This is a genomic window from Kitasatospora sp. NPDC048715 (genome assembly GCF_043198905.1).
GTDB lineage: Bacteria > Actinomycetota > Actinomycetes > Streptomycetales > Streptomycetaceae > Kitasatospora > Kitasatospora lactacystinica.
In genome coordinates this window covers 57,672-169,431 of sequence record NZ_JBICVH010000011.1, presented here as the reverse complement: position 1 = coordinate 169,431, position 111,760 = coordinate 57,672, and the positions used below count along the sequence as shown (strand labels likewise).

Below are 111,760 nucleotides of genomic sequence, written 5' to 3'. Positions count from 1 at the left end.
GGGCCACCGGCTGAAGTGAAACGTGTTCTATCCGTTTTCCGAGCACCCGGACGTTACCCGGGTCATATCGCCATACGGTTGGCTTCTGCCACTATTGGCCCGTGACAGACCTGACTGAACAGCGCATCCCGGCCGAACAGGAGCCCAGCCCGGCCACCTCGTTCGCCGGGCTGCTGGAGATCGAGCAGCTGAACGAGAACACGTTCCGGGGCTACTGCCATGCCGGCGCCCCGATGCGCGCCTTCGGCGGCCACGTCGCCGCGCAGGCGCTCGTCGCCGCCGGCCGCACCTGCGCGGACCGGCGCCCGGTGCACTCGCTGCACGGCTACTTCCTGCGGCCGGGCTCCCCCGCCCGGCCGATCGACTACCTGGTCGAGCGGGTCCGCGAGGGCACGTCCTACACCACCCGCCGGGTGACGGCCCTCCAGCAGGAGCACGAGGTCTTCACCCTCTCGGTCTCCTTCAAGCACCCCGAGCCGGCCGCCGACCGCCAGCGCGAGATCCCGACGCTGCCCCACCCGGAGTCGCTGCCGAACTCCGTCGCCGGGCTGCCCGAGCAGGTCCGCCGGGCGCTCGCCGCGGACGGCGGCTTCCGCGACCTCGACGTGCGCTTCGTCCCGGCGGACACCCCGGGGCTGCCGACGGCCGTCCCCGGACTGCTCCAGCAGTTCGTCTGGATGCGCACCGCCTCGCCGCTGCCGGACGGGGACCCGCTGCTGCACGCCGGCGCGCTGACCTACCTGTCCGACCTCACCCTGGCCTCCACCGCCGGGCTGAACAAGCAGCCGAACTTCTTCCAGCGCACCGAACCGCCCCGGCTGCTGATGGCCTCGCTGGACCACGCGATGTGGTTCCACCGCCCGTTCCGGGCCGACCAGTGGCTGCTGTTCGCCCAGCGCAGCCCGTCCTCCTCGGACGGCCGGGGCCTGGCGCTCGGCGAGTTCTACGACCTGGACGGCCGGCTGGTCGCCTCCGCCGTCCAGGAGGCGCTGATCCGCGACCCCTCGTGACACCCGGCACTCCCGGTACCCCGGTGACCCCAGGACGAACGGAAGGCGGCCGGACGGCGTCATACTCCTGAGCGGCCCCGGCCCGTATCATGGTGCGGGTGACCAAGGTTGACCTGTCACCACGGCCGGTGGAGGCGATGTCTCCGCGTCAGCTCGAACGCCGCGAAAGCCTGATCGCGGCCGCGCTCGCCCTGGTGAACGAGATCGGCGTCGAGCGGATGCAGATGAAGCAGGTCTGCGAGCGGTCCGGAGTCGCCCTGGGGACGGCGTACCGCTACTTCTCCTCCAAGGACCACCTCCTGGCGGCGGCGATCGCCGAGTGGCATCGCCTCCTGCTGGCCGACCTGGTGGCCGAGCTGCGCGGGCCGAGAGCCGGGCCGGGGGCCACCGACCGGGCGGTCCGGTTCGTCCGGGGCGGGATGCGGGCCTACCAGCGGCAGCCCGAACTCGCCCGGCTGAGGGTGGCCGTGGCCGCCTCCACCGATCCGTTCGCCAGCGAGGCCCTGCAAGGCATGGCCCGGGCCGACAGCACCGCCCTGCAAGCCGTGACGACCGAGGTGCCGGCCGCCGCGAGCGACCTGGTGCGGCACATCGTCGCCCACGCCTGGCAGGGCGAGCTGACCGCCTGGGTGACCGGCCGCACCACCCTCGGGGACGCCCGGCGGCGCCTGGAGGACGTGGTGCGGCTGGTGCTGACCCCGTACGAGACGCGGTACCCGGCCCCGTACGAGGTCCAGTCCACCGGCTGAGCGCCCGCCGGTGGTCCGCGCCCGCCGACCGGTGGGCCGACGGGCGCGGACCACCGGCGCGGCGCGGACCACCGCTTGGTCGCGGACCACTGCCGCGGCTCAGACCACCGTCACCGGGTGGGCCACCACCGCACCGAACAGGTAGCCCTCCCGGTTGAACACCGCCCGCTCGGGCTGGGTGTTGCCCCGGCGGTCCGTGGCGCGGGCGCGCAGCTCGTACCGACCGGGCCGTTCGGGGCGCCAGTCGAAGCTCCAGCGCGTCCACCCGTCGGCCCGCGGCTCGTCGCGCAGTTCGGCGCGCCGCCAGGTCCGGCCGCCGTCGGCACTCACCTCGACCCGGCGCACCGCCGCCGCCCCGGACCACGAGCGCCCGTGCAGCCGGTGCTCGCGCCCCGCCGCCAGCCGCGCACCGGCGGCCAGCTCGAAGGCGCTCTTGACCACCTGCTCGGTGAGCGGGTCGCCGCCGCCCGGCGGGTACTCCGGGCCGAACATCCGGTAGAAGTCGGTGTTCCACGGCGAGTACAGCCGGTGGTCGGCGACCTCCACGCTGCCCACCCACTTGATCGAGGCGATGCCCACCCAGCCGGGCACCACCAGCCGGGCCGGGGCGCCGTGGTCCGGGGTCAGCGGCTCGCCGTTCATCTCGTACGCGAGCAGCACGTCGTCCAGCGCCTTGGCGATCGGCAGCGGGCGGCGCACCGGTCCGTAGTTGGTGCCGCCGGCGACGAAGTCCGGGTCCAGGCCGGTGGGCAGCACGTCCACCGCCGCCCCGGTCAGCCCCGCGGCCCGCAGCACCTCGGCCAGCCGGACGCCGCGCCAGCTCGCCGAGCCGATGCCGCCGAGGGTCCACGGCGTACCCGGGACGGGCTGGTTCTGCTGGCCGGGGTAGTAGCTGCGGGCGTTGCCGGCGCACTCGATCAGCGCGCTGATCCGGGTGGACGGCAGCTCCCGCAGGTCGTCCAGGCCGAACTCGACCGGGCGCCCGGCCGTCGGGGCACCGCGCAGGCCGCTGCCGAAGAGCCTGAGGCGCCAGGTGCCGGGGTCGATCAGCGGGGTGCTGGTGTGGTTGCGGACGAAGAACCGCTCCACCGGCACGTGCCGGTGGACGGCGGCACGGCCGTCGGCGTCGCGGAAGGCGTCCCAGCGCGTCTCGGCGTTGGTGCCGCGCGGCACGAACCACTCGGCGGGCAGCGGTTTGACGATCCCGGGCACGGGCCCGGGCAGGGAACCGGGCAGGGGGCCGGGCGCGGGCACCTCCTCGGCGGCCGCCCGGCCCGCGGCGGGCAGCGGGGCGGCCGGGACGGGCGCGACGAGCACCCCGGCGGCGGAGACCATCCGCAGCACCGTCCGGCGGTCCACCCCGTCGTCCCGGACGGGCTGCGCCGGGCCGTCCTGCTCCGGGCCGTCCTGGTCCGGGGCATCCAGCGCCGGGGCGTCCTGCTCCGGGGCATCCAGCGCCGGGGCGTCCTGCGTCGGGGTGGCCGCGGTCCCGGCGACCTGCGTCGGGGCTGCTTCGTCCGGGGTACGGACCTCGTCGTCCATGAACGGCGTTCCTTCCGTGTCGGCGTGGACGGTTCGCCGGTGCGCGCGACCAGAGCCGGGACCCGAAGGCTGTCCCGGGCGGGCTCCCGCTCTCCGGCTCGACCTTCTCACTGGTGTGAACACCTACCGTTCCCGCTGTCGGCGAAACCCCGGCCCGCGAAGGAGCACCCGATGTCAGCCACCCCGCTCTCCCGGACCTCCTGGCCGGCCGCCCACGCCGACGTGCGAACTGCGCGACGTGGCACTGGAGTTCCTCAAGGGCTGACCGCCCCCCGGGGAACACCCCGGCGAGCGGCGTCGTTCGCCGGGTCATGCGCATCGGAGAACTCGCCCGCCTGACCGGGGTGTCCACCCGCCTGCTCCGCTACTACGAGGAGCAGGGCCTGCTCAGGCCGGACCGTACGGCGGCCGGCCACCGCGAGTACGGCGAGCAGGACACCGTCCGGGTGTGGCAGATCCGCAGTCTGCTCGCGGCCGGTCTGAGCACCCGGATCATCGCCGAGCTGCTGCCCTGCGCCACCGGTCCCGTCCCGGTCCTGGAGGCCTGCCCGGAGCTGCTGGCCACCCTGCACGACGAGCTCGCCGACCTGGACGCGCGGATCGAGGACCTCTCCCGCAGCCGCCGGGCGCTCTCCCACTGCCTCGCCACCGCGCGCGACTCCGGGCACGAGCACGACTACGCCGAGGGGCGGGCGGCCTGACGGGACGTAGGTCCCGACCCGGCGCTCCCCCGGCGCGCCGTCCCGCCACCGGCGGAGTGAACTGGACATAGTGCGACATACAGCTTGATCCCGAGCGTTCGGAGCGTTCCGACAGTCGGAGCGCTCCGGACGCGCCGAGTATGTCGAGAGGTCCATCCGATGAGCAGCCAGCCGCCCCAGCCCGACCCGCCCGCGAAGGAGCCCGACGAACCCGCCGCGACCCTTCCGGTCGACCGGGCGGTGTTCGGCATCGGCGCCGTCCTGGTCCTGGCGGTGGTCGCGTGGGGCGTCTTCGCCGAGGACTCGCTCGGCCGCACCTCCGACACGGCGCTCGACTGGGTGCTGCACAACTTCGGCTGGCTGTTCGTGGTGGCCGCCGACGTCTTCCTCGTCGTCGCCCTGCTGCTCGCGTTCAGCCGCTTCGGCCGGATCCGGCTCGGCCGCGACGACGACGAGCCCGAGTTCTCCACCGTCGCCTGGATCGCCATGATGTTCAGCGCCGGCATGGGCATCGGCCTGATGTTCTACGGCGTCGGCGAGCCGCTCCAGCTCTTCGCCACCCCGCAGCCCGGCTCCGGCCTGGAGCCGCAGAGCTCGGCCGCCGCCCAGCAGGCCCTGGAGTTCTCGCTCTTCCACTGGACCCTGCACCCGTGGGCGATCTACGCGGTCGGCGGCCTGGCCCTCGCCTACACCACCTTCCGCAAGGGCCGGGGCAACCGGATCTCCGCCGCCTTCGTCCCGCTGATCGGACAGCGCGGCGCGGACGGCTGGGCCGGGCGGACGATCGACCTGCTGGCCGTGTTCGCCACCGTCTTCGGCTCCGCGACCAGCCTCGGCCTCGGCGCGCTCCAGGTCGCCGACGGGCTCGGCTACATCTCGTCCGTCCGCAACACCCAGAACGCCCAGCTGATCATCATCGCCTCGCTGAGCGCCGCGTTCGTGGTCTCCGCTTTCTCCGGGGTGCACAAGGGCGTGAAGTGGCTCTCCACCGCGAACGTCGTGCTCGCCTCGCTGATCATGGTCTTCGTCTTCGTGGTCGGTCCGACCGTGTTCGTGCTGGACGCGATCCCCTCCTCGGTCGGCGGCTACCTCTCCGACCTGCTCGCCATGTCCACCCAGACCGGTGCCTTCACCGACGAGGGCTGGCTCGGCTCCTGGACGATCTTCTACTGGGCCTGGTGGCTCTCCTGGGCGCCCTTCGTCGGCACCTTCATCGCCCGGATCTCGCGCGGCCGCACCGTCCGGCAGTTCCTGCTCGGCGTGCTGCTGGTGCCCAGCGGGGCGACGGTCATCTGGTTCTGCGTGATGGGCGGCACCGCGATCCGGCTGGTCACCACCGGTGCGGCCGACCTGGTCGCGACCATCCCGCAGGGCCCGGAGGCCTCACTGTTCGAGATGCTGCGCTCGCTGCCGCTCGGCTCGGTGACCAGCGTGGTCGCGGTGCTGCTGGTGATGACCTTCTTCATCACCAGCGCCGACTCGGCCTCGCTGGTGCTCGGCTCGCTCTCCAGCCGGGGCTCGCTGCATCCGCGGACCTGGCTGGTGGTGGTCTGGGGCGTGCTGATGGGCGGGGTCGCGGCGGCCCTGCTGCTGGCCGGCGGGCTGACCGCGCTGCAGAACGCGACGATCCTGGTCGCGCTGCCGTTCGTGGTGGTGATGCTGCTGCTGTGCGTCTCGCTGGTGAAGGAGCTCCGCGAGGACCCGGCCGCCGCACCCTCCCGCTTCCGGCCGCCGCACGGCCTGCGGGACGCCGTCCGGGAGGCCGTCGGCGAGTCCGGCACACGCCGCTGACCTGCGCATACGCCCCGGCCGGCGACGGTTGGGGCGTGTGCGGCCAACCGACGCCAAACCCCCCTCGGGACTTCACCCGCGCGTACCGACCGTTCACGCCGCCCTGGAAACCTCCCTGTCATGAACGCCAACCCTCAGGCGCCCCACCAGGAACCGCGCTTCCCCCTGCCCCAACGGCACCGCCGGCTGCTCGCCGCCACCGCCGTCCTCGTCTCCATCGCCCTCGGCACCCTGGGCGTCGGCGCCACCGTGGAAACCGTCGAACACGGCCCCCTGGCCAGCGCCTCCGCCAGCAAGTAGCAACCGCCCCGCCCGGCACCGCGGTCCCGCCCCGGACCCGGTGCTTCTTGCTCTCCCGGTCCGGAACCACCACGCTCCCCGGCCCGAGCCCGTCGCGTTTCCCGGCCCGGAGCCACCATGCTTCCCGGCCCGAGCCCGTCGCGCCCTCCGCCCGAGCCGGGCCCCGCCGCCGGAGAGCGGCGTCCCCCGCTACGCCCGCTGCTCGGCGCGGGGGCCGGCCGGGGGCGGGACCAGCGGGCCGGGGCGCGAGTGGCGGCCGTTGCCGGGGGTGGGGTGGAGGTCGGGAGCCGGGGCGTAGCGGGCGGCCGGGGGGCGCAGGCGCCAGGCCGGGGGCCGGGTCGGGTGGGGGGTGGGGGCCATCAGGGCGAGGCGGTGGAGCAGGTCGAGGGCGTCTCGCCGCAGGGCGGTGCGGTCGGCGAGGTAGCGGGCGGGCAGCCCGTACTCGTCGGCGATGTCGCCGAGGACGCCGTCTATCAGCGCGTCCGGGATCGGGACGTCTCCGGCCACCGCCTCGCCGGGCAGCGGGCGGACCTCCTCGACCAGGCGCTCGACCAGCAGCAGGGCGGCCTGGGCGACGGTGTCGGCACCGGGGAGGGCGAGGTCGGTGAGTTCGGCGGCCGGGTCGAGCAGGGCGACGCCCTCGGCCCGCAGCTCGGCCTCCAGGCCGAGGAACTCGGCGAGCGCCGCCGGGCCGCTGAGCCGGTGGTCCTGCAGCCAGGCCCGGTGGTCCTCGGGGAGGTCGGCGGCCAGGACGGCGGGTGTCTCGGCGAGCAGCCGGCGGACGGCGGTGGCGGGCTCGGCGTCGGCGGCGCGGCGGATCAGGTCGGCGGCGTCGTCGGCGAGGGCGGGCGGGCCGGCCGGGACGGCACGGGCGAGTTCGCGGTCCACGGTCAGCACGAAGGAGCCGTCGGCCGGGTCGGGCGGCAACTCGCCGAGCACCTGCCAGCCGGCCAGCGCGGCCAGCGCCATCGCGAGGTCGGCCGGTTCGGCGGTGAGTTCGGGAGCGGCGGCGCCCATCGCGTCGAGCAGCCGCCGGTAGTCCAGCTCCTCCGGGGCGTCGACCAACAGGGCCAGTGCGAGGGCGAGTTGGGCGTACCCTGCCGGGGTGAACGGCGCCCCGGTGACGGGGTGTTCGAGGCGGCGGGCGGCGTCGGGGCCGAGGCCGGCCTTGCAGAGCCGGGCGTGCCAGGGGCCGACGACGAGGCGGTAGCCGAGCAGGGTGTCGAACCGTTCGGCCAGCCAGTCCCGGTGACGGCGGATCAGCGGGAAGCCGTCGGCGTGCGGACCGGAGGCGGTGACCAGCGGATGGGCGAGCAACAGCCGGGCGGCGATCCGGCGTTCGGCCGAGGGGAGCTCCTCGCCGGAACGGTCCTGGGCCACGACGGTGGGCGGCGTCACCCGCGTGGGCTCGGGCCTGCGGTGCCGGCCCGGCCTGCCCGGCTTGGCACCTGACCGGACGACGGGCAGCGCGGCGTCGTCGCGCCGGGCGCGGCGCAGGCCGCCCTCGGTGCGGTCCTCCCGGAGGCGCGCCGGCACGGCCGAGTGCGCGGTGGGACCGTGCCACCAGCTGACGCCGGGATCGGCGGCGGGCTCGGCGGCGGCGCCGAGGTGGCGGGCGGGATAGAGGCCGAAGGAGGCGGCGCAGAGGTCGTCGGCGGTGCCGGGGGCGGCGGCGGCGAACCAGTGGGCCAGGCGCAGCAGCCCCGGATCGGGCGAGAGCGTCACGTCGGCGGCCGGGGGGTCGGTCACCCGCACGTCGTCGGCACCGCTCGCCGCGCCCGCCCCAGGTCCCCTGTCGGCGGGGCCGGTTCCAGGTCCGCCGGCGGAACCGGTGGCGGAGCCGGCAGCGGGACCGCCGTCAGGACCGGCTTCGCGTACGGCGAGGACGGCGTGGGCGGTTCCCCGTCCTGCCCCGCCCGCGCGTCCGTCCGGCCTGCCGGCCACCCGGGTGGCGCCGACCGCGTAGTCCTGCTGATCCATGTCGGGGTCCAGACTAGACGGTGCCCGGGCCACCCGTCGGCAGCAACCGCCCTCCTGAGGAACTCTCCGCAGGAGCCCTCGAAGCGGTCGCCCGCGCTCCGCCTGCCGGCCGCCCCGTCATCCGGCTCCGCCCACCGGGGTTACGCACCGGTAACCCGCCCTTCCGCCGCCGGTCCGGCTCCTCTAGGGTCGGTCCGAAGCAGCGGATCACCGAGAGGCGCACGCATGACTGTCCGTACCACCGACCGCGCCGGCCTCGGGGCACGCCTGCGCTCGGCCACCGGCCTGCTGGGCGGCTTCGCGGCCACCTCGGCGGCGCACCTGGGCGCGATCGTCTCCGGCGCCTCGGTGCTCCAGAACGCCACCAAGCCGGCCCTGATGCCGCTGCTGGCGGCCCAGAGCGTGGCGGCGGCCAGGAAGGCCGGGCAGGAGGCGCCGAAGCTGCTGGCGCCGGCCCTGCTGCTGAGCGCGGGCGGGGACGTGCTGCTCCAGCTGAAGAACGATCCCGCGTTCCTCGCGGGCATGGGCTCGTTCGCGGCGGCGCACGTCTGCTACGTGACGATGTTCGTCAAGCGCGGCGCGCTCACCGACCGCCGCCGGGCGCTGATGGTCGCGGCCGCGTACGCGACGGCCTGGGTGACCCTGGTCGGGCAGCTCTGGCCGGACCTCGGGGACCTGCGCGTCCCGGTGGCGGGCTACAGCCTGCTGCTCGCCTCGACGGCCGTCACCTCGGCCGGGCTGGGCTGGCGGACCGGGCTGGGCGGGGCGCTGTTCCTGCTCTCCGACACGTTGATCGCCACCCAGCTGGCGAAGTGGCGGGAGCTGCCGGGCCATCAGTTCTGGATCATGGCGACCTATGTGCTGGCCCAGTACCTGCTGGCCGACGGCACCCTCCGGCACCAGGACCGGCTGCACCGCGAGGGCGTCGAGGGCTTCGAGGCCGGCTGGGGCAACGGCGGCACCGAGCCGCGAACCGTCTGACCCGCCGCCGCGCCGCCGGTCCCGTCGGGGTCCGGCGGTGCGGCGCAGGGGCGCGCGGGCACGCGGCGGCGGGGCCGTCAGGCACCGCGCCTCCGCAGCAGCCAGAAGCCGCCGACACCGCCGGCGACCAGCGCGAGGCCGCCGGCCAGCTCCGCCGGGTTCGCCGCGACCGAGCCGCCGAGGCCGGTCTGCACCGCGCCGTGCGGGGCGACCTGCTGGCTGCCGGCGCCGGACTGCCCGAGCGAACCGGCCCACTCCCCCGCGGCCTCGCCCCATTCGCCGAGGCTCTTGTCGGGGTCCGTCCGGGCGTCCTTGTCGGTGCTCCTGTCCGGGGTGGTGGAGGCCGCGGTGGCGACCGTGACGGTGGTCGCGAAGGCGCCGCCGTCCGGGCAGGTGCCGTCGACCTTGCTGTCCCCGGCGTGCTGGCCGGCCAGTCGGGCGGAGCCGCTGTGCTTGCCGTCGGGGCCCAGGGTGAGGGTCGCGGGACCGCCCTCGAAGGCGGCGGAGCGGGCGGTGATGGTCCTGGCGTCGGGCTTGTCCGACTTCTCGCAGGAGACCGTGACCGTCACGGTCTGGCCCGGTGCGGCCCGGGACGGGCTGACCGAGGCCGAGCCGTCCCTGGCGGATGCGAGGGGGGCCGTCAGGCCGGTCAGCGCCGTCGCGCCGATCAGGACGGCGGCGGCCGTACACGTGGGGCGCATGCCGGAACCTCCGGGATTCTCGGGCGCAGCCGGGGACTCCCATGTCCACCTGGTCGAGCGACTGCACCCGGTCATTCACCGACGGTAGGCACCCGCCCCGCGCTCGGCCAGCGCTCACGACCGTTCGGGTTACGGCCCGTGACCCGGCGTGACGTCCGCGGCGCGGCTCAGACGTCGAGGTCCAGGTCCACCACGACCGGCGCGTGGTCCGAGGTTCCCTTGCCCTTGCGGGCCTCGCGGTCCACGTAGCTGTCGGTGACGGCGTCGGCGAAGGGCTTGTTGGCGTAGGTGAGGTCGATCCGCATGCCCCGGTTCTTCGGGAAGGCCAGCTGGCGGTAGTCCCAGTAGGTGTAGGGGCGGTCGTACTTGAGCGGGCGGGGCAGCACGTCCTGGAGGCCGATCTCGCCGAGGGACGTCAGCGCGGCGCGCTCGACCGGGGTGACGTGGGTGAGGCCCTCGAAGGCGGCGGCGTCGAAGACGTCCTCGTCGGTGGGGGCGATGTTGAAGTCCCCGAGGACGGCGAACGGGCGGGAGCCCGCGGCGTCCTCGGTGGCGGCCTTGCGCAGCGCCTCCAGCCACTCCAGCTTGTACTCGTAGTGCGGGTGGCCGACCTCGCGGCCGTTGGGCACGTAGACCGACCAGACCCGGACCGGGCCGCAGGTGGCGGCGACGGCGCGCGGCTCGACCTCGGGCAGCAGGGCGCCGTCGGCGAGGTAGCCGGGCTGGTCGGGCAGGCCGCGCACGACGTCGTCCAGGCCGATCCGGGAGACGATCGCGACGCCGTTCCAGCGGCCGTTGCCGTGCGCGGCCGTCTCGTAGCCGAGCTCGCGGACCGCCTCGTACGGGAAGGCGTCGGCCGCGCACTTGAGCTCCTGGAGGCAGAGCACGTCGGGCTTGGCGCTCTCCAGCCACTCCAGGAGCTTGGGCAGCCGCGCGGTGACGGAGTTGATGTTCCAGGTGGCGATGCGGACGGTCACGGCGGGCGGCCTTCCCGGTGGTTCGGTGCGGACGGGCATGCGGACGGGGTGGGCCGCCCTCGCGCGGGAGGCCCACCCCGAACATACCGTCCGGCACCGACAGTCCGGCCCGATCAGCGCGCGGGCCGGACCACCGCGGCCGAGCCGCCGCCGCGCCGCACGGGTTCGGCGGCGGCCACCCAGCGGCCGTCCGGCAGCCGTTCCACGCCGGTGGCGGCGCCGATCTCGCCGCCGTTGACGAAGCTCTGTCCGAGGCCCTCCAGCGCTGCCCGCTCGGGCAGCGCCAGGAAGCCGGGCTCGGCCTGGGTCGTGGCGCCGTTGCGCTGGCTGGCGCGCGGCGCGGCGATGGCCTGCTCCAGGCTCAGGCCGCGGTCGAGCCGCCCGAGCAGCACCTGGAGGGTGGTGGTGATGATGGTCGCGCCGCCGGGGCTGCCGGTCGCGAGCACCGGCTCGCCGTCGCGCAGCACGATCGTCGGGGACATCGAGGAGCGCGGCCGCTTGCCCGGGCCCGGCAGGTTGGGGTCGGGGACGCCGGGCGCGAGCGGGGTGAAGTCGAAGTCGGTCAGCTCGTTGTTGAGCAGGAAGCCCCGGCCGGGGACGGTGATGCCGCTGCCGCCGGTCTGCTCGATGGTGAGCGTGTAGGAGACGATGTCGCCCCAGCGGTCGGCGACCGTCAGGTGGGTGGTGTTGGGGCCCTCGTACGGCTCGGCGACGGCCTGGCCGGTGTCGGCGCAGGGGGCCGGGTGGCGCGGGTCGCCGGGGGCGAGCGGGCTGGTGAGCGCGTGGTCCGGGCTGATCAGGCAGGCCCGGGAGGCGGCGTAGCGCTCGGAGAGCAGCTGCTTGGTGGGGACGTCGTTGAAGGCCGGGTCGCCGACCCAGCGGTTGCGGTCGGCGAAGGCGATCCGGGAGGCCTCCAGGAAGTGGTGGTAGTACTGGGTGCTGCTGTACGCGGAGACGTCGCCGCCGTCCTCCAGGATGTTGAGCGCCTCGCCGACGGTGGTGCCGCCGGAGCTGGAGGGGGCCATCGCGTAGACGTCGTAGGCGCCGTGGGAGACGTGGGTGGGCGCCTGGTCGCGGACCCGGTAGTCGGCGAGGTCGGTGGTGTCGACCCGGCCGGGGCGGGCGTTGCGGCCGGAGGCCGGGTCGACCGGCGGGTGCTGCACGGTGTTGACGATGTCCCCGGCCAACTCACCCTGGTAGAAGGCCTTGACGCCGTCCTTGGCGAGCAGCCGGTAGGTGGCGGCGAGGTCGGGGTTGCGCAGCAGGCTGCCGGTCTCGGGGGGTTTGCCGTTCGGCAGGTAGAGCTTGGCGGTGGCCGGGAAGTCCTTGAACCGGGCGTAGTTGTCGGCGGTCTGGCTGCGGAAGGTGTCGTCGACGACGAAGCCGTTGTCGGCGATCCGCTCGGCCGGTTCGAGGTTCTGGGCGAGCGAGCGGGTGCCCCAGTGGCGCAGCGCGGCGTCCCAGGTGGCGGGGGTGCCGGGCACTCCGACGGACAGTCCGCTGGTGACGGCGTCGGCGAAGGCCAGCGGTTTGCCGTCCTCCAGGAACAGGCCGCTGTCGGCGGTGCGGCCGGCCGTCTCGCGGCCGTCGATGGTGTGCACCCGTCCGGTGGCGTGGTCGTAGTAGACGAAGTACCCGCCGCCGCCGACGCCGGAGGAGTACGGCTCGGTGACCCCGAGGGCCGCGGCGGCGGCGACGGCCGCGTCGACCGCGTTGCCGCCCTTGCGCAGCACCTCGATGCCGGCGGCGGTGGCGTCGGCGTCGACGGTGGCCACCGCACCGCCCCAGCCCACCGCCTCCGGCGCCTTCGACGGCGGGGCCGCGGCGCCGGCCGGCCCGACGCCGGACCAGACCAGTGCGGTGGTGAGTAACAGAGACGGCGCGAGGCGGGGCAGAGCTCTCATACGAGTCCTCCTGAGTCGACGTCAACTCATCAGTTGTTCCACAGGAGGAATGATCCGACAACCGCACCGCGCCGCTACCAACGGGTAGTTGACGGGGCGGTGCCGGCGGACCCGGTCCGCCGGCACCGCCCCGCCCCCGCCTACAGCGCGCTGCGCTCCACCCGCCGCCGCTTGATCGTGCGGAAGCGCCGCGCCACCTGCCGGGCCAGGTCGGCCGCGCCGACCAGGCCCGCCTCGTTGCCGAGGGCGGCGTGCACGATGGCGGCCTCCGGGCGGAACCCGCGCCCGGTGAGGGTGCGGCGGAAGGTGTCCCGGGCCGGGCCGAGCAGCAGGTCGCCCGCCTCGGAGACCCCGCCGCCGATGACGAAGCGGCCGGGGTCCAGCGCGGCGGCCAGGTTGGCGATGCCGACGCCGAGCCAGGTGCCGACCTCGTAGAGCAGCTCGGTCGCGGTCGGGTCGCCGTCCTGGGCGGCCTCGGTGACCAGCGGGCCGGTGATGCCCTCGACCGTGCCGCCCGCCCGGGCCAGCAGCGGCTGCACCACCGGCGACTCCTCGGCGACCAGCTCGCGCGCGTCGCGCACCAGCGCGTTGCCGGAGGAGTACTGCTCCCAGCAGCCCCGGTTGCCGCACGGGCAGCGGTGGCCGCCGGGCAGCACCTGCATGTGCCCGAACTCGCCCGCCAGGCCGTACTTGCCGCGGTCCACGTAGCCGTCCCGGACCACCGCGCCGCCGATGCCGGTGCCCAGGGTGAGCATCACCATGTGGTCCTCGCCGCGCCCGGCGCCGAAGCGCCACTCGGCCCAGGCGGCCGCGTTGGCGTCGTTCTCCACGATCACCGGGAAGCGCAGCCGCTCGCTGAGCGCCTCCCGGAGCGGCTCGTTGCGCCAGTTGAGGTGCGGGGCGAACAGCACCTTGGAGCGGTCGGCGTCGACCCAGCCGGCCGCGCCGATGCCGACGGCGTGGACGTCGTGCCGGTCGGCGAGCTGGAGCACCAGCTCGACGATGACGTCCTCGACCACCTTGGGGCTCTTGCTCTTGTGCGGCGTGTCCGTGCGCAGCTTCTCCAGCACCTTGCCCTCGCCGTCCACCACCCCGGCGACCACCTTGGTGCCGCCGATGTCGACGCCGATGGTGGGCAGCCGCAGTATCCCGGCGGGCAGGGCGCGGCGTCGGCGCTCGGCGCGCGGGCCGAGGCCGAGCAGGGTGGGCAGGACGGGTGGCCGGGTGCTGCCTTGGGAGCCGGTCACGGCTGCGGACGCTCCTCGCCTGGGTCGGGGTCACGGGGGTCGGGGTCGCTGGGGTCGGAAACGGAGGGCCGGGCCAGCTCGTGCGAGAGCTCGGCGAGGTCGGAGCCCCCGGCCATCTCGGTGGTGAGCTGTTCGAGGCCGATCTCGGCCCGCGGGTGGCTGCCCGCCATCCGGCCCCGCTTGAGCAGGGTGAAGTGGTCGCCGACCAGGTACGCGTGGTGCGGGTTGTGGGTGATCAGCACGACCCCGAGCCCGGCGTCGCGGGCGGCGGTGACGTACTTGAGCACCACTCCGGACTGCTTGACGCCGAGCGCGGCGGTGGGCTCGTCCAGGATCAGCACCCTGGCGCCGAAGTGCACCGCGCGGGCGATGGCCACGCACTGGCGCTGCCCGCCGGAGAGGGTGCCGATCGGCCGGTCGACGTCGTACAGGTCGATGCCCATCCTGGCGAGCGCCTCGCGGGTGGTGGCGCGCATCCCGTCGGCGTCCAGCCGCAGGCCGCCCCAGCGGCGCGTGCCCCGCTCGGAGCCGAGGAAGAAGTTGCGCCAGACCGGCATCAGCGGGACGACCGCGAGGTCCTGGTAGACGGTGGCGATGCCGCGCTCCAGGGCCTGGCGCGGGGAGTCCAGGCGGACCTCCTCGCCGCCGACGGTGAAGGTGCCCTCGTCGTGCTGGTGCAGCCCCGCGATGATCTTGATCAGGGTGGACTTGCCGGCCCCGTTGTCGCCGAGCACGCAGCTGATCTCGCCGGCCCGCAGGGTCAGCGAGACGTCCTGCAGCGCGCGGACGGTGCCGTAGCTCTTGCCGACGCCTTCCAGGGAGAGCAGTTCGGTGCCCGCCGCGGCCGCGCTCGTCATGTCCGTGCTCATCGCGGCCCCCGCTCGGCCCGGCGCTTGACGTAGGCGTTCAGCAGCGCGGCCAGCAGCAGCATCGCACCGAGGAAGAACTTGAACCAGTCCGGGTTCCACTGGGCGTAGATGATCCCCTTGCTGACCATGCCGAAGATCAGCGCGCCGAGCGCGGAGCCGACCACCGAGCCGTAGCCGCCGGTGATCAGGCAGCCGCCGATGACGGCCGCGACGATGTAGATCAGCTCGTTGCCGACGCCCTCGCCGGACTGCACGGTGTCGAAGGAGAACAGCAGGTGCTGGCCGAGCACCCAGGCGCCGAAGCCGACGCCCAGGTAGAGCAGGGTCTTCGTCCGGGCGACCGGCACGCCGACCGCGCGGGCCGCCTCCGCGTCGCCGCCGACCGCGAAGATCCAGTTGCCGAAGCGGGTGCGCAGCAGCACCCAGCTGCCGACCGCGAGCAGGCCGAGCCACCACCAGACGGTGGCCTTGATCGTCAGCCCGCCGACGGTCACCTCGGAGGCGAACAGCCAGCGGCAGGAGGCGAAGCCCTCCATGTCGGAGATCGACTTGGTGGAGACGGTGCCGGAGATCGCCTTGGTGACGCCCAGGTTGGCGCCGGTCAGCATCAGGAAGGTGCCGAGCGTGACGATGAAGCTGGGCAGCCTGGTGCGGCCGAGCATCCACCCGTTGAACCAGCCGACGGCCAGCGTGGTCGCCAGCGAGACCAGCACGCCGACCCAGGTCACCGCGGTGAACTGGTACGAGACCATCGAGGAGGTCAGCGCCGCGGTGGTGACCAGTACGCCGGCCGAGAGGTCGAACTCGCCGCCGATCATCAGCAGCGAGACCGGCACCGCCATGATCCCGATGGTGGAGGCCGCGTACAGCACGGTGCCCAGCGAGGAGACCCGCAGGAAGGGTTCGGCGACGGCGGCGAAGACCGCGAAGACCGCGACGGCGGCGATCAGCGCGCCCAGCTCGGGGCGGGCGAGGAGCCGCCGCAGGGCCGCCGGGCGGCCGTCGACCAGGCCGTCGTGGGCGAGGAGGTCGGGGCTGCTCACCTGGTCCCCCTCGCGACGTACTCGGCGAGCGCGTCGGCGTTGTCCTTGGTCAGGATCTGCGGACCGGTCTCGACGGGCTTGCCGCCCCCGAGCATGTTCAGGTTGTACTTGTACAGCCAGATCAGGTCGACGCCCGTGTAGCCCTGGAGGTAGGGCTGCTGGTCGACGGCGAAGCCGACGCTGCCGGACTTGAGCCCGGACACCACCTGGGTGCCCAGGTCGAAGGTGTCCAGCTCGACGCTGCGGCGGGCGTCCTGGACGGCCTGGAGACCGGTGGCGGCCATCGGGCCGGAGAGGGTGAGCACGGTGTCGATGGCCGGGTCGGCCTGGAGCTTGGCGGAGATCGCGGCGCGGGCGTCGGGCATGTCGACGCCGTTGACGTAGAGCACCTGGAAGGCGCCGCCGGCCTTGGACCGGGCTCCGGAGCAGCGCTGCTCCTGACCGACGTTGCCCTGCTCGTGGATCACGCAGAGCACGTTCTTGCGGCCGCGCGAGGCCAGCTCGGCACCGGCCGCCTGGCCGGCGGTGGACTCGTCCTGGCCGATGTGGGTCAGCGCGCCGAACTTCTGCGAGAACTCCTGGCCGGAGTTGATGGTGATCACGGGGATGCCCGCGGCCTCGGCCTTGCCGAGGACGTCGGCCATGGCGTCGCCCTTGGCGAGGGTGACCAGCAGGCCGTCGACCTTCTGGTCGATGGCGGCCTGGACGAGCTGGACCTGGTTCTGGGTCTGCGCGTCGTTGGAGTACAGGAAGGTGATGTTGTCCTTGGCGGCGGCCTGCTCGGCGCCCTTGCGCACAGTGTCCCAGAAGGCGTCGCCGGCTCCGGCGTGGGTCACCATGGCGACCTTCCAACGCGGGGTGGTGACGGCGCTGCCGCCGGTGGCCGCGGCCTTGGCGCGGGCCTCCTCGGCGCGTCTGCCTCCGGTACTGCTGCAACCGGCCGCGGTGACCGCGAGTGCCAGGACGGCGCACACGGGCCAGAAGCGGCGGGACGGGCGAAAGCGGGTGATGCTCATCCCCATAGTCTCCCTTCCCTGGTCGCGCGGGATCGCACCGCCTCGCCCGGCAGGCCCAATGGCCTGGGAGGTAAGGTGCCCCGGGGGACCTTTCCTGGTAGTTCGCTGAACATCTGGTCCGGACGACGTCTGTCCGGGTGGCAGACTTAGGCGCCGATCCGAACGGGTTCATCGCGAGAACGTGATGTTCCTCTCAGGTTCCGCACAGATTCGGACGGCAACCGATCATCGGTCCATCACCGTCTGATGCCATTGACGTGCGTTCGGGCGAGTGGGGCCCGGGCGGCGTGCGACCCGATACGAGAACTCGATGGAACTGACAGGTACGCCATTCTTCCTCCTCACCGTCATCCTGGTGCCGGTGTCCATCACAGTGGCGCTGCTGTTCTGGGGGAAGGTCGGCGGCCCGCAGCCGGTGCGCTACCTCACCCGGATCGTCATGATCATGTTCTGCCAGGTCACGGCCGTCCTGATGGTCTTCGTGATGGTCAACAACGCCAACCTGATCTACGGCAACTGGGACGACCTGCTCGGCACCGGGAACCACGTCCGCGCGGTGCCCGTCCTGGCGCCGGTCGACCCGGCCGCCACGGCGGGCCAGGGCGGTGAGGCCGCCAAGGAGCCGCCGAAGGTCAAGCAGAGCTTCGGCGGCGTGAACGACCCGCTCGTCCCGAACGACGTGCAGCGGACCGAGCTCAAGGGCCAGGTGTCCGGGGTCGACGGCGAGGTGCTGGTCTGGCTGCCGCCGCAGTACAACGACCCGGCGTTCAAGGACAAGAAGTTCCCCGTGGTCGAGCTGATCCCGGGCTACCCCGGCTCCTCCTCCACCTGGTACGGCACCCTCAAGGTCTCCGAGCAGCTCAAGCCGCTGATGCAGCAGGGCAAGGTCGCCCCGTTCATCCTGGTCTCGCCCCGCACGAAGCTGCTGAACAACCAGGACGCGGGCTGCACCGACATCCCCGGCAAGATCAACGCCGACGCCTGGGTCACCCGCGACGTCCCGCAGATGGTGCTGGACAACTTCCGGGCGGACCCGTCCGCGGACCGCTGGGCGATCGCCGGCTACTCGGCCGGCGCGCACTGCGCCGCCAAGCTGTCGCTGTCCCACCCCAACCGGTACCGGGCCGCCATCGCGATGTCCGGCTACAACGACCCGGCCCAGGAGCCGGACTCCCTGGTCGGCAAGGACGCCAAGCTGCGCGAGGCCAACAACCCGGTCAACATCCTGAAGACCGCCCCGCAGCCGCCGAAGGTCGCCCTGCTGGTCAGCGGTTCCAAGGGCGACGGCTACGAGGACGGCGAGGCGATCCGCGCCGCCGCCAAGGCCCCGACCACCGTCCAGGTCGAGGAGGGCACCGGCCCGCACACCACCGAGCAGTGGAAGAAGATGGTCCCGGCCGCCTTCCAGTGGCTGACCTCGGTCATCCCGGTCCAGTAGGCCGGCCGGCAGCAGCGAACCGTACGGGCAGGGCCCGCCGCGACCGAGGTCGCGGCGGGCCCTGCCGCATGTCCGGGCGCGGCGTCAGGCCAGCTCCAGCGCCAGGTAGAAGTCCACCCGGTCCTCCAGCCGGGAGAGGTCACGCCCCGTCAGCTCCTCGATCCGGCCGATCCGGTACCGCAGGGTGTTCACGTGGACGTGCAGCTGCGCGGCGCAACGGGTCCAGGAACCGTCCGAGCGCAGGAAGGCCTCCAGGGTGCGGACCAGGTCCGCCTGGTGCTCGATGTCGTACGCGATCACCTTGTCCAGCAGCCGGCCGCGGAAGGCGCGACGCACCTCGTCCGGGACGGCGGCCAGCAGCAGCACGTGCGAGGCGAGCTCCTCGGGGCCCGCGACGCAGACCCGGCCGACCCGGGAGGCGGCGATCCGGCGGGCGTGCCGGGCCTCCTCCAGGGCGCCGCGCAGACCGCCGGCCCCGGAGGCGGGGGCGGAGACCCCGAGGGTGATCCGGCCCTCCGAGCCGAGCCCGGCCTCCAGCGGGGCGAGCAGCTCGCGCAGGGCGTCGGCGGGCACCGGGCCCTCCGGGGCGGGCAGCACCACCACGGCGCCGGTGCCCGTCCCGGCGACCAGGGCCCGGTCGGCGCCGCCGCCGAGCGCCTCCTCCAGCACCGCCCGTACGGTGCCCTCCGGCAGGCCGGTGCCCTCGGCACTGAGCACCAGCCAGGAGCCTTCCTGCGCCCGGGACTTGGGATCGGGGATCTCGTAGCCGACGGCCATCGCCGAGGAGGCGTACAGGGTGCGGCTGATCTCGGCCGGGTCGGCGTCGCGGCGCAGCAGGGCGAGCACCTCGTCGGCGAGGCGGCGGCGCAGCCGGCGGCCCTCGTCGCGGCGGTGGCGCTCGGCGGCCACCAGCCGGGCCAGGTTCTCGGCGAGCTGCTGGCGCTTGGGGGTCCACTCGGTGACGTCGCCGGCCACCGCGAGCACCCAGTCCACCAGCGGCGCGTCGTGCTCGGCGGAGACCGGGGCGGGCAGCAGCGAGTAGGAGCCGGCCGCCAGCCGGGCCCGGTGCGGGGGGCGGCGGCGCTGGCGCTGGGCGGCGAGGTGGGCGCGGACCAGCTGGTCGCGGTCCTGGGCGGAGAGCCGTTCGGCGGGGCCGGCGATCACCGCGCCGGTCGGGGTGAGCACCCAGCAGTCCAGGTCGAGGTCACCGCCGAGCAGGTCCAGCACCGCGTCCAGTCCGCCGCCGCCGGCCGCCGAGACCAGCAGGCGGTGCCGGTCGACCAGGGCGGCGAGGTCGGCCGCGCGGTCCGCGGAGACCTGGCGGCCGATGAACTCGGTGACGGTGCCGAAGGCGATGTCGTCGGGGACGGCGAGCAGCGGCATCCGGTGCCGCCGGCAGGCCTCGACCAGGTCCTCGGGCACCGGGCCGACCTCGGCCTCGCCGGCCGCCAGGGCCACCGCGCCGCCGGCCGCCAGGGTGCGGACGAAACGCTCGGAGTCGGCCGGGACGGTGCGCCAGAGCATGCCGGTGAGCACCAGTTCGCCGCCGTGCAGGTAGCGGCCCGGGTCCTGGAGGTCCGTCGTCATCACGCCGCTGACCTGCCGGTCCAGCTCTTCCTCGGCCGCGAGCAGGCGCAGTCGCGGGGCGCCGGGGGCGAGCAGGTCACGGACGCGCATCCGCGGACTCCTTAACGGGGCTTGGGGGGAGGGGCGAAGGGGTAACGATAGGGCCTGACCGAGCGGGCGTGCGCGCGGGTCCGTAGCCCGCGCATCCCGGCCGGACTACGGTCGTAGGTAGCACCCGGCGAACACCCGGGCTGCGAGATTCCCCTCCTTAGAGGAACGTACAGGATGCCGGGCGGGCTCACAGCCGGGGCTTCATGCCATCGGTGACTGCCAGTGGGCCGCGTCACAGCGGTTCACTGGGCGACACGCCGCCGGACACCCGGCGGGCGAAGACTTGAGGAGACACCCGCATGGAGTTCCTTCGGCCCGCCACCTGGGACGAGGCACTCGCGGCGAAGGCCGAGTACCCGACCGCGCTGCCCCTTTCGGGCGGCACGGACGTCATGGTCGAGCTGAACTTCGACGTGCACCGGCCATCCGCGATTCTCGACCTGAACCGCATCACCGAGCTCACCGAATGGTCGAACGACGACGGCGTCGTGCGGCTCGGCGCCGCGGTCCCGTACGCCCGGATCATCGCGGAGCTGTCCGGTCCGCTGCCCGGGCTGGCGCTGGCGGCCCGCACCGTCGGATCCCCCCAGATCCGCAACCGCGGCAGCGTCGGCGGCAACCTCGGCGCGGCCTCCCCGGCCGGCGACGCGCACCCGGCGCTGCTGGCGGCCGGACGGGACGTGTTCGTCGAGGCGGCCTCGGTGCGCGGCACCCGGCTGATCCCGATCGACGACTTCTACGTCGGGGTGAAGCGCAACTGCCTGGAGGCCGACGAGCTGATCCGGGCCGTGCGGATCCCGGTGGCGGACGGGCCGCAGCAGTTCTCGAAGATCGGCACCCGCAACGCCATGGTGATCGCGGTCTGCGCGTTCGGCTTCGCCCTGCACCCGAGGAACGGAACCGTCGGCACCGGCATCGGTTCGGCCGCCCCCACGCCGCGGCGCGCCGTCGAGGCCGAGGAGTACCTCCGGGGCGTGCTCGCCGAGCGCGGCCTGTGGGAGTCCGGGGAACTGCTGGGCACCGAGGTGGTCCAGCGCTTCGGCGAGCTGGTCAAGGCCGCGGCCTCGCCGATCGACGACGTGCGGGGCACCGCCGACTACCGCCGGCACGCGCTCGCCGTGATGGCCCGCCGCACCCTCACCTGGACCTGGAACGACTACGGCAAGCAGATCAGGAGCGCGGCATGAGGGTCACTTTCACCGCCAACGGCAAGCCGGTCGAGGCCGACGACGTGTGGGAGGGCGAGAGCCTGCTGTACGTGCTGCGCGAGCGGGTCGGCCTGCCGGGCTCGAAGAACGCCTGCGAGCAGGGCGAGTGCGGCTCCTGCACGGTCTACCTGGACGGCGTCCCGGTCTGCTCCTGCCTGGTCGCGGCCGGCCAGGTGCAGGACCGCGAGGTGCGCACGGTCGAGGGCCTGGGCGGGGAGGACGGCGAACTGGGCCTGGTCCAGCAGGCGTTCGTCGACGCCGGCGCCGTCCAGTGCGGCTTCTGCACGCCCGGCCTGCTGGTGCAGACCGACGCGCTGCTGGCCGCCGATCCGCAGCCGAGCGACGACGACATCCGCGAGGCGCTGTCCGGCAACCTGTGCCGCTGCACCGGCTACGAGAAGATCATGGACGCGGTGCGGCTGGCCTCGGCCCGCACCTGCGCGGGAGCGGGGGCCTCGGAATGAGCGGGCGGACGGTCCGGCGGACGATCCGGGGACAGAAGAACCTCCAGAACATCAACCAGGCCTCCAAGGACGGCATCGGCGGCTCCCCGCTGCGCCCGGACGGCAACCTGAAGGTCCGGGGCGAGTTCGCCTACTCCTCCGACCTGTGGCACGAGAACATGCTCTGGGGCACGGCGCTGCGCTCGCCGCACCCCCGGGCGAACATCCTCTCGGTGGACATCTCCGAGGCGCTCAAGGTGCCCGGGGTGTACGCGGTGCTGACGCACGAGGACATCCCCGGCTCGAAGTACTACGGCCTGGAGATCCAGGACCAGCCGGCCCTGGCCATCGACAGGATCCGGTACCACGGCGAGGCGATCGCCCTGGTCGCCGCCGACCACCCGGAGACGGCCCGCCGCGCGGTGAAGAGGATCGCGGTCGAGTACGAGGTGCTCACCCCGATCGTCACCGAGGAGCAGTGCCTCGACCCGGAGACCCACGGGTACGTGCACGAGCCGCACGAGTACAAGTCCCATGCGTACGGCAACATCTGCCACGAGCAGCGGCTGGTCTCCGGCCGCGGCGTGACCGACGAGGTGCGGGCGCTGGCGGACGTGATCGTCAGCGGCGACTACGAGGTCGGCATGCAGGACCAGGCCTTCCTCGGCCCGGAGTCCGGCCTCGCGGTGCCCGCCGAGGACGGCGGCATCGACCTCTACATCGCCACCCAGTGGCTGCACGTCGACCGCCAGCAGATGGCCCCGGTGCTCGACCTCCCGGAGGAGAAGGTCCGGCTCACGCTGGCCGGCGTCGGCGGCGCGTTCGGCGGCCGCGAGGACCTGTCGATGCAGATCCACGCCTGTCTGCTGGCCCAGCACACCGGCAAGCCGGTCAAGATCGTCTACTCGCGGGACGAGTCCTTCTTCGGCCACGTCCACCGCCACCCGGCGCGGATGCACTACGAGCACGGCGCCACCCGGGACGGCAGGCTGGTCTTCGCCGACTGCCGGATCGTGCTGGACGGCGGCGCCTACGCCTCCGCCTCCCCCGCCGTGGTCGGCAACGCGGCCTCGCTCGGGCACGGCCCGTACGTCATCCCGAACGTGCGGATGCACGCCATCGCCCTGTACAGCAACAACCCGTCCTGCGGGGCGATGCGCGGCTTCGGCGCGGTGCAGGCGGCGTTCGGCTACGAGTCGCAGATGGACAAGCTGGCCGTCGAACTGGGCATGGACCCGGTGGAGTTGCGGCAGCTCAACGCCGTCTCGCAGGGCGACTTCATGCCCACCGGGCAGGAGATCGACGCGCCCGCGCCGGTGGCCGAACTGCTCCGGCGGGCCAAGGAGATGCCGCTGCCGCCGCCGCTGGACACCGAGCACCCGGACATCCGCCGGCTGCCCGGGGCCCTGTCCAACACCTCGCACGGCGAGGGGATCGTGCGCGGCGTCGGCTACTCGGTCGGCATCAAGAACGTCGGCTTCTCCGAGGGCTTCGACGACTACTCCACCGCCCGGGTGCGGCTGGAGGTGATCGGCGGCGAGCCGGTCGCCATGGTGCACACCGCGATGGCCGAGGTCGGCCAGGGCGGCGTCACCGTGCACGCCCAGATCGCCCGCACCGAGCTGGGCGTCGAGCAGGTCACCATCCACCCGGCCAACACCGAGGTGGGGTCGGCCGGTTCGACCTCCGCCTCGCGCCAGACGTACATGACGGGCGGCGCGGTGAAGCTGGCCGCCGAGGCGGTGCGCCGGGAACTGCTCGACCGGGGACGCCGGCGTTACGGCTGGACCCACGACGACCTGGTGCTGACCGGCGGCAAGGTGGTCTCGGCCGGGGCCGGCACGCTGGTCTCCATCGTCGACCTGCTCGGCGACGACGTCATCGAGCAGACCCGCGAGCACCACCACCGGCCCACCCAGCCCTTCGACAAGGAGACCGGCCAGGGCTTCGGCCACGTCCAGTACACCTTCTGCGCCAACCGCGCGGTGGTGGACGTGGACGTGGAACTGGGCCTGGTCAAGGTGGTCGAGCTCACCGCCGTCCAGGACGTCGGCAAGGCGCTCAACCCGCTCTCCGTGGTCGGCCAGATCCAGGGCGGCTGCACCCAGGCGCTGGGCCTCGCGGTGATGGAGGAGATCATCGTGCGGGACGGCAAGGTGCGCAACGCCTCCTTCACCGACTACCTGATCCCCACCATCCTGGACACCCCGCCGATCCCGGTGGAGATGCTCGAACTGCCCGACCCCAACGCGCCGTACGGGCTGCGCGGGGTCGGCGAGGCGCCGACCGTCTCCGCGACGCCGTCCATCGTGGCCGCCATCCGCAACGCCACCGGGCTCGCGCTCAACCGGATCCCGGTCCGGCCGGAGCACCTGACCACCGAACAGCCCGGCTGAGGCCCGTCCCCGGGGCGGTGACCGTCATCCCCGCCGCCCCGGGGCCCCGGGGACGCCCCCACACCCGCTGCCCTGCCCACGCCGGGGTCCGCAGCGGTGCGCACCAGCACCACCCCTGCCCGCACCGCCAGCACTCCACCCTGCCCGCGAGTGCCCCCGTGAGTCGATACGTCCCCCTGTGCCGCCTCGTTGACCGGCAGTCAGGTCGGCTCGCCCACCCCAACCCCCTTTGACACTTGGGAGTGGACATGACCAGGATCCCCACGGAACCCGGCACCACCGAAGACAGACCCGCCGACGGCGGACCCGCCGCGGACAGCCCCCACCCGTCGTCCCCGGCACCGCGCCCCACCGGCGCGCTGGACGCCTACTTCAAGATCTCGGCCCGGGGATCGACCCTCGCCAACGAACTGCGCGGTGGACTCACCACCTTCATGGCGATGGCCTACATCATCCTCCTCAACCCGCTCATCCTGAGCGGCGCGGACGCCACCGGCGTCAAGCTGGACCACGCCGCGCTGACCACCGCCACCGCGCTGGCCGCCGCCGTCACCACCGTCCTGATGGGCCTGGTCGGCAACGTCCCGCTCGCCCTCGCCGCGGGCCTCTCCGTCTCCGGCGCGGTCTCCGCGCTGGTCGTCCCGCACACCACCTGGGCCCAGGCCATGGGCCTGTGCGTGATCTACGGCCTGCTGATCGTGCTGCTGGTCGTCTCCGGGCTGCGCGAGAGGATCATGAACGGCATCCCGCTGCCGCTCAAGCACGCCATCACCATCGGCATCGGCCTGTTCGTCACCGTGATCGGCCTCCACAAGGCCGGGTTCATGCACACCGGCGGCCCCACTCCGCTCTCGCTCGGCCCCACCGGCGAGCTGGCCGGCTGGCCGGTGCTCGTCTTCTGCGTCACCCTGCTGGCGATCTTCGTGCTGATGGCGCGCGGCGTCCGCGGCGCGATCCTGATCGGCGTCGCCGGCGGCACCGTGCTCGCGATGATCGTCAACCGGGCCGCGCACGTACCGGCCGAGGCCTGGAAGAACTCGGTGCCGGTCTGGCCCGGCAGCCCGGTCTCGGCACCCGACTTCGGCCTGTTCGGCCACGTCGACCTGTTCGGCGCCTTCGGCGGTCACGGCATGGGCGCCATCAGCGCCTCGGTCGCGGTGTTCACCCTGGTGCTGGCCGGCTTCTTCGACGCGATGGCCACCATCATCGGCGTCGGCACCGAGGCCGGACTGGCCGACCGGCAGGGCCGGATGCCCGGGCTGTCCAAGGCGCTGTTCATCGACGGCGCGGGCGGCGCGGTCGGCGGCCTGGCGGGCGCCTCCGGGCAGACCGTCTTCGTCGAGTCCGCCACCGGCGTCGGCGACGGCGCCCGCACCGGACTCGCCTCCACCGTCACCGGCGCCCTGTTCGCGCTGATGCTGTTCTTCTCGCCGATCGCCGGGATCGTCCCGGTCGAGGTGGCCTCGGCCGCCCTGGTCGTGATCGGCTCGATGATGATGAGCCAGGCCCGGCACATCGACTGGTCCGACCGCGAGGTGGCGATCCCGGCCTTCCTCACCTGCGTGCTGATGCCGTTCACGTACAGCATCACCGCGGGCGTCGCGGCCGGCGTCATCTCGTACACCGTCATCAAGGCCGGGCTGGGACGGTGGCGCGAGCCCGGGCCGCTGATGTGGATCCTCACCGCGGTGTTCGTGGTGTACTTCGCGATCACCCCGGTCAAGTCCTGGCTGGGCGTGCACTAGTCGGCCGCATCCCGCCGCTGCTCGGGCACCCACCCCCTTGGGCACCACCGCCGCCGTCCGGGATCGTTTCCCGTACGGCGGCGTCTCCCGCTACTGTCGAAACCGTGTAAGGAGCCCCCATGCAGGACATCGCCGAGCAGTTGCGGGCCTGGCACGCGGCCGGCCGCTCCTTCGCCGTGGCCACCGTCGTCGGCGTCTCCGGCAGCGCACCGCGCGACCCCGGGGCGGCGCTGGCCGTGGACGCGGACGGCGAGGCGGTCGGCAGCGTCTCCGGCGGATGCGTCGAGGGCGCGGTGTACGAGCTGTGCCAGGCCGCGATCGCGAGCGGCGAGCCGGTGCTGGAACGCTTCGGGTACAGCGACGAGGACGCCTTCGCGGTGGGTCTGACCTGCGGCGGCGTCCTGGACGTGTTCGTCCAGCCGGTGGTGCCGGGGGCCGACGCCGGGCTGGATGCCGCGATCGCCCGCATCGCGGCCGGCACCCCGGTGGCGCTGGTCCGGGTGATCGCCGGACCGGGCGGCCTGGTCGGGGCCACCCTGGCGGTCACCGCCGACGGCGTCACCGGCGCGCTCTCCCCGACGCCCTCCACGGTCGGCGGGCTGGAGCGGGCGATCGTCGCCCGGGCCCGGGCGATGCTGGAGGCCGGGCGCACCGGCCGGCTCGTGCTCGGCCTCGACGGACGCCCCTGCGACGAACACGGGCGGGGCACCGTCACCTGCTTCGTCGAGTCGTACGTACCGGCGCCGCGGATGCTGGTGTTCGGGGCGATCGACTTCGCGGCCGCGGTCGTGCGGATCGGCAAGTTCCTCGGCTACCACGTGACCGTCTGCGACGCCCGGCCGGTCTTCGCCACCGCCCGTCGCTTCCCCGACGCCGACGAGGTGGTGGTCGACTGGCCGCACCGCTACCTGGACTCCCAGCTCGGCCGGATCGACGGGCGCACCGTGCTCTGCGTACTCACCCACGACGCCAAGTTCGACATCCCGCTGCTGGAGCGCGCCCTGCGACTGCCGGTCGGCTACGTCGGCGCGATGGGCTCGCGCCGCACCCACCGGGACCGCGTGGCCAAGCTGCGCGAGACCGGGATCACCGAGGCCGAACTCGCCCGGCTGCGCTCCCCGATCGGCCTCGACCTCGGCTCGCGCACCCCGGAGGAGACGGCCGTCTCGGTCGCCGCCGAGATCGTCGCCCACCGGCGCGGCGGCAGCTGCCTGCCGCTGAGCGCCTCGGACGGGCCGATCCACCACGACCTGTCGCGGACGGGAACGGAGGGTGACGAGGGTCGCACGGCCGACGGCCCGGCACCCCGCCCCCACGCGGCCTGAACCGGGATCGGCTCCGGTACCACTCACGTTGCGTGGCCACCGGCACGGCGGGAGGCTGGAGTTGCGGACTCACCCCGAGCCCGGGGAAGGAGCAGGGATCATGCGTGCCCTGCTGGAGGTCGAACTCGACACCGCGACCTCGAACAAGCTCATCACCGATGGAACGATCGGCGAGGGAATCCAGCAGACCCTCGCCCAACTCAAGCCGGAGGCCGCCTACTTCCTCAGCCGCAACGGGCACCGGGCCATGATCTTCGTCGTCGACATCGCGGACGAGGCCTCGATCCCGTCCCTCGCCGAGCCGTTCTGGCTGCAGCTCAACGCCACCGTCGACATCCGCCCCTGCATGAACGCCGAGGAACTCATGGAGGGGCTCAAGCGGCTCGGCGGCTGAGCGGCAGGGCACGGACGGAGGTCAGTCGCTCAGCGCCAGCTTCACGCCGAAGCCCACCACGACCGCGCCGGTCACCCGGTCCATCAGCCGCCGCGCGGCCGGGCGGCGCAGCCAGCCGCGCAGCACCTGGGCGAAGCCCACCAGGACCGTCGACCAGAGCAGGCCCTCCACGACGTGCACGCAGGTCAGCGCCACACCGGCGGCGAAGTGCGGGGCCCCGGCCGGGATGAACTGCGGCAGCACGGCCACGTAGAAGACCCCGACCTTGGGGTTCAGCAGATTGGTCAACGTACCCCGCCGCCAGCCGTGCGCGAACCCGCCGTCCTCCGGCTCCTCCTCGGCCGCCGCCTCGCCGCCCCGGTTGCGCAGCATCCCGATGCCCATCCACACCAGGTACGCCGCGCCCGCCCAGCGCAGGATCTCGTACCCGACCTGCGAGGCGGTCAGCAGCGCCGTCACCCCGGCCGAGGTCAGCGTCCCCCAGAGCAGCGTCCCGGTCTGGATCCCCAGCACGACCCCCCACGCCTGCCGGCGCCGCCCCAGGGCGGAGGTCCGCAGGATCAGCGCGGTGTCGAGACCGGGGGTGAGGGTGAGCAGCCCCACGACGAGGGCGAAGGACCACAGAGCCGTTGTCATCTCCATGGACCTCGATGCTCTCACAGCCCCGGCCGGCCGCCGCCCGCCGGGGCGGGGGCCACCGGGCCGCCCGATCCGTCAGTCCGCCGACCCCGGGGGCACGACCCACTCGGTGGGCTGGCCGGTGACGGCGGCGATCATGTCGAAGTCACCGTCGTAGTGGAGCACCGTGGCCCCGTGACGCTCGGCGGTGGCCGCGACGACGAGGTCCGGCACCGACAGCGCCCGCCAGTTGCCCGACGAGGTCAGGAGGGCCTGCACCTCGATGGCCCGGTCCCACACCTCGTCGGGCGTGGGCAACCAGTCGAAGCCGCTCAGGCCCTCCCGGATCCGAAGGGCGTCGGCCTTGGAACGGGCGCTGTGCATGATCTCCAGTTCGACAGCGCCGCAGATGGCGACGAGCCCTCTGACGATCCTCGGCCTGAGGACCGACCTGACGGTCGGCTTGGAGAAGCGAGCGAAAGCCGACTTGTCGATCAGGAAGCGCTCACTCATCCCTTTTCCACCGGTCCGGTGAGGTCAGGCAGTCCGCCCTCGGCGAGCCAGTCCATGAAAGTCTCACGCTTGCGGCGCTTCACGAGATCTTCAAGGGCGGCGTTGACGGTGGCCACCTTGGTCGTCGTACCAAGGATCTCGGCAGCCTCGGCCAGCAGTTGGTCGTTGACGTCTATCACGGTACGGGCCATGGTCGGCCTCCCAAGCGGAGCGGGCCTGCGATATCAATATCGAAGATACTTGATATCGCAAACCCATATGCCCTGATCAGCCGATGTTCACCCGCTCAGGTGATGTTGAGGCGGGCGGCGAGGCGCAGCAGGCCGGGGCTGAGGCGGGAGAGGAAACGGGCGGCCTTGGCCTCCGGGGTGACGGGGACGACGGGCCTGCCGGTGCGGACGGCGGTGAGGATGGCGCTCGCGACCTTCTCCGGGGGGAAGCCGCGGCGGGCGTAGAGCTTCGCGGCGCGGGCCTGCTTGGCGGCCTGCTCGGTGGAGGTGGTCGCGGAGAAGGTGGAGGTGCGGGTGATGTTGGTGTTGACGATGCCCGGGCAGATGGTGGAGACGCCGATGCCGTGGCCGACGAACTCGGCGCGCAGGCAGTCGGAGAGCATGAACACCGCGGCCTTGCTGGTGGCGTAGGCGGTGAGCGCCTTGGACGGCAGGTAGGCGGCGGCGGAGGAGACGTTGACGATGTGGCCGCCCTGGCCGCGGTCGGCCATCAGGGTGCCGAAGGCGCGGCAGCCGTGGATCACGCCCCAGAGGTTGACGTCCAGGACCCGCTGCCACTCCTTCTCGGTGGTCTGCAGGAACGTCCCGGAGTGGCCGATGCCGGCGTTGTTGACCATGACGTCGGGCACCCCGTGCTCGGCGGCGACGGTCTGCGCGAAGGCGTCCATCGCGGCGCCGTCGGAGACGTCCACCCGGTAGGCGTGCGCCTTCGGGCCGATCAGCGAGGCGAGTTCGGCGGTGCGCTCGGCGGCCGCGAGGTCGAGGTCGCAGACCACCACCCGGGCGCCGTCCTCGGCGAAGGCGAGCGCGGTGGCCCGGCCGATGCCGCTGCCGCCGCCGGTCACCACGACCAGCCGGCCGTCGTCCCCGGCCGGTCGGGCCTGCCCTGCGTCGATGCGGGCGGTGAACTCGCGGACCATTCCGGCCACGAGGGCTCCCTTCTCCAGCAGCGCCGACCAGTGGCCGGCGTGCAGCGTCCTGCGGGTCAGGTCGGGCACCCAGCGCTCCAGCCCCTCGGAGAGGTAGGTGCCGACGTACCGGTCCCGGGTGAGGGTGATCAGCTGGACCGGCACCTCGGTCGGCCGCTCGCGCGGACTGCCCAGGGTGGGGCGGAAGTTGGCCCGGTACAGCTCGATGCCGCGGACCGCGTCGCGGCGCAGGGTGGGCTGCGGGTGGTCGGCGCGCGGGGTGACGTGCTCCAGGTCGCGCAGCACCCGCGGCCAGGCCCGGGCCAGGCCGAGCCGCCAGATGCCGGGGGCGAGGTAGGGCAGGTGGAAGGCGGTGATGTACCAGGAGTGCAGGCCCTGGTGCAGCAGTTGCCCGAGGTGGCGGGGGGTGGGGCGGCGCACCCGGTGGCGCAGCCAGTGGCCCATGTGGTCCAGGCTGGGGCCGGACAGGGTGGTGTACGAGGCGATCCGGCGCCCGGCGCCGGGTTCGGTGACGGCCTCCCAGGACTGGATCGAGCCCCAGTCGTGGGCGACCAGGTGCACCGGGCGGTCCGGGCTGACGGCGTCGGCGACGGCGAACAGGTCCTCGGCGAGGTACTCCAGGCGGTAGCCGGACCGGTCGGCGGGGGCGGCGGACTCCCCGGCGCCGCGCACGTCGTAGCGGACCACGTGGTGGTCGCGGGCGAGGTCGGCGGCGATGTCGTCCCAGACGGCGTGGGTGTCGGGGTAGCCGTGCACGAGCAGGACGGTGGGGGCGTCCGGGTCGCCCTGCTCGAAGACGGCGAGCGGGAGGCCGCCGGAGCGGACGGTCCGGCGGCGGACCGGGGGCGCCGCCAGGGGCTGCGCCGGACGCTTCGTCGGGCTCGTCATCGGGTGGCCTCCAGGGTGGTCGGGGCGGCGGCGGTCGGGGCGGCCGTGGTCGGCTCGGCGGCCGGGAGGGACGCCTGCCCGGTGGCAGTCTGCCCGGTCCCGGCGGTCCAGCGTCGGACGTGCGGCAGGTCGTCGTCGAGCCAGTAGGCGTCGTCCTCGGTGACCACCAGCAGTTCCTCGAACTTGATGCCCACGCCCCGGAAGCCGATGTGCGGCTCCACCGCCCACAGGCCCGGGGTGGGCGCGTGCCGGGACGACCGGCCGTCCGCCCAGAGCGGTGAACGGCCGTGCAGCCGCTCGGAGATCAGCTCGCGGCCGAGGGTCTGGAGGGTGCGCACGCCGAAGCCGAGGACGTTCACCCCGGCCGGGCCGCGCGCGGTGTTGCGGGTGACCTGGTGACCGATCACCCGGCCCGGGTAGACCTGGTGGCGGTTGTCGTAGCCGTGCGCGGCGATCTGGGCGTCCACCGCCGCGTACACCTCGGCGAGCGGCCTGCGGGCCCGCACCTCGTCGAGGATCAGCTCGCGGTACACCTTCAGGTCGGCGGCCAGGCGGTCCCAGACCCGGTTCTCGCCGGCCTTGCCGCCGTAGCCGATGTCGGCGGTGTAGCCGTCCACCACGGGCGCGCAGTCCAGCACGTACGGCATGCCCTCCTCCAGACGGCGGTTGCCGGCGAAGAACTGCAGTGGGGTGCGGAAGTGCCGGAACGCCGTCCGGTCGCCGAACCAGGCGAAGGGGACGTGGAAGAAGTCCTGCACCCCGGCGGCGACCAGGCGGCGGCGCAGCTCGGCGGTGGCCTGCCGCTCGGTGACGCCGGGCTCGATCCAGGCGGCGACCTGTTCGGCACAGGCGTAGGCGAGCTGCTGGGTCTCGCGGAAGCGGGCGAGGTCGCGCTCGGTGTAGCGGAAGGCGGGGGTCGCTTTCGCCATGGAGAGGGCTCCTTCTAGAGGTCGAGCACGAGGGTCTCGCCCTCGGCGGCCCGGGAGACGCAGGGCAGCAGGGCGCCGGCGGCACGCTGCTCGGGGGTGAGGCGGCGGTCCCGGTGGTCGGGCGTGCCGGCCAGCACCCGGACCTCGCAGGTGCCGCAGAAGCCCTGGTGGCAGGAGTACGGGAGGTCCGGGCGGGCCTCGCGCAGCACGTCGAGGGCGGAGCGGTCGGCGGGGACGTCGAGGTCCGGACCGTCGGTGCCGAGGCGGACGGCGAACGGCTCGCCGTCGGTGACCGGGGCGGCGCCGAAGCGCTCGAAGTGCAGGGAGGCGGCCGGGGAGGCGTCCAGGGCGCGCTGCACGGCGGTGAGCATCGGCGCCGGGCCGCAGCAGTAGACGGCGGCGCCGCGCGGGGCGTGGGCGAGCAGTTCGGCTCCGGTGGGGACGCCGCCGTGCTCGTCGTCGGTGCGCAGCACCACCCGGCGCGGGTCGAGGGCGCGCAGCTCGTCCGTGTACGGGAGGGTGTCGGCGCTGCGGCCGACGTGCACCAGGCGCCAGTCCAGGCCGTGCCGCTGCGCCTCGCGGGCCATCGGGAGCAGCGGGGTGATGCCGATGCCGCCGGCCAGCAGGAGGACGGCGGGCTCGGCGCAGAAGGCGAAGCCGTTGCGCGGGCGGCGGGCGGTGAGCCGGGTGCCGGGGTGCAGGGCGTCGTGGACCTCGACGGATCCGCCGCCGCCCTCGGGCAGCCGCCGGACGGCGACGCGGTAGTGGGTGCGGTCGGCCGGGTCGCCGCTGAGGGAGTAGTGGCGTTCGCGGCCGGAGGGCAGGACGAGGCGCAGGTGGGCGCCGGGCTGCCAGCCGGGCAGCGGGCCGCCGGAGGGGTCGGCGAGGAGCAGCTCCACGACGTCGACGGCCGGTCGGCGGCGCTCGGCGACGACCAGTTGGAGCGGCGGGGTGGGGCGGCTGAGCGGCCGGCGGGGGTTGCGGCGCAGCAGCGGGCCGCCGAGGGCCGGGGAGTAGCGGTCGCCGAAGGCGGTGAGCCGGCGCATGAAGCCGTCGGGGCGGGGGCGGCCGTAGAGGTCGGGGGGCGGGGTGAGCTGGTCCATCCGGCGGGGTCCTCGGGGTGGGTGGGAGAGGGACCGGGCTCAGCGCCCGGCGGCCGCGCGGGCGGCCGGGGAGGTGGCGAGGTAGCCCAGCGCCTGGCTGGACGAGCCCTCCTGGGTGGGGTGGTAGCCCGGTCGCAGGTAGCGCAGTCCGGAGCGGATCGACTTGACCGGGTCCGGCAGCAGTCCGCGCCTGGCGATCCGGCCCGCCTCCCGCCAGGTGGGCTTGAGCCGGCCTTCGAGGGAGGGGTCGGCGGCGAGCAGGAAGCGGGCGCCGCGCACCCAGAGGTGGACGAGCAGCGGCCCGGAGACCGCCATTCCGCGCACCCGGCGCAGGTAGCCCGGGTCCAGGTGGACCATCAGGTCGTAGGCGACGCTGCGGTGCTCGACCTCCTCCGCGCCGTGCCAGCGCAGCAGGTCGAGCATCGTCGGGTCGGCCTTGGCCCGGTCCAGGCCCGGGGAGTTGAGCGCCCAGTTGCCGAGGAAGGCGGTGAAGTGCTCGATCGCCGCGATGAAGGCGACCCGCTCGATGACGTTCTCCCGCTGCCGGTCCGGCGTCAGGCCCGGCTTGTCGCCGAGGACGCGCCGGAACAGCCAGGAGATCTGCCGGACGTACGGCCGCGGGTCGAGCCCCTGGCCGAGCAGGTGGTCCAGGACCTCCTGGTGCGCCTCGGCGTGGATGGCCTCCTGTCCGATGAACCCGAGGACCTCCTCGCGCAGTTGCTCGTCCCGGACGAGCGGCAGCGCCTCCTTGAACACCTTGACGAACCACCGCTCCCCTTCGGGCAGCAGCAGGTGCAGCACGTTGATGACGTGGGTGGCCATCGGCTCGTCCGGGATCCAGTGCAGCGGCAGCTGGGCCCAGTCGAAGCGGACGTCCCGGGGTTCCAGCACGAGGCTGTCGTGCACGCGCGCGGCGGGGGCGGCGAGGGCGGGGACGGGGGTGGAACGGGGCATGGCAGGCCCTCCTGACCTGGGGGCGGCGGCTCGGCTCCAGGGAAACGTACTCGCGGGTAGCCGTCAGGACAAGGGGTTCGGCGACCCTTATCGACATCGAGTCTAATAAGTGACGCGCACCGGCGGCCACCACGGGAAACGCGGGAGGCCCCACCGGTCTCCCGGCAGGGCCTCCTCGAACTCGTCTGCGCGACCGCCGGCTTGGCGTCAGACCGCCATCGCCAGCATCAGCGGCGCCGCCCGGGCCGCCAGCAGCTCGGCGGCCGCCTTCAGCCTGTGCACGCTGTCCGCCGGCATCGAGGTGGCCAGGCAGCCGACCGTACTGCCCGCCGTGATCGGCACCGCCGCGCACACCGTGCCCAGCGCGTACTCCTGGATGTCCAGCACCGGCACCGTGGCCGGCTGCCGCTCCAACCGGTGCATCAGCTGGTCGGCGTCGGTGACGGTGCGGGAGGTGAGCCGGGCGACCGGGTGCCGGGAGAGGTGGTCCCGCCGGGCGTCCGCGTCCAGCTGACCGAGCAGGCACTTGCCGATCGCGCTGGCGTGCGCGGTGGCCCGGAAGTCCACCCACTCCTGCACGGCCGGCGCGTAGTCGGCGGCCGAGACCGCCTCCACCGACAACTCGCCGTCGTGGTACCGGCTGAAGTACACGGCGGCGCCGAGCTCGTCCCGGAGTTCGGCGAGCTTGCGGTTGAGCCGGGCCTTCACCAGCTGCTCCCGGTTGTGCTGGCCGAGCAGGGCGAAGGTGCCGCCCAGCAGCCAACCGCCGTCCTGGCACTGGAGATAGCCCTCGACCTCCAGGATCTCGGCGAGCCGGCGCACGGTGGGCAGCCCGAGCGAGGTCTCCCGGGCGAGGGCCACCAGGGTGGCACCGTCGGGGTGGCGGTCGACCGCCTCCAGCAGTCTGAGGGCGTGCTGGAGGGAGGTGAACGAGCCCGTCGGGCCCTGGTCCAAAGCGGCGTGACGACCCGGGGCTGGTGTCGACATGTCGTCCCCTTCCGATGTCCCCCCACGGAGCGACCGCGGGCACCCACCAGCCTATCGACCCGGCGGCTCCGACGGCTGCCGTCCGTGCATATCCGTGGACAATCCGTGGCGCCCCACCGCCCGACCTGGGACGACGTGACGGGCCCCTCCCCCACTGCCCAGGGGGAGGGGCCCGCTCGCGGGGCCGCCGGGTGCGGGCCCGGCGGCCGTGGGGACGGTGGTGCGGATGGTGGGCCGGCCCGCCGTCGGCGCTCAGCCCTCGTCGCCCGCCCGCAGGGTGGTGACGGCGGCGGCCAGCCGGGCGCCGAACTCCTCGTCCGCGGCGCGGAAGTGGGCGAGGTTGCGCTCCACCACGTCGTCCCGCGAGACCTGCGCCAGGGAGCCCGCGAGGTTGTCGATCAGACGGGACCTCTCGCCGGCCGACATCAGCCGGTACAGCTCGCCGGCCTGGAAGAAGTCGTCGTCCTTGGTGTGCGCCGGGGTGGTGTACGTGCCGGTGCGGCCCGCCACCTCGACCGGCGCGGACAGCGCTTCGCCGGTCTGGGCCGGCCCGCCGTACGAGTTGGGCTCGTAGTTCCTGCCGCGGCCGGCGCCGTTGACCGCCATCAGGCCGTCCCGGCCGTAGTTGGCGGCCTCGGTGGCGCGCGGGGCGTTCACCGGCAGTTGGGTGTGGTTGACGCCGAGGCGGTAGCGCTGGGCGTCCGCGTAGGCGAACAGGCGCCCCTGGAGCATCTTGTCCGGGGACGGGCCGATGCCGGGCACGAAGTTGTTCGGCGAGAACGCGGCCTGCTCGACCTCGGCGAAGACGTTCTCCGGGTTCCTGTTGAGGACCAGGCGGCCGACCTTGACCAGCGGGTAGTCGGCGTGCGGCCAGACCTTGGTGAGGTCGAAGGGGTTGAAGCGGTAGTCCGCGGCGTCGGCGACCGGCATCAACTGGACGTGGAGGGTCCAGGACGGGAACACCCCGCGCTCGATGGCCTGGTGGAGGTCGCGCTGGTGCGAGTCGGCGTCGCCGCCGACGACCTCGGCTGCCTGGCCGCCGTCCAGGCAGCGGATGCCCTGGTTGGTCCTGAAGTGGTACTTCACCCAGTAGGCGTCGCCGTCGGCGTTGACCCACTGGTAGGTGTGGGAGCCGTAGCCGTTCATGTGGCGGTACGAGGCCGGGATGCCGCGGTCGCCGAACAGCCAGGTGATCTGGTGGGTCGAGGCCGGCGAGTGGGCCCAGAAGTCCCAGACGTTGTCCGCCTCCTGCACGCCGGTGTACGGGTCGCGCTTCTGCGAGTGGATGAAGTCCGGGAACTTGACCGGGTCCTTGATGAAGAACACCGGCGTGTTGTTGCCGACGAGGTCGTAATTGCCGTCCTCGGTGTAGAACTTCACGGCGAAGCCGCGCGGGTCGCGCACCGCGTCGCCGGAGCCCAGGTTGCCGGCCACGGTGGAGAAGCGCAGGAAGACCTCGGTGCGCCTGCCAACCTCGGAGAGGAAGCCCGCCCGGGTGTACCGCGCGACCTCGTCGGTGACCTCGAAGTAGCCGTACGCGCCGGAGCCTCGGGCGTGCACGACGCGCTCCGGGATCCGCTCGCGGTTGAACCGGGCCAGCTTCTCCAGCAGTTGCTGGTCCTGGACCAGCAGCGGGCCGTACGCGCCGGCCGAGGCCGAGTTCTGGTTGTCGGCGACCGGGGCACCGGACTCCGTGGTCAGGATCTTGGGCATGGAGGGTCCTTCGGGTGTCGATAAGGGCGGTGCGCGGAGAAATGGGTGACGCATCGTCAGATCCCCGCCCGGACGGGTTCCACGGGCTCCGGGCGAGGGATCCGACGGATCGTCAGCCGCCGAACAGGCTCCGGACGACGGCCGCGGCCGTCACCGGGTCGGCCGCGGGACGGGCGGCGGTCAGCGCGGCGGCCTCCTGCGCGGCGACACCGGCCCCGGTGAGGGCCGCGACGGCCTCCGCGGCCGGGAGGGCGTTGAACCAGCGCAGCGCGAGGGCCGCGCGGCCGGCCCCGGTGAGGCGGCCGGTGAGCCGGAGGCGGGCCAGGCCGCCGTCCGGGTGGACGTTGATGCGCACGTGGGTCACCGGGCGGCCGGCGTCGAGCCGGAAGCGGTGCCGGGTGTCGGGCTGGAGCCTTGTGCGGGGCAGGAGTTCGAACCACTCGCCGTCGGCCGGGTCCGCCCCGGTCGAGGCGTCGAAGCCGATCAGGTCGGCCCAGCCGGGGGCATTGGCGACGAAGCAGGAGGTGTCCACTTCGGCGGCCAGGACCTCACCGCCCCCGGCCAGGGCGATCTGCACCCAGTCGTTGGCCTTGTCGCGCCGACGCCGGGTCTCCCAGCCGTCGCCCATGACGGAGGCACGGCCGGGAGCGTTCAGGTTGTGCGGGGAGGAGAAGTAGCGGTCGGACGCCGCCTCGGCCACGCCGCCGTACTCCTGGGCGGCCAGGTCGAAGGTGAGGCCGTCCAGTTCGCGCGGGTCGGGCAGCACCTCGCCGTGCACCCGCAGCCGGGCGACGCCGCCGTCCGGGAAGATGTTCAGCCGCACATGGGTGAAGCGGGTGCCGTCCGCGACGGCGAACTCGTGGGCGGTGTCGCCGCTCAGCGCGGTGCGCGGCACGATCGTGGTCCACTCGGCGCCCCGGAGCTCCTCGGGCGAGGGGTGGCCGGGGACGGACGCGGCCTCGACCGAGGCGGACTCCGGGTAGTTGCCGGTGAAGTGGGCGGTGTCCACGATCACGCCGTGGACCACCCCGGCGACGCCGAGCCGCACGATCGTCCAGTCGTGGTCCTCGTCGGTGGGGTGCGGCTGCTCGGCGGAGACCCCGCGACGGCGCTTGGACTCCCAGCCGTCCATGATCTGGCCCTTGTGGCCGAAGGTGTGCGGGCGGAACTCGGCCGGCTTGGCGACCAGCAGGTTCTCGGCGTCCGCGAAGGTGTCCTCGTTGGTGGCGACGACGCCCGCGCCGAGCAGTCGGGAGGCCAGGTTGACCAGCTCGGTGAAGGGAGCACTCGGGGTGTCGGCAGTGGTCACTGACTCTCCTTTAGGCGCGTACGGGCGGGGTGGTGGCGGGACGGGATCGGGGCCGGGCGAGCTGCCGGCCGAAGGGGCGGGCCGCGGGGTCCACCTCGCGGCCGCGCAGCCAGGTGGTGCGCACCGCACCGGTGAGGGTCCGGCCGGCGTAGGGGGTCACGGGGTTGCGGTGGTGCAGCCCGCTCGCCCGGACGGCGAAGCCGCCCTCGGGGTCGAAGGCGACCAGGTCCGCGTCGTGACCGGCGGCGATGGCGCCCTTGGTGCCGGTGAGGCCGACCAGTTCGGCCGGTCCGGCGGACATCCAGCGCACCACGTCGGACAGGGTGCGGCCGCGGCGGCGGGCCTCGGTCCAGACGGCCGGCAGGCCGAGCTGGAGCGAGGCGATGCCGCCCCAGGCGGCCGCGAAGTCGCCGCTGCCGCCGTACTCGGGCAGCAGCTTGAGGTCGGGGGTGGACGGCGAGTGGTCGGAGACGACGGCGATGAACTCGCCGTTCGCCAGGGCCTCCCAGAGCGCGTCCCGGTTGGACTCGTCGCGGATCGGCGGACAGCACTTGAAGGCGGTGTCGCCGTCCGGCACCTGCTCGGCCGCGAGCGTCAGGTAGTGCGGACAGGTCTCGGCGGTCACCCGTACGCCGTCCTCGCGGGCCTGCCGCAGCAGCGGCAGGACGGCGGCGGAGGAGACGTGCAGGACGTGCACCCGGGCGCCGGTGCGCCGGGCCGCGTCGAGCAGCCGGGCGACCGCCGCGGTCTCCGCGTCGACGGGCCGGGAGGCCAGGAAGTCCCGGTAGTGGACACCGGGTTGCTGCGGGGCGGCGGCGAGCACGGCCGGGTCCTCGGCGTGGATGATCGCCAGCGCCCCGATCCGGGTCTGCTCCGCCAGCGCCGCCTCCAGGTCCGCGGCCTCGACGTGCGGGAACTCGTCCACCCCGGAGGGGGCGAGGAAGCTCTTGAAGCCGAACACGCCCTCCCGGTAGAGCGGTTCGAGGTCGGCGACGTTGCCGGGGACGGCGCCGCCCCAGAAGCCGAGGTCGACCCAGGCCTGGCCCTCGGCTGCCTTCCGCTTGAGCGCCAGCCCCGCCACCGTGGTGGTGGGCGGGATCGAGTTGAGCGGCATGTCGATGATCGTGGTGACGCCGCCGGCCGCGGCGGCCCGGGTGGCGGTGGCGAAGCCCTCCCACTCGGTGCGGCCGGGCTCGTTGACGTGCACGTGGGTGTCGACCAGGCCGGGCAGCAGGGCGGTGTCACCGAGGTCGACGAGCTCGCCCCCGGCGACCGCCAGCGAGCCGTGCGGGGCCGTGCGGGCGATCGTCCCGCCCTGGATCAGCACGTCCGCGGGGCGCTCGCCGTCGGGCAGGACCGCCCGGCGGGAGCGGATCACCGTGGGCTGGCCGAAAGGCATGGGGGACCTCCGAAACCTGGGAGTCGAGGGTGGTGGAGCAGGGTGGAGGCGAAGGATTGCCGGGAGCCTAGGCCCGCCTTCAACAAAACGTCAATGGTTGGACGCGCGGGGCCCGGGCCCGCGGGACGGTCCGGTACGCGCCGGGGTTCAGCCCGGCAGCAGCTCGCCGGCCAGCCTCTCCCCCGCGAGTTCGGCCAGCTCACCGGCCCTGGTCATGCTCTCCCCCGGCCGCTCGGCCAGGTCGGTCAGGGCGATCGCGGCGGTGAAACCGGCGGCCCGCCACTCGGGCTCGGACAGCTCCAGCCGGCCCGCCACGGCGGCCACCCGAACCCCCGCCCGGGCGGCCGCGGCGGCGACTCCGGCGGGGGCCTTGCCGTGGAGCGTCTGCGCGTCCAGGCAGCCCTCGCCGGTCACGACGAGGCGTGCCCCACGCACGGCCCCGTCGAAGCCCAGCAGGTCGAGCAGCAGCTCGATGCCCGGGCGCATGGTGGCGCCGAGCAGGGCCAGGGCCGCGAAGCCCACCCCGCCCGCGGCGCCGGCGCCGGGCGCCTCCCGGAGGTCCCGCCCGGTGGCCTCGGCCACCAGGTCGGCGAACCGGGTCAGCCCCTCCTCCAGCACCACCAGGTCCTCGCCGTCGGCGCCCTTCTGCGGGCCGTAGACGGCCGGGGCGCCGCGCGGGCCGAGCAGCGGGTTGTCCACGTCGCAGGCCACCACGACCTCGACCCCGCCCAGGGCCTCGGCCAGCGGGCCGAGGTCGATCTCCGCGAGCCGGCGCAACGCGGCGCCGCCGGGCGGCAGTTCGACGCCGGCGGCGTCGAGCAGCCGTACCCCGAGCGCCTGCACCATGCCGGCGCCGCCGTCCGTACCGGCGCTGCCGCCCAGGCCCAGCACGATCCGCTTCACGCCGAGCGAGACCGCCCTGGCGATCAGCTGGCCGACCCCGTAGGACCCGGCCGCGAGCGGGGCGGCGCGGCCGCCGGGCAGCCGGGCGAGGCCGGAGGCCTGCGCCAGCTCGACCACGGCGGTGTCGTCCCGGACGGCCAGCGCGGCGTCCACCGGCAGGCCGGTCGGGCCGGCCACCTTGGCCGGGACCCGGCTGAACCCGGCCGCGAGCGCGGCGGCCAGGGTGCCCTCGCCGCCGTCGGCGACGGGCAGTTCGCGCACCTCGGTGCCGGGCGCGGCACGCCGGATGCCGGCGGCGATCCGGGCCGCCGCCTCGGCGCCCTCCAGGCTGCCCTTGAACTTGTCGGGGGCGACGACCACATGGCCCTGGTGGGGGATGGCGGGCATGGCGCGGTCCTCGCTTCCGTACGGGTCTGGCGGTGGCTCTGCGGTGTGCGTCCAGCATGGGCCCGGGTGTCCCGGGGGGCCAGTGCCCGGGCCGGGGCGGCCGGCGGGCCGCTCGGCGGGGGTCCGGCCGGGGCGATCCGGGGGCATCGGCCCGGAGAGGCCGTCCGGAGGGGCGGTCCGGAGGGGACCGGTCGGAGGGGACCGTCCGGAGGGGACCGGTCGGAGGGGGCCGTCCGGAGGGGACCGGTCGGAGGGGACCGGTCGGAGGGGACCGTCCGGAGGGGACCGGTCGGAGGGGGCCGTCCGGAGGGGACCGGTCGGAGGGGTGCGCCCCCTCCCCGCCGTCCCCCGTCCCGCTTCCGACGTTCGGGGGGCTCCCCTCGGCGGGGAGGAGGCCCGGCGACGCGTACCGGGCACGACCGAAGTGCCCCCAGGGGGGACGTACGCGTCACCGGCTCGGAGCGACCGGCGGGCGGGCGGATGAGCCCCGGCCCGCACGCCGGCCGGGCCTGGCCTCCTGGCGGCGCGGGCACGACCGGAATGGGTACACGCCGCCAGGAGGAGCTCGGACCGGGGGCTCCGCGCGGGAGCCCCCGGGGATCAGGGCCGGTCGGACCCGCCCCGTGCGGCCCCGCGCCCGGAGAGCCGCTCGACGCCGCGCAGGAGCGCCGAGTGGTCGAGCGAGCCGTCGCCGTTGGCCCGGGCGGAGGCGACCAGCTGGGCCACCACGGCGCCGACCGGCAGCGCGGCGCCCACGGCGCGGGCGGCGTCGGTGACGATGCCCATGTCCTTGTGGTGCAGGTCGATCCGGAAACCGGGGGCGAACTCGCGGTTCAGCATGTTCGCCTTCTTGCGGTTGAGCACCGTGGAGCCGGCCAGGCCACCGCCGAGCACGTCCAGCGCGGCCGCCAGGTCGACGCCGGCGTTCTCCAGGAACACGACGGCCTCGGCGAGCACCTGGATGTTGACCGCGACGATCAGCTGGTTGGCGGCCTTGACGGTCTGGCCGGCGCCGGCCGGGCCGACGTGGACGACCGTGGTGCCCAGCGCGTCGAACAGCGGCCGGGCCTCGGCGAAGTCCTCGGCGGCACCGCCGACCATGATCGACAGGACGGCCTCGACGGCACCGGCCTCGCCGCCGGAGACGGGGGCGTCCAGGGTGCGGACGCCCTTCTCCCTGGCGGCGGCCTCGACCTTGATCGAGGTCTGCGGGGTGATCGAGGACATGTCGATCACCAGGGTGCCGGGCGCGGCGTTCTCCAGCACCCCGCCCTCGCCCAGGACGACCTGCTCGACCTGCGGGTCGGCCGGGACCATGGTGATGACCACCTCGGCGTCCTTCACCGCCTCCGCGATGCTGGTGGCACCGTGGCCGCCGGCCGCGACCAGGGCGTCGATCGGCGGCCGGGTGAGGTTGAAGCCGGTGACGTGGTGGCCGGCCCCGACCAGGTTGGCGGCCATCGGGCTGCCCATGATGCCGAGGCCGATGAAGGCGATCTTGCGGCTCATCGCGTCGAGTTCCTTACGTGTGCGGGTGGGAGGTCGGGTGGGTCGGCGGCGAGGCCCGGCGGCGCCGCGCGAGTCGGCGGCACACGGCTCGGTGACGCGCACGTCGGCGGCATGCGGCTCGGCGGCGCTCATCGGCTCCGCCGCGCGGCCGGCTACCTGACGGCGCGCAGCTCGCGCGGCAGCCACCCGAAGCCGTCGGCGCTGACGCCGGTGGAGGGGCGGTACTCCAGGCCGATCGAACCGCTGTAGCCCGCGGCCGTGAGCCTGGCGAAGAGGTCCTCGAAGTCCAGGTCGCCGGTGCCGGGCTCGTTGCGGCCCGGATGGTCGGCGATCTGCACGTGGCCGATCCGGTCGGCGTACGCGTCGATGACCGCCGGCAGGTCCTCGCCGTTCCTGGCCAGGTGGTACAGGTCGCAGAGGAACCTGGCGTTCCCGAGGCCGGTGGCGGCGTTGACCTTGTCGACGACCTCGACGGCGGCGGCGGCCGAGACCAGCGGGTAGTGCGGCGACTCGTCCTTGTTCAGGGCCTCGACGAGCAGGATCGCGCCGATCCCGTGCGCGGCCCGCGCGGCGAGCACCAGGTGCTCCAGCGCGAGCGCGTCCTGCTCGGCCGGGTCGACGCCCTCGGCCCGGTTGCCGTACAGCGCGTTGAGCGCGGTGGCGCCGAGCGAGGCGGCGAGCTCCGCGGCGACCGGGAGGTTGGCGCGGAAGCGGTCCCGCTCGGACGGCACCGAGACGGTGCCGCGGGCGCCCAGGCTCAGGTCGTCCAGGAGGTTCAGGCCGGTGAGCCGTACGCCGGCGTCGGTGAACGCCTTGCGCAGCGCGTCCAGTTCGGCCTGCGAGGGGTCGTGTTCCGCCCCGAAGGGCCACCACAGTTCGGCGGCCGTGAAGCCGGCCGCGGCGGCCGCGGCGGGGCGCTCCAGGAGCGGCAGTTCGCCGAACAGGATCGACAGGTTGACCGTGAAGCCGTGCTGGGCTGCCGCCGTCACGTCGCTCACCTCTCTTCTCTCTTCCTTCATCCGCAACTTCCACGATCCGGAAGAGGGATTCTGTGTGGTGGAAGCATCTCCGGCCCGCCGAGCGAGTGTCAAGGGAGTCGCAACAATTTGTTGAAGCCGCCTCATGGCCATGCCGCCCCCGGGGCCGGACTGTTCGATCACCCGGGCCCTGCCCGCCCGCACCCCCGCTCGCTACAGTGACCCCGTGCGATTGATGGTGGAGTTCACGACAGAACCGTTCGAACTGGACACGTTCCCGGAGCACGCCGCGGCGGCCCGCAAGGTCGTCGACGAGGCCGGCCTGGCCGTGTCGGTCGGCCCCTTCGGCACCGGCGCCGAGGGCGGGGCCGAGCAGGTCCTCGCGGCGGTGACCAAGCTGCTCAGGGAGACCCTGGACGCCGGGGCGACCCGGATCTCGGTCCAGGTCAGCGTGCTGGGCGAGGAGGACGGTACGCCGTGACCGAGAACGTGGAACACCCGCTCGCCGCGGCGGTGAAGCCGCTGCTGGCCGCGGTCGGCGCGACGCCCGTCCCCCTGGACGAGGCGAAGCCCGACGACGTGGTCCTGGAGTGGGAGGGCGTCCCGGCCCTGGCCGTCCGACTGCCCCACCTGGGCAGCGCGCTGGACCGGCTGCTCACCGAGATGACCCGCCAGTTCGACGGCCGCCCGCTGGCCGAGCTCGACCGGCTGGAGAAGCAGCGGGTCGTCGCCCTGCTGGAGGAGCGCGGCGCCTTCACCGTCCGCCACGGCGTGGAGACCGTCGCCTCCGCCCTGGGCGTCAGCCGCTTCACCGTGTACAACTACCTGAACCGCCAGGACGGCGCGAAGCCGTCCTGACGCCCCGGTTCGACGCCCTCCGGGGCACGTGCGGGCCCCCGCCCCGGGGGCTTCCGAACGGGTGACCCCGCCGGCACGGCAGGAGTGGATCGGCCTGCGGCGGGGCACACTTGGCGAATCGCACACGAAAGGGCCCGGCATCGCGGCCCGGTTCAAAACGTAACCACCAACAGTTCAACAAAGTGTTGACGGCCGGGTGGGGCCGATCTAGCTTTTCCGGGTGGCACCACTCTTCAGGAGGTCCACCCGTGACCAACCACCCCCACGCCCTTGACGCCCTGGCCGCGGCCGACACCGCGGAGCTGGAAGAGATCCTGCTGGAGGTGTGCTCCAGCCCCCGCTGGGCCGCCGCGGTCGCCGCGGCCGGGCCGTGGTCCGACCGCGAGGCCCTGCTCGCCGCCAACGCGGCGGCCATGGCGTCGCTGACGACCGAGGACCTGCGCGACGCGATGGCCGGACACGCCCGGATCGGCACGCCCGTGGCGGGCGACGCCACCTCCGAGCGCGAACAGGCCGGGATCCGGGGCGCGGACCAGGCGGTCCTCGACGAACTGCGCGAGGCCAACGCCGCCTACGAGGCCGAGTTCGGCCACGTGTTCCTGGTCTGCGCGACCGGCCGCACCGCGGTCGGCATGCTCGCCGCCCTGCGCGAGCGCCTCCCCAACGACGCCGCCGCCGAGGCGGAGACCGTCCGCGAGGAGCTGCGCAAGATCAACGACATCCGGCTCGACCGTCTGCTCGACACTTTCTGACGCACCGTCACACGCCGTCGCACCGAACCCTCCCGGGAATCCCACCGAAAATCTGACACATCATCACCTCTGCCATCAGTAAGGCCACTTCACCCATGACTGGCATCTCCACCCACGTGCTCGACACCAGCCTCGGCCGACCGGCCGAAGGCGTCCCGGTCGAGCTCGCACTGCACACCGAGGGTGGCTGGCAGGTGCTCGGCACCTCCGCCACGGACTCCGACGGCCGGGTCGCGGACCTGCCGGCCGTGGAGGCGGGCTCGGTCGTCCGGCTGCTCTTCGGCACCGGCGCGTACCACGCGCTCAAGTCCGCCGAACCGCCGTTCTTCCCCGAGGTCTCGATCGTCTTCACGGTCGCGCCCGAACAGCACCACTACCACGTGCCGCTGCTGCTCAACCCGTTCGGATACTCGGTCTACCGCGGAAGCTAGTGGACCGACCTTGAAAAGCTTAGGAGCCACGTCATGGCCCACGTGCTCGGTCAGAACCAGTACGGCAAGGCGGAGAACCGCATCGTCCGGATCCACCGCGACTCCTCCCGGCACGAGATCAAGGACCTGAACGTCTCGGTCTCGCTCCGCGGCGAGTTCGAGGACGTCCACCTCACCGGGTCCAACGCCAACTGCCTCCCCACCGACACCACCAAGAACACCGTCTACGCCTTCGCCAAGGAGCACGGCATCGAGTCGGCCGAGGCGTTCGGCATCCTCCTGGCACGCCACTTCGTCGACGACACCGAGCGCGGCGTCGTGCACAGCGCCCGGATCCGGATCGAGGAGTACGCCTGGGACCGGATCAGGACGCCGGACAGCTCGGCCCGCTTCATCGGCTCGGAGGAGGTGGGCCACTCCTTCGTCCGCAGCGGCCAGGAGGTCCGCACCAGCGAGATCGTCTACGACGGGGAGTCCGTCCAGGTCGTCTCCGGCCTGAAGGACCTCGTCGTCATGAACTCCACCAACTCGGAGTTCTGGGGCTACATCAAGGACGGCTACACCACCCTCCAGGAGGCGTACGACCGCATCCTCGCCACCCAGGTCACCGCCCGCTGGAAGTTCGGCTACAGCGGGAAGGACGGCGAGGCCCAGCCCCACTGGAACCGCTCCTACACCCGGGTGAGGCGGCACCTGCTGGAGGCTTTCGCCGAGACCTACTCCTACTCGCTGCAGCAGACCCTGCACGCGATGGGCACCCGGGTCCTCGACAACCGCGCCGAGGTGGACGAGGTCCGCCTCGAACTGCCGAACAAGCACCACTTCCTGGTCGACCTGGAACCGTTCGGCCTCAAGAACGACAACGAGGTCTACTTCGCCGCGGACCGCATGTACGGCCTGATCGAGGGCACCGTGCACCGCGAGGGCGTCGTCCCGGTCATCCCGGTCGCCTGACCTCCCCCACCCGGTGGACGCCGCCCGGAAATCGCCGCACCCTCCGGCCCCCACGGACCGGTCGGGTGCGGGCGGACCGCTCCATCCACGGCAACCGCTCCCGCGGTGCCACCCGCACCAGCCGTTCGACCCGCACCAGCCGTTCCATCCGCTCCAGCGGTTCCGTCCGCACCAGCGGTTTCTCCACCCCCACCCCCCACCCACCGGAGTTCGTGCCTGCCTCGCGGCGGCCGGCCCGGGGCACTGGAGAGGCCGGCCGAGGGATCCTCGCACCGCCGTCCCGTCCTCGGTCACATCAGCACCAGCCGCACTCCAGCGCCACGGGCGCGCCGGGAGCCACGGGCACAAGAGGGGCTCGACATGGCACCCAGCAGCACCAGCAGTACAGACGGCGGTTCCACCTCGGCGGGAACGCACGGCCCGGACGGCGCGGCGGACCACCTCCCCGGCGGGCCGCCCCGACCCGGGACCCACCCCGTGGACGAGTTGCTGCCCCCGGTGAAGCTGTTCTCCACCGGACTGCAGCACGTCGCCGCGATGTACGCGGGAGTCGTCGCACCCCCGCTCATCGTCGGCGCCGGCGTCGGGCTCTCCCCCGCCGAACTCGCCCTGCTCATCTCGGCCAGCCTGTTCACCGCCGGACTGGCCACCCTCCTCCAGACGCTCGGCATCTGGCGGATCGGCGCGCGGCTGCCGTTCGTGAACGGCGTCTCCTTCGCCGGGGTCGCGCCCATGATCGCCATAGCGAAGGGCTCCATCGAGAAGACGGGGGGACCGAAGGACGCCCTCCCGGTGATCTTCGGAGCGGTGATCGTCGCGGGGCTGCTGTGCTTCCTCGCGGCACCGTACTTCTGCAAGCTCATCCGGTTCTTCCCCCCGGTCGTCCAGGGCACCGTGATCACCCTCATCGGGGTGTCCCTGCTTCCGGTGGCGGTCAACTGGGCGCGCGGCGGCTCGCCGGGCGCCCCCGGGTACGGCTCCACGCGGGCCGTCGGCCTCGCCGCGATCACCCTCGTCGCGGTGGTGCTCTGCAACCGGCTGCTGCGCGGTTTCTGGCAGCAGCTGTCCCTGCTCATCGGTCTGGCGCTCGGCACCCTGATCGCCTTCCCGCTGGGGCTGGCCGACTTCGGCGCGGTCCGGGACGCGAAGGTCTTCGCGCTCCCCTCGCCGTTCCACTTCGGCGCGCCCGTGTTCGACGCCGCCGCGATCGTCTCGATGTGCATCGTCATGGTGGTCGCGATGACCGAGTCCACCGCCGACATGCTCGCCCTCGGCAGGATCGTCGACCGCGAGGCGGACGAACCCACCCTCGCCGCCGGCCTGCGGGCCGACGGGCTGGCCACCGCGCTCAGTCCCGTCCTCAACGGCTTCGCCGCCAGCGCCTTCGCCCAGAACATCGGGCTGGTGGCGCTGACGAAGATCCGCAGCCGCTTCGTGGTCGCGGCCGGCGGAGGCATCCTGGTCCTGCTGGGGCTGTTCCCCGTGCTGGGCTCGGTCGTCTCCCTGGTTCCGCAGCCCGTCCTCGGCGGCGCCGGGATCGTGCTCTTCGGCACGGTCGCGGCCAGCGGCATCCGCACCCTCGCGGAGGCCGGCATGGAGTCCGGCTCGCACACCATCCTGGTGTCGGTCTCGCTCGGTGTCGGCATCATCCCGATCGCCGTACCGACGTTCTACGACTCCTTCCCGGAGGCCGTCCGGACCCTGATGCACTCGGGGATCTCGGCCGGCTGCGTGATGGCCGTCCTGCTCAACCTGCTCTTCCACCACGTCGGAGCCGCCCGCCGGTCCGGGTCCGGCCAGGCCCCCGGCGCGACGGTACCGACGGTACCGACGGTACCGACGGCGACACCGTCCTGACCGGCCCGGGCGGGGCGTGCACCGTGCGGTGCGCGCCCTCCCCCGGCCCTTCCCCGGCCCTCCCCCAAGGAGTCACACCATGGCAGTCCAGCCCCCGCCCGCCGACCAGCGGATCGTGATCGAGAACGCCGCGATCGCCACCGTGGACGCGAACGACACCGAGTACGCCCGCGGCCACGTGGTCGTCCTCGGCAACACCATCGAGACGGTGGGCGACGGCCCCGCCCCCGCGTGGCTGGACAACGTGGTGCGCCGGATCAACGGCGAGGGCCACCTGATCACCCCCGGCCTGGTCAACACCCACCACCACTTCTACCAGTGGATCACCCGCGGCCTGGCCCAGGACCACATCCTGTTCGACTGGCTGGTCGCCCTCTACCCGACCTGGGCCCGGATCGACGAGAAGCTCGTGCACGCCGCCGCCCAGGGCTCCGCCGCCGCACTGCTCAAGTCCGGCTGCACCACGGCCTCCGACCACCACTACGTCTTCCCGAAGGGTGGCGGCGACGTCCTCGGCGCCTCCATCGAGGCCGTCCGGGAACTCGGCCTGCGCTTCACCGCGCTGCGCGGCTCGATGGACCGCTCCCAGAAGGACGGCGGGCTGCCGCCGGACCACGCGGTCGAGGAGCTGGACGACATCCTGACCGCCTCCGAGGCCGCCGTGGACCGGTACCACGACCCCTCCTTCGGCTCGATGCTGCACATCGCCATCGCGCCCTGCTCCCCCTTCTCCGTCTCCACCGACCTGCTCCGCCGGTCCGCCGAACTCGCCCGCCGCAAGGGCGTCCGGCTGCACACCCACGGCTCGGAGACGGCCGAGGAGGAACAGTTCTGCAAGGAGCTGTTCGGCATGGGGCCGACCGACTACTTCGAGTCGGTGGGCTGGCTCGGCCAGGACGTCTGGATGGCGCACTGCGTGCACATGAACGACTCCGACATCGCCAAGTTCGCCGAGACCGGCACCGGCGTCGCCCACTGCCCGTCCTCCAACGCCCGCCTGGCGGCCGGCATCGCCCGGGTGCCCGACATGCTCCGGGCCGGCGTCCCGGTCGGGCTCGGCGTCGACGGCACCGCCTCCAACGAATCCGGCGAGCTGGGCACGGAGCTGCGCAACGCGCTGCTGATCAACCGCCTGCACGGCTCCCCCACCGCACTGACCGGGCGGCAGGCGCTGCGCCTGGGCACCATGGGCGGCGCCCGGGTGCTCGGCCGACAGCACGAGATCGGCTCGATCGAGCCCGGCAAGCTCGCCGACCTGGCGCTGTGGAAGATCGACGGGATCATGCACTCGTCCATCGCCGACCCGGTCGCCGCGCTCACCTTCGGGGCGCTCCCGCCGCTGTCGGTGCTGTTCGTCAACGGCAACGCGGTGGTCGAGAAGGGGCGCCTGGCCACCGTCGACGAGGACCGGATCGCGCGCGACTGCGCCCGCGCCGCCCGCGAACTGGCGGCCCGGCCGCTCTGACGCCCACCCCTGACTCCGGGAGCGCCCAGGGACGGTGCGCCCCCGGACTCCGCACACCCCGACGGGTGTGCGGACCGCGGCCCCGGATCCACGGCGAGGATCCGGGGCCGCGGCGTGCCTCCGGCCCGCTCCCACCCCCGTGGGAAGCGGGCCGGACGATCGGGGGCCGCGGTTCGGGGGCCGTTCGACCGGGCCCGTGGACCGGGGGCCGGGGGCCGTTGACCGGGGGCCGTGGGCCCGGGCCGGTTGACCAGGGCTCGTGGTCAGCGGGCGGCGGCCGGTTGCTCCGCGTGCCGGACAGCGGCCGGGAGAGCGGCGCCCGCAAGGACGAACACACCGGCCAGGACGGCCCAGCCGACCACGCCGTGGTCGACCACGGTCAGGCTGATCACCAGCGGGCCGATCACGTGGGCCGCCGCCTGGCCGCTCATGAACACGCCCTGGTACTCGCCGTGGGAACGCGGATCGGCCAGGTCCAGGCTCAGCGTCCAACCGCCCGCCGAGGTGAGCAGCTCGCCGAGGCTGTGCACCAGGGCGCCGACCAGGATCGCCGCGGTGGCGACCGCGGCCGGGCCCGACTGCGCCGCCGCGTAGAGCAGGCAACCGCCCGCCAGCAGCAGGCCGCCCCGGGCGCAGGCCCGGGCCGCCGACGGAACGCCGTCCACATCCCGGCTCGCCCGGACCTGGAACACCACCACCAGCAGGCAGTTGACCACGCTGACCGCCGCGACCACCGCCGCCGGCGCGTCCGTCGCGAGCACGACCCACAGCGGGATCCCCACGGTGAGCACCGGGAGTTGGAGCTCCAGCAGCGCGTGCAGCACGGTGACCAGCAGGTAGCGGCGGTCGCGCAGCACCGTCCGCCGCCCCGCGCCGGCCTCCGGGTCACCGTCCCGGCCGACCGTCAGGTCCCGGACGGGGAGGCCGGCCAGCAGCGCCGTCGCGCCCAGGAAGCTCGCGGCGTCCAGGACCATCACGGTGACGTACCCGGCGTAGCTGTCGGACTGCAACGCCAGCGCCGCGCCGCCGGACCCGACCACCAGCCCCGCGTTCATCACCGAGCGCAGCAGCGACCGTGAACGCACCTGGCTCTCGGCCGGCAGCGTCCGGGCGATCAGGGCGCTGCGCACCGCCGCCGCGCCGCGCTCCAGCACCGTGGCCGCACAGGCCAGGGCGACGAAGGCGGCGAAGGAGTGCACGAACGCGTAGCCGAGCACGGCGAGCGCCTCCAGCGGCCCGACCACCATCAGCAGCCGCTTGCTGCCGACCCGGTCGGCGAGCCGGCCCATCGGCAGCCCGGCGAACACCCCGCAGACGCCGGCCGCGCTCAGCCCGAGCGCGATCCGGCCCGGGGTCAGGCCGACGGAGCGGGTCAGGAACAGCACGCCGACGGTCACGAACAGACCGTTGCCGACGGTGTTCACCAGGCTCATCAGGGCGAGCCTGCGCAGCAGGGGGTCGGCCGGCAGCAGCCGTCGGACGGCGGAGGGAAGCACCGCGGCAGAGGTCATGGCAGTAGGACAGCGGGCTTCCCCCGGCGGCGGAACTCTTTTACCGTTACGGTCAATGTTCGAGTTCCATCTGGGCGTCGACGACCTCGCCGCCACCTGGTTCGGCTACTCCGCCCTGCAGGAGGCGGTGTTGAGCCTGCGCGCCCGCCACTGGCCCCTGCGCTACCCGGAGCAGCAGCCGTGGATCGCCGGCTGGCAGGACCGCTACGAGACGCTGGACACCGCACTGCTGGAGTCGATGATCGCGCCGGTCGGCTTCGTGCCGGACTTCCTCACGCCGCGTCCGCTCGGCCCCCGTCCGGACTTCTCGGCCGAGTTGGCGCGGCTGGCGGCCACCCCGCCGGAGGTGGTGCGGGCCGACGTGCTGGAGGCCTACCGGGGCGGCGGGAGACCCAGCCCGCTGCCGCCGGTGCTGGCCGGGCTGATCGACGACCCGGCGGCGCTGGCCGCCCGGACGGCCGAGGCGCTGGACGCGTACTGGACGCGCTGCCTCGTCCCCGCCTGGTGGCCGCGCGCCCGCTCCGTGCTGGAGGCGGACATCGCCTACCGGGGACGGATGCTCTCGGAGCACGGGGCGGACGGACTGTTCGCGGACCTCGACGCCAGGCTGAGCTGGCACGCCGGGGTGCTGCGGCTCGTCGACCCGCACCCGGCGGTGAAGGCGGTGGGCACCACGGTGAAGGTCGCCGGGCGCGGATTGGTGCTGATCCCGACGCTGTTCGGGCTCGGTGCGCAGACCGATGTCACTCAGGCGGGGCCGCCGCTGGTCTGCTACCCGGCGCGCGGCAAGGCGACGATGGCCGAGGGCCTGGGGCCCGCCGGCGCCGAGGCCGGGGCGGTGGCCGACGGGCCGCTGGCCGGACTGATCGGCACCCCCAGGGCCAGGCTGCTGGCACTGCTGGAGACCCCGGCCAGCACGACGGAGCTGGCGCACCGGCTCGGGGTCACCCCTGGTGCGGTCAGCCGGCACCTGGGCGCGCTCGCGGCGGCCGGGCTGCTGGAGCGCAACCGGCTCGGCCGCAGCGTGCTGTACCGGCGCAGCCGGCTTGGCGACGCGATGGTGGCGGGGCGCCCGCACCTCGCGGCGGGGGGCTGAGGGCTTCCGGCGAACGGCTTTCAGTGAACGGATTTCAGCTGACAGGTTTCAGCGAACGGATGATGGATGACAGATGACAGATGATGAAAGTTGTCAGCTGTCATCCGTCATCCATCCCGGCCGGCACGGGCCGTCCGCCCGTCAGGCCTCGCGCCCGATCGTCCTGAGGTAGGCGCGCCAGCCGCCGTGGTGGGTGATCTCGCGGTGCACCCCGCGCTCGACCTCGCCGCGAGCCAGCAGCATCGACAGGCAGGCCGAGCCGTCCTCCAACTCGATCACGCCCAGCTCCAGTTCGCGCGGCTCGCCCGGCAGGATGACGTCGCGCAGTCGCTCCAGCGGGATGTCGTACAGCTCGCCCTCGATCGCGGTGCCCGCCTCCGGGTCCGCCAGCAGCCCCGGGCAGACGTCCGTCCCGCCGCTGTGGTCGATGGAGAAGAATCGGTAGCCGGGGGCGGTCCTGGCCGGCCCGAGCAGCGAGTCGGCGACCTTGCTGTGGAAGGGGCCGCCGGTCATCGCCTGGCCGTTGAAGAACATGCGCGCCATGGGTGAACTCCTTGCGTGGAACGGACCGTTCCGTACGGCGACGAGAGGACAGGTGGATTCGTCGCCGTACGGAACGGAGCGGTGGACCGCCGGAGTGCCGCGTCCCGGCGGACGGCGGCGGTGGCACCGGCGGGTGGGCGGGGATCAGCCCAGCAGGGGCAGCGCGGGGAGGGTCAGGAAGTCCACGAACTCCTCGGCCAGGGCGACCTGTTCGAAGAGCTCGGCGGCCTCGCGCCAGCGGCCGGCACCGTAGGCCTCCTCGCCCAGCTCGGTGAGGAGTTCGGCCAGCTCCGCGGCGACCAGGGTGCGGACCAGCTCGGCGGTGGTCTTCTCGCCGGTGTCGGACAGCACGACCCCGTTGTGGATCCACTGCCAGATCTGCGAGCGGGAGATCTCGGCGGTGGCGGCGTCCTCCATCATGTTGAAGATGCCGACGGCCCCGAGGCCGCGCAGCCAGGCCTCGATGTAGCGGATCCCGACCTGGACGGCGTTGTGCAGCCCCGCACGGGTGCAGGTGCCGCCGGCGCCGACGATGTCGAGCAACTGGGCGGCGGTCACCGGCTCGGCCGGGCCGGGGTTGTCCTTCTGGTGGGGCCGCTCGCCGAGCACCGCGTCGAAGGAGGCCCGGGCGACCGGCACCAGGTCGGGGTGGGCGACCCAGGAGCCGTCGAAGCCGTTGCCGGCCTCGCGGTCCTTGTCGGCCTTGACCTTCTCCAGTGCGGAGGCGTTGACCTCCGGGTCGCGGCGGCTCGGGATGAACGCGGCCATGCCCCCGATCGCGTGGGCGCCGCGCCGGTGGCAGGTCTGCACCAGCAGCCGGGTGTAGGCGGCCATGAAGGGCGAGGCCATGGTGACGCTGTTGCGGTCCGGCAGGATGTAGTGCTCGCCGGCGTCGCGGAAGTTCTTGACGATCGAGAACAGGTAGTCCCAGCGCCCGGCGTTGAGGCCGGCCGCGTGGTCGCGCAGCTCGTAGAGGATCTCGTCCATCTCGAACGCGGCCGTGATGGTCTCGATCAGCACGGTCGCCCGGATCGTGCCGTACGGGATGCCGAGTTCGGCCTGGGCGTGGGTGAACACGTCGTTCCACAGGCGGGCTTCGAGGTGGCTCTCGGTCTTCGGCAGGTAGAAGTACGGGCCGGAGTTGGGGTCCTCGGCGCCCCTGGCCAGCAACCGGGCGGCGTTGTGGAAGAAGTAGAGCCCGAAGTCGACGAACCCACCGGCCACCGGTGTGCCGTCGACCAGCAGGTGGTTCTCGTCCAGGTGCCAGCCGCGCGGGCGGACGACGACGGTGGCGAGCTCGGCGGCGGGCTTGAGGGTGTAGGCCTTGCCGGCCGTGCTGGTGAAGTCGATCCGGCCCTCGAAGGCGTCGATCAGGTTGACCTGGCCGCCGACCACGTTCTCCCAGGTCGGGGAGGTGGCGTCCTCGAAGTCCGCGAGCCAGATCCGCGCCCCGGAGTTGAGCGCGTTGACGACCATCTTGCGGTCGGTCGGGCCGGTGATCTCGACCCGGCGGTCCTGGAGGGCGCGCGGCGCCTCGGCGACCTTCCAGTCCGCGGCCCGGATCCCGGCGGTCCCGGGGAGGAAGTCCAGCGTGCCGGCGGCGGCGATCTCGGAACGGCGGGCCTTGCGCCCGGCCAGCAGCTCCTGCCGGCGCCCCTCGAAGGCGCGATGGAGCCCGGCGACGAAGGCGATCGCCTCCGGGGTGAGCACCTCCTCCGCCCGGTGGACGCGCGGACCGGCGACAGTGACGACCGGAGCGGCGGGGGAGGCGCCGAGGGGCCCTTGATCTGCGGCCATGAGCAGGACACTCCTAAGACGGTTGAGCCTGGCGAAGGGAGCTCCGGTAGGAACTTCCCCGGGGAACTTCCTCGATCGGAACCCGCCTGTCGGCGAGTTCGATTCTGTAAAGTGGAGACTAGTTTCCGCGATACAGAATTTCAACGGTTTGTTGAAGAGGTCGCCGGGACTCTACTCCTCCCCCCGACAGTGAAGGAAACGCCGGTGGTTGCGACCCCCGACCCAGCATCGACGACAGGCACCGAGCGCGCGAGCGGCGGCGTGCAGTCCGTCGAGCGCGCCTTCCAACTCCTGGAGGCGCTGGCCGACTCCGGGGGCGTGGCCACACTCAGCGAACTCTCCACCAGTTCCGGCCTCCCGATGCCGACGATCCACCGACTGGTTCGTACCCTCGTCCAGCAGGGCTATGTCCGCCAGGACACCGCGCGCCGCTACACCCTCGGCCCCCGACTGATCCGCCTGGGCGAAACCGCCGGCCGGCTGCTCGGCAGCTGGGCCCGCCCGTACCTGGCCGAGCTCATGGAGGCCACCGGCGAGACCGCCAACCTGGCGGTGCTGGAGGGCGGCGAGGTGGTGTACGTCGGACAGGTGCAGTCGCGCCGCTCGATGCGGATGTTCACCGAGGTCGGCCGACGGGTGCAGCCGCACTGCACCGGCGTCGGCAAGGCGCTGCTCGCCCAGCTGCCCGAGGACGAGGCCCGCGCCGTCCTCGGCCCCAACCCCCTGCCCGCCCACACCGAGTACACGGTCACCGACCCGCAGGAGCTGATGCGCCAGCTCGCCGAGGCGCGCGAGCGCGGCTACGTGGTCGACGACCAGGAGCAGGAGATCGGCGTCCGGTGCATCGCGCTCGCCGTCCCCGGCGCGCCGACGCCCACCGCCCTCTCCGTCTCCGGACCGGAGGCCCGCATCCGGGCCCTGGAGGAGCAGGCCGGGGCCGCCTCGCTGGTACCGGTGATGCACCAGATCGCGACCCGGCTGGGGCAGGTCCTCGCACCCTGACGGCACGTCAACCACCGTTGCCGGCCGACCCGGTCGGAGCGGCGTGCCGCGTCATCCGTTCGAGCGGACACCGGGCGGGTTGCCGCCGGGCTCCGGCGGCGGCTCCGCCACCCTGGTGCCGACGCGGCCCGCAACGGCGCGGGCGGCCGGGACGCGAGGACAGGGTGAGCGGGGATGGAGCAGCAGCACCGGGACGTGCGGAGCGCCGTTCAGGGCGGTGGCGGTGGGGTACGGGGTGGCGACGTGCCGGACGGTGGCGCGGCGGGTGACGTCGCGGCGGACGGTGGCGCGGCGGACGGTGGCGCGGCGGACGGTGGCCTGCGGGGCCGCCGCCTGGGAGGACGTGGCCTGCGGGGACGCGGCCTGCGGAGTGCCGGCCTGTTGGGCGCCGGTCGGCGTGCCGCGGGAGGCAGGGGGTTCGGCGGGGCCGGGCTGGTCGCGGCCGTGGCGGCGGGGTGCGCGGTGACAGTACTGGCCACCGACCCGTCCTGGGCGCTGCTGCGACCCGAGCCCCGGCCCGCGGTGGAGGTCGTCGCGACGGGCGCGCCCGAGGCGTCCATCCTGCCTGCGCCGGTGACGACCGGCGCCTCCACCCTGCCGGCACCGGCCAAGCCCGGGGCGGGGACGGCCGCTTCCGGTACCGGTGCCGGTACCGGCTCGGAGGCGGCCGGAGCCTCCACGCTGCCCGCACCCGCCGCCGCCCGAACGTCCGACTCCGACCTGGAGGTGGTCCGGATCGACCCGGACCCGGCCACGCCCGGCGGCACCACCACCATCCACGCCTTCGTCGGCAACGGGGGCCCGGACACCACCGCCTCCCCGTTCACGGTCGTGATCACCCTGCCGGAGGGCGTGAGCCCGGAGGGCCCGTACTTCCCGTCCGATTGCCGGGTGACGGGCCACGGCCGCGTCGTGCGGTGCGTCTTCGGGGCCGGACTGCGGGAGGCGCGCAGCGCGACCGCCCTCATCCCGGTCCGGCTCGACCCGGAACTGCCGGTGGGCAGACTGAGCGGCGGCTCGGTCACGGTGCGCAGCGCGGACGACCGGAACGACGGCAACAACCGGCAGCCGTTCGACATCAGGGTGGTCGAGGCGGCTGCCGGTTCCTGAGTCTCGCGATTCCGCCGGCGGGGCCGGCCCGGCCGGCGGAACCGCCCCGGCGGTGGCCAGGTCCGGAGGGGTGGCTTGGCCTGAGGGATGGCTTGGCCTGAGGGATGGACCCGGTCCTACGAGTTGGCGCCGCGATCGGTCCCGATGGCCACCCGCCGGTCCTTCGCGACGGCGGTCTCGTCGGTGCAGTACTTCGCGTTGCGCCGGCCCCAACTGATCGCGCCGTTGAACTCGTCCGACCAGGTCAGCGCCTCTTCGGCGACCGGGGAGGACAGCGCCGGGGTGCTCGGGGTGGTGGTCGGGCTCGTCGTCGGGGCCGGAGTGGACGTCCCGACGGCGGGGTCCGCGAGGGCGCAGCTCACCGTGGTGTCGATCAACGACCCTGCGTGGCAGTCGAGTTGATCAGTCTCCGGCGCCGGGAGCCGCCACATCGACCGGGGAGCCCCCGGGTCGGGCCCGGCCCCGGCCGCACACGCGCGGCCTCGCCGTGGCGGACCGTACCGTGGCGAGTGCCTGACCGAGTGCGCCCGGTCGGATAAATTGGAAGCCTGACATCATCCGCCGTGCACAAGAGCGGCGAGCCCGACCGGACGCTCGCCACGACCTGACAGAGACGAGGACCCGCCCCACCATGACCGCGCCCCTGCCCGCCTTCGCCGGCCGCACCTACCTCTTCCGGGTCGACAACGGCGCGGCCTTCCGCAACACCTACTCGGCCGACGGCACGCGGCTGCGCTGGGAGGGCCTCGGCGAGTCCGCGGGCCAGTGGGAGGACGTGCGGCTGCACGTCGCCGAGGTCGCGCCGGAGATCTACTTCATCAGCTGGACGGAGCAGAGCGGGATCACCGTCAGCCACGTGATGGACCTCGGCAAGCTGACCGTGCGGGCCTTCTGGACCTTCGAGGGCGAGGGCGGCCGGGTCGGCCAGCTGCACACCGGGACGCTGGAGCGGGTGGCCTGAGCGGCGGGACCGCCGGGCGGGAGCCGTACGGTTCCTGAACGGCCCGGCCGACCCGAACAACCTGGCCGACCTGAACGATCGAACCCCCGGGGCAGCGGCTCCGGGGGTTCGATCGTTCAGGCGTTCAGGTACGGCCGGTCAGGTACGGCCGGGTCGCTTCATACGGTCTGGTTCGGCACCTTGAGGTGCTGGGACAGCCACTCCAGCGAGGAGGGCAGCAGGGCGCTCCAGGTCTCGAAGTTGTGGCCGCCGTTCTCCAGCATGCTGTACGAGACCTTCATCGGACTCTGCACCGCGTCGACGAAGGCCTCGGTCTCCTGCCGGTAGCTGCCGTCGCCCTTCTTGGTGCCGGCCAGCAGCACGGACACCTTCGGCTGCGGCAGGTTCTTCAGCCGCCACATCAGGTTGGCCTCGTCGCGGCGCTGCTTGCTGCCGCCGAAGAGGTCGCCCGTGGTGGGGTCGTCGGCCGCGTCGTAGTAGGCCGAGAGGGCGACGGCGGTCGGAAAGACGTCCGGGTGACGCATGGCCAGCTTGAGCGCGCAGTAACCGCCGGTCGAGTTGCCCATGAAGGCCCAGGCCTGCGGGTCGGAGGAGACCCGGTAGCTGGCCTGGATCGCCGAGGGCACGTCCTTGGTGAAGTAGGTGTCGGACTGCGGGCCGTTCGGGACGTCCTCGCACTCGGTGTCCTGGGGCAGCGCGGGCGATGGGCGCACCAGGACCATGACGGTCGGCTGCATCCGCCCTTCCTGCAGCAGCTTGAGCGCCGCACCCGGGTAGTTGAAGCGGGTGATCAGATTCTCGGCGATTCCTGGGAATCCGGTGCTGACGATCACGGCCGGGAACTGCTTCTGGGCGTACTCCGGCTGGAAGTACTGCGGCGGCAGGTAGACGTAGCCCTCGGTGGACAGCCGACTGACCGCGCCGTCGATCCTGATCTTGCGGATCTCGCCGGACTGGGCGGGCTCGCGGCCCATCGCGCCGCCGCCCTTGACCGCGGCCTGGCCCATCGTCTCCACCATCAGCCGGCCGGAGGCGTCCGCCTTGTTGTGGATGACCACCGGGCCGGTGTCGCCGATGCCCAGCAGGTCGTCCCAACTGCTGTAGAAGGCGAAGTAGTTGTTGGCGACCAGGCCGAGCGCGGCGAGCACCGTGAGCTGGGTGGCGAGCAGTGCGCCGATCCGGCCGAGCACCGCCCGCCAGGTCTTCTTCGCGAGTCTGGGCCACAGCCAGACCGTGCCGACCATCATCACGACCGCGATCAGTGCGGTCAGCGCCAGCACCTTGTGGCTCGTCAGACCCATGTCCTGCTTGCTCCCACGCCTCGAACTCCAGTCCCCTCCGCTGGGGACATCCGAGGAGGTCACCCCGGTTCCCCCTGCCGGGGCGCGAGGATCAACCCTAACGCCAGCTGGGAGAAAGCCGACCGCGGCTGGGAGGTTACGGGGAGCCGGGCGAACGGATGACAACTTTCAGATAACAGATTTCGAAAGTTGTCATCTGAAATCTGTCGACTGTCGACTGCCCACTGTCCGCTGTCGGCCGCCACCGGCCGGTCGACGGCCGGCCCCGGGCTCAGCCGACCCGCCCCCACAGCCGCAGCCCCTCCGTGAGCTCGCGCATGCAGCGAGCGCCGAGGTCCTGCGGGGAGCCCGGACCGGCGAGGGGCGCCTCGGAGGCGGCCCACTGCTCCAGGGCCACCCTGATCGCCGCGGTCGCGGCGGCGGCCGCCAACCGGATCTCCAGCGGGTCGGTGCCGTCCGGGCAGCGCTCGGCGAGGGCGGCCCGCAGCCGCTCCTCCGAGTCGGCGTGGACGCGCTGCCAGGTGGCGTTCAGCTTGGGGTCGCACAGCAGACCGCGGGCCCACTGCATCATCTCGACCCGCGCCTCGTCGGCCGGGGTCAGCGACGCGACCGCCGCACGCTCCAGCGCCTCGCGCAGCGGCAGGTCCGCGGGGCTGGCCGTGAAGAGCTCCACCCACTCCTGCCCGCCCGCCGCGAGCAGCGGAGCGACGGCGTCCTCCTTGACCGAGAAGTACCGGTAGAAGGTGCGCAGCGAGATGCCCGCGGCGAGGGCGATCTCCTCGGCGGTGGTCGCGTCCGTGCCCCGCTCGGCGAAGAGCGCGGCGGCGGTACGGGCGATCTCCAGCCGGGTGGCCTCACGGCGGCGCTGGGTCAGGGTCGGGCGTCCGGTCACGGGGTCAGCCTACGCGGGCGAATGCCAAGGCGGCACGTCACGACGGATCGGCACGAATGGACTTGTTGGCACAACGTGCCATCTAGGCGTAGCGTGCCTATTGAGGTCGAGAGACCACGAACGAACGGAGTACCACCATGGAGCGCTTCAGCGGACGGAACGTCCTGATCACCGGCGGCGGCTCGGGCATCGGCCAGGCCACCGTGCACCGGATCCTCGCCGAGGGCGGGAAGGTCGTCGCCGTCGACGTCAACGAGGACGGCCTGAAGAAGACCCTGGACCGCGCCACCGCCGAGGGAACCGCGGACCGCCTCACCGTCCAGGTGCTGGACATCGCGGACGAGGCGGCCGTCGTCGCGGGCGTGGCGGAGGCGATCGCCGGCCTGGGCGGCCTGGACGTGCTGGTCAACGCGGCCGGCATCCTCCGCTCCTCGCACACCCACGAGACCAGCCTGGAGTTCTGGAACAGGCTCCTCGCGGTGAACCTGACCGGCACCTTCCTGATGACCCGCGAGGCGCTCCCCACGCTGCTCGCCGGCGGCAAGGGCGTGGTGGTCAACTTCAGCTCCACCTCCGCGAGCTTCGCCCACCCCTACATGGCCGCGTACGCCGCGACCAAGGGCGGCATCCAGTCCTTCACCCACGCCATCGCCTCGGAGTACTCGAAGCAGGGCCTGCGCGCGGTCTGCGTCGCACCGGGCAGCATCGACAGCGGCATGACCCACAACCCGGGCCTGCCCGCCGACGCCGACCTCGGCCTGCTGGCCAAGCTCTCCCCCGCGCTCGGCCAGGGCTTCGCCGGCCCAGAGACGGTGGCCGGCGTGATCGCCATGCTCGCCTCCGACGACGGCGCCTTCGTCACCGGCACCGAGCTCCGCATCGACGGCGGCACCCACATGTGACGCCGGTCGACCCGCCGACCCGCCGACCTGCCAGACCGCTCGACCTCGGGAAGGCGGGGCCTGTGCCGTCCCCCGTGCGGCACAGGCCCCGCCTTCCCGCCTTCCCGCGGTCCCGAGGCCGTCCCGTCGACCTCGAAAGGCCGGGCCGGTCGCGGCCCCGGTACCGAGCCGGGTGCGGCGACGGTCACCGCAGAGGCTTCGCCAGGAGGAGTTCGCGGCCGACCCCGTCGGCGAGCAGGTCCCCGGGTTCCGCGAGCGGGGTGAAGCCGTGGCGGCGGTAGAGGGCGAGCGCCGCCCGGTTGCCGGGGAGCACGGCGAGGCGCAGCGTGGTGCCGCCGGTGGCTCGGGCCCAGCGCTCGACCTCCTCGACGAGACGGTCCGCGACGCCCCGGCCGCGGGCCCGCGGGGCGACCCAGAGCGAGCGCAACTCCCGTACACCGTCCGGTGATCCGGGCAGTCCGCCGACCAGGCCGACCGGGTCGTCGTCCAGGAGGGCCGCGACGTGGAGGGCGTCCGGGAGACGGAGCCGGTCGTGCCAGCGGTCCTCACCGCCCTGGTCCCAGTCGGCCAGGCCGGCCTTGAAGGCGTCCGGCGCGCCGGTCAGGGCCGCGAGACGGAGGTCCCGCCAGAGCGGCCAGTCGGCGGTCGTGAGGGTTCGGAGCGTCGGCATCACCATGCCCGGCACCGTAGAAGACCCGCCCGGCGGCCGTCTGCCGAATGCCCGCTCCGGCAGCCGCAGCCGCGGCCGATGGGACCCGCGGGCGACGAGGGCCCCGCCTACGGCGTGCGCCAGTCGGCGGCGAAGGCGGCGGCCGGGTTGGTGACGAGGAGCAACTCGGGCAGTTCCGGGCCGTAGCTGCGGGCGAGGCGCGGGGCGAGGTCGGCGAGCAGACCGACCGGGCCGGCGGCCGCGCGGGCGGTCCTGGTGGTGGTGTCGGCGCCGAGCAGCAGCTGGTCGGCGTGGCCCGCCTCGACCAGGTCGGCGATGACGTCGAAGGCCTGGTGGTCGCCGGACCGGCCGGACCGGGAGGGGCTGTCCAGGGCGAGCCGGACCCCCTCGGCGGCCAGGGCACGGTGCAGCGCGCGGTCGGGGAGCCGGGTGAGGTGACCGAGGACGATCCGGTCGGGCCGGACCCCGTGCCGGTCGTGCAGCAGGTTCAGGACCCGGAGCGGAGCGCCGTCGGCTTCGAGGTGGACGGCGATCGGGGCGCCGGTGGCGTGGTGGGCCTCCGCCGCCGCGGCCATCGTCCACCGGGTGTGCCGGCTCACGGGCCCCGGATCGCCCGCGACCTTGATCAGCCCGGCCCGGACGCCCTCGGGCGCGCCGGGCAGACCGGTGGTGAGTTCGGCGACGAAGCGTTCTGCGAGGTCGGCGTACGCGCCGGGGCGCTCGGCCGGGTCGCCGTCGACGTCCGGGAAGAAGCCCGGCGCGTAGTGGACCGCCTGGTGCGCGCCGGTGGCGGCGACGACGTGGACGCCGGTGGCGCGGGAGAGCGCGGCGAGGGAGTCCGCGCCCCGGCCCAGGCCGAGCGGTGTCCACTGGACGAGGGCACGGCCACCGGCGGCGGCGTAGGTCCGCAGGACGTCCTCGGCGGCGGCCGGATCGTCCAGCTCCTGGCCGGGGAGCAGCGGGCTGCGGATGAAGAGGTGGTCGTGGGAGTCGGTGACCCCGAGGTCGGCGGGGTCCAGGTCGCCGAGGACGGTGCGGACGGTGCGGCTCATGCGTCGGCCTCCGGGGTGGCGCTCCCGGCGACGGTCTCCGCCGCGGCCTCGGTGCCGGTCCCGGTCCCGGCCTTGGCCTCGGCCCTGGCCGCGGCGTCGGCGAAGGTAGCGTCGGCGAAGGTGGCGTCCGCGAAGGCGGCGGTGGCGACGCGCAGGCCGGCCAGCGCCCTGGGGAGACCGACGTACGGCGCGAGGTGGACGATGACCTCGGTGATCTCCGCCTCCGTCAGGCCGATCCGTCGGCTGTAGCGGACGTGGTCGGCCAGCTGCGGCTCGACGCCGCCGAGTGCGGTGAGCGCGGCCAGGTTCGCGATCTGGCGGTCGCGCAGGGCGAGTCCGGGACGCTGGTAGGTACCGCCGAAGAGGCTGGTGACGATCCAGTCGGGGAAGCCGGGGGCGAGGGCGTCCAGACCCCCGAGCGTGGTGGCGGCGCCGGGACCCGCGAGTTCGGCGAGCAGGGCGTAACCGGCCGTGCGGTCGGTCGGGGCCGGGGTGAGGTCGGTGCCGGTGGGAACGGTCGCGGGGGACATCGGGGCGGTGGGTCCTTTCACCAGTGGCGGCCGGCCGGCAGCCGGTCGAGTTCGGGGCGGGACAGGTGCAGCACCTGGTAACGGACGCCGGGCTCGTCCTCGGGGGCCGGGCCGTGCCAGAGGGCGAAGCGGAGCAGCTCCCAGCGGCTCGGGTCGACGGCCACGGCGGCGGTGTGCAGGGCCGGGTGCGTGGGCAGGTCGGCGAGCGCCCGCTCGACGGCCTCGGCCGGGTCGGCGGATTCCGGCAGCCGTACGGTCTCGCGGGTGGCGGTGGTCGGCGGCCCGGCCGCCCCCTCCGGTGACGACGCCGCCTCCGTTGGCGACGCTGCCTCCGAGGCCGATGCCGAGGCCGCCGAGGTTCCTGGCGCGCCGTGGGTCAGGCCCGCGCCCAGCCAGTGCCGGACGGCGGGGCGGCCGAAGTCGGCGCTCAGGCCGCGGAATCCCGGCCCCCAGAGGAAACCGTTCATGCCTTCGACGGTGCGCCAGAGGTAGAACGGCGCGTACTGGTTGACGGGCGAGCCCTGTCGGCCGCGCTCGCGGACCAGGTAGGCCTTGAGGCCGAGGCCCGGGTGCGCGTCGAGCAGGCGGCCCTTGTCGGCGACGCGCTTGCGGATGACGCCCATGTCGTAGTCGGCGGGCAGGGTGATCTCGTACTGCATCGCGTGCACGGCTGGGCTCCTCGGGTTCGACGGGTCCGGCAGGCAGGCAGGCGGACTACCGGCCGGGCGGGCTTGGCGGGTCAGGCCGTGCGGTGTGCCGCGAGCAGGCCGAGGGCGCCACGAACGGCCCGGTCGAACGGCTCGGCGCTGTCGGCGGCACGGGCCAGGACGTAGCCGCCCTGGACGACGGCGACCACGGCGGCGGCGGTGTCGGCCGGGTCGAGGCCGGGGGCGAACTCGCCGCCCGCCTGGCCGTCGGCGATCAGTCCGGCGATCCGGCCGCGCAGCCAGTCGAAGGTCTCCTCGACGGGCGCGCGCAGGAGCGGGTCGGCGACCACGTCCGGGTCCTGGGCCATCCGGCCGATCCGGCAGCCGCGCAGGACGTCGCGGTCGCGCTGCAGGTAGGCGGCGATCCGGTCGTATGCGCTGCCGGGGGCGGCGAGGTCGGCCTCGGCGACGCCGCGCATCTGCTCGGCGCTGCGGCGCAGGGCGGCGGCCGCGAGGTCGGGCTTGCCGGCGAAGTGGTGGTACATGCTGCCCTGGCCGACGCCAGAGCGCTGCTGGATGGCCTTGGGGCTGGTGCCGACGTAGCCGCGCTCCCAGAGGAGGGCCTGGGTGCTCTCGATGAGGCGGTCCTGGGTGCTCATGCGGAACACTGTACATACCAGTAGGTACAGAAGGCCAGTGCGGACTCCGACCGCCCCGACCCGACCCGACCCGGGCTCGCGCTCGGGGCTCCGGCTCCGGCTCCGACCCTGGTCCGGCTCCGGCTCCGACCCTTGGGTGCGCGGGCGGCTCCCCGGGACCCCCGGGGCGGAACGGTTGAGGGCCGTGCGCCGCCCCCCGGCGGCCACGGCCCCTCGACCGTTCGTCATCCCCCGCCCCGCCGAACGGCATTCCGGCGCACCTGGTGGCGCGCGTCACGTCACGCACGGTTGCCGGCGTCACGCCGCGTAGGGGGTGCACGGCGCATTGCGCGGGCGGGCGGGAGATCCGGGCTGCCGTGGCAGCGCGCGGCGGGCGTGGACCGCTACGGCAGCGCCCGACGGATCTCCGGCGCCACCGCGCTCGCGAACAGCTCCAACTGCTCGCGCTGCGCCCCCTCGGTGAGGGCGTCGACCCCGATGCCGACCACCTCGTTGCCGAAGGCCTCGTGGTAGCGGTGGATCTTCTCGATCACCTGCTGCGGACTGCCGACCAGCGCCGAGCCGCGCTCCAGCGCGTCCTCCAGCGAGGTGAACGGCGAGTTGTTGTGCCGGCCCGCGGCCGAGTCGAACAGTGCGTTCCAGTACGGGCGGAAGCCCTCGACGGCGTCCTGCGAGCGCTCGGCGACGAACAGTCCGCCGAAGCTCGCGCCCACCCGGGCCCGCGCCGGGTCGTGCCCGTAGTGCTCCCAGCGCTCGCGGTAGTGCTCGACCAGCGTCCGGTACTTCTCCAGCGGATGGAAGGAGTTGGCGGAGAAGAGCGGGTCGCCGTGGCGGGCCGCGAGGTCGGTGGACCGCGTGCTGGTCGCGCTGCCGTGCCACACCGGGATCGGGTCCTGGAGCGGGCGCGGCCAGACCGTGACGTCCGTGAGCGGCGGGCGGGTCGAGCCCTCCCAGGTCACCTTCTCCTCGCGCCAGAGCCTTCGCAGCAGGCCGTAGTTCTCCGCGAGCGCCTCCCACTGGCGCTCCTCGGGGAGGCCGAACAGTCCGAAATGGCGCGGGTCGTTGCCCTTGCCGACGATCAACTCCAACCGACCCCCGGAGAGTTGGTCGAGCATCGCGTAGTCCTCGGCGACCCGGACCGGGTCGAGGACGCTGAGCACCGTCACCGTGGTGAACAGCCGGATGGTGGAGGTGCGGGCGGCGATGGCGCTCAGCAGCAGGGGCGGCGCCGGGGAGAGGAACGGCTCACCGTGCCGCTCCCCCACTCCGTAGCCGTCGTAGCCGAGCTGCTCGGCGAGGACGGCCTGGTCGATGACGTTGTGCAGCTTCTGCTGCGGGGTGCGCCGGACGCCGGTGACCGGGTCGGGGGCGTTGGCGACGAGGGACGAGACGGTGAACCGCACGGCGGTCTCCTTGGGCGCTCGGGGTCGGGCTCGGGCTCGGGGTCGGGGTCGGGCTCGGGTCGGACCAGGGCCGGGTTCGGGTCGGACCAGGGTCGGGCCGGGGCCATGGCCGGGGCCGGGTACGGGCTGAGCATGGGAACGAGCCGAGCAGGACCGGGACGGGACCGGCGGGCCGGAGCGTCCCGGGATTCGGTGGGCCGCACGGAGAGCGGAGCGCGGGGAGCCGGTGCGCGGTCCGGCGCCGCGCTCCTACGGGCGGCACCGGCGGAACGGCCGACGGGGCGGGCGGTGGGCCGCTCGGGCGGCGGGGCTCGCGGGTGGCGTCAGCGGTCGGTGCTGCGGTGGCGGCGACAACAACAGCGGGCTGCGGCGGCGGCCACGGTCACGGTCACGGTCACGGTCCGGACTGCCATCTCGCCTCCCCCTCGCCTCGCACGCACGCGATCCTCCGCGAGCATAGGCACCGGCCCGGAACGGGGCAAGGCTTGATCCGCCGCGACGGACTGGCAGGATGTCCGGCATGAGCTACCTCGCCGCGGATGACCGCTATGACTCGATGACCTATCGGAAGGCCGGCCGCAGCGGCGTCCAGCTGCCCGCCGTCTCGCTGGGGCTCTGGCACAACTTCGGTGACGCCCAGCCGCTGGACGTGCAGCGGGCGGTGCTGCGCCGGGCCTTCGACCGGGGCGTCACGCACTTCGACCTGGCGAACAACTACGGCCCGCCGTACGGCAGCGCCGAGCGCAACTTCGGCTACCTGTTCGCCCAGGACTTCCGGCCGTACCGGGACGAGCTGTTCATCGCCACCAAGGCCGGCTGGGACATGTGGCCCGGCCCGTACGGCAACGGCGGCAGCCGCAAGTACCTGCTGGCCAGCCTCGACCAGTCGCTGGACCGGATGGGGCTGGACTACGTCGACGTCTTCTACTCGCACCGGTACGACCCGGACACCCCGATCGAGGAGACGATGGGCGCGCTCGACAGCGCGGTGCGCTCGGGCAGGGCGCTGTACGCGGCGATCTCCAACTACCCGGCGGAGCAGCACCGGGAGGCGGTGGCGATCCTGCGCGAGCTGGGGACGCCGGTGCTGATGAACCAGTCGGCGTACTCGATCCTCAACCGGCACGTGGAGGACGGCGGCGTGCTGGACGCGGTGGGCGAAACCCAGAGCAGCCTCATCGCCTACTCGCCGCTGGCCCAGGGGCTGCTGACCGACCGCTACCTGTCCGGGGCGGTTCCGGCGGGCTCGCGGATGTCGGTCGGGAAGTTCCTCACCGAGGAGGCCCTGACCGAGCGGAAGCTGGAGCAGCTGCGGGCGCTGGCCGCGGTCGCCGAGCGGCGCGGGCAGACGCTGGCGCAGCTGGCGCTGTGCTGGGTGCTGCGGGACCCGCGGGTGGTCTCGGTGATCATCGGTGCGAGCAGCGTCGCCCAGCTGGACCAGAACCTCGACGCACTGGCGGGCGGGCCGCTGACGGCCGAGGAGCTGGCGGAGATCGACCGGCTGAGCCGCTGAACGGGGCGGAGGCGCCGGCCGGCGGCCGAGGCTGATCGCTGCGGCTGATGGCTACGACTGACGCCGACAGCCGACGATCGACGGATGACAGCTGACAGATTTCGAAATCTGTCAGCTGTCATCCGTCATCTGTTATCCGTTATCCGTCACTTGTCAGCTGTCACCAGTCAGCCACCGGCGTGCGGCCGCTTGATGCCCAGAGCGGGCAGAACCGTTTCTGCAACCCGATGGGCCTCCTCCAGCAGCGGGTTGCCCGAGAGGATGAAGGTGTCGACACCCAGCGCCTCGAACTCCTGCAGGCGCTCGATCACCTGGGCGGTCGAGCCGACCACCGCCGTACCGGGCCCGGGGCGGAACAGGCTCATTCCCGGCCAGAGGTTGGGGTAGGCCTCCAGCTCCCGGGCCCGCGCCGGCACCTTCCCGCCGTGCTGGCGGAACTGCCGCTGCCAGCCGACCCCGTCCTCCGCCTTCGCGCCACCCAGCTGGCGCGCGTAGGTGGCCTCACCGGTGACGTCCAGCAGCCGGTCGGCGGCAGCCCAGGCCTCGTCCTCGGTGTCGCGGACGATCAGGTGCAGCCGCAGCCCGATCCGCACCGACCGGCCGTGGGCGGCGGCCCGCTCGCGGACCAGGTCCAGCTTCTCCTTGAGCAGGTGCGGCGGCTCTCCCCAGGTCAGGTAGACGTCCACGTGCTCGGCGGCCATCTCGATGCCGGCCGCCGAACTGCCGCCGAACCAGAGCGGGATGCCGCCGGGCTGCGCCGGGGTCAGCTCGCGCAGGCTGGCGCCCGCGTTCTTCAGTTCGTAGAACTCGCCCTTGTGGTCGAAGACTTCACCCGCCGTGAGGCGCTTGACGATCGACCAGTACTCGCCGCTGAGCCGGTAGCGGTCGTCGTGCTCGACGTCCAGGCCGTACTCGCGCAGCTGCGCGGTCGAGCCGTTCACCACGTTGAAGCGCAGCCGGCCGCCGTGCAGGTGGTCGAAGCTGAGTGCCATCTTGGCCAGCAGGGTGGGTGAGACCAGCCCCGGGTGGACGGCCAGCAGCGGCTTGAAGGCCGGGGTGGTGGCGGCCGCGAGCGCGCTGCCGAGCGTCCAGACGTCGTACAGGTCGGTCGCGAGCAGCGCGCCGGTGTAGCCCAGTCGCTCGACGCTGCCCGCCAGTTGCTGGAGGTAGCGGAGGTCCACCGGACGGCGGCCGGCCGGCTCCCAGGGGTAGTGCCCCTCCCGCGGAATGATGTACCAGAGGACTTCGGAGGCCACGGGTCAGACCGCCTTCGCGAGCGCGGCGGCCACCGGGGCCTCCAGGGCGGGGAGGTGGGCGTCGGCGACGGTCAGTGCCCGGTCGATGAAGCCCGCACCGTGGAAGATGTCCGCGGCCTCCTGCTGTTCGGCGACGAACCCGGCGGTGGCGGGCTCCAGCCGCCAGGGCAGCGCGACCAGCGCGGACTGCCAGTCGGCGGCCGTGCCGCCCAGTTCCTCGGCGGCGATCGCGGCGGCCTCGGCCGGATTGGCGGCCGCCCAGGCGTCCGCCCGGCGCAGGGCGGTCGCGATCGCGGCGACCACCTCGGGGCGGCCGGTCGCGAAGTCCCGGCGGGTGAAGAACACCGAACGGTCGGTGATGACGTCACCGGTGCGGATCAGCTCGCGGAACCCCCCGGTGCGGCGGGCTGCGGCGAGTTCGGCGCCCTGGGCGATCCAGCCGGCGATCTCGCCGTCGCGCAGCCGCCGGGCCTGGTCCTGGCCGGCCGCCGGGCGCTCCGGGGTGACGTCGTCGCCGTACGACAGTCCCTGCGCGTGCAGGGCCTTGGCGAGCAGGTGGGTCTGCCAGGAGCCGACGGCGAGGACGACGGTGGCACCCTTGAGGTCCGCGACCGTCCGCACCGGGCCGGAGTCCAGCACCAGGAGGGCGCCGTGGTCGGGGCGGGGTGCGGAGACGGCCGCGTAGACCAGGTCGTGGCCGGCCGCCTGCGCGGTGATCGGCGGGGTGGAACCGGTGCCGCCGAAGTCGATGACGCCCTCGGCGAGCAGCGCGCCGGTGCGGGTGCCGTCCGCGTAGTGGTGGAAGGCGCCGGTCTCGCCGTGCGGGGCCAGCTCCTCGTCCAGGTAGGGGAGTCGGGCGAGGTAGTAGAGCGACGGGTTGCTGGCGTGGACGCCGAGGGTGACGGTCATCTGGTCAACTCCGGTGGTGCGGGCTCGGTTGGTCGGAAGTCAGGGTGAATCGGGGGAAATCGGGAGGATAGCGGGGGTTCGCGGGAAACCGCGGGAAACCGCGGGGAACTGCGGTGGACAGTGGTGGATCGCGGGCGTCAGTGGACGCCGAGGTCGGCGAGCAGCCGGCGCCGCAGGTCGGCGAAGGCGGGATCGGCCGGGTCGCGCGGGCTCTCGACGGTGACGGCTTCGTCCCGGGCGAGCAGGCCGTCGCGCAGTACCACGACCCGGTCGGCGAGCCGTACGGCTTCGTCCACGTCGTGGGTGACCAGCAGTACCGCCGGGCGGTGGCGGCGCACCAGGTCGCCGACGAGGTCCTGCATGCGCAGCCGGGTGAGCGCGTCCAGGGCGGCGAACGGTTCGTCGAGCAGCAGGAGTTGCGGCTCCCGGACGAGCGCCCGGGCGAGTGCGACGCGCTGCGCCTCACCTCCCGACAGGGTGGCCGGCCAGGCCTCGGCGTGCCGCTCCAGGCCGACCTCAGCGAGCGCCTTCAGCCCGGTCTCCCGGGTCGCGGCGCCGCGCGGCAGGCCGACCGTGACGTTCGCCAGCACCCGCTTGGACGGCACCAGGCGGGGCTCCTGGAACACCACGGTACGGACCGGCGGGACGAGCACGGTACCCCCGTCCGCCTGGTCGAGCGCCCCGAGGATGCGCAGCAGCGTGGTCTTGCCGGTGCCGCTCGCACCCAGCAGGGCGACGAACTCCCCACGGGCGATGGAGAGGTCGACCCCGTCGAGCACCGCCCGGGTGCCGAACACCCGGCGCAGACCGCGCAGGTGGACGGCCGGGACCGTCTCCTCGGAGGCGGAGGAGGCGGAGGGGACCGAGGGGACCGAGGGGACCGAGGGGACCGAGGGGACCGAGGGGACCGACAGAGAGGCCGGCGCGGAGGACGAGGACGTGGCGGTGGTGAACGTGTCGGCGGTCATCGGGTCGCTCCCTGGACGATCTGGCGCCACGGCATCAGCACGCGCTCCAGGACCCGGACGACACCGTCCGCGGCGAGGCCGAGCAGCCCGTAGATCAGGATGCAGACGGCGAGGACGTCGGTGCGCGAGTAGTTCTGCGCCTGGGCCATCAAGTAGCCGATGCCTTCGGTGGAGTTGATCTCCTCGGCGGCGATCAGGGCGATCACGCTGAGCGTCATCGACAGGCGCAATCCGGACAGCAGCGAGGGCAGGGCGCCGGGCAGCACGACCGTGCGCACGATCGCCCAGCGCCCGAGGCCGAAGCTGCGCATCGCCTCGACCAGCTTGCGGTCGGTGCTGCGGACCCCACCCGAGGCGGACACGTACATCGGGAAGCTGGTGGCGACCCCGATCAGGGCGACCTTCGCGGTCTCCGTGATGCCGAACCACACCATGAACAGCGGGACGAGGGCCAGGAAGGGCACGGTGCGCAGGACCTGGATCGCGGAGTCGAGCAACTCCTCGCCGAGGCGGGTGAATCCGGTGACCACGCCGAGCACCAGTCCGGCGGTCGCGCCGAAGAACAGTCCGAGTCCGGCGCGGGTGAGGGAGACCGACAGGGCGTCGGTCAGCTGGCCGTTGCCCCACAACTCCCCCACCGCCTGCGCGACCTGGGCGGGCGAGGCGAGCACGTCCTGGGTGAGCGCGCCGGTGGCGGAGGCGAGTGCCCAGCCGCCGAGCAGGGCGAGCGGACCGATGGTGCGCAGGGTCACGGCGAGTGCCCGGGGGCGGGGCCGGGGCTGCCGGCTCTGCGGGGCGACCAGGCCGGATTCCAGTGCGGCCCGGGTGTCTTCCGGCGTGAACGGCCGGGTGGAGGTGGTCACTTGGCACCGTCCCCGAGCTTGTTGATGTCGATCAGGTACGGCTTGACGTCCACCAGCTGCTTGGTGACCTTCTGGTCGGCGAAGAACTGGGCGACCGTCCCGAAGCGGGCGGTGTCGGCGTCGGAGATGGCGTCGGCCGGGGTGCCCTGCTTGCCGACGTTCACCGCGACGTCCTTCTCGGCGGGGGTGACGGCGGTCGGGCCGGCGTCGGTGAACACGTTGAGGTAGCCGGCCGGGTCGGCCTTCTCCTTGGCGCCGTTCTCCCGCAGGTAGGCGTAGAAGGCCTTCACCACCTCGGGGTGCTTGTCGGCGAAGCCGTTGCGCACCGCCCAGACCGCGTAGTTGTCGGAGCCCACCTCCTGGCCGTTGACCAGGAAGTGCGCACCGGCGTTGGCGACGGCGGGTGTCGAGAAGGTGTTCCAGGTCGCCCAGGCGTCCACCTGGCCGGAGTTGAAGACGCCGGAGGTCTGGTCGGCGCGCAGGTAGACCCGCTCCACCTTGTCGGCCGGGACGCCGTTCTTCGCCAGTGCCTTGAGCAGCAGGTACTCGCTGGTGCCGCCCTGGGAGACGGCGACCTTCCTGCCGACCAGGTCCTGGACGGACTTGACGGGCGAGTCGTTCTTCACCAGGATCCCCTCGCCGACGCCGTCGGGCGCGGTCTGGGCGAACAGCTTGAAGCCGGGCTTCTGGGCGAGCGCGGCGACGGCCGAGGTGATCGAGCCCTGGGCGATGTCCAGTTGGTCGGCGGAGAGGGCCTGGGCGGCGGGGGCGAAGGGGCCGGCGCTGCCGGTCCAGGCGACCTTGGCGTGGACCGCGGCCAGGGTGCGGTCCAGTGAACCGTCCTTCTTGCCGCGGGCCAGGAAGCCGTTGTTGCCGGGATCGGGCAGGCGGAGCACCACGTCGGCCTTGCCGCCGGCCCCGCCGTCGGCGGAGGCCTTGGCCCCGTCGGCGGCGGAGCCGCAGGCGGTGAGGGCGGCGGAGGCGAGCAGAGCGGTGGCGGCGAGGGCGGGACGAGGGGTCTTCACGGGGGTCTCCAAGGGGGTGACAGATGACAGCCGACAGCTGACAACTTTCGAAATCTGTTAGCTGAACGCTGTTACCTGAAGTCTGTGATCCGAACGCCGCCGGCACCGGAACCCGCGCCCGCCGCCTCACCCGCACGCCGCACCCGCAGCAGCTCGCGCGCTGCGCGCAGCGGCTCCGGGTCGGCCCAGGCCTGGACGTCCACCGGCGCGGCAAGGAAGCCCTGCTCCCTGAGGAATCGTTCCTGCAGCGCGAGCAGCTCCAGCCGCTCCGCCGACAGGTCGAGCCGCAGGGTCCGGTGGCTGCCCGGCGCATAGGCTCCGGCGACGCCCTCGGCACCGGCACCGGTCTCGGCCCGCAGGATCCGGACCACCTCCTCCGGACGCTCCGCCGCCCAGTCGGCGGCCTCCAGCAGTACGGCGAGGAACCGGGCCACCAGCTCGGGGTGTTCGTCCAGCAGCCGCTGGTGGACGGTGATCGGCCGGGGCGTGCCGTTGTTGACCCGGGCCCGGCGGTCCGGCGCCGCGTCCAGTTCCACGGCCACCTCCGCACCGACCCGGCGGGCCGCCTCGACGGCGAGCGCCCCCTTCACGTACACCGCGTCCACCGTGCCGTCCCGCAGCGCGGCCAGCTCGGCGGACCACTGCCCGGCGCCCTCGGAACCGGGGACGTCCACCAGCTCGGCGTCCGCCAGGGTGAGGCCCGCGAGCCCGAGGGCGCCCCGGAGGCCGGCCAGCGCCATCGCCCGCCAGAAGTCGATGCCGATGTCATGATGTGGCACCGCCAGTCGCAGTCCACGCAGTTGCCCGGGTTCGGTGATGCCGCTGCCGGCCCGGACGAGCACCACCTGGCGCTCCTCGATCCAGGTGAGGCCGATCAGCCTGGTCGCCTCGCCGCGCGAACGGGCCCACAGCGCGGGGACGTTTCCGCCCTCCCGGAACAGACCGGTCAGCGCGTGGGTGTAGTGGTGGTCCGCGGCCACCTCGGGCGGTGCGTCCTGCAGCGAGCGGACCGCGATGCCGTCGGCGGCGAACTCGTGGGCGAGCCAACCCTGATCGGCGGCGATCCCGGTCGCGGTGGGCACCGGGCAGCGGGTGAACCAGAGGGTGTCGGGAAGCGGGGAGGCGTTCTGGGTACGACTGGACAACGGAGTTGGTCCTCTACGGGGGCTCCGACGACGGCCGGAGGAGCTCGGGATCGATGACCGCACGGAGGCCCATGAGGCCTGGTGCGCAAAGAAGTTGTGCGCCACGATGCAGGACGGCAGGCGGTGCGGGAGGGTCGGGCGGCGCGGGAGGGGTCGTTCAGCGACAACACGCACGGGAGGGGAGACACCGGTGGGACGTCACGGCGCTTCTCCTTCCGTGGAATCGGGACGGTCACCGCCGAGGCCGAGTGGCCGTTCGACGCGATGCGAGGAGCGTTCCACGGCAGACGAGCCCGAAGCAAGCTTTTGCCACATCGTGGGATCAGTTGTTCATCAACGCCATTCCATTGCAACGTCGTCGACACATTTCCGCAGCACTGGCTGCCCTACGCTGAGACCGCCTCCGGCCGTCCGTCCGGAGTTCCGAACCGAAACGCGAGGTGCCATGGCCGAGGCCGCCACCGCCGTCCAGAGTCCGCCGGCCGGTGCGCAGGCCGTCCAGCGCGCGCTCGGGCTGCTGCACTGCTTCCACGACAACGGCCCCGACCTGAGCGCCTCGGACCTGGCCCGCCGGATGGGCCTGTCGGTCTCCACGGCGCACCGGTTGGCCCGCACGCTGGTCAGCGCCGGATTCCTGGAGCAGGACGAACAGACCGCCCGCTACCGGCTCGGTCCCGCCGTCGCCGAACTCGGCCAACTCACCTTCCACCAGCGCGGGCTGCACCTGGCCGGGCCCGAGCTGGACCTGCTCTCCCGGCGCACCAAGGCGACCGCCGACCTGGCGATCCGCAGCGGCACCCACGCCGTGATCCTGGTCGGCGGTTCCGTCCGCCCGGACACCGGGCTGGGCCTGCGCCGGCCACTGCACTCCACGGCCCTCGGCAAGATCCTGCTGGCCTGGCCCCGCCCGGGCGAGACGGCGCCGGCGGCACTGGGACCGCTGCCCTCCTTCACCGACCGCACGATCACCGAACCAGCGCTCCTGGACGACGAGTTGGCGAAGGTCCGAGCGGCCGGGTACGCGCTCAACGACGGCGAGTCGGCCGCCGGGGTGCGGACGGTCGCCGTGCCCGTCCTGGACGGCGCCGGGCAGGCGCGGTTCGCCCTCGCGGTCCGCTCGACGCCCGCGCACCTCACCGATGACCGGCTGGACTGGTTCCTCGGTCACGCCCGCGGCTGCGCCGACGCGCTCGCCGTCCTGCTGCTGCCGCCGGATCAGCGTTCCTGAGGGCCCACCGGGACACGAGGAAGCGGCGGGCCGCCCGTCCACGTCCTGGACGAGCGGCCCGCCGCCGGGACCCGACGGTGGCGGCCGACCGGTGGCCGCCCGCCGAGGGGACCGGACCGGTGGCCGCCCGCCGTCAGACCGTGGCCGGGGTGTACTTGTAGCCGACCCGGCGGACCGTCACGATGGTGTCCCGGTAGGCCGGTCCGAGCTTGCGGCGCAGCCGGGCGACGTGCACGTCGACCGTCCGCCCGTCCCCGACGTGGCCGTAGCCCCAGACCGCGGAGACCAGGTGGTCCCGGGTGTGCACCCGCTGCGGGTGCTCGGTGAGGTGGGCCAGCAGCTCGAACTCCAGGTAGGTGAGGTCGAGCAGCCGCCCGTCGACGTAGGCGTTGCGCCGCTCGCTGTCGACGGCGATGCCGCGCTCGGCCGGGCGGACGTGACGGACCCCCGCGACGGCGTGGGCGGCGGGCCCGCCGGTCGCCGCCGGCGCGCCGGGAGCCGGGTGAGCCCCGGTGACCGGGTGCCCCCCGGAGAGCGCGGCGGCCCCGGAGACGGTGGCGGCGCCGGCCGGAACGCCGGGCAGCCCGACGGTTCCGGCCACCGGGCTCTCGGCCGGCACCAGCACCAGGTAGCCGACCATCGGGCTGCCGTTCGCGCCGCCGAACTGCGCGCCGAACTGGGCCAGCACCCCCTGCGGCAGCACGCCCTGCGGCAGGGTGGCGACGACGGCCGCCCCCTCCGGCAGCGCGGCGAGCAGCGCCTGGGGCACCTGCGGGACCGTCGCGCCGGGCTGCGCGGCGGCGGGGGCCGGGACGACGGCCGGGCGGACCGGACCGGCGTGGGTCGGGCCGGCATGGGGCGGGCGGGTTTGGGTCGGGCGGACCTGGGGCGTGCGGGTCGCCGCGCCGGGCCATCGGTCGGCCCCCGGTGCCGGGGGGACGGACGGTCCGGCGACCCCGGACGTGCCGGGACCGGCCGCGGGAACGGCGGTGACCGGCGGGACGGAGCGGACCGCGCGCAGGTGCGGGGTCGCGGTGGGCAGGGGCAGGGTGGCCGTGGAAGAAGAAGACATGGTGTGCCGCTCATTTCGCGCGTGACGGACGGGGTGGAGTCGTCTGCGCGTCGACCGGGCGTACTGCCTGGGCTGGACCGAACCGGATCAGCGGGCGGAGGGCCGGGACGCGCTGGGCGAGCCGGGACACGTCTGATCGAACAGGTGCGGCTGCCGGGACGGCCAGAACGGCTCGAGGTCGGGGCGACCCCGGCGGCTGTCCACGGCGCGGCTCCCGCACCCGTTCCACCGTCCGGTCCGTCCGTCCGCGCGCATCGCGGGGGCCGACCCGGTCGTTCGGGTACGGCCGACGACGCCGGGGGCGGTACTGGGGCAGACGATGTTCACTGGTGGTCTCTCCGCTGGGCGGGTCCGGATGGTCGGCCGCGGGCACGCCGGTGGGGCGGTCCGCTACGGCCTGGTCGACGGGTGTCGGCGGTGCGTCGGGCGGTGGGCCGGGTGGGCCGTCAGCGCCGGGGACGTACCGAGAAGGTCAGGCCGGTCAGCGACAACACGCGCTGCAGGTCAGCGCGTGGTCGATGTAGCGGCGGACGGTGAGCGCCGGATCGGCGGCACCGGGCACGGCAGTGCCGGACACGAGGGCATCGGGCATCGGGGAGCCGGGCACGGCGGTGATGATGCGTCGTCGGCCGACGGTCATCCGGCTGCCCTCCCCCTTCGTTCTCCACACGGTGGCACGCCGTCTCCGGCGCCCGCCGACGATGCCTCGCCGGTTCGTCGAAGGCCGTCCGCCGGTCGCAACGCCCGTACGAACGGGGTGTTTCCGACACTCCCGACGGCATGGCCGGGCGGCCTTCGTCCACAGAGCCTTCCACGGCCGGGCCGGTCTAGGCAACCTTCGGCACAGTGATCGTCCGGGATGCGGACGGTCGGGTGAGACGGCGGGCGGAACGGGCAGGTCGGCGCGCCCACCTGCCAAGTCCTCGCGCCACCGCCGCCGCCCGCCCGATGCACCGCCGCCGCGCGGCCGATGTCGGGCCGGAGCCGAGTCGCCCTCAGGCGCCGACCGGGGCGCGGCGATACGTGAGGGCGGCGGCGTGCTCGACCAGTGCGACGAGCAGGTCCTTGCCGTCCTGCCGCAGCCGCGCGTCGCAGAGCAGCACCGGGATGCCCGGGTCGAGGTCGAGCGCCTCGCGGACCTCGTCCGGCGAGAACCGCTCGGTGCCCTCGAAGCAGTTCACCGCGACCAGGAACGGAATGCCGCGCTGCTCGAAGAAGTCGACCGAGGGGAAGCAGTCGGCCAGCCGCCGGGTGTCCGCGAGCACCAGGGCGCCGAGCGCGCCGCGGGCCAGTTCGTCCCAGACGAACCAGAACCGGTCCTGCCCGGGCGTGCCGAACAGGTAGAGCGCGAGGCCCGGCCGCAGGTCGATCCGGCCGAAGTCCATCGCGACGGTGGTGGTGCGCTTCGCCTCCACCCCCGAGGTGTCGTCCACCGGACGGCCCAGCTCGCTGAGCTCCTCCTCGGTGCGCAGCGGCCGGATCTCGCTGACCGAGCCGACCAGGGTGGTCTTGCCCGCGCCGAAGCCGCCCGCGACCAGGATCTTCACCGCCACGGACGGACCGCCGCGCCAGCGCGGGTCGTTGGCGTTCGCCGGGTGGGCCGCGGCGCCGTCCCGGTCGGGCGCGGTGCCGACCGGTCGGGGGTGGGGGTCAGAGCGCACGGAGTCCATTGATCACGTCTCGCAGCAGGCGCTCGTCCGGCAGCTCGGCGAGCGGAACGGGTCGGGTGACGCTGATCAGCTCGGCGTCGTAGAGGTCGCCGAGGAGGACCCGCACCACACTGACCGGCAGGTCGGTGTAGGAGCCGAGCTCGGCGACGGAGAGCGGCTCGCGGCGGCACAGGGTGAGCAGCGTCTGGTGCTCCGGGTCGAGGACGTGCGCGGGCACGGCCCCCGCGACCGGCCCGGGCTCGACGGCGGTGACCAGCGAGATCAGGTCGAACAGCCCCTCCTCGACCGGCCGGGTCCGGCCGCGGGTCATCGAGTAGAGCCGCACCACCGGGCCGGCCTCGTCGTCGAACCAGCGGTCGTCGACCGGGGTGCGCGGCCGGAAGAGGTCGACCTCGGGCCCGTCCGGGCCCGCCGGCCCGCCCTCCGCCGCCACCGGGCGGTCCGGGCCGTCCGGGCCGTCCGGGCCGTCGACACCGGACGGGCCATCGGCGCCGGCCGAACCCCCGGCACCGGCCGAACCCCCGGCACCGGCCGAACCGCCGACGCCGGACGGCCCGGCCGTGCCCACCGGCACCTGGGGGCCGTCCGACGTCTCCGGGCCGCCCGGCACATCCGCCATCGGATCCGCCATCGGACCGCTCATCTCACCGGCGGGGCGGTTTCGGTGCGCGGCTCGGCGGCCATGTGCTCGCCGACCCGCTTGACCAGCAGCGCCATCTCGTACGCGATCTGGCCGATGTCCGCCTCGGCCTCGCTCAGCACGGCCAGACAGCTGCCGTCGCCGGCGGCCGTGATGAAGAGGAAGGCCTCGTCCAGCTCCACCATGGTCTGCCGGACGCCACCGACCTTGAAGTGCCCGCCGGCGCCCTTCGCCAGGCTGTGGAACCCGGCGGCGACGGCTGCCAGGTGCTCGGCGTCCTCGCGGTCGAGATCGCGGGAGGCACCGGTGGCCAGGCCGTCGTTGGAGAGGATCACCGCGTGCCGCAGGGCCGCGACGCGCCCCACCAGGTCGTCCAGGAGCCAGTTGAGGTCCCCTGACGACTGCATCGACGTGGTCATGAATCAGTTCCTTCCGCTGGAGCGGGTGGTGCGTGTGGAGCGGGTACAACGGGTGGTTCGGGTACGGCGGGTGGCGCGGGCGCGCCGGTGTCCGGGTTCCGGCGGACCGGCTGCCCGGGCGGCACCCGACGGGCGAGCGGTGCCCGGCCGGTGTCCTGCGGCGCGGGCAGCGCCGCCGGGGCGGGTGCCGGGGCGATCGCCCGCCGGGACCGGTCCGGCGGCTGCCAGGCCGGTACGGCGGTGGATCGCCCGTTCCCCCGTACGGCACGATCGTCGGGCGTGCCGGGACGATCCGTCAACGGAGCACCGGGGCGGTCCGCCGGCGCACCGGCGCGGCCGGGGGACGCGCCCGCACGGTCGGCCGGAACGGTGGCGCCGCGACCACGGGTGAAGCCGCGCTGGAACGAGGCGAAGGTGGCCCGGGCCTCCTCGGGCGAGCGCTCCCGGGCCTCCCGGGTCTCCCCGCCGTCGCGGGGACCCCGGCCGTCCCGGGTGTCCACGGCCGACGCTTCCCCGGCCGCGCCGTCGGCTCCGGCCCCGTTGCGGAACCGTTCCTTCAGCTGCTCCGTGAGCTGATCCCTGAGCTGCGGTGCCAGGTTCGCCTGCCGGACCCGCCGGGGCAGGCCGCCGAGCGTCCGGGGTGCGGCGTCCACGGGCGCAGCCGCGGCCGGGTTGGCGGCCGGCTCGGCCCCGGCCGCTCCGGAGACCCCGACCACACCGGCCACACCGGCAGCCGCGACGGCCGCCTCGGCCGCCGCCACCGCGAGGTCCTCCCGCCGGTGGCGCCCCGTCCCCGGCGCGTCCTCGGTGTCCGCCACGGGCGCGGGGACCAGCACCGGCCCGCCCTTGCCCCGCGAGGCCCGGCGCGGCAGCCCGCCCGCCGTACGGCCCGCCTCCGGCACGGACGGCCTCGGGCCGCCCGTCGTCCCGCGGTGCTTGTCCGCCTCGTCACCGCCGGCGACGGCACCCGTACGGCCTCCGGCCACCGCTCCGGCCGAGGCACCCGCACCCGAACCAATACCAACACCCGCGGAGCCGACCGGCCCGGACGCCGCCCAGGAGGCACCCCCCGACCCGGGCACGGCGACCAGGTCCCGCTGCCCGCGCCGGCCGCCCGCCGCGCCCCGCTGCCCGGCCGGGCCCGGCTCCGGCTTCCCGTCCGGCGCCTCCGCGAGCAGTTCACGCGGGATCAGCACGACCGCCGTCGTCCCGCCGTAGGGGGACGGCCGCAGGTGCACCCGGATGCCGTGCCGCCGGGCCAGCCGACTGACCACGAACAGGCCCAGCCGGTCGGTGTCGGCGAGGTCGAACTCCTGCTCCACGGCGAGGCGTTCGTTGATCTCGGCGAGCATCTGCTCGCTCAGCCCGAGGCCGCGGTCGTCGATCTCCAGCGCGAAGCCGTGCGCTACCACCTCGCCCTGGACGGTGACCTGGGTGCTCGGCGGGGAGAACACCGCGGCGTTCTCGACGAGTTCGGCGACCAGGTGGGTGACGTCCGCGACGGCGCTGCCGAGCAGGCCGGTGCCGGGGAACGGCCGGACGATCACCCGGGCGTAGTCCTCGACCTCGCCGACGGCCGCCCGGACCACGTCCACCATCCGGACCGGCTTGCGCCAGGCCCGCCCGGGCGAACCACCGGCCAGGATGATCAGGCCCTCGGCATGGCGGCGCATGCGGGTGGTGAGGTGGTCGACCTTGAAGAGGTCCTCCAGCTCGGCCGGGTCCTCGGTGCGGCGCTCCATGGTGTCGAGCAGGGTGAGCTGCCGGTGCAGCAGCACCTGGCTGCGCCGGGCCAGGTTGACGAACACCGCCGAGACCCCGCGACGCAGTTCGGCCTGTTCGACGGCGGCCTCGACGGCGGCCCGCTGCACCGCGTTGAAGGCCTGGCCGACCTGGCCGATCTCGGCGTTCCCGAAGTGCAGCTCGGGGGCCTCGGTGGCCACGTCCACCGGCTCGCCGCGGCGCAGCCGCAGCATGACGGACGGCAGCCGGGTGCCGGCCAGCTCGTCGGCCGCGTTGCGCAGGCCGATCAGCTCGCGGGCCAGGCCCCGGCCGATCCGGAACGAGATCATGATGGACAGCACCACGGCGACCAGACCGACCGCACCGGCGATGCCGCCGCGCCAGAGCATCCCGATCGCCGCGGACCGCGCGCGCTCGTCCAGCCCGGCCGAGATCCGGCTGTTGATCGAGGCGAGGTCGCCGAGCGCCCGGTCGGCGGTCTCCCGCCAGGAGTCGGTGTTGAGCGCCTGGACCACCCGGTCGGGGCCGCCGGCGCCGACGAAGTCCGCTTCGGCTCGGGCCAGTGCGCCCCAGGCCTCCCCGCCGCGCAGCGCGGCGTAGTCGGACTGGTCGGCGGGGTCGAGCTCGGCGACGTAGACGGTGAACAGTGCCTGCTGGTTGTGCAGGGCGTCCAGCGCGACCTGGTACTGCTCGGCGGTGGGCCTGGCGGCGCCGGTGCGCAGGCCCTCCATCGCCGCGTCCTCCTGCGACAGGTACTCCCGGGCGCGCACCAGCTCGATCAGGATGGTGCCCTGACGGGGGAGTTGGCCGCTCTGCCGGGCGACGTAGGCGGACCGGAAGCCGAACACCGGCTTGACCAGGTCGCTGTACTGGCCCAGCGCGAACTCCCAGTTCAGCGCGGAACGGCCGACCTGGGCGCGCAGCGGTCCGAGCTGGTCGGCGGCGGCGATGATCTGGACGAAGCGACCGCGCTGGGGGGCGGAGAGCTTGCCGCCGGAGCCGTCCTTCTTCTGCCGCAGCACGTCCAGACTGCGGTCGGTGGCGGCCTTGGACCGTTCGTAGGCCTCCCTGGCGGTCGGCGACCGCGGGTCGGCCAGCCGCTGGACGGCGGCGCGGCGCTCGTTCTGCAGGTCGCCGGTGTACTGGTCGACCGGGCCCGCGAACTCCTTGTACGTACGGCTGATCCCGAGCTGGTTCCAGACGTCCCCGGTGGTGGCGATCGTCGCGTACGCCCACAGGGCCGTGAGCGCGACGATGGGCACCAGGAGCAGCGCGATGATCTTCGCGCGGATCGAGCTGCTGCGCAGACGCATGGAGTCCTCGGTCGGGAAGTGCCGGGCGCGGACGGGGAGCGGAGGGGGGAACATGGCGGGTCTTGGGAACGCTGGAGGGGTCGGCGGAGGGGCTCCCGGCCACAGGTCTGCGAGACTCTACTACGCCCTGACCACTCGTTCGAGGGGTGAACCGGTCCACCGACCGGTCTCGTCCCGCACACGTCAGAAACCGGTCAGCCATCCTCCGCTACGCATCCGGAACATCCGTCGATGCCCGGAATGCGGCGCCGGCGCGGGGCCCGCGGCCTCCGCGATTCCTTCCCGGCGCCTCCCCCTCGCCTCCCCCGGGCCTCCCCGGGCGCGACACCACCGGAGGGGAGCCGTGCCGATCTCGTCGTGTCACCGCGACAACCCTGGGCAGTGACAGGGCGATCCGATAGTTTCGGCGCACCCCGTACCACCCGTACGACCGGCACCGAACTGGGGAGGACCGTGCGCGAGTTCACCACCCCCGCCCCGGCCGCGCCCGAGGCCACCGGAGGACTCGCCGACTCCCTCTACGACACCGCCGAGCGCACCCCCGACCTGGTCCAGCTGTCCTGGCGGGCCGGGGACGGACAGTGGCAGGACGTCACCGCCCGCGAGTTCCGGAACCAGGTGCTCGCCCTGGCCAAGGGCCTGCTCACCCACGGCGTGCGCTACGGCGACCGGGTCGCCCTGATGTCCCGCACCCGCTACGAATGGACGCTGTTCGACTACGCACTCTGGTCGATCGGCGCCATCACCGTCCCGGTCTACCCCACCGCCTCCCCCGAGCAGGTGCGCTGGATCCTCGCCGAGACCCAGGCCGTGGCCTGCCTGGTCGAGGACGAGGACGCCGCGATGACGGTCGGCGCGGTCTGCGACGCGCTGCCCGACCTCACCGGCATCTGGCAGCTCGACCGGGACTGCGTCGCCGCGATCACCGAGGACGGCCTCGGCGTGCCCGACTCCCTGGTGCACCGCCAGCGCCTCGGCGTCGCCACCGGGAACATCGCCACGGTCGTCTACACCTCCGGCACCACCGGCCGCCCCAAGGGCTGCCTGCTCACCCACGCCAACCTGGCCGCCGAGGCCGACGCCCTGCTCGCCGGCTGGGGGGACGCCCTGCGCGACACCGGCGGCGGTCGCCCCGCCACCCTGCTGTTCCTGCCGCTCGCGCACGTCTACGGGCGCGCCGTGCAGATCGCGGCGATCCGCGGCGGCTTCCGGATCGGGCACGTCCCCGAAGTCTCCACCGACGCGCTGCTGCCCGCCCTGGAGACCTTCCGCCCGACCTTCCTGCACGCCGTCCCGTACGTCTTCGAGAAGATCTTCCAGCTGGCCCGGCGGGCCGCCGAGGACGCCGGCCGCGGTGAACTCTTCGAACAGGCCCGGCAGGTGGCCGTCGACTGGGCCGCCGCCCGGGAGCAGAAGGCCTTCGGTCGCGGCCCCGGCCCGGGCGCGGCCCTGCGGCTGCGCCACCTCGCGTACGAGCGGACCGTCTACCCGAGGCTGCGGGCGGTGCTCGGCGGCCGGGTTCGCAGCGTGATGAGCGGCGGCTCGACGCTCCGGCGCGAGCTGGGCCTGTTCTTCACCGGCGCCGGCCTCCAGCTGTACGAGGGCTACGGGCTGACCGAGACCACCGCCGCGATCACCGCCAACCCGGCCGGACGGCAGAAGCTCGGCACGGTCGGCCGGCCGGTGCCGGGCGCCTCGGTGGCGATCGCCGACGACGGCGAGGTGTGGGTGCGCGGCGGCTCGGTCTTCGGCGGCTACCTCAACCATCCGCAGTGCACCGCCGAGTCCCTGGTCGACGGCTGGTTCGCGACCGGCGACCTGGGCCGGCTGGACGAGGACGGCTACCTCAGCATCACCGGCCGCAAGAAGGACCTGATCGTCACCAGCAGCGGCAAGAACCTGGCCCCGGCGGCCCTGGAGGAGCGGGTCGAGGCGCACCCGTTGGTCTCCCAGTGCCTGGTGGTGGGCGACGACCGCCCGTACGTCGCCGCACTGATCACGCTCGACCCGGCGGCACTGGCGCACTGGCTGAAGACCCACGGGCGGGAGCAGTCGGACCCGTGGACGGTGCTCGCGGACGAGGAACTGCACATGGAGGTCCAGCGTGCGGTGGCGGCCGCGAACACGGCCGTCTCACGGGCCGAGTCGATCCGCGCCTTCCGGCTGCTGCCCCGGGAGTTCAGCGAGGAGCAGGGGCTGCTGACGCCCTCGCTCAAGCTGCGGCGGACGGCGATCGCCGAGTACTACGCGACGGACATCGAGGAGCTGTACCTGTCCTGAACCGGGCCCGTCCGCCGCGTCCCTGACGTGACGTCTTGTCCCTTGTTCGCCGGGCATGGTGACCGCGCGTCGGCCGACCGGGACCGCCGGGTTCACCCGCCGTTCCCTTGACGGCCCCATTGGTCTAGTCCATTGTTGCGACGATCCGGGGTTCCGCACCCCGGAGTTCCACGTTCAGAATTCCTCGCTCAGAGTTCCACGTTCACAGTCCCCGTTCAGAGTTCCACGTTCACAGTCCCCGTTCAGAGTTCCACGTTCACAGTCCCCGTTCAGAGTTCCACGTTCAGAGTTCCACGGTCCGATTCCGCTCACGCTCTCCCCACGGGCGTGCCCCCACTTGCTGGAGTCCTCACGTGTCGATGTCCACGTGCCTGTCCTCGCGCCTGTCCACGCGTCTGTCCTCGCGCCTGTCCGTGCTGGCCGCCTCCGTCGCGCTGCTCACCGGTCTCGCCGCACCCGTGGCCTCCGCCGCCGCTCCCCCGGCCGGCGGCCCGGGCACCCAGGCCGCGCCGACCGTCAACCTCGCCACCAACCCCGGCTTCGAGCTGCCCTCCCCCGACCTCGCCGACTGGGGCAGCATCCCCGACTGGGGCAGCATCCCCGGCTGGAGCTGCACCGGCGGACCGGCCGAAGCGTCCGTCAGCACCACCGCCCCGCACACCGGCACCTCCTCGCTCACCGTCACCCCGGCGAACGCCGACTCCACCGGCGAGTGCGCGCAGACCGTCGCGGTCCGGCCCAACACCACCTACACGGCCTCCGCGTGGGTCCGCGGCAGCTTCGTCCACCTGGGCGCCACCGGCACCGGCAAGGACGTCGCCCCCGCCTGGACGGAGACCACCGGCGGCGGCTGGCAGCGGCTGAGCACCCGGTTCACCACCGGCCCGAACGCGCGCAGCATCCGGCTGTACGTGCACGGCTGGTACCAGCAGGGACCGTTCTCCGTGGACGACGTCCGGGTGGACGGCCCCGCACCCGCCCCGGCCGTGGCCGCCGGCTCCGTCCCCACCAACGACAAGGTCGTCTTCTTCACCGTGGACGACGGCTGGCAGCGCACCCCCGAGGCAGAACGGTTCATCGCCGACCACCGGCTGCCGATCACCGCCTTCCCGCTGCCGATGCCCGCCGCCGCCGACCCGGCCTTCTTCCAGCGGGTCACCGCCGTACCCGGCTCCTCGATCCAGGACCACAGCGTCTCCCACACCGACCTCAGCACGCTCCCGCTGGAGCGGCAGCAGGTCGAGATCTGCGACGCACGCGACTCCATGACCCGCCTCTTCGGCACCGCGCCGACGTTCTTCCGCCCGCCGTACTTCACCTGGAACGCCGACACCCTGCAGGCCGCCGCGAACTGCGGCATCCGCACCGTGCTCACCGCCGACGCGGACTTCAGCTGGGGTGCCGCCAACATCTGGCACCCGGGCCCGCTGCAGCCGGGCGACGTCGTGCTGATGCACTGGACCGACACCCTCGCCGCCGACCTCCAGCGCGCCCTCGCCGCCGCCGACGCCGCCGGGCTCAAGCCGGCCGGCCTGGTCGACTACCTGCACTGACGGGAACCGTCCGGAGCCGCCGACGCGCTCCGGACCCGACGTGCACCGGACCCGACGCGCCGCCGCCTCCGAGGGGAGCGGCGGCGCGTCGCCGCTCGCGGCCGGGTTGGGGCTCCCACCTGGCTCAGCCCGGTGGCGGCTCAGCCACCGAACGCATCCCCTGTCCAACCGATCAGGCGCGCCTCGAAGTCGGCGGCGGAGGTGAAGCCCTCGGCCGGTGATCCCGCTCGTTGACAGCGTGTCCGCGGCCTGGCTCTAATGGGGGCGTGCAGCGCGGCGTCGGCCACAGAGCAGTGGGCCGGCCGGCAGCCGAGCCGGCACCTTTCCGAAGGGACGATGCGCGATGAGCACTCTCTCCGCTTCCCTGATCTGACGCCGGGCGGTCACCGCGGTGCCCGCGTGTGCGAGCCGCGTCCCGCGACGGATGTCGCCGGACGGGCCAGCAGCCGTATCACCGGACCGGGGTCCGACCATCGGCGCCGATCGATCACCGGCCCCGATGACCGGCCCCGATCTCCGGCACAGGCACAGGCACAGGCACCGGCACCGTTTGTGGCCGCAACTCCCCTTTCCTCTCTGGAGATCCATCACACACGCATGCCCATGTCTTTCAATCTGAACGTCATCGAGGAGTTCCGCGCCAACGGCGGGCGGGTCGGCGGCCCGTTCGAGGGCGGCGACCTCTTGCTGCTGACCACCACCGGAGCCCGCTCAGGGCGGCCGCACACCGTGCCGCTCGGGTACGTCCGGGCGAAGGGGCTGCTCCTGGTCGTCGCCTCGGCCGCCGGGGCGCCGGAGCACCCCCAGTGGTACCGCAACCTCCTCGCCCACCCGGTGGTCCGGGTCGAGCTCGGCACCGAGGCCTTCGACACCGTCGCCGTACCCGCCGAGGGCGGCCGCCGGGAGCGGCTGTTCGCCGCCGTGGTCCGGAAGGCTCCGGGCTACGGGGACTACCAGGCCCACACCGACCGGGAGTTGCCGGTCGTCGTCCTGGAACGGCTCGAACCGCCCGCCGGCGGTCCGGCCCCGGTGGTGGTGCGCAGCCTCGCCGACAAGCTGCTGGAGGCGCACACCTGGCTGCGCGCGCAGCTGCGCCACGTACGGGAGGAGGCACACGCCCACGTCCCGGGCCGCCCGGCCGCGCTCGGACTGCAGCTGCGCCAGCACTGCCTGGCTTTCTGCGACGGGCTGACGCACCACCACACCGGGGAGGACTCCGCGATCTTCCCCGCTCTCGCGCGCAGCCATCCTGAGCTGGCCGAGGTCCTGGCGCGGCTCGACGAGCAGCACCGGGCCATCGGGCGGATCAAGGAGGAGCTGGTGGGCCTGCTGGCCGGGATCGCGATCACCGAACCGGAGCGGCTCCGGACGGAGCTGGACCGGATGTCCGCCGAGCTGGAGGCACATCTGGACTTCGAGGAGGCGGAACTGCTGCCGGTCCTCGCCGGCATTCCCTTCCCGCCGACCGGGCCCGCACCGGGGCCGTCCGCACCGAACCCGTCCGCACCGGGCGGGTCAACGCAGGACGAGTCGACGAAGGGCGGGCCGGCACCGGACCGGTCATCACCGGGCGGCGGCTGAAACGGCGTTGCCGCCGTCCCCCTCCCGAGCCGCGGGAGGGGGACGGCGGCGGTCCGTCCTTGGACGGGGCGCTCCGTCGCGGCAGTTCTTACAGCCCCGAGAACACCGGGAGGTAGCCGCCGGACTGGCCGGCCGCCTTCGGGTGGTAGCTCTCGTCGACCGGCAGGGTGGTGCTGTTCAGCCAGGTGGTCAGCGAGCCGCAGATCTCGTGCTCGTTGAAGATGCTGCGGACGTCACCGAAGGCGAAGCCGGCGTTGGCGGCCCGCTTGGCGAGGACGCCGTCCAGGGTGTCGGCGGCACCGTTGATGGCGGCGCGCTTGGTGTCACCGATGCCGAAGATGCAGCTGCCGCCGACCTTGTAGATGTGCGGGTAGCCCATCACCACGACGTGGGCGTTCGGGGACTTGGACTTGATCGCCGAGTACACCTTGTCCAGCTGGCCGGGCAGGGTGGTGGTGGCGTAGCTCTTGGCCGTGTTGACGGCGTTGATGCAGTCGGCGTCCGAGCCGAGGACACAGGTCTGCATGGTGTCGGCGAAGCCCGCGTCGTTGCCGCCGACCGAGATGCTGACCAGCGTGGTGCTGGCGTCCAGGGCGGAGATCTGGCTGTTCAGGATGTCGCCGGTCTTGGCGCCCGAACAGGCGACGAACTTGAAGGAGGACGGCGCGTGCGCGTTCTTCCAGAGGTACGCGTACGCGTTGGTGCTGCGCTTGCAGCTGCCGCTGTCGCTCAGGTAGCTGCCGGCGCCGACACCGGACGAGTACGAGTCGCCGAGGGCCACGTAGTTGACGCCGGCGGCGTTCGCGGACGTCGCGGCGAAGAGCGTCGTCATGGTGAGGCCCGCCGCTATGGCGGCGATGGACAGGGCGCGGGCAGGACGAATCATCACAGCTCCAGTGGGGTGGCGTGGTGAGGGTCACAGAAGTGATACCAGGCGGTAGCCAAACCCGGAAGCGGTCATGCCAAGGATATTGACGGGACGTCCGATAGCTCCGAGATGAACTGCCGCTGACGGTCCGTGATTTCACGCAGGTCAGCGGGGGTGCGCGGTGACGCGCGTAGCGCAGCGCGCGTAGACCGGCAACTTGCAGAAATTCCGTGCAAGACAAGCGCGGAGTTGCCGCCCGGCCATCGCCGGGTCGGATTCGAAGCGGGTGTCAGCCGACCCAGGGGGGGCTGGTGACACCCGCGAAGGCAGGTCGAAGGTGGGCCGGAAGGGCATCGGCGGCACCACGAGAATTCACCGCTGTGGCCGATCGGAGGAAAGTGGCCGATGTTGACGTCCGTCCCGCATGGCACTGCGTCAGGGCATCGCGTCGGCCCGGGCCGGCCCGGCCCGGTCAAGCCCCGCCCGGCCCGGCTCGGCGCGCCCCGGCTCGGCGCGCCCCGGCTCGGCGCGCCCCGCAGGGACGTCGCTCGGGAGTACGGCGACGCGCGAGGTCAGCCCCGCGCGCCGGGGCGGCCACCACCGGGGTGCATGGCGCCCGTGTACCCGGCACCCGGATACACGGTGTCCGGGGAGACCGTGCAGCCCTCGACCGGCAACTCCTCGATCGCCTCGTTCGCGGCCGCGGGCACGCCGAGCCAGCGGGCGGCAGTGGCGACCGCCGCCCGGGCCTGGCGCAACCCGGGCGCGCCCCAGCCGAGCAGTTCGACGGCGAGGCCCGGTGCGACCAGCAGCCGCCGGTAGTGCCGGCCCGAGGCCGGGTCGGCCGTGCTCGGGCCGACCGACCGCAGCGCCGCCGCCATCCGGACCCGCGCGCACTCGTGCCCGCCGTTCGCCGAACCGACCCGGTCGTAGAGGTAGCCGAGGTAGTACGGCCGGCCGATCCGGGCCTGCGCCTCCTCGGCCGCCTCCCGGGCCAGGGCGGCCGCCGGGTCCCCACCGTCCTCCGGCTCCAGCGAGCCGCCGGGCAGCGAGCAGATCCCGTCCCGGGGGTTCACCAGCGTCAGCACCCGCCCGTCGGGCGCGAACAGCCACCCCCAGGACTGCTTGACCGGCAGCCCCTCCGGCACCGGCTCGCCCGGCCACCACGGCCAGCCCGCCGTGGGGCGCCGCCGCACCTTCCCGAGCAGCTCCGCGACCTCCGCGCTGTACTCGATCGGGCTCATGCTCTCGCCCCGCGGCGCTCGACGGGGATGCTCGCCCCCGCGCACCCCCCGGCGCCGAGCTCGCTCCGCTCGCTCATCCGTCCCCCTCTCGCAGTCGGGCTTCGCCGGACCGGCGGTGCGCGGGGAGGACCTGCAGGGCGCGGTACGGGGCGGAGCGGCCGGAACGGCGGCGTGGGGCACCGCGCGTTCCTGCTGTTGATCTTCTCCGAATCTTCCCCGAACACGCGGTCGATGAACAGTCCCCAGCGCCGCATGGTGGATGCGGAGACGACGGACGTGGTGGACGCGGAGGCGGTGAACGCCCTGATCACCCCAGCGGCCCACCCCCTTCCCCGGGGTCTCGGAAGCCGGGCAGCGGGAACCCGGGCCGAGGGTCCACCCCGGGCGGGAAAGGCAGCCCGCGCGCGGCGTCGTCCGCCAACTCGTCGAACACCTCGTGCGCGGTCATCGGCCGCAGCCGTCCGCCGGTCAGCGCCCAGCCGCGCACCGGCGGCCGGGGCCGGGCCTCCTCGGCCGGGGGCGCGGGTGGACGGCCGGCCGGGGAGGCGGGTGGACGGCCGTCCGGGCCGGACCGGTCGTCGCTCCGTCCGTCCACCCGTACGCCCACCGACGGATCGCCGTGCAGCAGCAGCGCCCCCTCCCCGCCCAGGGCGACGCCCGCCGCGAGCGTGACGCAGAACGCCTCGGCGTCCCGCCCCGCGGGGTACAGCAGCCCCTCCTCCACGCAGACGTCCACCGCCGAGGTGAGCTCCTCGCCGTCCTCCGGGCCGTGGCAGCGCAGCGTCAGCAGATGGCACCCCTCCCCCGCGCCCTCGGCCAGCGCGAGGTAGACCGACGTCACGTACCGCATCACGGCGGCCATCCGGAGCTGCCCGGCCGGGTCGTCGCCGACGGCGCCCAGCAGAGCCGCGCAGGCCACGGACATCCGCACCCGTGCCCGGTGGTCGTCCAGCAGCACCGGGACCAGCTCGGCCAGCCGCTCCCCCGCGTAGACGAACGGCTCCCCGGCCAGCTCCGGATCGCCCGCGTAGGCGACCCGGGCGGCGGGCGCCCGGGGGTCGAGGCCGAGCGCCGCGCAGTAGTCCTCGAAGTCGCCCGCCTCCAGGACCCGCAGGTGCACCTCCAGCCCCTGCCGGTACAGGGCCGTCAGGTGCTCCTCCGCCCGCCGCAGGTAGGCCTGGTGCCCGAGCCCGCCGAACAGCCCGTACTGCGCGAGCCCGGCGAAGTCCCCGGCGTCGACGGCCAGGGCCAGCGCCACCGGCTGGGGCGGCGGCGCACCCCGGACCCGGCCGCCTCGGCCGGCCGCCCGCGCACCGCCCCCTCCCGCCCGGGCCCCCGGCGGCCGCCCGCTCCCGGGTGGCGCCGCGCCGCCGGGCCCGCCCGTCGGCACCCCACCGGCACCGCCACCCGGCCGCCGCCCGCCCAGCACCAGCACCCGCCGGCGCCCCCGCGGGGACCACCCCGCCGCGGCGCCCAGCACCTCGCGCACCGACTTCCGTACCGCAGCCATGGCTCCTCCTTCTCGCCCTCCGACACCGGATCGCGCCGACCACCCCGACCGGGAGTGGCCGACGCCGAGGAACATACACAGAGCCACTGACAATTCACCCGGAGTGATCGAACGGGCTCGGCGCCACTCCGCCCCGCCCGCCACCGCACGGCCCCGGGGCCCCGGCCCCGGACGCAAGGGGCGCCAGGGGTGCCGGGGGCCAGTGGTTCCACCGGGTCGGGCGGGATTGTCAGTGCTGCGGGTTAGGGTCGGGAACCATGCGACTGCTGCATACCTCCGACTGGCATCTCGGGCGCTCGTTCCACCGGGAGAGCCTGCACGACGCCCAGCGCGCCTTCCTGGACCACCTGGTGGAGGTGGTCCGGTCCGAGGGCGTGGACGCCGTGCTGGTCGCCGGGGACGTGTACGACCGGGCGCTGCCCGGGCTGGAAGCGGTCGCGCTGTTCGACGACGTGCTGCACCGGCTGGCGGACCTCGGGGTGCCGACGGTCTTCATCAGCGGCAACCACGACTCGGCCCGCCGCCTCGGCGTCGGGGCGGGGCTGATCGGCCGGGCCGGCATCCACCTGCGGACCGACCCGGGCGAGTGCGCCGTGCCCGTCCTGCTGGCGGACGAGCACGGCCCGGTGGCGGTGTACGGGCTGCCGTACCTGGAGCCGACCCTGGTGCGCGAGCGGTTCGGGCTGGCGAAGGGCGGGCACGCGGCGGTGCTCGGGGCGGCGATGGACCGGGTCCGGGAGGACCTCGCGGCACGCCCGTCCGGCACCCGGGCGGTGGTGCTGGCGCACGCCTTCGTCACCGGCGGCGCGCCGAGCGACAGCGAGCGGGACATCGCGGTCGGCGGCGTCGCCTCCGTCCCCGCGTCGGTCTTCGACGGCGTGCACTACGCCGCGCTCGGCCACCTGCACGGCTGCCAGACGCTCGCCCCGCACCTGCGCTACAGCGGCTCCCCGCTCGCCTACTCCTTCTCCGAGGTGCACCAGCGCAAGACCATGTGGCTGGTCGACCTGGCCGCCGACGGCTCGGTGACGGCCGACCGCGTCCCCTGTCCCGAGCCGCGCCGCCTGGCGACACTGCGCGACACCCTCGACGCGCTGCTCACCGACGAGCGGTACGCCGAGCACGAGCAGTCCTGGGTGCAGGCCACGCTCACCGACGCGGCGCGGCCGAGCGAGCCGATGGAGCGGCTGCGCCGCCGTTTCCCGCACACCCTCCAGCTGCTGTTCGACCCCGAGCGGAGCGAGGCCGAGCCCTCGCAGTCGTACGCGGCGCGGGTCAGCGGCCGCGGGGACCTGGAGATCGCGGAGGGCTTCCTGCGGCACGTCCGCCCCGGCGCCGAGCCCGAGCCGGACGAGCTCGGCTGGCTCCGGGAGGGCTTCGAGCGCGTCCGGGAGACCACGGACCGGAAGGCGGACCTGCCCCGATGAGGCTGCACCGGCTCACCGTCACCGCCTTCGGCCCCTTCGCGGGCAGCGAGACGGTGGACTTCGACGCACTCGCCGCCGGCGGGCTGTTCCTGCTGCGCGGCGCGACGGGCGCGGGCAAGACCAGCGTGCTGGACGCGGTCTGCTTCGCCCTGTACGGCGAGACGCCGGGCGCGCGCCGGGCCAACCGGCTGCGCAGCGACCACGCCGACCCGAAGCGGCTGACCTCGGTGGAGCTGGAGCTGACCCTCGGCGGGCGGCGGCTGCAGGTCACCCGGCTGCCCGAGCAGCGCCGGCCGAAGAAGGTCGGGAGCGGCACCACCGTCGAACGGGCGCAGACCCTGCTGCGCGAGTGGGTCCTCGACACGGGCGACGGCGAGCCCGGCTGGCGCGGGATCAGCAAGTCGCACCAGGAGGCCGGGGAGGAGATCCACCGGCTGATCGGCATGAACCGGGAGCAGTTCTGCCAGGTGGTGCTGCTGCCGCAGGGCGACTTCGCCCGCTTCCTCAAGGCCGATTCGGAGGAGCGCGGCAAGCTGCTGCGGCGGCTGTTCGACACCGAGCGGTTCCAGCACGTGGAGGCCTGGCTGGCCGAGCAGCGCCGCGGCCAGGAGGCCGCCGTCCAGGCCGGCCGGCGCCGGCTGCGGGACCTCGCCAGCAAGGCCGAGCAGGCGGCCGGTCCGGGCGCCGAACCCGCCGCGGGCTGGGTGCCGGCCGAGGACGACGACGGTCTGGCCGCCGGGGTGCTCGGCTGGGCGGCGGTCCTGCGCAGCGGCGCGGCCGAGCAGCTCACCGTCACCGAGGCCGCCCTCGCGGGCGCCGGGGCCGCCCAGCGCGCCGCCCAGGAGCGCCGCGAGGCCGCCGAGGAGCTGGCCGGTCGCCAGCGCCGGCACCGCGAGGCGCTGGACCGGGCCGAGCGGCTGGCCGGCTTCGAGCCCGCAGCGACGGCGGACCGGCGGCGGCTCGCCGCCGCGCAGGAGGCCGTCGGGGTGGAGTCCGCCCTGCGGCTGCGGGAGAGCGCGGCCGAGGCACTCGGGCGCGCGCGGCAGCTGGAGCGCCGGCACCGCGAGCTGCTGGCCGGATCCGGTGCCGGGGGCCGGGATCTCGCCGGGGCCGACGCCGCCGGGCTGGCCGAGGCCGAACTGCGGCTGCGGGCCGAGGTGGTCCGGCTGGAGGCGGCCCGGGCGGAGGAGCGGCGCTGCGCCGAACTCGCCCACGAGCAGGGCTCCCTGGCACAGGACCGGCGGGCCGCCGAGGAACTGGCCGAGGAGGCCGAGGACTGGCTCGCCGAGTTCGAGGGCGAACTGGGCCGTCTGGAGCAGCAGCACGCCGAGGCCCGGTCGGCGACCGCCCGGGTCGAGCAACTGGACGGGCAGCGCACCGAGTTGACCGGACGCCTCGGTGCGGCGCGGGAGCGCGACGGCCTGCGCGCCGAGATCGCCGCGGCCGAGCCCCGGGCGGTCGCGCTGCGCACCGCCGCGCTGGACGCCCGGGAGCACAGCCTGGACCTGCGGGACCGCCGGCTGAGCGGCATGGCCGCCGAGCTGGCCGAGCAGTTGCGCACGGGAGAGGCCTGCCGGGTCTGCGGTTCGCCGGAGCACCCGGCGCCCGCCGAGGCCGCGCCCGGCGGGCGGGTCGGCGCCGAGGACGAGGAGCGGGCGCGCCGGGCCCAGGCCGACGCCGAGCTGGTCTGGACGGAGGCCGACCAGGCGCTCACCGCACTGCGGGTGCGGGAGGCCACCGCCGCCGGCGCGGCCGGGCCGGACACGACGGAGACGCTCGCGCAGGCCCTGGCCGGGCTGGAGGACCAGCATCGCGGGGCACGGCACGCGGCGGAGGCGCTCGGCCGGGTCGAGCAGGAGATCGCCCGGCTGTCGCAGGACCGCACCCGCCGGGTCGACGAGCTGCAGGAGGCCAAGGAGCGCGCCGCCGTCCTCTCCGACCGGCTGCTGGCGCTCGGCACCGAGCAGCAGACGCTGACCGCCCGGGTGGCGGCCGCCCGGGGCGACGCGCCCTCGGTCGCCGACCGGGCCGCGGCCCTCACCCGGCTCGCCGAGGCGGTCGCCGCGGCGGCGAACTCCGCCCGGGCCCGGACGGAGGCGGCGGCCCGACTCGACGAGGCCGAGGACGAACTGGGCAAGGCCGCCGCCGCGGCGGGCTTCCCCGACCCGGCGGCGGCCCTGGCGGTGCTGCTGCCGCGCGAGGAGCGCGAGCGGCTGGAGGCCCGGCTGGAGCGGCACCGCGCGGAGACCGCCGCCGTCCGCCGCGAGCTGGAGCTGCCGGAACTGGCCGAGGCCGCGGGCCGTCCGCCGGTGGACCTGCCCGCCGTCGCGGCCGAGCTCGGCGCCGCCACCGACCGGCTCGGCCGGTCGCACGCCGCCCATGCGGCGGCCCGCGAGCGCTGCGGGGCGCTGGCCACGATCGGGCGGCAGCTGACCGGACTCGCCGCCGAACTGGCCCCCGCGCTGGACCGGTACGGGCGGATCACCCGGCTCGCCGCACTCACGGCCGGCACCGCCGCCGACAACCGGCTGCGGATGCGCCTGGAGTCGTACGTCCTGGCGGCCCGGCTGGAACAGGTCGCGGCGGCGGCCAGCGACCGACTGGTCCGGATGTCCGGCGGGCGCTACACCCTGGTGCACAGCGACGACCGGGGCAGCGGCACCAAGCGCTCGGGCCTGGCCCTGCGGGTGGTCGACGCGTGGACGGGCACCGAGCGGGACACCGCGACCCTCTCCGGCGGCGAGAGCTTCTTCGCCTCGCTCTCCCTCGCCCTGGGACTGGCCGACGTGGTCACCGACGAGGCCGGCGGCATGCCGCTGGACACCCTCTTCATCGACGAGGGCTTCGGCACCCTCGACGAGCAGGCCCTGGAGGAGGTCATGGACGTCCTGGACGGCCTGCGCGAGCGGGACCGCGCGGTCGGCATCGTCAGCCACGTCGCCGACCTGCGCAGCCGCATCCCCGCCCAGCTGCTGGTCCGCAAGGGGCGGCGCGGCTCGAACCTGGCGCTGGCCGGGCGGGAGGACGCGTAGGCCGACCCGGGGGGGCCGGGGTCGGCCGTGGATCAGCCCGAGCAGGCGATCCGCTGCGCCTGCTGCCAGGCGCACACCGGGCAGAGGGTGCTGCCGGGCCGGTCGGCGGGCAGTTCGGTCGGCTCCCCGCACAGCACGCAGTCGGCGCGCGGCCCGGTCGCCTCCGGGTCGTGCCGCAGCGCCGCCTCCGCTTCGCCCTCGGACGCGAGTTCGCAGACGGCCGCTTCCTGGTTCGTACCGGTGTCGTTCATGCCGCCTTCCTACTCCGCTCCCCGCTGAGCTGCAACAGGCTCGGTCCTGGCCGAGCCGGCCCGAGCGTCCCGGCGAACGAATGACAGCGAACAGATTTCAGAAGACGTTCGCTGAAATCCGTCATCTGAAATCTGTTCACTGAAACCCGTTCCCTGAAACCCATCCCGCCCCGCCGCAGGCCCTCTCCCGCCCGGCGGCTACCGTGACCGGCATGCCCACCGACCTGCACCGACGTCTCGTCGCCGCCCGCGCCACCGCCCCGTCGTACCCCGAGGTGGGCGCCACCCTGGGCGGGGGCGGACGGCTGCCGGACGGCTACGCCCACCTGCGGCGGCGGGTCCACCTGGGGCGCGGCGCGGAGGTTCTGGAGCGGGCCGGTCGGTACGTGCTCGACTGGGGCAGCCAGTTGGGCACCGGCTTCGCGGTGTACCCCGCCGGCCCGGCCCGGGAGGGCGGGACGGTGCTGCTGCGGCTGAACCTGCCGGGGAGCCGGCGGCCGCGGCTGGTGATCCCCTGCCGGGTGGTGTGGACGGTGGACGAGCCGGACCGGATCGGATTCGGGTACGGAACCCTCCCCGGGCACCCCGAGCGTGGCGAGGAGGCGTTCCTGGTGTCGATGGACGCCGACGGCGAGGTGTGGTTCGAGGTCACCGCGTTCTCCCGGCTGTCCGCCTGGTACGCCAGGCTGGGCCGCCCGGTGGCCCTGCTCTGCCAGCACCTGGCGATCGAGCGCTACCTCGCCGCGGTGGCCTCGCACGTCCGCTGAGTCGCGAAGCCCGCCGGACCCATCGAACCCGCCGAGCGCGCCCGGGCCCCGCGCGCACCGCGCCGAGGTCAGCCGAGGAAGGTCAGCCGAGGAAGGACAGCCGGACGGTCCGGCGCGGGTTGTCCCCGTTGGTGTCGATCAGCACCACCGACTGCCAGACGCCGAGGGCCAGTTGGCCGCCGAGGACCGGCAGGGTGGCGTGCGGGGCGACCAGGCCGGGCACCACGTGGTCCCGGCCGTGGCCGGGGCTGCCGTGCCGGTGGCGCCAGCGGTCGTCGGCCGGGAGCAGGTCGCGCAGGGTGGCGAGGAAGTCGTCGTCGCTGCCGGAGCCGGTCTCCAGCACCGCGATCCCCGCGGTGGCGTGCGGGACGAAGATGTTGAGCAGGCCGTCGCGCCCGGTGGCCCGTTCGTCGAGGAACGCGGCGCAGCGGTCGGTGATGTCGAGCGCGACCTCGCGGCTGCCGGTGGTGATCTCGATGGTGCCGCTCTGGAAGGTGGTGTCCGGGAAGGAGCCGGTCCGGGTGGAGTGGTTGTTGTCCGCCATGGCGCCATCCTGTCCCAGGCCAGCGGGCCGGGCGTACTCCCTCGCCGAGTCGCCGCGCCGGGGAGGCGAACTCGCGTAGGGTGAAAGGTTCAGACCACATCACCCGGACGGCGGGGCACGTGCCGGAGCCGCCACCCGGGGCCTTCACCGGGCCCGAACCCTGGACATCGTCCGGACACACCGAAGACCCGGTGGACCGGACGGTCCACCGGGTCGGTTCCCGACCGGGCGGCGGGGAGGGACCCGTACCGCGCCGGTCGAACTAGCCGCGCCCGCCGAAGAGGCTCCGCCGCAGCCGACGCAGCGGCGTCAGCAGCGAGATCCTGGTGTGGCGACGACGGGTCGTCGGGGCCTCGGCGCCGCGCGGCGTGAGCTCCCTTATCAACCCGAGCGCTTCGGCGGTGTCCACCGCCGGGAGTGCGGGCGCGCCGAGCACGGCCAGGTGTCGGTCGATCCGGCGGCCGGTCGTGCCGACACCGCACTGGATCGCCGGCACGCGGGGCCGAGTCCGCACTTGCATGTGTTCCATCAGTTTTTCCCACCCCTACGAGGCGCCAGGGCCGTGAGGCGAAGACTATCCGTGAAGGACGGCCTTCGCGCAACCGTCCTTGGTGTTGTGCCACCGTATCGTGCGGCGTCAACTGACGAAGCACCAGGGGCCACCAGGCCGGTCACGACTAGGCATCAATGATGGTGCACGACCGGCCGTACGTCACCCGGTCCGACAGGCGCGGGTGCGGCAACCGTACGCACGGCACGCGCACGACGCTCACCCGGCGCACGGCGGCGCCCCTGCGGATCCGGGCCCCGCGGCCCGCCCGCACCCCACCGACGACCCGCCCGCGACCCGCCCGCGCCCCACCCCGCAGCCGGCCCGCGCCCCACCCGCGCCCCGCTCGCGCCGCCATATAGGGGACAGCCGCGAGACGGCCGCCACATCGACAAAGCGATCATCGGGGGGCGTTCGCCGCGCCCGATCCGTGCACGGCCCGGCTGAACCGGGCGCCGGCCGACACCGTGACCGACCGACTTCAGGAAGTGAACACATTCGAGGGATTGACTCCCGCCGAACCTCCAAGCAGTATCTGATGCACACGCCAGTGCCCGCACCGCACCCAAGCGTGTGTTCGATTGATGAAGAACTCCGGCTCCCGCGAGCCACTGCCCGGCCGCCTCGACGCTGCGGTGGCCCGGCTCGCGCGGTGCCCGGACCGGCGGTCGGCCGTCGAGGGTCGGCCGGACCGCCACCTGACTGCCGGTGCCGTCCCGCAAGGGGCCCGGCACCGGCGGTTCCGGGTGCACCACGGCCCCTGCCGCGAGCCGCCCCACCGTGGCCGCCACCCCGCCCCACCACCACCGCCACCCCCGGTCACCGCCCCGGCCACCACCCCGGAAGCCCCGCACCGGACGTCCGCGCAGGTGACACCCGGTGGATCGGTACACTCGGCCAGCGTGTCCCTCCTCCTCAGCATCGTGCTCCCGGTCCACGGCGTGGAGCGGTACCTCCCGCACTGCCTCGACTCGATCCTCGGCGACACCCCCGCCGCGGAGACCCGCTTCGAGGTGATCGCGGTCGACGACCTCTCCCCCGACGGCTCCGGCGCGATCCTGGACGCCTACGCGGCCCGCGACAGCCGGCTGCGGGTGCTGCACCTCACCGAGAACCAGGGCCTCGGCGGCGCCCGCACCGCCGCCCTGCCGCAGGCCCGCGGCGAGTACGTCTGGTTCGTGGACAGCGACGACTGGGTGCCCGAGGGGACGGTCGGCGCGCTGCTGGACGAGCTGACGCAGGAGCGCCGCCGGGAGACCCCCGCCGACGTGCTGATCACCGACTTCACCCACGTCTACCCGGACGGCGGGACGGAGCCCAACCCCTGGCGCCACGTGCTGGCCGGCTCCCCGCTGGTCGAGGGCTGCACCCTGGCCGAGCACCCGGCGCTGTTCCAGACCGTGATGTCGGTGTGGAACAAGCTGTTCCGCCGCGCGTTCCTGGACGGCCTCGGCGTCTCCTTCGGCCGCGGCTACTACGAGGACATCTCGGTCACCTACCCGGCGCTGCTGGCCGCCGAGCGGCTGCGCTACCTCGACCGCCCCTGCTACTTCTACCGGCGCGGCCGGGACGGCGCGATCACCGCCACCTCCTCCCCCAAGCACGCGGACGTGTTCGCCCAGTACGACGCGATCTTCGCCTTCCTGGACCGCCCGGACCGCCCCGGCCGGCCGGTCCCGGACCCGCTGCGCACCCTGGTCTTCGACCGGACCGTCCGCCAGGCACTGAACGTCTACGACACCCCCGGGCTGGTCCCCGCCGACCTGCGCAAGGACTTCTTCCGGCGGATCGCCCGGCACTTCGACCGCCACCGCCCGGCCGGCTACCGCTTCCCCGGCGGGGTGCGCGGCGTGCAGTACCGGCTGGCCGCCCGCGGCGCCCGGATCGCCTACGCGGAGCTGCGCCGCACCGGGCGGCTGCCGCGCGAACTCAAGCGCGGGGCACGGGCGGTGGCACCCGCGGTGAAGAAGGGGATGCGCAGCGGCGCCCGGTTCACCGCGTACAACGCGTTCCGCCGGCTGCCGCTGGACGAGAACCTCGCCGTCTACGCCGCCTACTGGCACCGGGGTTACGCGTGCAGCCCGGCGGCGATCTACGAGAAGGCGAAGGAACTCGCCCCGCGGATCCGGGGCGTGTGGGTGGTGGAGAACCGCGCCCAGGCCGCCGCGCTGCCGCCCGGGGTTCCGCACGTGATCGTCAACACCCCCGCCTACCTCAGGGCGATGGCGACCGCCAAGTACTTCGTCAACAACGTCAACTTCCCCCGCACCATGACGAAGCGGCCGGGCACGGTGCACGTCCAGACCCAGCACGGCACCCCCCTCAAGGCGATGGGCATGGACCTGCGCGACCACCCGGCGGCGGCCGAGGGGATGGACTTCGAGCTGCTCCAGGAGGCCGTCGACCGCTGGGACTTCCTGGTCTCCCCCAACCCGCACACCAGCGGGCACTTCGCCCGCGCCTTCCCCGGCCGGTACGAGATGCTGGACACCGGATACCCGCGCAACGACCGGCTGGCGAACGCCGCTCCGGACGAGGTCCGGGCGATGCGCGAGCGGCTCGGGCTGCGGCCGGACACCCGGGCGGTGCTGTACGCGCCGACCCACCGCGGCAGCAAGGGCGGCTACGTGCCGCTGCTGGACGTGGCGGCGCTGGCGCGCCGGCTGGGCCCGGACTTCACGCTGCTGGTGCGCACCCACTACTTCCACACCGACGGTCCGGGCGACCTGTCGGCGGCCGGCGCGGAATCGGCGCGGATCGTGGACGTCTCGGCGCACCCGACCGTCGAGGACCTCTACCTCGCGGCGGACGTGCTGGTGACGGACTACTCGTCGATGATGTTCGACTACGCGGTGCTGGACCGGCCGGTGGTGATCTTCGCCCCGGACTGGGAGGAGTACCAGCGGGAACGCGGCGTCTACTTCGACCTGTTCGCGGAGCCGCCGGGCGCGGTCACGGTGGACGCGGACGGGCTGGCGCGGGCGCTGCTGGCGGGCGACCCGGAGCCGGCGGCGCGGGCGCGGTTCCGGGCGAAGTTCTGCGTCTGGGACGACGGCGGGGCCTCGGAGCGGGTGGTGCGCCGGGTGTTCCCGGTGGAGGAGTAGCGGCCCCTGCCGAGGGCCCTGCGGAGAACAGCGAGGGCCCTGCGGGGAACAGCGGGGGCCTCCGGACGGGGCCGGTGCCGCCGGTACGGCGACCGGCCCCGTCGGCGCGGGTTCAGCGCCGGCGGGCGGCCAGGAACTCCTCGAAGGTCAGGACGCCGTCGTGGTTGGTGTCCATGCTGTGGATCAGCGCCTCGGCCATCGAGATGGTGACGTCGTGGTCGCCCATCTCGTTGGCGGCCAGGGCGTACTCGGCCGGGGTGATCCTGCCGTCGCCGTCCTTGTCGAAACGGTCGAAAAAGGCCTTGATCGCCTCGGTGGTCTCCATCGTGCCCTCCTGGGTACTGCGGGTGTCGCTCGGTTCGGACGGCCGTACCCTACCCGGCCGTGGCGCGCGCCACGGTCGCCGGGAGTGGACGTGCGCGGGGGTGGGTGTCGTAGTCTGCGGATCTGATTGCAGGCCCGGGCTCCTCCCGGGCGGTCGTTCGTCCAGGGAGGGAATCGTGCTCGACCTCGTCACCAAGTTGGTGCTGAAACCGGTCTCGCGGGGGATCTGGCGGCCGGCCATCGAGGGAATCGAGAACGTGCCGCGCAAGGGCGGGGTGATCCTGGCCAGCAACCACCTGTCCTTCATCGACAGCGTGGTGATCCCGCTGACCGCCCCGCGCCGGGTCCACTTCCTCGCGAAGGCCGAGTACTTCACCGGCACCGGGCTCAAGGGCCGGCTCTCCAAGGACTTCTTCGAGGCCATCGGCGCCGTGCCGGTCGAGCGCGGCACCTACCGTTCCGCTCAGGCCTCGCTGGAGTCGGCGCTGGAGATCCTGGAGGACGGCAAGGCCTTCGGCATCTACCCCGAGGGCACCCGCTCGCTGGACGGCCGGCTCTACCGGGGCAAGACGGGCGTCGCCTGGCTCGCGCTGACCGCGGGCGTGCCGGTCGTGCCGGTGGCGCTGGAGGGTCCGGAGCAGATCCTGCCGGTGGGCAAGCGGATCCCGCGGTTGAAGAAGGTGACGGTCCGCTTCGGCGAGCCGCTGCACTTCGACGAGTTGCACGGGCAGGCCCGTTCGCTGAAGGCCCGTCGGCAGGTGACCGACGAGGTCATGGCGGCCATCCAGCGGCTCTCCGGCCAGGAGGTCGCGGAGAGCTACAACGAGGTGCCGAAGGCGGCCTGACCGCCGCGTCCGTCACCGGCGCGCACACCCACGCTCGCACCCGCGCCCCGGGTCGTCGCACGCGCCCGCGCCCGGGTCGTCACACGCGCCCGAGCACGGCCGGTTCGGGCTGCCCGGCGGCCTCCGGCACCTCCCGGCGCAGCAGCGCCGCGTACCGGCCGTCCAGCGCCACCAGCTCCTCGTGGGTGCCGAGTTCGACCACCTCACCGCGGTCCAGGACGGCTATCTGGTCGGCGGCGCGGACGGTGGAGAGCCGGTGCGCGATGGTGATCGTGGTGCGGCCGGCGGCCAGGGTGTCCACGGCCTGCTGGACGGCGCGCTCGGTGCGGTTGTCGAGCGCGCTGGTGGCCTCGTCGAGGATCAGCACCGGCGGGTTGCGCAGGATCGTCCGGGCGAGCGCGAGGCGCTGCTTCTCGCCGCCGGAGAAGCGGTAGCCGCGCTCGCCGACCAGGGTGTCGTAGCCGTCCGGGAGGGCGGCGATGGTGTCGTGGATCTGCGCTGCCCGGGCGGCCTCGACCAGTTCCGCGTCGTCGGCGCCGGGCTTGGCGAAGCGCAGGTTCTCGGCGACCGAGGCGTGGAAGAGGTAGGTCTCCTGGGAGACAACGCCGACGGCTCGGGCCAGGGTGTCGAAGGACAGTTCGCGCACGTCCACGCCGTCCAGGGCGACCTGCCCGCCGGTGACGTCGTACAGCCGCGGCACGAGGTAGCTGAGGGTGGTCTTGCCCGAGCCGGTCTCGCCGACCACGGCCAGTGAGCTCCCGGCCGGGACGGTGAGGTCGACGCCGGCCAGGGTCGGGCGCTCCTGCTCCGGGTCGTAGCGGAAGTCGACGTCCTTGAAGCGGACCTCGCCGCGGATGCCCGTCAGGGTGACCGGGTCGGCCGGCTCGTCGATCTCCACCGGCAGGTCGAGGTACTCGAAGATGCGCTGGAAGAGCGCCAGGGAGGTCTGCACGTCCACGCCGGTGGAGAGCAGGCTGACGGTCGGGCGGAAGAGGCCCTGCTGGAGGGTGACGAAGGCGACCAGGGTGCCGACCGAGACGATCGGCGCGCCGGCGGCGGAGGTCAGCCCGGCCGCCCAGTAGATCAGCGCGGGCATCGCGGCCATCACGATCATGATGGTGTTCATCCGCCAGCGCCCGGCCATGCTGGCCCGCACCTCCAGGTCCGCGAGCTGGTCGGACTGGTCGGTGAACTCCCGGGCCAGCGAACCGGAGCGGCCCATCGTGCGGCCGAGCAGGATGCCGCTGACCGACAGCGACTCCTGGACCGCCGAGCTCATCGCGGCCAGCTGCTTCTGCCGCTCGGTGGTGATCTTCTTGCGCTCCCGGCCGACCCGGCGGCTGATCCAGACGAACAGTGGGAGCAGCAGCAGCGAGACGACGGTCAGCCGCCAGTCGAGGGCGACCATGGCGACGACCGAGGCGACCACCGCGGTCAGGTTGGAGACCAGGCTGGTCGCGGTGGAGGTCACCGTGGACTGCATGCCGCCGATGTCGTTGGCGATCCGGGACTGCACCTCGCCGGTGCGGGTCCGGGTGAAGAAGGCCAGCGACTGCCGCTGGAGGTGGCCGTAGACGGAGGTCCGCAGGTCGTGCATCACGCGCTGGCCGACGGTGGTGGAGATCAGCGTCTGGAGGACGTTGAAGACACTGTTCACCACGGCGGTCAGGATCATCCCGAGCGCGAGCAGGCTGAGCAGCCCGGTACGGCCCTGCGGGATGGCGATGTCCAGGACGGCCCTGAGCAGGAACGGGGAGACGACCGAGACCACCGCGGAGGCGGCCACCAGCAGCCCGACGACGGTCAGGCGGCCCCGGTACGGGCGGAAGAGCGCGAGGATGCGGCGCCACTCGGCCGAGGGGCGGGGTTCGCCCTCGGCGCGCTCGGGCGGGGTCCAGTCGATGGCGGTGGGCCTCAAGGACGGGCCTCCCTGGGTGGGACGGTCGGGCGGACGGTCGGACTGGGGTCAGCATAGCGAGGATAGCTCATAGTTAGACAAGCTAATAGTGAGGGTTGCTCTATTCCTCGACCCCCGCCGACCCGCGGACCGCCCGACCGGCCGGGACCCGGCGGACGCCCGGGACCCGCGCCCGACCGCCCCGGCCAGCCGGCCGCCCGGAGCCCGGCGGCCGCCCAGGACCCGCGCCCGTACCCGACCGCCCGACCGCCCGACCGCCCGACCGCCCCGGCCGTCAGTTGGTCCGGTAGGTGCGCGCCGCCTTCGAGGAGAACCCGCCGAGCTTGCCGGAGGGCAGCACCCGCGCGATGGCCACGGCGGCCTTGTACCGCTTGCCCGGCACGGACACGGACCGACCGCGGGCCAGGTCCCGCATCGCCTCGTCCACCACCCGCTCGGCGGAGAGCCAGGACCAGGACGGGATGTTGCCGGTGCCCATCCCGGCCCGCTGGTGGAACTCGGTCCGGGTGAAGCCCGGGCACAGCGCCATCATCCGCACGCCCGTACCGCCGAGGTCGCGCAGCACGCCCTGGGTGAAGCTCACCACCCAGGCCTTGCTCGCGCCGTACGTGCCGCGCGGCAGGAAGGCCGCCACCGAGGCGACGTTGACGATCGCACCGCGGCCGCGCTCCCGCATGCCGGGCAGGGCGGCCGTGGTCAGCCGCAGGATCGCCTCGATGTGCACCTTCAGCATGGCCAGCTCGTCCTGGAGCGGAACCGTGCCGAAGGCGCCCTTGTTGCCGAAGCCGGCGTTGTTGACCAGGAGGTCCACCGGGCGGGCGGCGTCGGCGAGCCGGGCCTCCACGGCGCCGATGCCCTCGTCCGTCGCGAGGTCGGCGGCCAGCACCTCCGCCTCGATGCCGTACCTGCCGTGCAGGTCGGCGGCTGCGCGCTCCAGGCGCTCGGTGTCCCGGGCCACCAGCACGAGCTGGTAGCCGCTGCGGGCGAGCCGGCGGGCGAAGGCGGCTCCGATGCCGGCGGTCGCGCCGGTGATCAAGGCTGTGGTCATGCCCCGACCGTACCGACTCGCCTCGACAGGGCCCACATCCAGGGCAATGCCCCAGCTCAGCGGGCTGCGGATGCAGGTCACCGGAGGTGCTCGTACTGTCGAACGGGGGCATCGTCCGACCGGGCGGTGAAATCCAGACGAGGAGGCACTTCTGATGCTTACTCAGTTCCGGACCGGAACGGCAACGACGTCACGCAGCGCGACGCTTGAGGCCGAGACACTCGCGAGCCTGATGGTGGAGGAAGAGGCCGTCGTGTCCGACGCGCCCACGTACTCGCCCGAGGCCGCGGGGCTCCTGCTCCTGCTCGGCCTGGTCCTGCTCTCCCCGAAGGGACCGAAGGAGAAGCCGATCAGGTAGCCGGGCCTCCTCGCCCCACCGGGCCGTGCGCCCCTGGGGCCCCCGCGCCCTTCCCGAGTCTCCTGAAGGAGTAGCTCACCACCATGCCGTTCGCCGAAACCCCTCTCCGTGACGAGTACGCCGCGGCGGTCGAGCGGGTGGCCGGCCGGACCCTCGACGCCCTCCGGGGCGCCGGGGGTGCGGCCGCACTCGCGGACCCGGACACCGCCGCGCCCCGCCCGCTGCTGGCCGCGGTGCGCGTGCTCGGCGCCGACCTCTTCACCCCGCAACTGCTCGCCGGGGCCGAGCCCGACGGACCCACCGCCGCGCTGCTCGCCGAGGCCCGACGGGCCTTCCCCGCCCCGGCACCGGCATCCGCCGAGGCCGCGCTGGTCATCGCCTGGCAGGACTGGGCGATCGACCGGCTGCTCGCCCGCACACCGTACGGGGACGCCGCACCGGCCTCACCGCCCTCCCCCGTGCCCGGACCGGCCGACCTGGGCTGGCAGTCCTGGTCGGTACGGATGGCGCAGTTGTCCGTGCTCGCGCTGCCCGGACTGGACGGTCCGGTGCACGACGCCGCCCGCTCCGGCACCCTGCACCTCGCCCACGGCACCGTCCGCTCCATGCTCCGACGGGACTTCACCACCGCCGTACGGCTCGCCCGCTGGCTCGCCTGGACGAGCGCCGAGGGGCTCCCGCCACGGCTCGAGGTCGAACCGGTCCTGGACCGGACCCGCCTGGTCGGCATCGGAGCCGTCCGGACGCGCCTCGAACTCGCCGTCGCCCAGCGCCTGTTGGAGGGAAGCCCGGCATGACCGACACCCAGACGCTCACCATCGCCCAACAGCTCGGCACCCGCGCGCTGTCCTGGCTGCACACCTCGTACCAGGGCAGCTACGGCAAGTTCGCGGACAACAGCGTCATCAACCTCTCCGAACCGGACGACATCTACAAGCCGCTCTGCGAGGTCGCGATGGCCTCCTCCCTGGTGCTGCGCGACGGGGTCGCCGGACCGCAGGACATCCTTGCCGCGCGCGACCTCCTCACGACCGCCTGGGGCCAGCTGCGCGAGGGCGACATGCTCTACGAGCGCCAGCTGCGGTACGTCACCATCACGGACCCGCTGGAGACGTACGCCCACTTCGCCCGGCTCGGCCACCGGCACGCCGCACTGGAGGAGTTGCTCGAATCACTCAGCCGGTTGCGGGCCGTGCACGCCGTCGAGATCCAGGGCAGCCGGCAGCTGGCCGTGGCCAACGCGCGTCGGATCATCGGACTCAGCCACCGGCCGGACTGGGCCACGCTCGCAGCCCGCACCTGGCTCGGCGCGCTCCCCGAACCCTGGACCGTCTCCTGGTCCACCGCCTACCAGGTCACCCACACCGTCTTCCACCTCACCGACTGGGGCGCCCGACCCCAGGACCTGCCCGAGCCGATGCGGGACTACCTGCACGACTGGCTGCCGGTCTGGCTCGACATCTGGCTGGAGATCGGCGAGTGGGACCTGGTCGGCGAGCTGCTGATCGTCGACTCGTGCATCGGGGAACCCATCACCGGGCGGTCCGGCTGGGAGGCCCTGGCCTCGGTGCAGCGGGCGGACGGCCTGGTGCCCCGGGACAACGAACCGATCGAGGACGACGAGGAGTTGGCCATCCGCGCACACGAACACACCGGCGTGGTCGCGGTCGTGGCCTCGACGGTCGCACTCTCCCGGGCACTCGGCGGCGCGGACGGCGCCGAAACCGCCGACATCGCGGCCGCATGAACGAACTCGACACGGCCGTCCGTGCGGCAGTGCGGGCGGCCGCGCCGTACGCGACCGCGGTCACCGTGGCCGTGGCGCGCGAAGGACAGGGCGAGGTGCGATGCTTCGGGCGCCTCGCGCGAGGGCGGGCGGCAGCATGCACCCCGGACACCGTCTTCGAACTCGGCTCGGTCAGCAAGACGTTCACCGCGCTGCTGCTCGCCGACCTGGCCACGCGCGGCGAACTCGCCCTCGACGACCCGGTCGAACACCGACTGCCGCCCGACTGGCGTCCGATGACCGTCCGCTCCCCCGAGCCGATCCGGCTGCTGCACCTCGCCACCCACACCTCGGGGCTGCCCGGGTTGCCGCCCGGACTGCTCGCCGGAGCCGTGCCGACCTGGCAGACCAACCCGTACGCGGCATTCGACGACGACCGGTTGAGAGCCGCCCTGGCCCGAACCACCGTGCGCGGCAGGCCCGGCAGCACGTACCGGTACTCCAACTACGGGGTCGGACTGCTCGGGCGACTGCTGGCCGAGACGGGCGGACTGCCGTACGGGGAGCTGCTCGCCAAGCGGGTCCTGGTGCCACTGGGACTCGATGCCACCACATGCGCGCCGGACGCGCCGGACTCGCCGGACTCGCCGAGCCGGGCGACCGGTTACCGGCGTGAACGGGCGATGCCGACCTGGCGGATCCCCGGACTGCCGGGCGCGGGCGCGGTACGGGCCAGCGGAAGCGACCTGCTGCGCTACCTCCAGGCCCATCTCGACCAGGAGGGCGGCGAGTTGGGTACGCCACTGGCCGAGGTCCAACGGGTCAGGCTGCGGCTTCCGCACTCCCCCGACGAGCTGTGCCTGGTGTGGAACCACCGCCGCTCGGGCGGGCGCGAGCTGTACTTCCACACTGGCGCGACCCGGGGGTTCACCGCCTTCGTCGGGTTCTCTCCGACGGGCGCGACCGCCGTGGCGGCCCTCGCCAACACCGGCCCGAAGCGTGGCGGACGCTTCGTCCAGGCGGGGTACGAGGTGCTGCGGACCGCCACCGGCCGTAGCACCTAGCATCTCGCATCTCGCATCTCGCATCTCGCACCTCGCCCCTGGACCGCTACGGCCTCGGAGCACTATGGCTTCAGACCGCCACGGCCTTGGCGCGGTCGGCGGCGATGCGCACGGCGAGGCCGGCGAGGACGGTGCCCATCGCGTAGCGCTGGATCCGCAGCCAGCCGGGGCGGCGGTTGAGGAAGGCGGCGATGCCGCCCGCGCTCACCGCGATCAGGCCGTTGACGGTGATCGCGATCGCGATCTGGACCAGGCCCAGCAGCAGGCTCTGCACGGCGACGTGGCCGCGCTCCGGGGCCACGAACTGGGGCAGCAGCGAGATGTACATGATGGCGATCTTGGGGTTGAGCAGGCAGGTCAGGAAGCCCATCGCGAACAGCCGGCGCGGCGGGTCCGGCGGCAGCTGCTGCGGGGCGAAGACCGCCGTGCCGCCCGGCTTGACCGCCTTCCAGGCCAGCCAGAGCAGGTACCCGGCGCCGGCCAGCTTGATCGCGGTGTAGAGGGCGGGCACCACGGAGAACACCGCGGCCACTCCCGCCGTCACCGCGACCAGGTACACGAGGAAACCGGCCGCGACCCCGGTCAGCGAGATCAGCCCGGCGCGGCGGCCCTGCGCGATCGAGCGCGAGACCAGGTAGATCATGTTGGGCCCGGGCGACAGCACCATGCCCAGGGCCACGGCGGCGATCCCGAGTACGGCCCGGCCGTCCACGGCCGATGTCAACGCGTCCATGCGAGGAGGCTAGGACGGACCATCGGGTCAATGCAATGATGACTTTGCACTCGGTGCAATGCGGGCCGGGCCGTCGCGCGGGCTGGTGCTTGGCCGGTGCGCGAGGCCGCGAGCAACGAGAGACCTCTGGAGGCCGACCGCCGATGGACGACTACCGCCTGATCGCCGACCGGATCGCCGCCGAGATCGCGGACGGGCGGCTGCGGCCCGGCCAGCAGCTGCCCACCCAGCGCGCCTTCGCGCGCAGCCGGGGCATCGCCAACTCGACCGCCGGACGCGTCTACCGGGAACTGGCCCGGCGCGGGCTGACCGTCGGGGAGGTCGGGCGCGGGACGTTCGTCCGGGCCGGGCGCGCACCGGACGGCGCCCGGGTGCCGCTCGCGGAGCCGGCCGCCGCCCCCGTGGACCTGGAGCTCAACTACCCCTCCGTCCCCGGGCAGGCCGAGCTGCTGGCGGGCGCCCTGGCGCCGCTGCTGCGTCCGGACGCGCTGGGCGACGCCTTGCGGCCGGTCGGCGCGGCCGGGACGGTCGCGGCCCGGCGGGCGTTCGCGGGCCTGGTGTCGTCCGGCTCCTGGGAGGTCGGGGCGGAGCGACTGCTGTTCGCCGGCAACGGGCGGCAGGCCATCGCCGGGGCCCTGTCCGCGCTGGTGCCGCCCGGGCAGCGGCTGGGCGTGGAGGAGCTGACCTATCCGGTGGTCAAGGCGGTGGCGGATCGGCTGGGCATCGTACTGGTGCCGCTGGCCGTGGACGAGCACGGACTGCTGCCGGAGGCCGTGGCCGCCGCCCACCGGGCCGGGCCGCTGCGCGCGGTGTACGTCCAGCCGCGCCTGCAGAACCCACTCGGCGCGAGCCTGCCGCAGGAGCGGGCGGTGGCACTCGTCGCGGTGCTGCGACGGCTCGACCTGCCGGTGGTCGAGGACGCCATCTGGTCCTTCCTGCGGCCCGAGCTCGCACCGCTGGCCGCGCTCGCGCCGGAGCGCACCGTGCTCGTGGACAGCCTCTCCAAGCGGCTCGCCCCGGGGCTGACCACCGGGTTCGCGGTCGTCCCGACGGCGCTGCGCGAGCGGGTGGCGGGGGCGCTGCGCTCGGGCGGGTGGACGCCGAGCGGTTTCGCGCTGGAGGCGGCGGTGCGCTGGATCGGGGACGGCACGCTGGCCGCGGTGGAGACGGCGAAGCGGGCCGACGCGAGGGCCCGGCAGCTGCTGGCCCGCGAGGTGCTGACGGGGCGACGGCTGCGGTCCGACCCCTGCTCGTACTACCTGTGGTGGGAGCTGCCGACGGGCCGACGGGCGGAGGCCTTCGTCGCGGAGGCGGCGCGTGCCGGGATCTCGGTCACACCCGCCGCGGCCTTCGCCGTCGACCCCCGGCGCTCGCCCTCCGCCGTCCGGGTCGGGCTCGCGTCCCCGCCGCTGCCGGTGCTCGCGCGGGCGCTGGAGACGCTGGCGGGGATCGCGGAGGGGGCGGGTGAGCGGCGAACGGGTGACAGCTGACAGATTTCAAAATCTGTCAGCTGTCGTCCGTCATCTGTTCGCTGTCGTCCGTCGGCTGTCAGCTGTCCGCCGTTGGCCCTTCGCCCTCAGCCCTCAGCCCTCAGTCCTCACCCGTCAGTCGCCCGCCCCGCTCCGGCTCCCCCGGACCGCGGTGTCCGCCGCGCCCCCGGCGCCGACGGCGCGCAGGCGGCTCGCCGCGGTGGCGGCGAGCTGGGGTGCGATCCGGGCCACGTCCCGGGAGCCGACCACCGCGATCAGGGACGGCAGCAGCCAGCGGACCGGCTGCATCCCGCGCAGCCAGGCCTGCGCGTAGACGTGGGCGGACCGGCGGGCGATCCCGGCGACGATCCGGTCCACCGCGGGCTCCAGCGGATACGTCTTGTTCGCCGGCCACGGCAGCCGGGAGCGCATCTGCTTCAGCACGGCGTCCTGGTCGGCCCCGCGCACCATGTCCGTGTCGGTCCAACTCAGGTACCCGACACCGACCTTGACCCCCTGATAGGCCACCTCCGCACGGATCGAGTGGGCGAAGGCCTCCACCCCGGACTTGCTGGCGCAGTACGCACTCATCAGCGGCGCAGGAGTCAGCGCCGCGAGCGAGGCGATCTGGAGCAGATAGCCGCGGCTCTCGGCGAGCGCCGGCAGGAACGCCCGCGCGGTGGCCACGCTGCCGAGCAGGTTGACCTCGATGACCCGGCTGAACGCCTTGTGGTCGCTGTCGGTCAGCGGACCGCCGATGGCGATCCCGGCATTGGCGACGACGGCGTCGATCCGACCGTAGTGCTCCTTGATCCGCCGGGCGGTGTCCTCCAGCGCGTCGAGGTCGGTGACGTCCACCTCCCAGCTGCTCGCGGACGGCCCGCACTGCGCGGCGGCGGCCTTCAGCTCCTCCGGCTCCAGTCCCAGCAGGGCGACCTTGGCCCCGCGCCGGGCGAGCTTGCGGGCCAGCGACGCACCGACGCCGCGCGCGGCCCCGGTGACGACGACGACCTGCGCGGACAACGGCGGGATGGCGTTCATGCGACGGCGGTCCTCTCATCGACGGAAGCGGAAGCAGCACCGGCGGGAGCACCACCGGCCGAACCAGCACCGGCCGAAGCCGCACCGGCCGGCGCGGACGCCAGGTACGCGGCGGCCATCCGGTGGATCTCGGCGGCGACCTCGTCCGGGCGCTCCAGCGGCGACATGTGGCCGACCCCGGGAAGCAGCAACAGCCCCTGAGGGTCCGGGAGTTCGGCGACGATCCGGTGGGCGTGCACGGGCGGGGTCAGCCGGTCGCCGGCGCCGACCACCACCGCCGTGGGCGCGGCGAGCCGGGCGAGCCCGGCGTGGACGTCCAGCCGGTCCAGCACCGCGGCCCAGTTGGCGCGGACGGCGGTCGGGCAGGCGTGCACGATCCGGGCCGTCGCCTCGACCTGGCCGGCGGACGAACCGGGCCCCATGGTGGCGTACTTGAGCGCCACCCGGCTGACCGGCGAGACCGGCCCGAGCGGCATCCGGGAGCGCAGCAGCTGCCGGTGCAGGAAGCGCCGCAGGCCGCGGGGCCGTACGGCCGGTGGCAGGACGGTGAGTTCGGCCACGAGGTCGCCCGGCCCGGTGGAGATCAGGACGGCCGCCGCGGTGCGGTCGGCGACCTCGGGACGGCCGCCGGCGGTCATGATGGTCATCCCGCCCATGCTGTGCCCGGCGAGGACGGCCCGTTCACCCGCCGGAACGGTCCGCGCGAGTACGGCGGACAGGTCCTCGGCCAGCGCCCGGGTCGAGTAGCGGGCCCGGCTCGGCGGGATCTCGCTGTTCCCGTGGCCGCGCTGGTCGTAGGCCACCACCCGGTAGCGGTCGGACAGTCGGCGGATTACCGGGGCCCAGAAGGCGGTCGAGCAGGTCCAGCCGTGGGCGAGCACCACGGTGGGCGCTCCGGGCCGGCCGTGCACCTCGACGTGCAGCCGGATGCCGTCCGCCGACCGGACGCTCAACTCATCGGCCGGAAGCGGCGGTTCGTATTCCTCGGGCAGCCGGGCGCTCACGCGGAGACCTCCTGGGCAGTGGTGCGGGTGGCGGCCGGTGCGGCGCGCATGATCAGCTCGTACTCGCCGAGGTCGACCTTGCGGGTGGCCCGGCGGAACGAGGTGGTGGAACCGGGCCAGAGCACGGTGTTCTTGCCGTTCGGGTCGAGGTACCAGCTGAGGCAGCCGCCGGTGGTCCAGACGGTGCGGTCCATCCGGTGCTGGAGTTCGAGGTTCCACTGCCGCTGGGCGCGCGCGGTGGGCTGCATCGCGGCGGCACCGATCGAGCCGAGCGTGGTCAACGCGTCGATCATGTAGTTCAGTTGGGACTCGATCATCAGGATCATCGAGCTGTTGCCGAGGCCGGTGTTGGGCCCGATGACGAAGAAGAGGTTCGGGAAGCCGCGCACGGTCGAGCCGCGCAGCGCCTCCATGCCGTCCTTCCACTCCTCGGCCAGGCTGGTGCCGTTGGCGCCGAACACCCGGGCGCCGATGGGCATGTCGGTGACGTGGAAGCCGGTGCCGAAGACGATGGCGTCCACTTCGTGCTCGCTGCCGTCGGCCGCGACCAGGGTGGAGCCGCGCAGTTCGCGCAGGC

101 protein-coding genes (1 of these 101 running past the window's edge) are annotated in these 111,760 nt (G+C 73.9%); 40 read left to right on the top strand and 61 right to left on the bottom strand.

The genetic code is table 11. The features are described from left to right. The first annotated feature begins 101 nt into the window (after window positions 1-101). Together ACGFSC_RS21920 and ACGFSC_RS21915 are read left to right on the top strand one after the other, a co-directional pair. Window positions 102-1,010 (top strand): acyl-CoA thioesterase, encoded by a 909-nt coding sequence (locus ACGFSC_RS21920; protein WP_380632413.1) that lies wholly within the window; start codon window positions 102-104, stop codon window positions 1,008-1,010. 98 nt (window positions 1,011-1,108) lie between these two features. Next, window positions 1,109-1,759: a TetR/AcrR family transcriptional regulator gene (locus tag ACGFSC_RS21915; protein WP_359913286.1), complete on the top strand. Its 651-nt coding sequence runs from the start codon at window positions 1,109-1,111 to the stop codon at window positions 1,757-1,759. 99 nt (window positions 1,760-1,858) lie between these two features. Here the strand turns inward: ACGFSC_RS21915 and ACGFSC_RS21910 are convergent, their stop codons facing one another. Continuing rightward, window positions 1,859-3,094: a sulfite oxidase gene (locus tag ACGFSC_RS21910; protein WP_359913316.1), complete on the bottom strand. Its 1,236-nt coding sequence runs from the start codon at window positions 3,092-3,094 to the stop codon at window positions 1,859-1,861. A 518-nt stretch (window positions 3,095-3,612) separates the two neighbouring features. On the opposite strand from ACGFSC_RS21910, the gene ACGFSC_RS21905 reads away from it, so the two are divergent. The 3 genes from ACGFSC_RS21905 (at window position 3,613) to ACGFSC_RS21895 (ending at window position 6,093) form a co-directional block, all read left to right on the top strand. Continuing rightward, window positions 3,613-4,002: a MerR family transcriptional regulator gene (locus ACGFSC_RS21905; RefSeq protein WP_359913289.1), complete on the top strand. Its 390-nt coding sequence runs from the start codon at window positions 3,613-3,615 to the stop codon at window positions 4,000-4,002. A gap of 159 nt (window positions 4,003-4,161) precedes the next feature. Next, a complete protein-coding gene (locus tag ACGFSC_RS21900) occupies window positions 4,162-5,793 on the top strand; it encodes a BCCT family transporter (RefSeq protein ID WP_359913291.1) in 1,632 nt (543 codons plus the stop codon). 120 nt (window positions 5,794-5,913) lie between these two features. Continuing rightward, window positions 5,914-6,093, top strand: coding sequence for a hypothetical protein (locus tag ACGFSC_RS21895; RefSeq protein ID WP_359913294.1), 180 nt, complete (start codon window positions 5,914-5,916; stop codon window positions 6,091-6,093). Between the two features lie 189 nt (window positions 6,094-6,282). Here the strand turns inward: ACGFSC_RS21895 and ACGFSC_RS21890 are convergent, their stop codons facing one another. Then, window positions 6,283-7,842, bottom strand: a complete 1,560-nt coding sequence (locus ACGFSC_RS21890) for a DUF2398 family protein (protein ID WP_359913297.1) — start codon at window positions 7,840-7,842, stop codon at window positions 6,283-6,285. A gap of 456 nt (window positions 7,843-8,298) precedes the next feature. Here ACGFSC_RS21890 and ACGFSC_RS21885 point away from each other — a divergent pair, with 456 nt between their 5' ends. Further along, a complete protein-coding gene (locus ACGFSC_RS21885; RefSeq protein ID WP_359913300.1) occupies window positions 8,299-9,054 on the top strand; it encodes a lysoplasmalogenase in 756 nt (251 codons plus the stop codon). Window positions 9,055-9,131: 77 nt separating this feature from the next. Here the strand turns inward: ACGFSC_RS21885 and ACGFSC_RS21880 are convergent, their stop codons facing one another. The 7 genes from ACGFSC_RS21880 to ACGFSC_RS21850 form a co-directional block, all read right to left on the bottom strand. Next, complete coding sequence (locus tag ACGFSC_RS21880; protein ID WP_359913303.1) at window positions 9,132-9,755, bottom strand: hypothetical protein; 624 nt, start codon at window positions 9,753-9,755, stop codon at window positions 9,132-9,134. A gap of 167 nt (window positions 9,756-9,922) precedes the next feature. Continuing rightward, window positions 9,923-10,771: an exodeoxyribonuclease III gene (locus ACGFSC_RS21875; protein ID WP_359913305.1), complete on the bottom strand. Its 849-nt coding sequence runs from the start codon at window positions 10,769-10,771 to the stop codon at window positions 9,923-9,925. A gap of 74 nt (window positions 10,772-10,845) precedes the next feature. Then, entirely contained in the window at window positions 10,846-12,636 is a 1,791-nt protein-coding gene (gene ggt, locus ACGFSC_RS21870; protein WP_359913308.1) for a gamma-glutamyltransferase, read from the bottom strand. Between the two features lie 140 nt (window positions 12,637-12,776). Beyond that, window positions 12,777-13,883: an ROK family glucokinase gene (locus ACGFSC_RS21865; protein ID WP_380354654.1), complete on the bottom strand. Its 1,107-nt coding sequence runs from the start codon at window positions 13,881-13,883 to the stop codon at window positions 12,777-12,779. Next, window positions 13,880-14,740: an ATP-binding cassette domain-containing protein gene (locus tag ACGFSC_RS21860; protein WP_359915492.1), complete on the bottom strand. Its 861-nt coding sequence runs from the start codon at window positions 14,738-14,740 to the stop codon at window positions 13,880-13,882. Before ACGFSC_RS21860 ends, ACGFSC_RS21865 begins: the two co-directional genes overlap by 4 nt. A gap of 8 nt (window positions 14,741-14,748) precedes the next feature. Further along, entirely contained in the window at window positions 14,749-15,795 is a 1,047-nt protein-coding gene (locus ACGFSC_RS21855; protein ID WP_359915494.1) for an ABC transporter permease, read from the bottom strand. Continuing rightward, on the bottom strand, window positions 15,792-16,811 hold the full coding sequence (locus tag ACGFSC_RS21850; protein ID WP_359915496.1) for a substrate-binding domain-containing protein: 1,020 nt from the start codon (window positions 16,809-16,811) through the stop codon (window positions 15,792-15,794). The genes ACGFSC_RS21855 and ACGFSC_RS21850 overlap by 4 nt, the downstream gene beginning before the upstream one ends. A 361-nt stretch (window positions 16,812-17,172) precedes the next feature. Here ACGFSC_RS21850 and ACGFSC_RS21845 point away from each other — a divergent pair, with 361 nt between their 5' ends. Beyond that, window positions 17,173-18,249 carry an alpha/beta hydrolase-fold protein gene (locus tag ACGFSC_RS21845; protein ID WP_359915498.1) on the top strand — a complete coding sequence of 359 codons (1,077 nt, stop codon included), beginning with the start codon at window positions 17,173-17,175 and terminating at the stop codon, window positions 18,247-18,249. An 84-nt stretch (window positions 18,250-18,333) separates the two neighbouring features. Here the strand turns inward: ACGFSC_RS21845 and ACGFSC_RS21840 are convergent, their stop codons facing one another. After that, the gene (locus ACGFSC_RS21840; protein ID WP_359911725.1) at window positions 18,334-19,926 is read right to left on the bottom strand and encodes a helix-turn-helix domain-containing protein; all 1,593 of its coding nucleotides are present in this window, start codon (window positions 19,924-19,926) and stop codon (window positions 18,334-18,336) included. Between the two features lie 299 nt (window positions 19,927-20,225). Here ACGFSC_RS21840 and ACGFSC_RS21835 point away from each other — a divergent pair, with 299 nt between their 5' ends. From ACGFSC_RS21835 to ACGFSC_RS21810, 6 genes are all read left to right on the top strand, one after another. After that, the gene (locus tag ACGFSC_RS21835; RefSeq protein WP_359911728.1) at window positions 20,226-21,113 is read left to right on the top strand and encodes an FAD binding domain-containing protein; all 888 of its coding nucleotides are present in this window, start codon (window positions 20,226-20,228) and stop codon (window positions 21,111-21,113) included. After that, window positions 21,110-21,598, top strand: coding sequence for a (2Fe-2S)-binding protein (locus ACGFSC_RS21830; RefSeq protein ID WP_359911731.1), 489 nt, complete (start codon window positions 21,110-21,112; stop codon window positions 21,596-21,598). Before ACGFSC_RS21835 ends, ACGFSC_RS21830 begins: the two co-directional genes overlap by 4 nt. Continuing rightward, window positions 21,595-23,973 carry a xanthine dehydrogenase subunit D gene (gene pucD / locus ACGFSC_RS21825; protein ID WP_359911734.1) on the top strand — a complete coding sequence of 793 codons (2,379 nt, stop codon included), beginning with the start codon at window positions 21,595-21,597 and terminating at the stop codon, window positions 23,971-23,973. Before ACGFSC_RS21830 ends, pucD begins: the two co-directional genes overlap by 4 nt. Before the next feature lie 248 nt (window positions 23,974-24,221). Beyond that, entirely contained in the window at window positions 24,222-25,718 is a 1,497-nt protein-coding gene (locus ACGFSC_RS21820) for an NCS2 family permease (RefSeq protein WP_359911737.1), read from the top strand. A gap of 119 nt (window positions 25,719-25,837) precedes the next feature. Further along, window positions 25,838-27,043 carry an XdhC/CoxI family protein gene (locus ACGFSC_RS21815; protein ID WP_359911740.1) on the top strand — a complete coding sequence of 402 codons (1,206 nt, stop codon included), beginning with the start codon at window positions 25,838-25,840 and terminating at the stop codon, window positions 27,041-27,043. Window positions 27,044-27,143: 100 nt separating this feature from the next. Beyond that, complete coding sequence (locus ACGFSC_RS21810) at window positions 27,144-27,437, top strand: hypothetical protein (protein ID WP_359911743.1); 294 nt, start codon at window positions 27,144-27,146, stop codon at window positions 27,435-27,437. 21 nt (window positions 27,438-27,458) lie between these two features. Here ACGFSC_RS21810 and ACGFSC_RS21805 read toward each other — a convergent pair whose 3' ends face one another. From ACGFSC_RS21805 to ACGFSC_RS21740, 14 genes are all read right to left on the bottom strand, one after another. Further along, a complete protein-coding gene (locus tag ACGFSC_RS21805) occupies window positions 27,459-28,079 on the bottom strand; it encodes a LysE family translocator (protein ID WP_359911746.1) in 621 nt (206 codons plus the stop codon). A gap of 72 nt (window positions 28,080-28,151) precedes the next feature. Beyond that, a complete protein-coding gene (locus tag ACGFSC_RS21800) occupies window positions 28,152-28,568 on the bottom strand; it encodes a PIN domain nuclease (RefSeq protein WP_359911749.1) in 417 nt (138 codons plus the stop codon). After that, a complete protein-coding gene (locus ACGFSC_RS21795; RefSeq protein ID WP_359911752.1) occupies window positions 28,565-28,759 on the bottom strand; it encodes a type II toxin-antitoxin system VapB family antitoxin in 195 nt (64 codons plus the stop codon). Before ACGFSC_RS21795 ends, ACGFSC_RS21800 begins: the two co-directional genes overlap by 4 nt. A gap of 95 nt (window positions 28,760-28,854) precedes the next feature. Then, the gene (locus tag ACGFSC_RS21790) at window positions 28,855-30,615 is read right to left on the bottom strand and encodes an SDR family oxidoreductase (protein WP_359911755.1); all 1,761 of its coding nucleotides are present in this window, start codon (window positions 30,613-30,615) and stop codon (window positions 28,855-28,857) included. Next, a complete protein-coding gene (locus tag ACGFSC_RS21785; RefSeq protein WP_359911758.1) occupies window positions 30,612-31,544 on the bottom strand; it encodes a M24 family metallopeptidase in 933 nt (310 codons plus the stop codon). The genes ACGFSC_RS21790 and ACGFSC_RS21785 overlap by 4 nt, the downstream gene beginning before the upstream one ends. Before the next feature lie 14 nt (window positions 31,545-31,558). Continuing rightward, the gene (locus ACGFSC_RS21780) at window positions 31,559-32,647 is read right to left on the bottom strand and encodes a PDR/VanB family oxidoreductase (protein ID WP_359911761.1); all 1,089 of its coding nucleotides are present in this window, start codon (window positions 32,645-32,647) and stop codon (window positions 31,559-31,561) included. A 39-nt stretch (window positions 32,648-32,686) separates the two neighbouring features. Further along, a complete protein-coding gene (locus ACGFSC_RS21775) occupies window positions 32,687-33,601 on the bottom strand; it encodes a metal-dependent hydrolase (RefSeq protein ID WP_359911764.1) in 915 nt (304 codons plus the stop codon). A 207-nt stretch (window positions 33,602-33,808) separates the two neighbouring features. Next, window positions 33,809-34,588 carry an IclR family transcriptional regulator C-terminal domain-containing protein gene (locus ACGFSC_RS21770; RefSeq protein ID WP_359911767.1) on the bottom strand — a complete coding sequence of 260 codons (780 nt, stop codon included), beginning with the start codon at window positions 34,586-34,588 and terminating at the stop codon, window positions 33,809-33,811. 252 nt (window positions 34,589-34,840) lie between these two features. Continuing rightward, window positions 34,841-36,301 (bottom strand): catalase, encoded by a 1,461-nt coding sequence (locus ACGFSC_RS21765; protein WP_359911770.1) that lies wholly within the window; start codon window positions 36,299-36,301, stop codon window positions 34,841-34,843. Window positions 36,302-36,413: 112 nt separating this feature from the next. Next, entirely contained in the window at window positions 36,414-37,610 is a 1,197-nt protein-coding gene (gene alc, locus ACGFSC_RS21760) for an allantoicase (RefSeq protein WP_359911773.1), read from the bottom strand. Window positions 37,611-37,620: 10 nt separating this feature from the next. Next, a complete protein-coding gene (allB, locus tag ACGFSC_RS21755; protein WP_359911776.1) occupies window positions 37,621-39,009 on the bottom strand; it encodes an allantoinase AllB in 1,389 nt (462 codons plus the stop codon). A gap of 147 nt (window positions 39,010-39,156) precedes the next feature. Further along, a complete protein-coding gene (locus ACGFSC_RS21750; RefSeq protein WP_359911779.1) occupies window positions 39,157-40,299 on the bottom strand; it encodes a glycerate kinase in 1,143 nt (380 codons plus the stop codon). Window positions 40,300-40,899: 600 nt separating this feature from the next. After that, window positions 40,900-41,808 (bottom strand): 2-hydroxy-3-oxopropionate reductase, encoded by a 909-nt coding sequence (locus tag ACGFSC_RS21745; protein ID WP_359911782.1) that lies wholly within the window; start codon window positions 41,806-41,808, stop codon window positions 40,900-40,902. A gap of 152 nt (window positions 41,809-41,960) precedes the next feature. Then, window positions 41,961-42,806, bottom strand: coding sequence for a TIM barrel protein (locus tag ACGFSC_RS21740; RefSeq protein WP_359911785.1), 846 nt, complete (start codon window positions 42,804-42,806; stop codon window positions 41,961-41,963). A 205-nt stretch (window positions 42,807-43,011) separates the two neighbouring features. On the opposite strand from ACGFSC_RS21740, the gene ACGFSC_RS21735 reads away from it, so the two are divergent. From ACGFSC_RS21735 to ACGFSC_RS21705, 7 genes are all read left to right on the top strand, one after another. Continuing rightward, the gene (locus tag ACGFSC_RS21735; RefSeq protein ID WP_359911788.1) at window positions 43,012-43,266 is read left to right on the top strand and encodes a thiamine-binding protein; all 255 of its coding nucleotides are present in this window, start codon (window positions 43,012-43,014) and stop codon (window positions 43,264-43,266) included. Next, window positions 43,263-43,643: a helix-turn-helix domain-containing protein gene (locus tag ACGFSC_RS21730; protein ID WP_359911791.1), complete on the top strand. Its 381-nt coding sequence runs from the start codon at window positions 43,263-43,265 to the stop codon at window positions 43,641-43,643. Before ACGFSC_RS21735 ends, ACGFSC_RS21730 begins: the two co-directional genes overlap by 4 nt. Before the next feature lie 248 nt (window positions 43,644-43,891). Further along, entirely contained in the window at window positions 43,892-44,395 is a 504-nt protein-coding gene (gene uraD / locus ACGFSC_RS21725) for a 2-oxo-4-hydroxy-4-carboxy-5-ureidoimidazoline decarboxylase (RefSeq protein ID WP_359911794.1), read from the top strand. A gap of 95 nt (window positions 44,396-44,490) precedes the next feature. Next, the gene (gene uraH / locus ACGFSC_RS21720) at window positions 44,491-44,826 is read left to right on the top strand and encodes a hydroxyisourate hydrolase (RefSeq protein WP_359911797.1); all 336 of its coding nucleotides are present in this window, start codon (window positions 44,491-44,493) and stop codon (window positions 44,824-44,826) included. Between the two features lie 33 nt (window positions 44,827-44,859). Then, window positions 44,860-45,780, top strand: a complete 921-nt coding sequence (gene pucL / locus ACGFSC_RS21715) for a factor-independent urate hydroxylase (RefSeq protein WP_359911801.1) — start codon at window positions 44,860-44,862, stop codon at window positions 45,778-45,780. 360 nt (window positions 45,781-46,140) lie between these two features. Continuing rightward, window positions 46,141-47,637 (top strand): nucleobase:cation symporter-2 family protein, encoded by a 1,497-nt coding sequence (locus ACGFSC_RS21710; RefSeq protein WP_359911804.1) that lies wholly within the window; start codon window positions 46,141-46,143, stop codon window positions 47,635-47,637. 79 nt (window positions 47,638-47,716) lie between these two features. Next, on the top strand, window positions 47,717-49,102 hold the full coding sequence (locus ACGFSC_RS21705) for an 8-oxoguanine deaminase (RefSeq protein ID WP_359911807.1): 1,386 nt from the start codon (window positions 47,717-47,719) through the stop codon (window positions 49,100-49,102). A 263-nt stretch (window positions 49,103-49,365) separates the two neighbouring features. On the opposite strand, the gene ACGFSC_RS21700 is transcribed toward ACGFSC_RS21705, so the two are convergent. After that, window positions 49,366-50,613, bottom strand: coding sequence for an MFS transporter (locus ACGFSC_RS21700; RefSeq protein WP_359898540.1), 1,248 nt, complete (start codon window positions 50,611-50,613; stop codon window positions 49,366-49,368). A gap of 55 nt (window positions 50,614-50,668) precedes the next feature. Here ACGFSC_RS21700 and ACGFSC_RS21695 point away from each other — a divergent pair, with 55 nt between their 5' ends. Further along, window positions 50,669-51,709 (top strand): winged helix-turn-helix domain-containing protein, encoded by a 1,041-nt coding sequence (locus ACGFSC_RS21695; RefSeq protein WP_359898541.1) that lies wholly within the window; start codon window positions 50,669-50,671, stop codon window positions 51,707-51,709. A 141-nt stretch (window positions 51,710-51,850) separates the two neighbouring features. Here ACGFSC_RS21695 and ACGFSC_RS21690 read toward each other — a convergent pair whose 3' ends face one another. Continuing rightward, window positions 51,851-52,252 carry a gamma-glutamylcyclotransferase gene (locus ACGFSC_RS21690; protein ID WP_359898542.1) on the bottom strand — a complete coding sequence of 134 codons (402 nt, stop codon included), beginning with the start codon at window positions 52,250-52,252 and terminating at the stop codon, window positions 51,851-51,853. A 144-nt stretch (window positions 52,253-52,396) separates the two neighbouring features. Continuing rightward, complete coding sequence (aceB, locus tag ACGFSC_RS21685; RefSeq protein WP_359898543.1) at window positions 52,397-54,049, bottom strand: malate synthase A; 1,653 nt, start codon at window positions 54,047-54,049, stop codon at window positions 52,397-52,399. Between the two features lie 204 nt (window positions 54,050-54,253). Here aceB and ACGFSC_RS21680 point away from each other — a divergent pair, with 204 nt between their 5' ends. Further along, on the top strand, window positions 54,254-55,051 hold the full coding sequence (locus ACGFSC_RS21680) for an IclR family transcriptional regulator (protein WP_359898544.1): 798 nt from the start codon (window positions 54,254-54,256) through the stop codon (window positions 55,049-55,051). Between the two features lie 462 nt (window positions 55,052-55,513). Further along, window positions 55,514-56,161, top strand: coding sequence for a hypothetical protein (locus ACGFSC_RS21675; RefSeq protein WP_359898545.1), 648 nt, complete (start codon window positions 55,514-55,516; stop codon window positions 56,159-56,161). A 116-nt stretch (window positions 56,162-56,277) separates the two neighbouring features. On the opposite strand, the gene ACGFSC_RS21670 is transcribed toward ACGFSC_RS21675, so the two are convergent. Beyond that, entirely contained in the window at window positions 56,278-56,538 is a 261-nt protein-coding gene (locus ACGFSC_RS21670; protein ID WP_359898546.1) for a hypothetical protein, read from the bottom strand. 254 nt (window positions 56,539-56,792) lie between these two features. Between ACGFSC_RS21670 and ACGFSC_RS21665 the strand changes: the two genes are divergently transcribed. Continuing rightward, complete coding sequence (locus tag ACGFSC_RS21665) at window positions 56,793-57,122, top strand: MoaF N-terminal domain-containing protein (RefSeq protein WP_359898547.1); 330 nt, start codon at window positions 56,793-56,795, stop codon at window positions 57,120-57,122. 158 nt (window positions 57,123-57,280) lie between these two features. Here the strand turns inward: ACGFSC_RS21665 and ACGFSC_RS21660 are convergent, their stop codons facing one another. Next, a complete protein-coding gene (locus ACGFSC_RS21660; RefSeq protein ID WP_359898548.1) occupies window positions 57,281-58,423 on the bottom strand; it encodes an alpha/beta hydrolase-fold protein in 1,143 nt (380 codons plus the stop codon). A 271-nt stretch (window positions 58,424-58,694) separates the two neighbouring features. Continuing rightward, complete coding sequence (locus ACGFSC_RS21655) at window positions 58,695-59,315, bottom strand: TetR family transcriptional regulator (protein ID WP_359898549.1); 621 nt, start codon at window positions 59,313-59,315, stop codon at window positions 58,695-58,697. Window positions 59,316-59,452: 137 nt separating this feature from the next. Between ACGFSC_RS21655 and ACGFSC_RS21650 the strand changes: the two genes are divergently transcribed. Then, window positions 59,453-60,217, top strand: a complete 765-nt coding sequence (locus ACGFSC_RS21650) for an SDR family oxidoreductase (RefSeq protein WP_359898550.1) — start codon at window positions 59,453-59,455, stop codon at window positions 60,215-60,217. A 184-nt stretch (window positions 60,218-60,401) separates the two neighbouring features. Here ACGFSC_RS21650 and ACGFSC_RS21645 read toward each other — a convergent pair whose 3' ends face one another. The 6 genes from ACGFSC_RS21645 to ACGFSC_RS21620 all read right to left on the bottom strand — a co-directional run bounded on the left by ACGFSC_RS21645 (window position 60,402) and on the right by ACGFSC_RS21620 (window position 65,178). Further along, a complete protein-coding gene (locus ACGFSC_RS21645) occupies window positions 60,402-60,893 on the bottom strand; it encodes a GNAT family N-acetyltransferase (RefSeq protein WP_380632345.1) in 492 nt (163 codons plus the stop codon). A gap of 101 nt (window positions 60,894-60,994) precedes the next feature. After that, window positions 60,995-61,939: a phosphotriesterase gene (locus tag ACGFSC_RS21640; protein ID WP_359898551.1), complete on the bottom strand. Its 945-nt coding sequence runs from the start codon at window positions 61,937-61,939 to the stop codon at window positions 60,995-60,997. Next, window positions 61,936-62,469 carry a carboxymuconolactone decarboxylase family protein gene (locus ACGFSC_RS21635; protein ID WP_359898552.1) on the bottom strand — a complete coding sequence of 178 codons (534 nt, stop codon included), beginning with the start codon at window positions 62,467-62,469 and terminating at the stop codon, window positions 61,936-61,938. The genes ACGFSC_RS21640 and ACGFSC_RS21635 overlap by 4 nt, the downstream gene beginning before the upstream one ends. A gap of 17 nt (window positions 62,470-62,486) precedes the next feature. Beyond that, complete coding sequence (locus ACGFSC_RS21630) at window positions 62,487-63,137, bottom strand: DUF4865 family protein (RefSeq protein WP_359898553.1); 651 nt, start codon at window positions 63,135-63,137, stop codon at window positions 62,487-62,489. 71 nt (window positions 63,138-63,208) lie between these two features. Further along, entirely contained in the window at window positions 63,209-63,775 is a 567-nt protein-coding gene (locus tag ACGFSC_RS21625; protein WP_359898554.1) for a TetR/AcrR family transcriptional regulator, read from the bottom strand. Between the two features lie 383 nt (window positions 63,776-64,158). After that, entirely contained in the window at window positions 64,159-65,178 is a 1,020-nt protein-coding gene (locus ACGFSC_RS21620; protein WP_359898555.1) for an LLM class flavin-dependent oxidoreductase, read from the bottom strand. Window positions 65,179-65,698: 520 nt separating this feature from the next. Between ACGFSC_RS21620 and ACGFSC_RS21615 the strand changes: the two genes are divergently transcribed. Further along, window positions 65,699-66,691 (top strand): aldo/keto reductase, encoded by a 993-nt coding sequence (locus tag ACGFSC_RS21615; protein WP_359898556.1) that lies wholly within the window; start codon window positions 65,699-65,701, stop codon window positions 66,689-66,691. Between the two features lie 167 nt (window positions 66,692-66,858). Here the strand turns inward: ACGFSC_RS21615 and ACGFSC_RS21610 are convergent, their stop codons facing one another. The 6 genes from ACGFSC_RS21610 to ACGFSC_RS21585 all read right to left on the bottom strand — a co-directional run bounded on the left by ACGFSC_RS21610 (window position 66,859) and on the right by ACGFSC_RS21585 (window position 72,857). Then, the gene (locus ACGFSC_RS21610) at window positions 66,859-67,947 is read right to left on the bottom strand and encodes an LLM class flavin-dependent oxidoreductase (protein ID WP_359898557.1); all 1,089 of its coding nucleotides are present in this window, start codon (window positions 67,945-67,947) and stop codon (window positions 66,859-66,861) included. A 3-nt stretch (window positions 67,948-67,950) separates the two neighbouring features. Then, window positions 67,951-68,856 (bottom strand): ABC transporter substrate-binding protein, encoded by a 906-nt coding sequence (locus ACGFSC_RS21605; RefSeq protein WP_359898558.1) that lies wholly within the window; start codon window positions 68,854-68,856, stop codon window positions 67,951-67,953. Between the two features lie 137 nt (window positions 68,857-68,993). After that, window positions 68,994-69,824 (bottom strand): ABC transporter ATP-binding protein, encoded by an 831-nt coding sequence (locus ACGFSC_RS21600; RefSeq protein ID WP_359898559.1) that lies wholly within the window; start codon window positions 69,822-69,824, stop codon window positions 68,994-68,996. Further along, window positions 69,821-70,687 carry an ABC transporter permease gene (locus ACGFSC_RS21595; RefSeq protein WP_359898560.1) on the bottom strand — a complete coding sequence of 289 codons (867 nt, stop codon included), beginning with the start codon at window positions 70,685-70,687 and terminating at the stop codon, window positions 69,821-69,823. The genes ACGFSC_RS21600 and ACGFSC_RS21595 overlap by 4 nt, the downstream gene beginning before the upstream one ends. After that, window positions 70,684-71,712, bottom strand: coding sequence for an NrtA/SsuA/CpmA family ABC transporter substrate-binding protein (locus ACGFSC_RS21590; RefSeq protein WP_359898561.1), 1,029 nt, complete (start codon window positions 71,710-71,712; stop codon window positions 70,684-70,686). The genes ACGFSC_RS21595 and ACGFSC_RS21590 overlap by 4 nt, the downstream gene beginning before the upstream one ends. Window positions 71,713-71,783: 71 nt before the next feature. After that, complete coding sequence (locus tag ACGFSC_RS21585; protein WP_359898562.1) at window positions 71,784-72,857, bottom strand: ABC transporter substrate-binding protein; 1,074 nt, start codon at window positions 72,855-72,857, stop codon at window positions 71,784-71,786. Window positions 72,858-73,302: 445 nt separating this feature from the next. On the opposite strand from ACGFSC_RS21585, the gene ACGFSC_RS21580 reads away from it, so the two are divergent. Continuing rightward, the gene (locus ACGFSC_RS21580) at window positions 73,303-74,085 is read left to right on the top strand and encodes an IclR family transcriptional regulator (protein WP_359898563.1); all 783 of its coding nucleotides are present in this window, start codon (window positions 73,303-73,305) and stop codon (window positions 74,083-74,085) included. Between the two features lie 133 nt (window positions 74,086-74,218). On the opposite strand, the gene ACGFSC_RS21575 is transcribed toward ACGFSC_RS21580, so the two are convergent. From ACGFSC_RS21575 to ACGFSC_RS21550, 6 genes are all read right to left on the bottom strand, one after another. Beyond that, window positions 74,219-74,854, bottom strand: coding sequence for a winged helix-turn-helix domain-containing protein (locus ACGFSC_RS21575; RefSeq protein WP_359898642.1), 636 nt, complete (start codon window positions 74,852-74,854; stop codon window positions 74,219-74,221). Between the two features lie 784 nt (window positions 74,855-75,638). Continuing rightward, window positions 75,639-75,797, bottom strand: a complete 159-nt coding sequence (locus ACGFSC_RS21570) for a hypothetical protein (protein WP_359898564.1) — start codon at window positions 75,795-75,797, stop codon at window positions 75,639-75,641. Between the two features lie 355 nt (window positions 75,798-76,152). Then, the gene (locus ACGFSC_RS21565; RefSeq protein ID WP_380359312.1) at window positions 76,153-76,827 is read right to left on the bottom strand and encodes an ATP/GTP-binding protein; all 675 of its coding nucleotides are present in this window, start codon (window positions 76,825-76,827) and stop codon (window positions 76,153-76,155) included. Continuing rightward, the gene (locus tag ACGFSC_RS21560) at window positions 76,808-77,260 is read right to left on the bottom strand and encodes a DUF742 domain-containing protein (protein ID WP_380632430.1); all 453 of its coding nucleotides are present in this window, start codon (window positions 77,258-77,260) and stop codon (window positions 76,808-76,810) included. The genes ACGFSC_RS21565 and ACGFSC_RS21560 overlap by 20 nt, the downstream gene beginning before the upstream one ends. A gap of 206 nt (window positions 77,261-77,466) precedes the next feature. Beyond that, window positions 77,467-77,886: a roadblock/LC7 domain-containing protein gene (locus tag ACGFSC_RS21555; protein WP_049652175.1), complete on the bottom strand. Its 420-nt coding sequence runs from the start codon at window positions 77,884-77,886 to the stop codon at window positions 77,467-77,469. Continuing rightward, window positions 77,883-80,996 carry a nitrate- and nitrite sensing domain-containing protein gene (locus ACGFSC_RS21550; RefSeq protein WP_359898565.1) on the bottom strand — a complete coding sequence of 1,038 codons (3,114 nt, stop codon included), beginning with the start codon at window positions 80,994-80,996 and terminating at the stop codon, window positions 77,883-77,885. Before ACGFSC_RS21550 ends, ACGFSC_RS21555 begins: the two co-directional genes overlap by 4 nt. 399 nt (window positions 80,997-81,395) lie before the next feature. Here ACGFSC_RS21550 and ACGFSC_RS21545 point away from each other — a divergent pair, with 399 nt between their 5' ends. The 3 genes from ACGFSC_RS21545 to ACGFSC_RS21535 all read left to right on the top strand — a co-directional run bounded on the left by ACGFSC_RS21545 (window position 81,396) and on the right by ACGFSC_RS21535 (window position 86,356). Then, entirely contained in the window at window positions 81,396-83,222 is a 1,827-nt protein-coding gene (locus tag ACGFSC_RS21545; protein ID WP_359898566.1) for an AMP-dependent synthetase/ligase, read from the top strand. A gap of 359 nt (window positions 83,223-83,581) precedes the next feature. Next, entirely contained in the window at window positions 83,582-84,775 is a 1,194-nt protein-coding gene (locus ACGFSC_RS21540) for a polysaccharide deacetylase family protein (RefSeq protein ID WP_359898647.1), read from the top strand. Between the two features lie 597 nt (window positions 84,776-85,372). Beyond that, window positions 85,373-86,356 (top strand): nitroreductase/quinone reductase family protein, encoded by a 984-nt coding sequence (locus tag ACGFSC_RS21535; protein ID WP_359898567.1) that lies wholly within the window; start codon window positions 85,373-85,375, stop codon window positions 86,354-86,356. Window positions 86,357-86,444: 88 nt separating this feature from the next. On the opposite strand, the gene ACGFSC_RS21530 is transcribed toward ACGFSC_RS21535, so the two are convergent. The 3 genes from ACGFSC_RS21530 to ACGFSC_RS21520 form a co-directional block, all read right to left on the bottom strand. Then, window positions 86,445-87,242 (bottom strand): SGNH/GDSL hydrolase family protein, encoded by a 798-nt coding sequence (locus ACGFSC_RS21530; protein ID WP_359898568.1) that lies wholly within the window; start codon window positions 87,240-87,242, stop codon window positions 86,445-86,447. A gap of 554 nt (window positions 87,243-87,796) precedes the next feature. Beyond that, window positions 87,797-88,468, bottom strand: a complete 672-nt coding sequence (locus ACGFSC_RS21525; RefSeq protein WP_359898569.1) for an NUDIX domain-containing protein — start codon at window positions 88,466-88,468, stop codon at window positions 87,797-87,799. A 307-nt stretch (window positions 88,469-88,775) separates the two neighbouring features. After that, window positions 88,776-89,978 (bottom strand): hypothetical protein, encoded by a 1,203-nt coding sequence (locus ACGFSC_RS21520; RefSeq protein WP_359898570.1) that lies wholly within the window; start codon window positions 89,976-89,978, stop codon window positions 88,776-88,778. Window positions 89,979-90,235: 257 nt separating this feature from the next. Here ACGFSC_RS21520 and ACGFSC_RS21515 point away from each other — a divergent pair, with 257 nt between their 5' ends. Together ACGFSC_RS21515 and ACGFSC_RS21510 are read left to right on the top strand one after the other, a co-directional pair. Beyond that, the gene (locus tag ACGFSC_RS21515) at window positions 90,236-91,405 is read left to right on the top strand and encodes an exonuclease SbcCD subunit D (protein WP_359898571.1); all 1,170 of its coding nucleotides are present in this window, start codon (window positions 90,236-90,238) and stop codon (window positions 91,403-91,405) included. Then, window positions 91,402-94,437, top strand: coding sequence for an SMC family ATPase (locus ACGFSC_RS21510; RefSeq protein ID WP_359898572.1), 3,036 nt, complete (start codon window positions 91,402-91,404; stop codon window positions 94,435-94,437). Before ACGFSC_RS21515 ends, ACGFSC_RS21510 begins: the two co-directional genes overlap by 4 nt. A 32-nt stretch (window positions 94,438-94,469) precedes the next feature. Here ACGFSC_RS21510 and ACGFSC_RS21505 read toward each other — a convergent pair whose 3' ends face one another. After that, window positions 94,470-94,688 (bottom strand): hypothetical protein, encoded by a 219-nt coding sequence (locus ACGFSC_RS21505; protein ID WP_359898573.1) that lies wholly within the window; start codon window positions 94,686-94,688, stop codon window positions 94,470-94,472. A 212-nt stretch (window positions 94,689-94,900) separates the two neighbouring features. Here ACGFSC_RS21505 and ACGFSC_RS21500 point away from each other — a divergent pair, with 212 nt between their 5' ends. Continuing rightward, window positions 94,901-95,455 carry a DUF1990 domain-containing protein gene (locus ACGFSC_RS21500; RefSeq protein WP_359898574.1) on the top strand — a complete coding sequence of 185 codons (555 nt, stop codon included), beginning with the start codon at window positions 94,901-94,903 and terminating at the stop codon, window positions 95,453-95,455. A gap of 82 nt (window positions 95,456-95,537) precedes the next feature. Here ACGFSC_RS21500 and ACGFSC_RS21495 read toward each other — a convergent pair whose 3' ends face one another. Beyond that, window positions 95,538-95,999, bottom strand: a complete 462-nt coding sequence (locus tag ACGFSC_RS21495) for a YjbQ family protein (RefSeq protein ID WP_359898575.1) — start codon at window positions 95,997-95,999, stop codon at window positions 95,538-95,540. Between the two features lie 262 nt (window positions 96,000-96,261). Further along, entirely contained in the window at window positions 96,262-96,528 is a 267-nt protein-coding gene (locus tag ACGFSC_RS21490) for a hypothetical protein (protein ID WP_049650625.1), read from the bottom strand. A 923-nt stretch (window positions 96,529-97,451) separates the two neighbouring features. Between ACGFSC_RS21490 and ACGFSC_RS21485 the strand changes: the two genes are divergently transcribed. Further along, window positions 97,452-99,653 carry a bifunctional glycosyltransferase family 2 protein/CDP-glycerol:glycerophosphate glycerophosphotransferase gene (locus ACGFSC_RS21485; protein WP_359898576.1) on the top strand — a complete coding sequence of 734 codons (2,202 nt, stop codon included), beginning with the start codon at window positions 97,452-97,454 and terminating at the stop codon, window positions 99,651-99,653. Between the two features lie 112 nt (window positions 99,654-99,765). On the opposite strand, the gene ACGFSC_RS21480 is transcribed toward ACGFSC_RS21485, so the two are convergent. Continuing rightward, window positions 99,766-99,978 carry an EF-hand domain-containing protein gene (locus tag ACGFSC_RS21480; RefSeq protein WP_359898577.1) on the bottom strand — a complete coding sequence of 71 codons (213 nt, stop codon included), beginning with the start codon at window positions 99,976-99,978 and terminating at the stop codon, window positions 99,766-99,768. 175 nt (window positions 99,979-100,153) lie between these two features. Between ACGFSC_RS21480 and ACGFSC_RS21475 the strand changes: the two genes are divergently transcribed. Next, window positions 100,154-100,822: a lysophospholipid acyltransferase family protein gene (locus tag ACGFSC_RS21475; RefSeq protein ID WP_359898578.1), complete on the top strand. Its 669-nt coding sequence runs from the start codon at window positions 100,154-100,156 to the stop codon at window positions 100,820-100,822. A gap of 79 nt (window positions 100,823-100,901) precedes the next feature. On the opposite strand, the gene ACGFSC_RS21470 is transcribed toward ACGFSC_RS21475, so the two are convergent. Continuing rightward, the gene (locus ACGFSC_RS21470; protein ID WP_359898579.1) at window positions 100,902-102,740 is read right to left on the bottom strand and encodes an ABC transporter ATP-binding protein; all 1,839 of its coding nucleotides are present in this window, start codon (window positions 102,738-102,740) and stop codon (window positions 100,902-100,904) included. 274 nt (window positions 102,741-103,014) lie between these two features. Next, window positions 103,015-103,788, bottom strand: coding sequence for an SDR family oxidoreductase (locus ACGFSC_RS21465; RefSeq protein WP_359898580.1), 774 nt, complete (start codon window positions 103,786-103,788; stop codon window positions 103,015-103,017). 154 nt (window positions 103,789-103,942) lie between these two features. Here ACGFSC_RS21465 and ACGFSC_RS21460 point away from each other — a divergent pair, with 154 nt between their 5' ends. From ACGFSC_RS21460 to ACGFSC_RS21445, 4 genes are all read left to right on the top strand, one after another. Then, complete coding sequence (locus tag ACGFSC_RS21460; RefSeq protein ID WP_359898581.1) at window positions 103,943-104,146, top strand: hypothetical protein; 204 nt, start codon at window positions 103,943-103,945, stop codon at window positions 104,144-104,146. A gap of 83 nt (window positions 104,147-104,229) precedes the next feature. Then, window positions 104,230-104,943 (top strand): hypothetical protein, encoded by a 714-nt coding sequence (locus tag ACGFSC_RS21455; protein ID WP_359898582.1) that lies wholly within the window; start codon window positions 104,230-104,232, stop codon window positions 104,941-104,943. Continuing rightward, a complete protein-coding gene (locus ACGFSC_RS21450; protein WP_359898583.1) occupies window positions 104,940-105,893 on the top strand; it encodes a DUF6895 family protein in 954 nt (317 codons plus the stop codon). The genes ACGFSC_RS21455 and ACGFSC_RS21450 overlap by 4 nt, the downstream gene beginning before the upstream one ends. Further along, complete coding sequence (locus ACGFSC_RS21445) at window positions 105,890-106,936, top strand: serine hydrolase domain-containing protein (RefSeq protein ID WP_359898584.1); 1,047 nt, start codon at window positions 105,890-105,892, stop codon at window positions 106,934-106,936. Before ACGFSC_RS21450 ends, ACGFSC_RS21445 begins: the two co-directional genes overlap by 4 nt. 70 nt (window positions 106,937-107,006) lie before the next feature. Here the strand turns inward: ACGFSC_RS21445 and ACGFSC_RS21440 are convergent, their stop codons facing one another. Beyond that, on the bottom strand, window positions 107,007-107,669 hold the full coding sequence (locus ACGFSC_RS21440) for a LysE family translocator (RefSeq protein WP_359898585.1): 663 nt from the start codon (window positions 107,667-107,669) through the stop codon (window positions 107,007-107,009). A 143-nt stretch (window positions 107,670-107,812) separates the two neighbouring features. Here ACGFSC_RS21440 and ACGFSC_RS21435 point away from each other — a divergent pair, with 143 nt between their 5' ends. Further along, window positions 107,813-109,159 (top strand): PLP-dependent aminotransferase family protein, encoded by a 1,347-nt coding sequence (locus tag ACGFSC_RS21435; protein ID WP_359898586.1) that lies wholly within the window; start codon window positions 107,813-107,815, stop codon window positions 109,157-109,159. A 114-nt stretch (window positions 109,160-109,273) separates the two neighbouring features. Here the strand turns inward: ACGFSC_RS21435 and ACGFSC_RS21430 are convergent, their stop codons facing one another. The 3 genes in view from ACGFSC_RS21430 to ACGFSC_RS21420 are tightly spaced (each overlapping or abutting the next) and all read right to left on the bottom strand, a layout consistent with a single transcriptional unit that may run on beyond the window. Continuing rightward, window positions 109,274-110,179: an SDR family oxidoreductase gene (locus tag ACGFSC_RS21430; RefSeq protein ID WP_359898587.1), complete on the bottom strand. Its 906-nt coding sequence runs from the start codon at window positions 110,177-110,179 to the stop codon at window positions 109,274-109,276. Further along, the gene (locus tag ACGFSC_RS21425) at window positions 110,176-111,183 is read right to left on the bottom strand and encodes an alpha/beta hydrolase (protein WP_359898588.1); all 1,008 of its coding nucleotides are present in this window, start codon (window positions 111,181-111,183) and stop codon (window positions 110,176-110,178) included. The genes ACGFSC_RS21430 and ACGFSC_RS21425 overlap by 4 nt, the downstream gene beginning before the upstream one ends. After that, window positions 111,180-111,760, bottom strand: partial view of an NAD(P)/FAD-dependent oxidoreductase gene (locus tag ACGFSC_RS21420; RefSeq protein ID WP_359898589.1) — the 3' portion only. Its footprint extends 994 nt past the window's final position; 581 of the gene's 1,575 nt are visible here — the last part of the coding sequence; its start codon lies beyond the right edge, outside the window; the stop codon is at window positions 111,180-111,182. Before ACGFSC_RS21420 ends, ACGFSC_RS21425 begins: the two co-directional genes overlap by 4 nt.

What these genes read in the sequence shown, in the direction of transcription:
- ACGFSC_RS21910 (WP_359913316.1), bottom strand. Translation starts at nt 3,094, where the DNA reads ATGGTCTCCGCCGCCGGGGTGCTCGTCGCGCCCGTCCCGGCCGCCCCG.
- ACGFSC_RS21905 (WP_359913289.1), top strand. Translation starts at nt 3,613, where the DNA reads ATGCGCATCGGAGAACTCGCCCGCCTGACCGGGGTGTCCACCCGCCTG.
- ACGFSC_RS21900 (WP_359913291.1), top strand. Translation starts at nt 4,162, where the DNA reads ATGAGCAGCCAGCCGCCCCAGCCCGACCCGCCCGCGAAGGAGCCCGAC.
- ACGFSC_RS21895 (WP_359913294.1), top strand. Translation starts at nt 5,914, where the DNA reads ATGAACGCCAACCCTCAGGCGCCCCACCAGGAACCGCGCTTCCCCCTG.
- ACGFSC_RS21885 (WP_359913300.1), top strand. Translation starts at nt 8,299, where the DNA reads ATGACTGTCCGTACCACCGACCGCGCCGGCCTCGGGGCACGCCTGCGC.
- ACGFSC_RS21880 (WP_359913303.1), bottom strand. Translation starts at nt 9,755, where the DNA reads ATGCGCCCCACGTGTACGGCCGCCGCCGTCCTGATCGGCGCGACGGCG.
- ACGFSC_RS21875 (WP_359913305.1), bottom strand. Translation starts at nt 10,771, where the DNA reads ATGCCCGTCCGCACCGAACCACCGGGAAGGCCGCCCGCCGTGACCGTC.
- ggt (WP_359913308.1), bottom strand. Translation starts at nt 12,636, where the DNA reads ATGAGAGCTCTGCCCCGCCTCGCGCCGTCTCTGTTACTCACCACCGCA.
- ACGFSC_RS21860 (WP_359915492.1), bottom strand. Translation starts at nt 14,740, where the DNA reads ATGACGAGCGCGGCCGCGGCGGGCACCGAACTGCTCTCCCTGGAAGGC.
- ACGFSC_RS21850 (WP_359915496.1), bottom strand. Translation starts at nt 16,811, where the DNA reads ATGAGCATCACCCGCTTTCGCCCGTCCCGCCGCTTCTGGCCCGTGTGC.
- ACGFSC_RS21840 (WP_359911725.1), bottom strand. Translation starts at nt 19,926, where the DNA reads ATGCGCGTCCGTGACCTGCTCGCCCCCGGCGCCCCGCGACTGCGCCTG.
- ACGFSC_RS21835 (WP_359911728.1), top strand. Translation starts at nt 20,226, where the DNA reads ATGGAGTTCCTTCGGCCCGCCACCTGGGACGAGGCACTCGCGGCGAAG.
- ACGFSC_RS21830 (WP_359911731.1), top strand. Translation starts at nt 21,110, where the DNA reads ATGAGGGTCACTTTCACCGCCAACGGCAAGCCGGTCGAGGCCGACGAC.
- pucD (WP_359911734.1), top strand. Translation starts at nt 21,595, where the DNA reads ATGAGCGGGCGGACGGTCCGGCGGACGATCCGGGGACAGAAGAACCTC.
- ACGFSC_RS21820 (WP_359911737.1), top strand. Translation starts at nt 24,222, where the DNA reads ATGACCAGGATCCCCACGGAACCCGGCACCACCGAAGACAGACCCGCC.
- ACGFSC_RS21815 (WP_359911740.1), top strand. Translation starts at nt 25,838, where the DNA reads ATGCAGGACATCGCCGAGCAGTTGCGGGCCTGGCACGCGGCCGGCCGC.
- ACGFSC_RS21810 (WP_359911743.1), top strand. Translation starts at nt 27,144, where the DNA reads ATGCGTGCCCTGCTGGAGGTCGAACTCGACACCGCGACCTCGAACAAG.
- ACGFSC_RS21805 (WP_359911746.1), bottom strand. Translation starts at nt 28,079, where the DNA reads ATGGAGATGACAACGGCTCTGTGGTCCTTCGCCCTCGTCGTGGGGCTG.
- ACGFSC_RS21800 (WP_359911749.1), bottom strand. Translation starts at nt 28,568, where the DNA reads ATGAGTGAGCGCTTCCTGATCGACAAGTCGGCTTTCGCTCGCTTCTCC.
- ACGFSC_RS21795 (WP_359911752.1), bottom strand. Translation starts at nt 28,759, where the DNA reads ATGGCCCGTACCGTGATAGACGTCAACGACCAACTGCTGGCCGAGGCT.
- ACGFSC_RS21790 (WP_359911755.1), bottom strand. Translation starts at nt 30,615, where the DNA reads ATGACGAGCCCGACGAAGCGTCCGGCGCAGCCCCTGGCGGCGCCCCCG.
- ACGFSC_RS21785 (WP_359911758.1), bottom strand. Translation starts at nt 31,544, where the DNA reads ATGGCGAAAGCGACCCCCGCCTTCCGCTACACCGAGCGCGACCTCGCC.
- ACGFSC_RS21780 (WP_359911761.1), bottom strand. Translation starts at nt 32,647, where the DNA reads ATGGACCAGCTCACCCCGCCCCCCGACCTCTACGGCCGCCCCCGCCCC.
- ACGFSC_RS21775 (WP_359911764.1), bottom strand. Translation starts at nt 33,601, where the DNA reads ATGCCCCGTTCCACCCCCGTCCCCGCCCTCGCCGCCCCCGCCGCGCGC.
- ACGFSC_RS21770 (WP_359911767.1), bottom strand. Translation starts at nt 34,588, where the DNA reads ATGTCGACACCAGCCCCGGGTCGTCACGCCGCTTTGGACCAGGGCCCG.
- ACGFSC_RS21765 (WP_359911770.1), bottom strand. Translation starts at nt 36,301, where the DNA reads ATGCCCAAGATCCTGACCACGGAGTCCGGTGCCCCGGTCGCCGACAAC.
- allB (WP_359911776.1), bottom strand. Translation starts at nt 39,009, where the DNA reads ATGCCTTTCGGCCAGCCCACGGTGATCCGCTCCCGCCGGGCGGTCCTG.
- ACGFSC_RS21750 (WP_359911779.1), bottom strand. Translation starts at nt 40,299, where the DNA reads ATGCCCGCCATCCCCCACCAGGGCCATGTGGTCGTCGCCCCCGACAAG.
- ACGFSC_RS21745 (WP_359911782.1), bottom strand. Translation starts at nt 41,808, where the DNA reads ATGAGCCGCAAGATCGCCTTCATCGGCCTCGGCATCATGGGCAGCCCG.
- uraH (WP_359911797.1), top strand. Translation starts at nt 44,491, where the DNA reads ATGACTGGCATCTCCACCCACGTGCTCGACACCAGCCTCGGCCGACCG.
- pucL (WP_359911801.1), top strand. Translation starts at nt 44,860, where the DNA reads ATGGCCCACGTGCTCGGTCAGAACCAGTACGGCAAGGCGGAGAACCGC.
- ACGFSC_RS21710 (WP_359911804.1), top strand. Translation starts at nt 46,141, where the DNA reads ATGGCACCCAGCAGCACCAGCAGTACAGACGGCGGTTCCACCTCGGCG.
- ACGFSC_RS21705 (WP_359911807.1), top strand. Translation starts at nt 47,717, where the DNA reads ATGGCAGTCCAGCCCCCGCCCGCCGACCAGCGGATCGTGATCGAGAAC.
- ACGFSC_RS21700 (WP_359898540.1), bottom strand. Translation starts at nt 50,613, where the DNA reads ATGACCTCTGCCGCGGTGCTTCCCTCCGCCGTCCGACGGCTGCTGCCG.
- ACGFSC_RS21695 (WP_359898541.1), top strand. Translation starts at nt 50,669, where the DNA reads ATGTTCGAGTTCCATCTGGGCGTCGACGACCTCGCCGCCACCTGGTTC.
- ACGFSC_RS21690 (WP_359898542.1), bottom strand. Translation starts at nt 52,252, where the DNA reads ATGGCGCGCATGTTCTTCAACGGCCAGGCGATGACCGGCGGCCCCTTC.
- aceB (WP_359898543.1), bottom strand. Translation starts at nt 54,049, where the DNA reads ATGGCCGCAGATCAAGGGCCCCTCGGCGCCTCCCCCGCCGCTCCGGTC.
- ACGFSC_RS21665 (WP_359898547.1), top strand. Translation starts at nt 56,793, where the DNA reads ATGACCGCGCCCCTGCCCGCCTTCGCCGGCCGCACCTACCTCTTCCGG.
- ACGFSC_RS21660 (WP_359898548.1), bottom strand. Translation starts at nt 58,423, where the DNA reads ATGGGTCTGACGAGCCACAAGGTGCTGGCGCTGACCGCACTGATCGCG.
- ACGFSC_RS21650 (WP_359898550.1), top strand. Translation starts at nt 59,453, where the DNA reads ATGGAGCGCTTCAGCGGACGGAACGTCCTGATCACCGGCGGCGGCTCG.
- ACGFSC_RS21645 (WP_380632345.1), bottom strand. Translation starts at nt 60,893, where the DNA reads ATGGTGATGCCGACGCTCCGAACCCTCACGACCGCCGACTGGCCGCTC.
- ACGFSC_RS21640 (WP_359898551.1), bottom strand. Translation starts at nt 61,939, where the DNA reads ATGAGCCGCACCGTCCGCACCGTCCTCGGCGACCTGGACCCCGCCGAC.
- ACGFSC_RS21635 (WP_359898552.1), bottom strand. Translation starts at nt 62,469, where the DNA reads ATGTCCCCCGCGACCGTTCCCACCGGCACCGACCTCACCCCGGCCCCG.
- ACGFSC_RS21625 (WP_359898554.1), bottom strand. Translation starts at nt 63,775, where the DNA reads ATGAGCACCCAGGACCGCCTCATCGAGAGCACCCAGGCCCTCCTCTGG.
- ACGFSC_RS21615 (WP_359898556.1), top strand. Translation starts at nt 65,699, where the DNA reads ATGAGCTACCTCGCCGCGGATGACCGCTATGACTCGATGACCTATCGG.
- ACGFSC_RS21605 (WP_359898558.1), bottom strand. Translation starts at nt 68,856, where the DNA reads ATGACCGTCACCCTCGGCGTCCACGCCAGCAACCCGTCGCTCTACTAC.
- ACGFSC_RS21600 (WP_359898559.1), bottom strand. Translation starts at nt 69,824, where the DNA reads ATGACCGCCGACACGTTCACCACCGCCACGTCCTCGTCCTCCGCGCCG.
- ACGFSC_RS21580 (WP_359898563.1), top strand. Translation starts at nt 73,303, where the DNA reads ATGGCCGAGGCCGCCACCGCCGTCCAGAGTCCGCCGGCCGGTGCGCAG.
- ACGFSC_RS21570 (WP_359898564.1), bottom strand. Translation starts at nt 75,797, where the DNA reads ATGACCGTCGGCCGACGACGCATCATCACCGCCGTGCCCGGCTCCCCG.
- ACGFSC_RS21565 (WP_380359312.1), bottom strand. Translation starts at nt 76,827, where the DNA reads ATGGACTCCGTGCGCTCTGACCCCCACCCCCGACCGGTCGGCACCGCG.
- ACGFSC_RS21555 (WP_049652175.1), bottom strand. Translation starts at nt 77,886, where the DNA reads ATGACCACGTCGATGCAGTCGTCAGGGGACCTCAACTGGCTCCTGGAC.
- ACGFSC_RS21550 (WP_359898565.1), bottom strand. Translation starts at nt 80,996, where the DNA reads ATGTTCCCCCCTCCGCTCCCCGTCCGCGCCCGGCACTTCCCGACCGAG.
- ACGFSC_RS21540 (WP_359898647.1), top strand. Translation starts at nt 83,582, where the DNA reads ATGTCCACGTGCCTGTCCTCGCGCCTGTCCACGCGTCTGTCCTCGCGC.
- ACGFSC_RS21535 (WP_359898567.1), top strand. Translation starts at nt 85,373, where the DNA reads ATGCCCATGTCTTTCAATCTGAACGTCATCGAGGAGTTCCGCGCCAAC.
- ACGFSC_RS21530 (WP_359898568.1), bottom strand. Translation starts at nt 87,242, where the DNA reads ATGATTCGTCCTGCCCGCGCCCTGTCCATCGCCGCCATAGCGGCGGGC.
- ACGFSC_RS21525 (WP_359898569.1), bottom strand. Translation starts at nt 88,468, where the DNA reads ATGAGCCCGATCGAGTACAGCGCGGAGGTCGCGGAGCTGCTCGGGAAG.
- ACGFSC_RS21520 (WP_359898570.1), bottom strand. Translation starts at nt 89,978, where the DNA reads ATGGCTGCGGTACGGAAGTCGGTGCGCGAGGTGCTGGGCGCCGCGGCG.
- ACGFSC_RS21515 (WP_359898571.1), top strand. Translation starts at nt 90,236, where the DNA reads ATGCGACTGCTGCATACCTCCGACTGGCATCTCGGGCGCTCGTTCCAC.
- ACGFSC_RS21510 (WP_359898572.1), top strand. Translation starts at nt 91,402, where the DNA reads ATGAGGCTGCACCGGCTCACCGTCACCGCCTTCGGCCCCTTCGCGGGC.
- ACGFSC_RS21505 (WP_359898573.1), bottom strand. Translation starts at nt 94,688, where the DNA reads ATGAACGACACCGGTACGAACCAGGAAGCGGCCGTCTGCGAACTCGCG.
- ACGFSC_RS21500 (WP_359898574.1), top strand. Translation starts at nt 94,901, where the DNA reads ATGCCCACCGACCTGCACCGACGTCTCGTCGCCGCCCGCGCCACCGCC.
- ACGFSC_RS21495 (WP_359898575.1), bottom strand. Translation starts at nt 95,999, where the DNA reads ATGGCGGACAACAACCACTCCACCCGGACCGGCTCCTTCCCGGACACC.
- ACGFSC_RS21490 (WP_049650625.1), bottom strand. Translation starts at nt 96,528, where the DNA reads ATGGAACACATGCAAGTGCGGACTCGGCCCCGCGTGCCGGCGATCCAG.
- ACGFSC_RS21480 (WP_359898577.1), bottom strand. Translation starts at nt 99,978, where the DNA reads ATGGAGACCACCGAGGCGATCAAGGCCTTTTTCGACCGTTTCGACAAG.
- ACGFSC_RS21465 (WP_359898580.1), bottom strand. Translation starts at nt 103,788, where the DNA reads ATGACCACAGCCTTGATCACCGGCGCGACCGCCGGCATCGGAGCCGCC.
- ACGFSC_RS21460 (WP_359898581.1), top strand. Translation starts at nt 103,943, where the DNA reads ATGCTTACTCAGTTCCGGACCGGAACGGCAACGACGTCACGCAGCGCG.
- ACGFSC_RS21455 (WP_359898582.1), top strand. Translation starts at nt 104,230, where the DNA reads ATGCCGTTCGCCGAAACCCCTCTCCGTGACGAGTACGCCGCGGCGGTC.
- ACGFSC_RS21450 (WP_359898583.1), top strand. Translation starts at nt 104,940, where the DNA reads ATGACCGACACCCAGACGCTCACCATCGCCCAACAGCTCGGCACCCGC.
- ACGFSC_RS21445 (WP_359898584.1), top strand. Translation starts at nt 105,890, where the DNA reads ATGAACGAACTCGACACGGCCGTCCGTGCGGCAGTGCGGGCGGCCGCG.
- ACGFSC_RS21440 (WP_359898585.1), bottom strand. Translation starts at nt 107,669, where the DNA reads ATGGACGCGTTGACATCGGCCGTGGACGGCCGGGCCGTACTCGGGATC.
- ACGFSC_RS21435 (WP_359898586.1), top strand. Translation starts at nt 107,813, where the DNA reads ATGGACGACTACCGCCTGATCGCCGACCGGATCGCCGCCGAGATCGCG.
- ACGFSC_RS21430 (WP_359898587.1), bottom strand. Translation starts at nt 110,179, where the DNA reads ATGAACGCCATCCCGCCGTTGTCCGCGCAGGTCGTCGTCGTCACCGGG.